We start from the raw sequence: 112554 nt of genomic DNA, 5'->3' as shown, positions 1-112554 counted from the left end.
TCCGGTACCGTGGACTGGATCGAAAGCCCGGCGCCGGATACCGTGGACCGCCTGAAAAAATCCGGCATGGTGATCTCCACCAATACCATTCCCCATGTCTGGCCTTATACGGTCAGCGTGCTGCCCGGTTCCCCGTTCGCCGATATCCGGGTACGTAAAGCCGTTAACCTCGGCATCGATCGCGACGGCATGGTGCAGTTGCTGCATGGTCTCGCCACCCCCGCCACCGCCCAAATGGCCGAAGGCAATCCCTGGTACGGCAATCCCAGCTTCAAGATCAAGTATGACCCGGAAGAAGCCAAGCGCCTGTTGAAAGAAGCCGGTTACGGCCCGGACCATCCGCTGAAGCTGAAAATCGCCATTTCCACCTCCGGTTCCGGCCAAATGTATCCGCTGATGATGAATGAATTCATCCAGGAAGACATGCGCAAAATCGGCGTCGATCTGCAGTTTGATGTCTTTGAGTGGGAGGCCCTGCGCGGCCGCAGAAGAGGCGGGGCCGCGGCGCCTGAAAACAAAGGCATCGACGGCATCAATAACAGCTGGTCCACCACCGACCCTTATTATGCCCTGATTCGCTACCTGGATCCGAAAGAAGTCCCGCCGGAAGGCACCAACTGGGGCGGCATCAACGATCCGGTGATTACGCCGCTCATCCGGCAGGTGCAGGGTGAATTCGATCCGGCGAAACAGGACAAGCTGCTGGCGCAAATCCATACCCGCTTCGTGGATCAGGCCTACTTCATCTGGGTGGTACATGATGTGGGTTCCCGCGCCATGTCGCCCAATGTACAGGGTTATGTCCATGCGCAGAGCTGGTATTCCGATTATTCACCGGTATCAATGAAGCAGTAACGAGGCGCAGCCATGTTGTCGTATGTTATTCGTCGTCTCCTGTACGCCATCCCCATTTCGCTGGCGGTCACGATAGTGGTGTTTTCCCTGGTGCACCTGGCGCCGGGGGATGCCATAAACGCCCTGGTGCCGGATGAGGCGTCGCAGGAACTGGTGGATCAGATCCGCCATGAGTACGGGCTGGATAAACCGTTGCCGGTGCAATACTTCTATTGGCTGGGCAACGCCCTTCGGGGCAACCTGGGCATGTCGCTGGGCTCCGGCCGGCCGGTGGCGACGGAGACCATGACCGCGGTGAAAAACACCCTGGTGCTGGCGGTAAGCGCCGGTTTGCTGAGCTGCGTTCTGGGGTTTACCTTAGGGATCGCCGCCGGCGTGTGGCGGGATCGCCTGCCCGATCATGCCATCAGCTTTTTTACCCTGGCGGGGGTCAGCGTGCCCCACTACTGGCTGGCCATCGTGCTGGTGATCATTTTCTCGGTAAACCATATGTGGCTGCCGCCGTTGGGCATGGGGCCGAATGAGTGGCGGCTGGACTGGGTACATGTTCAGCATATGATCCTGCCCACGGTGACCATGGCCGCCATTCCCATTTCGGTGATTGCCCGCACGGTACGGGCCAACGTCGCCGAAGTGATGGATCAGGAATTCATCACCACCCTATGGTCGAAAGGACTCACCCGCTCCCGTATCTTCTGGCATGTGATCCGTAACGTATTGCCCGGTTCCATGGCGGTAATGGGCTTGCAAATCGGCCATATGCTGGGGGGATCGGTCCTGGTGGAAACGGTTTTCGCCTGGCCCGGCACCGGCTTTTTGATGGCCACCGCCATTTTCCAGCGCGACCTGCCTCTGCTGCAGGGCACCATGCTGGTACTGTCCATTTCCTTTGTACTGCTGAATTTGCTGGTCGACCTGCTGCAAAGCTGGGCCGATCCGCGCCTGAGGAGGATCGGATGATAAAGCAGGTTTCAGTGACCCTGACCGCGCCGGCCGTTCGGCGGCCCAAGGCGGGAAGCTACAGCGCCCGGGTCTTGCGCCGCTTCCTTCATCAGCCGGTTTCCCTGGCGGCATCCCTGGTGCTGCTGATTATCCTGGTCTCCTGTATCGGCGCCAACTGGATAGCCCCCGAGGATCCCTATGCCACCAGTATCCTGATGAGGATGGCGGACATGGGCACTTCTCACCGGCTGCTGGGGGGCGACGAATTGGGCCGCGACCTGCTGTCGCGCCTGATTTACGGCGGACGGGTATCGCTGCTGATGGCTTTTATGCCGGTGATGATCGGCCTGCTGGCCGGCGGCTTTCTCGGTATCCTGGCCGGTTACGCCGGCGGCCGGGTCAATACCGCCATCATGCGCAGCATGGATATCTTCTATGCTTTCCCCTCCGTCCTGCTGGCGGTGGCCATTTCCGGCGCACTGGGGCCGGGGCTGCTGAACGCGATTTTATCCCTGTCGCTGATTTTCATTCCCCCCATCACCCGTATTTCCGAAAGCGTCACCACCCAGGTGCGGGGCTATGAATTCGTCATGGCGGCCATGCTGTCCGGCGCCTCCACCTGGCGCATCATCCGGCAGCATGTGCTGAGCAATGTCGCCGGGCCGATTATCGTGTTCGCCTCCAGCCAGATCAGTATCTCGATCATCACCGCCTCGGGATTGAGCTTCCTCGGCCTCGGGGTCAGCCCGCCCACCGCCGACTGGGGCCTGATGCTCTCGTCGCTGCGGCAGTCGATTTATGTCAATCCGGCCGTGGCGGCCATGCCCGGCGTCATGATCTTTCTCTGCTCGATTTGTTTCAACGTCATCAGCGATGGCGTGCGCAAAGCCATGGAGATCCGTCGATGAACAAGGTGATTTATAACGACTCGCCGCTGCCGCCCATTACTGATAAAGGCGGACCGGCGCAGCCGCTGCTGAGGGTGTCCGGGCTGCGCAAGCATTTCCGTTTCAAGGACGGCTGGCTGGGCAGCCGCCAGCAGGTGCGCGCGGTGGACGGCCTGTCGTTCGAGGTGCTCAAGGGTGAAACCTTAGGGATTGTCGGGGAGTCGGGCTGCGGTAAATCCACCACGGCCCGGCTTATCACCGGCATGATGCAGGCGGACGCCGGGGAGATAAGCCTGGACGGCGAAACCTTCTGGCAACCGGGCAAGAAAATCAGCGCCGAAGCCAGACGCGCGGTACAGATGGTGTTCCAGGACAGCCACTCCTCCCTGAACCCGCGCATGTCGGTAGTGGATACCCTGGCCTTCGGGCTGCTGGCCCATGGCATTGATCGGGCCGTCGCCGTGGATTACGCCGGCCGTCTGATGGATGCGGTGGGCATGCCGGCGGCCGAGTTTGCCGATCGCTATCCCATCGAGCTGTCGGGCGGCCAGCGCCAGCGGATTAATATCGCCCGGGCCATCGCCCTGCGTCCCCGTCTGCTGCTGCTGGACGAACCGGTGTCCGCACTGGACAAGTCCGTCGAGGCGCAGGTGCTGAACCTGCTGGTGGAGCTGCGGGAAAGCCTCGGCCTGACCTATATCTTCATTTCCCACGATCTCAATGTGGTGCGCTATATCTCGGATCGGGTGGTAGTAATGTACCTGGGGCAAATCGTGGAGTCCGCCCCGTCGGATACGCTGTTCTCCTCCGCCGCCCATCCTTATACCCGTGCCCTGCTGGCCTCCAAGCCCTCGCCGGACCCGCGGGAAAAAATCGCCGCGCCGCCCCTCACCGGCGATCCCCCCGACCCCATCAATCCTCCCAGGCACTGCCGGTTCCATACCCGCTGCGCTTTTGCCGAAGGGGTCTGTTCGGCCAAAACTCCCCATCTGCAGGCCAACCCGGGATCCCATCCGGACCATCGGGTGGCATGCTGGATCCACGTGCCGGATTCCGGCCACAGCCTGGCCGCCGGCGGCAAGGAGACCACATCATGACCGATATCACCGCCAAAACGGGCGCGGGCGCTGCCACTGATAACGCGACCAAACCTATGGGCACGGCGGCAAACAGCCCGACCGGCAACGGGGCGGACCTGCTGGCGCTGGAGCAGCTCAATATCGCTTTCCATACCGGCGGCCAGTGGCGGTCCATCGTGCGCAATATCAATCTGCGCATCGGCCACGGCCGGGTCCTGACCCTGCTGGGGGAATCCGGATCGGGCAAAAGCGTCACTCTGCGATCCATTCTGGGGCTGTTGCCGCAGAAAACCACCCGGGTCAGCGGCCGTATCATGCTCAACGGCCGGGATGTGGTGGCCATGAACCCCGCGCAGCAGGCGCAAATACGCGGCCGCGACGTCGGGTTTATCTTCCAGGAGCCGATGACCGCTCTCGATCCGGTGTTTCGGGTCGGCGATCAAATCGCCGAAATGCTGATGAAACACAAAGGCATCAACCGTAAGGATGCCCTCGCCAAGGTAAAGGATTTATTCGATCTGGTGCAGATCCCTTCCGCCGAACGACGGCTGCGGTCTTATCCCTCGGAGCTGTCCGGCGGCCTGCGCCAGCGGGTCATGATAGCCATGGCGGTTTCCTGTGAGCCGAAGCTGCTGCTGGCGGACGAGCCCACCACGGCCCTTGACGCCACGGTGCAGGTGCAGGTTCTGCTGCTGTTGCGGCAAATCCAGCAACAGTTCGGCATGTCAATCCTGTTCGTCACCCACGACCTGGGAGTGGCGGCGGAAATCGCCGACGACGTGGCGGTAATGTACCACGGCGAGATTATCGAAAACGGCAGCGCGGAAAAAGTGCTGCTCCGTCCCGAACATGAGTACACCAAACTGCTCACCGGCTGCTCGGTATACGGGCATTACCGGCAAAATACCCTGGGCCGGCAGCAGCCGGTTTAACATAAAGAGACAGACCCATGGCTGATAAAATCAATTTTGAACGGTTAACGGCAGTCACGGCCAGGCAGGCGATAGATGCCGGCACGCTCACCGCCGGCCGGCTGCTGGAAGCCTGCCTGGAGCGCATCGACGCGCGGGAAGACGATGTCCGGGCGTGGACCTTTCTCGATCGGGCTGGAGCGCGCAAACAGGCGGCGCAGCTGGATGCCGGCCCGTCCCGCGGCCTGCTGCACGGCATTCCGCTGGGGGTCAAAGATATCATCGACACCCATGATATGCCGTCCCGCTACGGCTCCCCCATCTACCAGCACCACCACCCGCAGTGGGACGGGGCTTCGGTAGCCCTTTCCCGGGCCGCCGGCGGCGTTGTGCTGGGCAAAACCGTGACCACCGAGTTTGCCAACCGCCACGCCGGACCCACCCGCAATCCCCTTGATCTCGAACATACGCCGGGAGGGTCCTCTTCCGGCTCCGCCGCCGCGGTGGCGGATTTTCACGTTCCGCTGGCCCTGGGCACCCAAACCGGCGGCTCGGTGATTCGCCCGGCGTCCTACTGCGGCGTCTATGGCTATAAACCGAGTTTTCAACTCATCGGCAACGCCGGGGTGCGCACCAATACCGAAGCGCTGGATACCGTCGGCCTGATGGCCCGATCCGTGGACGATCTGGCGCTGTTCAAGGCGGCTCTCACCGAAACGCCCTATATCGCCATTGATACCCCGCCCCTGTCGGCGCTCTCCATTGCCCTGTGCCGCACCCCGTACTGGGACCGGGCCGCCGACGAGTCCCGCCGCGCCCTGGAACAGACCGCCGAACTGCTGGCGTCCGCCGGGGCAACGGTTACCGAACTGGTGCTGCCCGGGGAGTTCGCCGGGCTGGAGGAAGCCCACCGGCAGATCTGCGCCTTTGAAATCCTGCGTAACTATGCCGATGAGCTGCGCCGGTTCCGGGAACTGGTGAGCGATGATTTCATCACGCAAAGGGTGGTTCTCGGCGAACAGACCACCCTTGAGATGTTCCGTGAGGCCATTATGCTGGGGGAGCGCTGCCGGAGCTGGCTGGACCGGTGGTTCGCCGAGCGGCGCGTTGACGCCCTCCTCACCCCCAGCGCCCAGGGGGAAGCCCCCCGCGGCATCGCTTTTACCGGCAACGTGGTGTTCAATTTCCTTTGGACGTTCCTATACACCCCCGCCATCACGCTGCCTCATTTCACCGGACCGCTGGGCTTGCCCGTAGGCGTCCAGCTGGTGGGCCGAAAATACACCGACCAGCATCTGTTAAACGTCGCCTCTTCCGTCGCCGGCTTATGGTCGTAATTCAAGGGACATTATGAAAAACAACCCCGCTTCATCCATTCCTCCGGCGCAGTCAGCCGCCGGCATGTCCGTAACGGAAGCCCTTGCCGCCATGTCTCGGGGCAGCCTGACCAGCGAAACCCTGGTGGCCGCCTGCCTTGAGCGGGTAGAACAGCGGGACAGCGATGTCCGCGCCTGGGCCTATCTGGATCGTGAACAGGCGCTGGCACAGGCCCGCCAGGCGGACAGATCCGCATCCAAAGGGCTATTGCACGGCATCCCGGTGGGCGTAAAAGACATTATCGACGTGCGGGGCATGCGGACCGCGTTCAACTCGCCGGTTTATCCCCACTACTTCCCTTCCATGGATGCCGGCAGCGTCGCGATGATCCGCAACGCCGGCGGCATACTCCTGGGCAAAACCGTCACCACCGAATTCGCCAACCGTGAACCGGGGCCAACCATGAATCCCCATGACCGCCGACGCACGCCGGGAGGCTCATCCTCCGGCTCCGCCGCGGCGGTAGCGGATTATCAGGTCCCGCTGGCCCTGGGCACGCAAACCAGCGGATCGGTCATTCGTCCCGCCGGCTACTGCGGCATTGTCGGCTACAAACCCACCTTCGGCGAATTCACCCGGGTGGGGGTAAAACAGCAGTCCGGATCGCTGGATACCCTGGGACTGTGCGCCAGAAACGTACGTGACGCCGAACTGCTGCGCACCGTGCTTATCGGCACGGACTACCGGCCTGCCCCCCTACCGGAACGTCCCCTGCGCATCGCCTTTTGCCGTCCGCCGGAATGGGAGCAGGCCGACCCCGCCGTCCGCCGGCGGGCAGAGGAGTGCGCTGCCCTGCTGGCGAAGCAAGGCCATCACCTCAGTGAACCGGCGCTGCCCGCCGATTTTAACGGCTGGCTCAGGATCCACAGCACCATCGCCAATTTCGAATCGGCGCGCAACCTGGCGTTTGAAAAAACCGTGCATCGCCACCAGCTCAGCGCCAAGCTATACCAGGGCCGCATCAGGGATGGTGAAAACATCACCCTTGAGCAATATATCGCCGCCCAGCGCGAGGCCGAGACATTACGCACATTTATCCACCAATATATGGAAAATATTGATGTTATATTAACGTTATCAACCGCCAATGAAGCCCCCATAGGGCTGGATGATACCGGTACAGCCGTTTTCAACTCCCTCTGGACGCTGTTATATACGCCCTGCATCACCCTGCCTGCCGGATTCGGCCCGTCAGGCATGCCGTTCGCTATTCAGCTGGTGGGACGGCGTTTCGAAGACGAAGCGCTGTTTGCCGCGGCGCTTTTGGTGGAAGAACACATTGCCGATAGATAATAAGGGGCATTGTTCAATGCTGATGTCTTCCATGGACCTGTCGTCCAACGGACCGTTGCAGTATTTTTTCCTGGGTGGGGTAGCGTTCTTTTCCGCGATTCTGGGCGGCATCAGCAGTTTTGGCGCCAGCCTTATCATGACGCCCGCCATGACGCCGGTGATCGGCATCAAAGCGGTGGTGCCGGTGATGGCCGTGGCCATGACGTTCGGCAATCTCTCCAGGATGTGGGTCTACCGAAAGGATATCCAGACCCATACCCTCCTGCAGATCATGATTCCCGCCCTGCCGAGCCTGCTGCTGGGAACCTATCTTTACAAGATACTCTCCCAGCACATGCTCGAACTGATTATCGGCCTGTTCCTGCTGGTAATCCTGCCGCTACGGCGCTATATGGCCCATAAACAAATCGTCCCCACCCCCGCCATGATCATCATGATGTCGGTTTTATTCGGCTTTATTTCCGGCGCGCTGCCCGGCGGCGGCGTGGTATTACTGCCCATCCTGCTGGGTATCGGCCTGGTAGGGGGCGGCGTCATCGGCACCGATGCCTGCATCGGCATGGCCACCAATATTTTCAAAGTGGTATTTTTCCTGCTTTTTTCATTGCTCAGCACGCGCTATTTATTATATGGCCTGTTAATCGGTTTCTGCATGATACCCGGAACCTACCTGGCCCGGTGGCTGCTGGGCCATCTGCACGTCAAAATCCATACCTATATTATTGAGGCATTGATTTTTTTCAGCGGATTATCTTTTTTATACAGTTTTATTATCGAACAGGCCTGATGCCAGGCCTATTGAGCCGGCAAGATATTTTAGTGAAATGGTTTCGGCCACACATGCTGTATTTATATTATTAGAGAGAATTCCCTATAAATGGTTAATATGACGATACCCCAGACATCCCATCGTTTTGCTTATTTAAGCATGATGCTGCTGTTATCCGCATTAATAGGCGCCGCGCTGGAAGCCGTTGATTTCAAATTGGGCTGGATGTTCGGCGGGGTGTGCGGCGCGGCGTTGACATCCTATTTTTTAATGCCGGCAATGACCTTAAGCGGGAAATTGTATATAGGCAATATGCGCCAGGCGGGACAGGCCATTCTTGGCGGAGGAATCGGCTGCTTGCTGCATTTCAGCGATATCGGCCGACTGGGCTGGTTTTTTTTCGATATCTTTTTCATGATGGTCATCTCCCTCATTTCCTCTTTTGTCCTGGCGGTACTCTATTCTCTCATTTCCACCCGGCAAACCGTCAAAACGACATTCTTTTCCACCCTGCCGGGAGGGATCGGCATCATGGCCAACCTGGCCAAAGAGTATGGCGCCAATGCCGAACTGGTGGCGATACTACAGTCGGTACGGATATTATCCGTGGTGGTGTTTATTCCTTTTCTGCTGCGCAATCTTCTGCATATCGATATTGACGCCATTCCGGCAATTCATGGCGAAAGCCATAGCGGACATGATATTTTCAGCACCGTATTGATATTATTGTTTGCCATGGCCGGCTATTATATGGGAAAAAAATTACATATCGCGTCGCCGTCGTTAATTGGCCCGATGCTGTTGGCCATCATCGTCAATAATCTTATGCCCGGCCAGTTAAGTATCACGATGCCGTCCTTACTGTCCCATATTGCTCAAATATTACTGGGTGTCACCATCGGCCACGGCATCATTTCACGCTTATTCTTCATCAAGCTGCGGGATCTGATTATCGGCCTGTTTTCCATAGTCCTGTTGCTGCTGTTTGCGGTGGCTATCGCCGCCTTGTTCCGCCTGGTGGCGGATGTGGATTGGCAAACCGCCATCCTCAGCACCGCTCCCGGCGGCGCGGCGGAAATGATTGTCCTGGCCAAAACCCTCAACACCCATCTGGAAATCGTGGTCACCGCGCAGGTTGTCCGGCAGATTATGGTTAACGCCCTAGTGCCGCTGTGGGTCGTGCTGTCCGATCGCATGGAGAACGTACTGCGCAAAGGGGCGATGGATAAAGAGATCTGATCGGAGTGAGGGCAGGCCCGCCAGGCCCGCTATCACCGAGGCATGAACTGTCTTAACGCGTGGTATTGGTGTAATACACCCCCTGCCGGGCATGAATCAAACGATACTCAATAACAAAGCCGCCGAGGTCATAAGCCGAGCGAATCACCTCCAGCACCGGCTCCCCCTCAGCGGATCCGAGATGCTCACGATCCTCTTGATCCCCCAGGGCGGCGTAAACCTTCTCATCCACCCTCACTATCAAAAGATTATACTGGCGGTCAAAAAAACTGGCGATGCTGGAAGGACGCAGCCGGGCAAAACGCTCGGCGGCATTAGGACAAAAATCTCCCCGCACCACGATATGCTCGATAATCGCCGGACGCCCGCCCGCCGAACGCAGACGGGTCACCCGGCTTACCGGAGATCCCACCGCAATATCCAACTGCTGCGCGTCAAACTCCGTCGCCGTCCCTTCCGCAAAATCCAGATAGGTCGCCCGCTCCGTACGTTCGCCCTGCTCGGAATAGAAATTCAGAAACTTATAGGGCTTGGCCGCCTTGCCCCCTCGGTAGGTGGCGATAGTGGTGCCCCGGCCGCGCTGGCGCACCACCACGTTATCCTGCACCAGCTTTTCCACCGCTTTGCGCGCGGTGCCGACGCTGACGGAATACTCTTCGGCCAGGGCGATTTCACTGGGCACCAGATCCCCCGGCCGCCACTCGCCGCTCAGCACCCGGCGGATTAAATCCTCCTTTACCGTCAGATAAATCGGCTTGCGGGGTTTGGGTTGCTTCGGATCCGATGCCTTGGTTTGTTCAATCATAATGTGCCCAGTGTCGCCCCTAAAGTGCGGTTGCACGTCAAAAACGGAAAATCAGTACCGATCGGCGTCAATGGGCGGAATGGGTTCGGCCAAATCCATCTCTTTGCCCATGTGCGCTTCAATGGCCGCCAGCGCATCAAACCAAATGATCAGCCGGCGGTGAATATTGTCGATTTCATCCTCGTGCACCGGAATGCCCTGCAGAGCCAGCGCCGAACGAACGTAGTCAAGAGTCAGATGCATTATTGGTTCTCCTGTGCCATGAATCCCGCCACTGTCTTGGCAAGATCGGGTTTGACGGCGTGCCATCCCGCCGCGCGCTCATAGCTGTCGGCCACCTGCAGCACGGTTTTTTCATCAAAAGGCCGGCCGGCGAACTGCAATGCCAGCGGCAGGCCCTGACGGGAGAATCCCATCGGCAGAGAAATTGCGGGAACATTGGCCAGGCTGAACGGATAGAGCCCGATTCGCCGTTCCATCAGCCGCCTTACGGCATCATCCCCCGTATCCAGGCGTTCCTGCATCTGATCGATGGGCTTGGGCGCCGTGGGCACGGTGGGACAAACCAGAATATCAACCTGGTTAAAGGCGTCAAGCAGTTGCCGCCGCGCCAGGAACCGGCCGCGCATCGCCCGGTTATACACCGTGGCCGGAATCAGCGATGCGGCGGCCAGCCGGGTACGGGTGCCGGTATCGAACCGGTCATAGCGATCGCGCAGATACTTGCTGACAAACCAGGCGGCCACATCGGCGTCCAGGCTAAGCAGAATCAGCGGAACGGCGAACAGCGTCAGGGGCAGCGAAATAACCGTCACGTCTGCGCCCAACTGCCGGAGCAGCTCGATAGAGGCCTCAAAGGCAGCGCTGACTTCATCGCTGGTACTGTCGTTATAGGCAATTTCCCGCACGATGCCCAGCTTGAGTCCTTTCAGGGACTTACCGGGTTCCGGCATGAAATCCAGATCCGAATGGCGGCTCGATAGATTATCCCGCGCGTCGTAGCCGGAAATCGCGGTCATGATTTGCGCGGCATCCGCCACCCGCCGGCAGATAGGCCCCAGCACGTCGGTGGTATAGCCTTCCATCACCGCACCGAAACGGCTCACGCGGCCAAAGGTCGGCCGCAGGCCCACCACGCCGTTGAATGCGGCGGGACCGCGAATGGACCCGCCGGTATCCTCGCCGATGGAAAACGAACACATGCCCGCCGCCGCGGCTATGCCTGAACCGGTGGAGGAACTGGACGCCGAGTAATCGGGATTCCAAGGGTTGCGCGGCTCACCATAAGCAAAGTTGATGGTTCCCCCTTTTCCGAACTCATGCAGGTTCTGCTTGCCGATCAAAATCGCTCCGGCCTCGGTGAGTTTTTCAATCACCGCCGCGTTACAGGGGGCCACCGTCTCATCTTCATTAAGCACTCTGGTGCCGAGGGTCGTGGGGAACCCCAGCGCGTGCATCTGATCTTTAACGCCAAAAGGCAAACCGTGCAGCGGTCCGCGATACAGCCCGCCGGCAATCTCTTTCTCCGCCTGGCGCGCCTTCGCCAGCGCCCGCTCGCGATCGGTGGTTATCCAGGCATGCAGCACCGGATCCCAGCGTTCAATACAGCGAAAACTGGATTCAACCAAGTCAACCGGCGAGATCTTCCTTTGCCGGATTAACTCGGCCTGTTCCGCACTTCCGAGCTGCAGTAATTCTTCCGCCATGCTTTTTTGCTCCGCCAAAATAAACCTTGTTTTAACACTATCATTAAAACTATAGAGTTTTAAGGAGAAGTCAACTTCCTTATTCTTATGACAAAGCAAAAAAATGCAGCGCCTCATTGGGACGGCGTGTAAGGATAATGCGGCTTGCGAGGGCTTCTTCGGTCGGCTGAAAAATGAAATGTATTACGGCCGTGACTGGACAGGCATTACGCTGGAAGGATTTATGCAGAACGTTGGGACTTATATCGGTTGGTATAACGAGCGCAGGATCAAAATGTCATTAGGTGGAATGAGTCCTGTAACATACCGACAACAAATGGGATTTTAATATATACCAGTCCAAGAAAACATCCGCACCCCCGATGGATCACTTTTGCACCGATGGCGACAGTAGGACGCAACTGCCCCAAACAATAAGCAATCCGCCTGACCTGCCCCCATCGTGGGTGGTCGGACCCGAAAGTCCGACCGGCACTTCGTTGCCCCCTCTCTGCCCCAGGCTCCCAGCAAAGGAATAAGAGTGAGGTTGTAGAGTGGCATGGCCGGTCTAAATGGTTCCTTAACGTTCCTAAGGTTGTCAAATCAGCATTAACGAAGACGCGGAATGTATTATCCGGTTATTATTAAACGGCAAGGTGAGTTCACCAGCCGCTTACTCTATAATCAAGGACGAAGATAAAATAACCTCCGTTCTGCCCATGCATATTAACCGTTTCATTGAAGTGCAGACGCCGACAGAGGCTGAATTGCTCACCCTTTCCCCCACCTTACAGCGCAAATACCTCCATCTTCACAGGAAGTCGACGGCATCCTTCAGCGTCTGGCAATGCCTGAAAGCTGCGCCTCAATGACCGGGGCATAGACCCAGGACTACAACGCGTGGTGGCTATAGCACTAGACTTGGACAATCGTGCCGACGTCAGTTATACCCTCACCCCGCGCGGAATTTTATTGTTCGAGGCCGCCAGAGAGGCAATGCAGCAGAGCACACATTAGTGGAGTCATTTGCCTGCATGTCCTAAACCTATGCAAGTTTTTCAGAGGTTGCCCAAGCTTTGACAGATGCCGGGACAAAAGCTTTTCTTTCGTGAATACGTCGATTATTAAATTCTGCTAGGCAATCGGAACAACTATCATTGCTAGAAAGACAACAGGGAGCAGTTTGGATATCGAAAATTATCGTACGTTAAGGCTAAATTTTAACCACGCATCTTCATTGAAAACCACCTCATCAAAACCCACCTTGTTTCTCATATGAAAGATTACGTTCAGCAAAAAAAACTCCCGGAAGACCCCCCGATTTTGCAGAACGTTAATGCATTAGTATGTATATAGAACTTCATTTACCACCGGCCAAGTCTATAAAACTGCCCGTCACGTAAGAAGCCTCATCTGACAATAGCCATACTATGGCCTGAGCCACTTCCTCCGGCTGGCCACCGCGCTTCATTGGCAAACTGTCTTTGACTCGGTCGACACGGGACGCCTCACCACCATCGGCATGCATGTCAGTATAGATAAAACCCGGACGAACGGCATTGACTCGAATACCCTGCCCGGCAACCTCCAGAGAAAGGCCAATAGTCAGCGTATCAATAGCGCCTTTTGAAGCGGCATAATCCACATACTCATGTGGTGAACCGAGGCGCGATGCGGCAGAAGAAACATTAACGATGGCACCACCCTGCCCACCATGGCGAAACGCCATACGTTTTACCGCTTCGCGCGCACAGAGAAAACTTCCGCTGACGTTAGTCGCAAAAAGTGTGGCTAAACGATGCTCATTTACCTCTTCTATTGAAGCCTGAAGCATCAACATTCCGGCATTATTGACTAAGCCTGAAATAGGACCCAGATCTTTATCTATTTGCTGAAACAATGCCTCAACCTGCTCTTCCTGAGAAATATCAGCTCGTACGGCTATGGCTGTACCGCCTGCATGAAGAATATTTTCCACAACTTCGTGAGCACAATCTTCACGTGTCCGATATCCGATACAAACTTTGTGTCCTCTATTTGCAAGACAGAGTGCAGTCGCCCGACCAATGCCACGATCCCCGCCAGTGATCAAAGTAATGTTGTTTTTCATAAATTATTCTTCCAGTCGAAGCCTTATTCTTTTCTTATTTATCACTATCAGTGCAGCAATGTACAGGCAAAGAAGCGCCATGAAAAAAACACGCATTTCCCCCACCATAGTGGACTCGTTGTATCGTTGAACCAAAACAAGAGCTGGGAAGTTGCGAAAATCAGCGCCCCAATTATAATGCGTTGCTCTGGTGACATATTTGCCAACAACGGTCAGATACAACTGGGCTACCAGTACGGTAATCGCATTGATGACCAACATAACTGTCACTAACTCGACTGCACGCACAGCGTCCAGAGCCAACAAATATTGCGGTACAACTGAGTCTTTCTGCGCGTAAACCAGATAACAGATAATGCCTATTAGCGGTCCACTGTCCGCAGCAATATTGACCATCAAGTAGCGAATTTGCAGCGCTAATTCTCGCCGCTTCTGATCCTGCAATAAATCACTCATCAGAGCTCGACTGGGGGCATCTATCCAAGGAAACGATATTCCCGTCAATAAAAGGCCACTAGCGAATAAAAACACACTCTCTGATAGAGCAATACTTGCATAACCAATTATTGCCAACAGACATCCTAATATCAGCAGTTTTTTTCTTCCTAAGCGGTCTGACAAAGAACCGCCCTAAATCCCCAGAACAACAGAAATTAACGCACAGCCGGACATCACGCTTCCAATCACAAGCGGTGACAATTGAAAATTACGCGTCAGAATAATGGATAGAAAAGGCCACGCCATAAAGTAGCTAAGCCGTGTGAGCAACGTAAAAAATAGCATGATGGAGACATTTTCGGGAAAGGTGGCCAGGGTCTGTCTCATTGTCAGGACATCACTGTATGGTGTAGTGCGATTTTTCATATATTTCTCATCAATAGCCTACAATTAGATACAGGTAGAACAATTCCTTTTTAGATTTTATGTAATGCTTGAGCGATGTTAACTCTAAGCATGATATGCATTTTTTATTAAACATTCATGATATTACATTCAAATATTAAAAAGTAATTATTAATCAATAATTAATTGTGACGTTCGTCAAATCATTGGTACATAAGAATAAAAATAATGTTAAAAATAATTATTGACGAATAAGGATGACACCGATTAACTTAAAAAAAGGTAAACTGTATATTAACATCAATAATGGATGAATGACTATGTCTGACGGAGATGTTCGTTGGCTCCGATCAGAATTTTTGATGAAAAGCCATAATGCGCTCAGTGCCAAAATCGCCGAACAGGCAGGGTTCTCTGGGTTATGGGCTTCAGGACTCACTATACCTGCAGCTTTGTGGCTATCCAATCGCAACGAAGGCTCTTGGACACAGGTGCTTGATGTTGTTGTATTTATGACCGACCATGTAAAAATTCCCTATTAGAGCGAGAAGGGGACGTTTCAACGTGTTCATAACCTAATATCGAACAAGTAACGGACAAATTCAGCGCCATTACTTGATAAAAACTCCGCCGCACAGCTTTGATATCCTCGAAAGAACTTTGCGGCGAAGCCATTGCCCCCTCAGACTGCCACGAAGCCACCATCAACAAATAACTCTTCTCCACCAATGAAGCTACTTTCATCTGATGCCAGAAACAGTACTGCCCTGGCGACTTCCCCGGTCTGGGCAAGCCTGCCAAAAGGGATGGCTTGATGCATCCATTCCTCCGATCCGGCATTGTTCTGCAAATACGTCTGCATAGCCGGAGTCAGTACCATGCCGGGAGAAACCACATTCACGCGAATACCCTGGCTTTTCAGGTCGGTCGTCCAGGTTCGTGCAAATGAGCGGATCGCAGCCTTTGTTGCGCTGTAAATAGACAGATTAGCAAAGCCTTTGCTACCCGCGCCTGAGCCGGTCAGCACAATTGCGCTGCCGGCAGACATCAGTGGCAGCGCCTTTTGCACAGTAAATACCAACCCTTTGACGTTAATGCCAAATACCCGATCAAAGTGATCTTCCTCAATACCGCCGATTGGGGCGGACTCGGACACTCCCGCATTAGCAAATACCACGTCTACGCGGCCGTGGTCGCTGCGTATTTTTGAATAAAGCTTATCAAGGTCGGAAATACGGCTGACATCACCTTGTACACCAACCACCCGGTTGCCGATTTCTTTTAGCGCCTCATCAAGGCGCTCCTGACGGCGGCCTGTGATATACACGTAGGCGCCTTCTGCCGCGAACATCTGGGCCGTCGTCAAACCGATACCGTCTGTACCGCCCGTAATCACCACGACCTTATTCTCAAATCTCATCGTCATATCTATACTCACTTAACTATGAAGTGGAGGGTTGCTCCACATATTATGTGGAGGTATCCTCCATTTAACAAGTTTAGCGAGGAAATAATTTTGGCTAATGAAACCCCATTGCGAGCCGATGCGCAGCGAAACAGGGAACGGATTCTTGCCGCCGCTGAGGAAGTTTTTCTTGAGCGGGGAGCTGGCGTTTCATTGGAAGACGTCGCAAAGCGCGCCGGTGTCGGAATTGGAACGCTCTACCGACGTTTCCCCACACGCGAAGTATTATTAGCAGCCACATACAGTGATCGATTTCTTGAGTTTGCAGAGGCCAGCCGCGCAAGAGCTTCTGCGCTTGATCCGCTGAGCGCTTTGCGTCTTTATCTCGAAGAACTCGTCCAATATACAAATTTATATCGTGGCATTGCGGTGTCGCTCGGAACGGTGTTACAGATAGGAACTCCAGGATGTCTTGCTACCAGCGAGGAGGGCTGCCGGCTTTTACTGCGCGGGCAAAAGGCGGGATCAATTCGGTCTGATATCAGTTTTGACGATTTGGTATGCATAGCCATTGCAATTTCACTCGCTACTGAGCAACACAGTTCACCTCAATCACATATTGCGCATTTGGTTGGAGTATTCATGAATGGGATCAAAAGGGGCAATGAGTGAGCCAAATGACCGCTCGCGGCACAAAACTTCCTTAGTGACAGCTTTTCCAGCCCCCAGTCATTCAGCAACCGGGGCAACCGCCACTCACCCATTTGATAGATAATTGAATATTCCCTTGTCCGGGCAGCCATGGGAAAGAACCCGCCATTAGGCAGGCGGGTTCTTTGCGTTCAAGGCATTCAGTTTTCCTTAACCATATCTAATTCCTCTATAAATTTTACCCCATCAGCGGTACGTATCCAGCGCGGCGCCCGCAGTTCGTCAGCGAAATAACTCACCAAATCGAACAGCAATCCGGTCAGTATGGGCTCCATCTCCGCCGATAACGTCCGTTCCGTCAACAGTCGCGCCAGCGCATGGGTATACCCGCAGAGCAAATCGGCATCCGGCTCAAAGCGAGGCGGGTTCGTCGGGCGCTCATCCACGGTCAGGCTTTCAATCAAATGCGGCGGGATCGCGTCATCCAACGTAGGACGCAACTGCCCCAAACAATAAGCAAGCCGCCTGCAGAGCGCCTGACGTGACGCCGGTTCGTCTCTATGCAACAAAGCGTCGGCCAGGTTTTCACAATGGCCTGCCAGAACGGTGAAATCGGTGGTTGAATCGACAGGAATGGAAAGTAACGCGTGAGTTTGTGTAGGGATCGTAGCCATAGACATAAGGCAGCCTCAGTGAGTAATAAATTCTTACCACCACCGGAGAGGCTAATCTCGCGGGTGGTGGAACCGAACGGGGTTAGCCTTACCGGCCTCACTGACACCGGCGCATCTTTCGACGCCCCCGTCCGGCCCACCATTGAAAGGTAGCCGAACGCACGACACAAAAAAAGCGCAGACGCGCCTTATGTCGTCAGTGAAGTTATGCAGGAGGCTAATCCCGACGCCTGATTTTGCAGGCGCGGCTAAAAGATACCGTTAACGGCAACGAACCGCAAGAAATTTCGGCAGAAAAACGTTCATTAAGAACCTAAGTTTAATATTATTTATCAGTTAGTTAGTGAATAAAGATCCTAACTGTTCTAGCCCCTGAAAAGCAAAGACCAGCAAATACCCCCCTGCGTGGATGAATAAAATTTATGGTTTCTTTAGCGCTGGATGATAGGTCAGCATCTTGATGATTTGACAGCCAGACTTATTCTGGGAAATAACGCTCGCTTCTAACCGCTGTTAAACATGGTTCAAATGCTATTTCTTATTTTATTCAAAAGAGGCTAAGTGTCCGGTGATATATGGAGACAGTCTATGCCTAATCTGACAGACCGCTTAGAGCGATTTTCGGACATTGCTAACGGCATTCAGCGTGAATTAACGAGGAGTTGGTCACAACTATTACGCGCAGCAATTTAGTGGTCTGTGTGATAATCAAATACTAAGAAATACTTTCACCAAACCACTAATCGAGGTGAAAATGCCATTGATTGATTTTTATGAAAGTTAAGAAAAAACCCGTGAGCAGGAGAAACAATGCAAGATTCGGGATACCGAAAACAGGGAACAGACTAGCGCAGCATTCTATAAACATTTGGCTGTCGATTTAAAACGAGCAATAAATAAACAAACACTAAGGGGTTTTGATGAGTCCTCGCATAGATTTTAGCCAACAGATGAAGGAGGTATTGGTATCTGCATTCAAGCAGACGCTACCGGATGTTGATTATAATTGTGGGAAATTTGAACTTGCATCTTCAGAGGTAGATCGTGCAACAGTAGTTGCGGCAATGCTAGCGACTAAAAAGTGGCTAGTCGAGAATGTAGAGCTAATAGATAGCGAGGTGACTCGCTTATCTCTTTTATCGCAGAAAGATTGGAATCTGGAGCAGGTTGAAAGAGCAAGATACAACTTAACATCGGCGTTGATGCTAATACCAACTGTAGAAGAGTTAAACGAGATATACGATAAGGCGGCAGGCAAAGTTCAGGGAGTGTAGATCATCCGGAATTCTGTTTCTGACTGGAGCAGGATTTCGGGTCAGGGTCACTTCTGGCACTCAACTGCCATAGGCGGGCCCAAGGGCAGCTTCGAACGCAGGCTGTATGAAAACTCTGATTGCTGACAGAAGGTCACGCGTTTAGACGACTTCTTAGAAAATTTGCATAGAAAGATGATGAAGATTTTACTTAAAAGCGCAGGCGTCAGCCTCTTTTGCGTTCACCTCTGAAGCTTAAACCGTTTTCACACTGTCTGAGCGAATTACAGACGCAACACTAAGTTTATTGCGCCCTTGAGCACAATCTTGACCAATGTGTAGAACTCATTGGGAAAAAAGTGCGGAAAATAGAGAATTAACTCAAGTTTTGTTTATATAGTTCTAAATGAATTTATCATGCCAAAAATAAGTTGCGCCAGTTACATTTTGTGCATGAACTTGCCCATATTCAAATGTAGGTTCTTTCTTCATATGTTGCGTATTCAACTCTGGTTTATTCCAATAAATCAAGTTCGCTTCAAATTCACTCAATAGTTTCTCAGCGAAATCAAAAGGTTTAATCCATTCTATTGGGATGGTTTTGCTGTTTTTTAAAAAAACAACACAGCACAAATATATACGCTTTGACAAATTGTCATATTTAGGATGGTGTAACTTAGTAATTGCGCTGTGGCCTGAAGAAAATCGTGAGCTCTTCGATGATGTCTTGCCGATGTAAACAAGCTTTTCATTTTCATCATCTCCAACTGTAATCAAATAAATAGGATAACAAGCTAGAGGGGCCTCACCATCACAATTTGACGATAAGTAATTTTGGTTAGACTGCCATGAAATATCTAGGTTTTGGGCTGAAAGGCCAATAGTTTCATGTAGTGCATATGAGGATTGGAGAACTAGAAAACATCCTATCTCTTTTTCAGGAATTAGTAATGAAGGGTCTTCCAAACTTCTGCGAAGATAACTTTCATTCGATCCGTATTCGAGGGGTCTGTAAGTTAATTCATAAGCCATAACATCGATCCTTTAAATTTCATAACGATATGTTAAAGGATGGATGACCTGCTGGTCAATGTGCCTAGGGACTAGCTATGTCAGCTTCTGGCACAAACTTGACGCTCACCCCCATTACATCCGGAACAGCAATAGGCACCCGCCTAGATACGATAAAGCCGAGAAGCCAAAAGACCTCATCCAGTGGGGGCTGGCTGCATGTTTCGTCCCTATGAAAAAATAAGGCGACAACTACCCTGACATAGGGGTAAATCGGTGATCGCAATCAGCGAAACACGCAGCTGGCAGCAAAAGCGTTGAAAACTATCCAAAAAACCCTGCGTTTTCCCTAAACCGGCAGAACAATAAATCTTAATGAAAAGCCCCGGAGGACTTTCCACTCATAAGCATCTGTAAAACGTTTATTACCACATCAAATCATCGGGCACTTTGAAATCGGCATACGGATCGTCTTCATCTTGCTCTTCCTGACTCAGCGCGCTGTTTAATACAATACTGCTCGCATCGCGCTGCGCAATTTTATCGGCTACGCTCGCGGGGATAATTGCATATTCGCTTTTGCCGTTGTTATCAACCACCAAACGAGCAATGGCGAGACGACCACTGATCAGCTGAGCCTGAGTAAGCTTATCCACGTCTATTTTTTTAATTACATTATTATCAGTGAAGTTAAAACCAATATCGCCTTTTGAAACGTCGATTCTGTTCATTTCAATGAGCTGCTTCACCTGGGCTTTATACTCTTTGGATAAAGCCGCTTGTTTTTGTTGTTCGCTTAGCTGTTTATCACGCTCAAGCTGTGCTTTTTTATTCTCTTCCACCGCCGCTCGTGCCTCACGCGCCTGAACTCGTGATTTTTTGGCCGTTTTTTGGACTTTGGCTATTTTTTTGCTGGTCACTAGGCCAGCTTTCAGCATCTGCTCTTGTAAGGTGAGTTTTGTCATCTTCGTTTCTAAACCAGTTGAATAATATGTGGGATTATACCCGTAATTTTTGAGACTGTACCAGATTGCAGGACCTGATCTCAGTGTAGCTTGAGTATTCACCTAGGATAACGCAGGGGGTGGAGCGTTATACGACATAAGTACCCCAGCAGGCTAGGTCGGCCCGCCATCGCCAAAGGTGAAAGCGAGCGTGTTAAAGGGAGAGCATGCCGAAGGGGTCGAAGCGGGCATGGTTTTCCCGCTCGGCGGGAGGGGCTATCTACCGCTGCTCAGATACCGATACACCACCGCCAGATCCTGCTCGCCCAAGCCGGCGTCCACGGCGTTCTGCCAGAACTCCTTGATAACGCTCAGCCCCGGCAGATCCTCGGAACCCGCCGCGTCTAATGCCAGGTTCGCATCCTTCAGCGCCAGCGACAGTTGCATCTGCGGCGTATAATCGCCGGACTTGATCATCTCCAGCTTATTCTTCACATAAGGCGCGGCCAGGGGACCGCCCTCCAGGGCCGCCCAAAAATCGTCCGGCGTAAAGCCCAGGGTTTTGGCTAAAAACAGACTTTCCGTCATTCCCTGCACCATAGAGATAAGCCAGGCATTCACCACCAGCTTCATACGGGAACCGGCACCGGCGGCGCCCAGCCATTTTGTGCCCTTGGCGATGGCGCCGAATACCGGCTCTACGGCGGCGGCCCGTGCGCGATCGCCGCTGGCCAGCACGGTAATCTGGGCATTTTCCGCCGGGGCCTTGGTGCCGGACACCGGCGCATCCACAAAGACTACGTCTGCGCGCGCCTTGGCGATGGTTTTATCCAGCTTCTCAGTGGAGGTAATGCCGATCGTGCCCATCTGCACCACAACCGCCTCCGGCTTAAGATGCTCAACAATGCCTTTATCGCCGATAATCACCTCTTCCGTGGCGGCGGCATTGGTCAGCATCGAGATAACCACATCGGCGTCCCGTACCGCTTCCCGGGGCGTATTGCACAACGTCAACCCCGCCGCCGCGAGATCGTCTCCCTTGTGGGGAGAACGGTTCCAGCCCCGCACGGTGAACCCTTTTTTCAACAGATTGGCCGCAAAGGCATGGCCCATTGCGCCTAATCCAAGCACGGCAACTACTGGAAGATTGTTCATTAATGTCACCCTTATTTACTGTACTGTTTGCTTATGGGATTAGCAGAGTGTGATGAAATTCTCTTTCCACGGAAAGGTAATTTGATAATTCTAACGTTGGCGGCAGGCTCTGTCGCTCTCTTCCTATGGGTTTTGTTTGGCAATCCGGCCGTTATCGATGGATGCGTGGCTGTAAGCGGGTAGCAATAAATGGGCATTTTTGTATCAAAGAAGTTAATCAATTTTATCGTGCTGGCTCAAACCAATAATATCGCTAAAGCCGCCGAAAAATTGCATATGACCGCCTCGCCGTTTGGCAAAAGCATCGCCGCGCTGGAAGAAATGGTGGGATATGAACTTTTTTCACGTACTGATAACAGCATCAGCCTGAATAAAGCCGGGCAGGAACTGTATCAGATGCTCTATCCCATTTATCAGCGGCTGGCCAGCATTGATACGGATATTATGCTGGCGGTAAACCACCACCAGAAAAACTGCGTTATCGGCATAGATACCGCTTATCCCACCATGATTTTTGATCAGCTCATCAGCCTGGGGGATAAATTTGACGGTTTCACCACCAAACCCTTTGATTTTAACGAAAGCGATCTGGTGTCCGGCTTGCTGGACCACGACGTGGATATGATCATTTCACCCCAGCAGGCATCAACCCGCATTGCGGAGATCGCCAGTATGCTTATCACCCCGCTGGAGCCCATCCGGCTGGGCTTTCTGGCGTCGCGTATCCATGACAATGTCCAGGCCAGCGTGCTGCTGCATACCCTGCCCTGGCTGCAAATGCGTTTTCAGCATCGGGCGAATTTCGAATCGCTTATCGACTCCCACTTCCGCCACGCCGGCATTACGCCCACCATTATCTACCGGCCCTACAGTTTCCTGGCGAAAATCAGCGCCGTCAGCCGGGGACAATTTATTACGGTGGTGCCGCACTTCGCTTATCGGTTCGTCAATCCCGCCAGCCTGAAATATTTCGACGCTCCCAACCAACCCATGTATATGCCGGAGTACCTCTATTCGCTGAAAAGCTGCAAAATGATTGAAAAGCTGGTGGAGGCGGTGCAGGACGATCGTAACGGCACCAACCTCGCCGCGTCGGCCCCGGCTCTATAACAGCCCGGTGCGTATTCAAACCGGCGCGGCGGCCATGATGGCAGCAGGTTCCACACAATGTTAACCTACTAGCAAGCCAGGAGGCCGGGCGCCGCGTGGCGCCCCAGGCCCCCGATCACGAATGGTGAATGCGGGAACGTCTTTACGACAGCATGGTCCCGTGTTCAATCAAGCTCATATGCATATCAAAAGCATGGGCCAAATCATGATGAATATGCCCGGTCTTGCCCAGGCTGAGATAATGATTAAGGCAATCGCGGTACATGGGATGCGCGCAATTGGCGATAATGGTTTGCGCCCGCTGGATTGGGGACAGCCCGCGTAAATCGGCGACGCCGTTTTCCGTGATGATGACCTTAACGCTGTGCTCGCTGTGATCCACATGGGAACACATCGGCACAATAGTGGAAATTTTACCGCCCTTGGCAATGGACGGAGCGATAAAGATGGACAAATAGGCATTGCGCTCAAAATCGCCGCTGCCGCCGATACCGTTCATAAGATTCACCCCGGCCACATGGGTGGAGTTGGCATGGCCGTAAATATCGAACTCCAGGCCCACGTTCAGCGCAATGACACCCAGGCGGCGGATGATTTCCGGGTTGTTGGAAATTTCCTGCGGCCGCAGGACAATCCGTTCGTTGAAGAAATCCATGTTCTTATAGATATGCTGCAGAACATCCGGCGGCACGGTCAGGCTGGAGGCGCTGGCGCCGATGATCCGGCCCTGCTCCATCAGGTCTATTACCGACGATTGCAGCACTTCGGAATACATCATAAAAGGTGGAATATCCGGATTTTCTCCCAGGGCCTTCAGCACCGCGTTATTGATATTGCCTACCCCGCTTTGCAGCGGTAAAAAACCCTCGGGAATACGCTGCGCATGGAGTTCCTTGAGCAAAAAACCCTCGACGTTACGGGCAATCTGCCGGCAGAGGGGGTTCTCGTCGCCGAACTCCTTAATCTGATCCGCCAGATGGGTATGCACCACCGCGACGATCTTTTTCGGGTCGATTTGCACATAGTTTTCCCCGGCCCGGTCGAGGGTATGGAAAATCGGCACCATACTGCGCAGCGGCGGCGCCCCCAGGGAAACGATATCAATCATTTCCTTGATGCGCGGCGAATGATAGCTGTTCAATTCGATGATCACCTGCCGCGCCTTTTGCAGAAAGACCGGCGCATTGCCGATGCCGCTGGTAAGATAGACGCGGCCCTCTTTAGTCACCTCCGAGGCTTCGATAACCGCCACATCTATCGGGCCGAAAAAGCCGTAATTCACCATTTGCGCCACTTCGCTGAGATGCAGGTCAACGAAGTTGATTTCTCCTTGATTGATCTTATCCCGCAGCGCCGACGCGGTCTGATACGGCGCGCGCCATTCAACGGCCTCGGCCTCCGCCAGCTGATTATCCGCCAGCGCGCCGATGGACGCGCCGGTCAGCAGTTTTATCTTGAAGGGTATCGCCTGTTCATGGAGCGCCATCGCCCGCCGGGCCAAGGCTTCCGGCAGCGCTTTTGGCGCGCCGGCCGGGGTAAACCCGCTGAAGGCCACCATATTCCCATGCAAAATCAACTGCGCCGCTTCATCGGCGGTCATCACTGCGAAGTCCTGATCCATCGTCAATACTCCATGATCCAGTTAACAAAAAATGATTAATGGCCGAGGAAGTTCGCCTTGCGTTTTTCGATAAACGCCGCCATGCCTTCCTGGTAATCCTGGCTGTCATATACCACGCGCCGCAGTCCCTGAATGCGTTCGAACTCATCGGAATTCAGGGTGTGCGCCTCGCCGAGCACCCGCAGCTCTTCTTTAATCACCGCTACCGCCAGCGGCGCCTTTTCGGCAATGGTATTCGCCATCTTCATGGTGAACTCTTCCAAATCCTGCGGGTCGACGATGTGATTGAGAATGCCCACCGCCAGGCCGCGCTGGGCGGAGATGGGCGAGGCGGTGAATATCATCTCTTTGACGATATGGAATCCGGCGTCGCGGATCAGGTTGTGGATACCCACCAGGTTATAAGGCACGCCGAGATTCACCGGCGTCATGGAGAAGGTGGACTGATTGCTGGCGATAATGATATCGGAGCTCATGATAAGCTCGAACGCACCGCCCCAGACGCTGCCTTCCACCATGGAAATGATCGGCTTGGGAAATTTCTGGATGGCGCGGGTAATCTGGCGCAGCGGGTCGTCATACGCCAGCGGATCGCGGCGGGTTTTCGGCAGCTCATGGATATCATGGCCGGCGGAAAAGACCTTGGTGCCTTTTTGGGCGCGCAAAATCACGCAGCGGATATCAATATTATTCAGATCTTCCAATGCCTGAAGAATATCCTTGATAAAAACCGCGCTCAGGGCATTTAATTTTTTTCCATAATTGAATTCAATTATACCGACGCGGTTTTCTATCAATACTTTTACATAGTCGTAAGCCATCGTTGTCACCCTCAATCAGAAATTTTTTCGCAAATATAATTAACGACGCTATTCACCGCGGCTCGCGGCGATAAGCAGTGATTTTCCACCTGTTGCAAAGCCTGCTGATAACGGTCCTGAATATCGCCGCGGGCAAACAGGGCTTGCAACGTATTTTCTTCAATCTGCTTATGCATCGATTCCAGATATTGCCGTTTACGCAGCGCATCGAGCTGATTATCCAGCGCCATTTGCCGGTAAAAATCCTCTATACAGCGCCAGATATCGTCAATACCCTGCTGTTGCAGCGCGCTGCAGGTTAATACCGGTGGTGACCATGCCGGATATTTCCGTCGCATAATATGCAGCGCCGCCTGATACATTTGTCGGGTCATCATGACCTGGGGATGATTATCGCCGTCGTCTTTATTGATAACGATAATATCGGCCATTTCCATAATGCCTTTTTTAATGCCCTGCAGTTCGTCGCCGGCCCCGGCCAGCTGCAGCGACAGGAAACAGTCCACCAGATGGGCGATATCCACTTCCGATTGGCCCACCCCTACCGTTTCCACAATGACCACGTCATAGCCCGCCGCCTCGCATAGCAGCATCAGCTCCCGGGTACGGCGGCTGGTGCCCCCCAAGTAGCCGCCGGTGGGCACCGGGCGGATAAAGGCGTTTTGCGCCCGGGACAGCATCAGCATGCGGGTTTTATCCCCCAGGATGCTGCCGCCGCTCAAGGGGCTGCTGGGATCGATGGCAATCACCGCCACCTTCATATCACAGGTCAGCAGATAGCCGCCCAGGGCTTCCAGAAACGTACTCTTGCCCGCCCCCGGCACACCGGTGATCCCCACCCGTTTTGCCCGGCCGGTATGGGGCATGATCCGGTCCAACAGGTCGGAGGCCAATCCCTGATGCGCGGGGAAGGTGCTTTCCACCAGGGTCATCGCCTGGGCCAGCGCTACCCGATCCCCCGCCAGCAACCGTTCAACGGCGCCATCGAGTCGGTCAGCGTTAATCATGGTAATCACTTATTTTGCTTAATACGTCGCGCACGCTGGTAAGCATGGGCGTACCCGGTCCATAAATCGCCACCACGCCGCGTTCGTACAGATAGTCATAATCCTGCGGCGGTATCACGCCCCCCGCCACGACCTTGATATCCTCGCGTCCATAGCGGCCCAAGGCTTCAACCAGCGCCGGGATCAGGGTCTTGTGACCGGCGGCCAGGGAGGAGGCGCCGATGACGTGCACGTCGTTTTCCACCGCCAGCTTGGCGATTTCCTCAGGCGTGGAGAACATCGGGCTCAGGTCCACATCAAAGCCCAGATCCGAATAGGCGCTGGCAATGACCTTGGCGCCGCGATCGTGGCCGTCCTGCCCCATCTTGGCCACCAGGATGCGTGGACGCCGGCCGTGTTCGGCCAGGAAGCGATCGGTAGCGGTCTTGATCTCTTCAAATTCCGCGGTGCCTTCGGCGCTCTGATGATAGCTGTTGGAGATAACGCCGGTGACGCAATTGGTCTGTACCAGGTAGCGACCAAACGCCTCTTCAATGGCATCAGAGATTTCCCCAAGCGTAGCCCGCAGGCGAGCGGCATGGATTGCGGCTTCCAGTAAATTGGTGCCTTTCATGGCGGCATGGGTGAGTTGGCCCAAGGCATCGGCCACCGCGGCGTTGTCGCGGGCGGCGCGGATTTGCCGCAGGCGTTCCACCTGTTCCTGGCGCACTTTGACGTTATCGATTTCCAGTACAGCGGTGGCGTCTTCCTTCGCCAGCTTGTATTTATTCACGCCGACAATGACGCGTTTGCCCTGGTCAATCAGCGACTGCTGGCGCGCCGAGGCCTCTTCGATCATACGTTTGGGCAGACCCGCCTCAATGGCCTTGGCCATGCCGCCTACTTCCTTGATCTGCTGGATAATGTCCCGCGCCGCTTTCACCACCTGATCCGTCAGGTTTTCCACATAATAGGAGCCGGCCAGAGGATCGACGGTACGGCAAATCGCCGATTCCTCCTGCAGGACAATCTGGGTATTACGGGCAATACGGGCGGAGAAATCGGTGGGCAGGCCCAGGGCTTCGTCAAAGGCGTTGGTATGCAGCGACTGGGTGCCGCCGAGGACGGCCGCCATTGCCTCGACGGTGGTGCGGATCACGTTGTTATAGGGATCCTGCTCCGTCAGGCTCCAGCCGGAGGTCTGGCAATGGGTGCGCAGCGCTTGGGATTTCGGGTTGGTGGAACCGAAACTTTTCACCGCCTCGCTCCATAAATAACGGGCGGCCCGCAGCATGGCGACGTTCATGAACAAATCCATGCCGATACCGAAGAAAAATGACAGACGCGGGGCAAAATCATCAATATCCAGACCGGCGGCCAGCGCCGCCTGGATATATTCAATACCGTCGGCGATGGTGAAAGCCACCTGCTGAACGCAGTTGGCCCCCGCTTCACCCATATGATAACCGCTGATACTGATGGTATTGAACTTCGGCATATTCGCCGAACAATAGGCGATGATATCGGAAATAATCCGCATCGACGGTTTCGGCGGATAGATATAGGTATTACGGCACAGATACTCTTTCAGAATATCATTCTGGATAGTGCCGGTTAACAGTTCGGGCTTAACCCCCTGCTCTTCCGCGGCGACAATATAAAACGCCATAATGGGAATAACCGCGCCGTTCATGGTCATGGAAACAGACATTTTCTCCAGCGGGATCTGATCGAACAGTATCTTCATGTCCTCCACGCTGTCGATGGCCACGCCGGCTTTACCCACGTCCCCCGATACCCGTTCATTATCGGAGTCATAACCCCGGTGCGTGGGCAAATCAAACGCCACCGACAGCCCCTTCTGCCCGGCCGCCAGGTTGCGGCGATAGAAGGCGTTGGACTCGGTGGCGGTGGAGAAGCCGGCGTATTGGCGTATGGTCCAGGGCTGTGCGGCATACATGGTGGCCCGCGGACCGCGGACGAAGGGCGCGATGCCCGGCAATGAACCGGTCACTTCCAAATCGGCAAGGTCAGCCTCCGTGTAGAGGGGCTTGATGCTGATCTCTTCCGCGGTAAGGGTATGCAGGTCATCAACGCTTTTCCCTAACCGGGATAATTCCTTATTGGCAAGTTTTTCCCATGCCTCTAGCTGAGCCATTATTGAACTCCTGATGGAATATGATAAATTTTATTTCATTCCTGTCCGCGTTCCGCGCGCGCAGTATCCCTTACCGATATAAACCGAAATCGGTACCGGCCGGTAAAAGATATTTTGGCGACTAATCACCTTTATTCATGAAAATGAAAACTTATTTCATTAATTATGATCCGCGTAATATTGAATGAAATACCTGGTATTATAAATATCACTTTCCCGGTGGGTTTTCCGCCTCAAAAAATGAACGCTGAGCAATCATTATTTGCCGCATGGCGCAGGTCACTGGAGGAACCCCGACGCAGAGGGCTTAGCCTTTTTTAAAATGTGATCGGGATCTAATTAAATGGCGATTAAAAAGCAAAAACCATTCAGCAAAATAACGTATTTTCAGTTTCGTGATGGAATTCACGCTTATTTTTTTATTTTTTGTGTGTGGGAATCCCGTACCGGTTTCTTGTTGTTCCCTTGTACCTTTCCCGCCGATTGCGTAAGGCGGCGCCTTGGGATGCCAAGGTTATTTAGCGCTTTGGATCACAATCACGGTAAACCTGCTAGGGTCATAGTAGGCAGATGACATCCGCAGGAGGAGAGCTTATGACCGCATTTCCCGCTAAAAAAGACCTTCCGGTGAACCTGGCGCGCCGCTATCTGGAACCCGGCCCCATTGTGCTGGTATCCTCATTCTGGCAGGGCAAGACCAATATCATGACCTTGGGCTGGCATACGGTACTTGAATTCACCCCTTCCCTCATCGGCTGCTTGATCTCCAGCGGTAATCACAGTTTCGCCATGATACGCGACAGCGGAGAATGCGTGATCAATCTTCCCACCACCGCCATAACCGATACCGTGGTGGGCATCGGTAATACCAGCGGCGCCGATATCGATAAATTCAGCCATTTCGGCCTGACCGCCGCACCTGCACAGCAGGTAAAGGCGCCGCTTATCCGCGAATGCCATGCCAATTTTGAGTGCCGCCTCTACGACGACGTGCTGATTGAGCGCTATAATTTTTTTATCTTCGAGATTGTCAAAGCCCATGCGGCCCCATCGCCCAAACACCCCGAAACGCTGCATTATACCGGCGACGGGGTGTTTATGGTGTCGGGCAAGATCATCAGCCGGCGGCAACAGTTTCGGCCTGAAATGCTGTAAAGGTGCGCCTGTCCGGTGGGATAATGACCGGACAGCAAGGAATTTGCCCTATCTGTCGTTATCATCCGCCCCGGACATAGGGTGCGGCCAATCAGTTAAACTGCCGGAAAAAAACGATGGAAAATCTGTCAACGTCCGATCCTGTTCGGTCATTACCCGCTGCAGAGGCGGTAAAAGCGGCGCCTTTGCAGCTTAAAAAAACCATGACGGTGGGACACGTATTCCAGCTGATTGCCGCCAATTGCCTGGCGCAAATACTGGCCAACGCCGCCGGCGTGCGGCGGCAGGATGGGGAAAGCGTTCATCAGATGCGGGTGGGATTACGCCGGCTGCGCTCGGCCATCGGCCTGTTCAAAGCGGTGCTGCTACCCAACGAGCCGTTAAAAGAGGAACTGGATTGGCTGACCCGGCAACTGGGCATGGCCCGTGACTGGGATATCCTCGCCGGTCCCGTGTTAAGCGCCCTGACCGACGAGTTGGATGAACCGCTGCCCATAGAATATGTGCGACAGGCGGCCTCCCGCCAGGCGAAAAAAAATGACAAAAGCGCCGCCGCCGCCGTCAGTTCGCCACGCTACGAACGGCTGGTGTTATCGCTGACCCAGTGGATCAACCAGCGCGGCTGGCGCGACAAAACCTCCGCCTCGCAACAAAAGCGGCTGAAAAGCCGCATATCGCCGTTTGCCAACGAGATGCTCAAGCACTATCGCCGCCGGCTGAAAAAGCACGGCAAAAAACTCGCCGGGGCAGCGCCGACCGAGCGTCATAAAGTGCGCATCGCCGCCAAAAAAACCCGCTACAGCGCGGAGTTTTTTCAATCCCTGTATGGAGATAAAACCATGGCGCCGTTTGTCACGGCGCTGACGGGGTTGCAGGATACGCTGGGACGGCTTAACGATGCCGCCACCGCGGGGGGATTATTGCGGCAATTGCAGGAAAGCCATCCGCCGCTGGCGGAGACCATCAGCTATCTGCGCGGCTATCTGGCGGCCGGAGCCAAGGGCGAGGACCACAATATCCAGCGCTGCTGGCAGGCGTTTAAACCGCTGAAAACCCCGGTGCAAGCCTGAGGCGGCGAGCCTTCGGCAGGGAAACGGGTTTTATTATAGAAAGGGGTAATGTTTTTGACTCACCTGCCGAACGACATCAATACCGAACAACGGGCAGCCATCACCACCACCGAGGGCGCGGTTAGGGTTATCGCCGGCGCGGGCACCGGAAAAACCCGCACTCTTATCGAACGCTATTGCTATTTGGTGTCCACCCTGGGCATCGCGCCGAAGAATATCCTGTGCGTCACTTTCACCAATCGGGCCGCCAACGAGATGAAGCGCCGGGTGCGCGCCGTCCTGGGGGATCGCGATCTCGGCTATATCTGCACTTTCCACGCTTTTTGCGTGCAGTTGTTGAAAGAAGACATCCATGTTCTGAATTATCCCCGCAATTTCACGATCCTGGATATGGAGGACCTCAAGCAAATACTGCAGAAAATCTTTACCGATATGGGGCTGACGCTGCGGGATACCACAATCAAGCGAACCCTGGACGAGGTGCTGGAAGCCAAAAAGCTCCATGCCACTACTTATATCGACGATATTTACCAGTTGGACAACGAACAGCTGAAGGCACGCTATTCCGACGCCCGCGACCGTGATGAAGAGATTTTCCTGCGTTATCTGTATGAACAGAAAAAATGCTTCGGCGTGGACTTTAACGACCTGATTAACTTCGCCACCTGGATTTTGGAGCACTTCCCCGACGTGCGCCAAAAATGGCAGGATCGCATGCAATACGTTATGGTGGATGAGTTTCAGGACGTCAGTAAACGGCAGTATAAACTGGCGCAGCTGCTGTCAGGCAAACACGGCAACCTGTTTATCGTCGGCGATCCCGATCAGACCATCTACTCCTGGCGCGGTTCGCACCTGCGGCTGTTTCTGGATTTCAATCAGGTCTATCCGGCCGCGGTTACCGTGGCGCTGACCACAAATTACCGTTCCACACCGGAAATCCTCACCGCCGCCAATACGCTGATTGAAAAGAATCAGGTCCGCTTCCCTAAATCCCTGCATGCGGTGAAGGCCAGCGGTCCCAGGGCGCGTTATTTCCATGCCAAAAGCGATAAAGATGAAGCGGACTGGGTGGTGGCGCAAATACAGGCATTGCGCGCCGCCGGGGTTGCCGCCGGCAGCATCGGCGTGCTCTACCGCGCCCATTATCTTACCCGTATGCTGGAAGAGCGGTTTGTGGAAAACAAGCTGCCTTATAAAATCTTCAGCGGCATCGCCTTTTATGAGCGCCGGGAAATCAAGGATATCATCTGCTATCTGCGCATGGTCACCGCCGGTGACGACGACCTGGCGTTTCTGCGTACCGTCAACGTGCCGCCGCGTAAAATCGGCAAAAAAAAGCTTGAGGCGCTGACACTGTATGGGGAACAACATCGCCTGACCCTCTACCAGTCCCTGCGGGAAAACCTCGATACCGACATGCTCAAAGGCACCCGGGCCAAGAGCTACGTTGCGGCCATCGACGCTCTTCGGCAACACCGCCAGACACTGGCCATGGATACCGCCCTGCAAACCCTGCTGGATCAAAGCGGTTATGAAGCCTATCTGCGGCTGCAGGGGGATCAGGATAGGCTTGATAACGTGGCGGAGCTCAAACGCGCGGTGCAGCGCGCCGCCTTGGATGAAGACGCCACCTTGGAAGATTTCCTGGCGCAAATCGCGCTGTTCAGCAATCTCGACAGCGAAGAGAAACCCGATACGGTAAAGCTGATGACCATCCACAGCGCCAAAGGCATGGAATACCCTTATGTATTTATCTGTGGCCTGAACGAGGGGGTTTTCCCCAGCCGGCGCATAAGCTCGCTGGAGGAAATGGAGGAGGAGCGCCGCCTGGCCTATGTGGCGATGACCCGGGCCATGGACCGGCTGTACCTGAGCGATGCGGAAGGGGTCGCCAATGATAATCTGGTGAAGTATCCCTCAAGGTTTATCTTTGACGCCGGCGAGGAGAATATCGAGTATGTCGTTCCCCTCGAAGAGGGTTTAAAAACCGGGCTGCTGCGGGCTATTACCGCCGGGGATGAACAGCTCGGGAACATGGCGGCGCGCTATGATGTCAGCGATCGGGTGGATCATCCGGTGTTCGGCGGCGGGGTCATTATCAGCGTACATGAACGGGATGCCTATTATGCGGTCAAGTTCGATGCGCTGCCTACCGAGCGCAATATCCAGTTCAGCGCATTGCATAAAGGTGAGTGAACTGATCCCCGGCTGCTGTCAACCGTACTCGGAGTTAAAAAGGCGGGACTGGCTGCCAGAAGAGTAAACCGTCCGGGCACTTTGCCAACAAGCCCAGCAAGCCCAGCAAGCTTAGATAAGTAAACTCATCCGGCGGTTTCACGCCCGGCGGCATTATTCATAATCGGCTTCGCGCGACTTCAGGCCTTCCCTGTCCCGTAAGGGAGAAATGCCAAAATAGCGCCGGTATTCGCGGCTGAACTGCGAGGGGCTTTGATATCCCACCGAGAATGCCGCGCTGGCGGCATCCAGGCTGCCGTTAAGCAGCAGCTTGCGGGCCTCCAGCAATCGCAGGTGCTTTTGGTATTGCAACGGACTCATCACCGTCATCTCCTTGAAGCGGCGATGCAGCACCGAGGCGCTCATATTGGCCAGTTTCGCCAGCGTATCTACCCGCATGGGCTCCTTGAAATGATCCTTGATCCAAAGGATGGCCTGATGAACGCCGCGGTCGTTGGCGTGGGACACTACCGCCTGATACAGCACCGAGCCGCTTTTTGCCTTCAGCAGCCGGTAAAAAATCTCCCGCTTCACCAGGGGTAACAAGACTGCGCTGTCCTCGGGTTTTTTGAGCAGCCGCACCAGCCGCAAAAAGGCATCCCGCAGTTCGGCGTCGGATTTATCCACGAAGACCCCGGTGGTTTCCGCCCCCCGGGGCACAACCTCGATGCCCATATCAATAATCAACGCAGCGATTTCCCTGACATCCAGCTCGATTCTCAACCCCAGATAGGGTGTGGCCGGCGTGGCCTCGGCCACCTGGCCGGAGATGGGCATATCGAGGGTGGAAAGCAGATAGCTGCCGCCGCCGTAGGCGGTAAAGGCTTTACCCAGCAGGATTTTTTTGCTCCCCTGCAACACCAGGCAAAGGGAAGGCGAAAGCAATCCCCGCCCCATCTCAGTTGGATGACAAAACCGGATAAAGGTCAGGCCCGTCAATTCGGTGTGCACAAAACGCTGCTCAACGGGCACGCCGTCGAACCAGCCCCGCACCTCTTCACATAGCAAGGCCAACGTTACGCCGTCCTGCCCGCCCGCGTCTGATTCACCGATTATTTTCGTCAAGATGATTCATGGCCCGCAATGGTTTTGGGTTCCAGATATTCCTCAAGCCCGTAAGCGCCGAACTCGCGGCCGATGCCCGACTGCTTGAAGCCGCCGAACGGCGCCTGTGGCAAATCGTACAGTCCGTTGATAAAAACGCGCCCCGCCACCAGCTGTTCGGCGACCCGCCGCGCCCTTTGCAGATCGGTGCCGCTGACATAGGCTTGTAAACCATAGACGGTGTCGTTAGCCATTTCAATAGCCTGGGTCTCTGATTTATAGGTCAGTACGGACAGCACCGGCCCGAAGATCTCCTCCCGGGCGATGGTCATTTCGGGCGTCACCCGGACAAACACGGTGGGTCTGACGAAATAGCCCTGCTCCAGGCCTTCGGGATGGCCTTCGCCCCCTACTATCAATTCAGCGCCCTGCGCTATGCCGCTGCGGATATAGCCCTGTACCCGATCATATTGAATCTGGCTCACCAGCGGTCCGATGCGGGTGCTCTTTTGACGGGGATCCCCCACCGTTAAATCGGCGCTGTGGCGTTTAATCAATCTGATGACCTCATCCAGCAGCCGCTCGGGGACCAGCAACCGGCTGCCGGCGATACAGGCTTGTCCGCTGTTGATGGACACCGCGCTGAGCGCCAGGGGAATAGCCTTTTCCAGATCGGCATCTTCCAAAATCACGTTGGGTGATTTTCCCCCCAACTCCAGCGTAACGCGCTTCATGGTCTCCACCGCCTCTCGGGCAATTCGCTTGCCCACCCGGGTAGAGCCGGTAAATGAAATTTTGGCGATATCCTGATGACGGACGATTTCCGTACCCACCGTATCGCCGCGCCCGGTCACAATGTTGAATACTCCCGAAGGAAGCCCGGCCTCATGCAGGCATTCGGTGAGTAATTGCGTCTGCAGCGCGCTCATCTCGCTGGGCTTGATGACCGCCGTACTGCCGGAGGCGATAACCATCGCCAGCTTACTGCAGATAAAACTATAGTTGGCGTTCCAGGGGGTAATCAGGCCCACCACCCCCAGCGGCTCCAGCACTACCCTGGCGGCGCCCGCCTGTTTCTCGAATTCGAAGGTCTCCAACAGGACTTTAGCGAGCCGGAAAGCCTCGGCGGCACGGGCCACCGTTCCGCTGCTCATGGACAGCGGCGCGCCATACTCTTCCACCATCCTGTCCACCAGTTCGGCAGTTTTTTCCGCCACAGCGTCATGCAGCCGCTGCAGATAGTCCATTCGCTCGGCTTTGGTGGTCTGTCTGAACTCCGGGTAAGCGGCCTTGGCCGCCGCAATCGCCGTTTGCGCGTCCACCTCGTCCGCCAACCGCACCCGCCCGATAACCGTCTTGGTGGCGGGATTGTATAAATCGAACAGTTCCTCGCCGTGAGGCGTGACGAACCGACCGTTGATATAGACCTGATTGACCGTTTTCATATGGGCTCCGCCGCTATACCCGTCATACTTCAAGTTGCAGGTAGGTTGGCTGTCCTGCGACTCGGATTACTTGGGATATAAGTTGATGTGGCTTTAATGTTAAGCAGCGATCGGCGGAGGGGGATAGACCAATCCCATGACAAGATTGCCTAAAGCTGTCAGATTGTGGCCGGCGCAAGCCTGACGCTGTGGCCACGATATTGTAGTATTCCTGCGGCGGTGGGGATTGTTCGATTAGTGGCTATCATTATTTTATTTTCAAATCGATAAATACCCTCTCCATTAATTAAGTTTAATAACTTTTAAAACACTTCTTTTATATTTTATTGAACGAATATTTTTAATCATTCTTTATATTTTTTTTGATTAGACTTTAATTCTCTCACTGTTAATATTCACAGTATCGAGGAAAACATTTAATAATGAAATAGATATCTTATATGGTAATTAATTATTCACATCATGATGCAATATTCAAGACGTTTTTAACCGATGCCGCCACTGCCCGTGATTTTTTTGAAATACATTTACCTTCTTCTTTACGACAGCGCTGCAATTTTAATACACTATCCCTGTGTTCCGGTTCTTTTGTGGAAGAGAATTTACGTCATCACTGCTCGGATATGCTTTATTCGGTGCAAACCCGCAAAGGTTCCGGCTATATTTATTGTCTAGTAGAGCACCAAAGCACGCCACAAAGGTTAATGGCGTTTCGTTTAATGCGTTACTGCCTTGCGGCCATGCAGCAGCATCTTGATCAAGGGCATAAAGATCTGCCGGTGGTGGTGCCGTTGCTTTTTTATCAAGGCGGTCGTAAGGGCGGCTACCCTTATGACAATGATTGGTTTAACTGCTTTAACGATATTGAGTTGGCCAGGGATATCTATACACGTCCCTTCCCGCTGATCGATCTCTCGGTCATACCGGATAAGGAGATCTTGACTCATAAGCGGGTAGCTTTACTCGAACTGATACAAAAGCATATCCGGCTGCGGGATATGGCGTTGCTGGTGAAGGATATCGGCACCTTGGTAAACCGGTGGCAACCCTCAAGGAAGCTGCGTAGAAGCCTGATAACCTATATCGCGCGAGCGGGGAAAACCGATGATATCGAGCGTTTTGTGCAGGTGCTGTATCAACATGCGCCGCTTAATGTGGAGGGAAAAGAAATGCTGACCATAGCACAACATTTTGAACGGGAAGGACTGCGAAAAGGCAAGCGAAAAGGCTGGCAGCAAGGCCGACAGGAAGGCCGGCAGGAAGGAAGGCAGGAAGGCAGGCAGCAAGGCCGGCAAGAAGGTATTTTGAAAGGCAAGCTGGAGGTAGCCCGGCAGTCTCTTGCAGATGGTACGGATCGTGCGCTGGTTAAAAAATGGACAGGGCTTTCCGATATGGACTTGGACTGTTTGCTGACTAAATAAGAAATAATCCCCCGCCGCCGGGCAGACTCCCTGTACCGGCCGCGGCCGTCTAATGCTACTGCTTCGTTAATGATTCAATCAAATCAGCGACGGCGCGTCTTATTGGCGCCAAATCAAAATCCGACGCCAAGGCGTCACCGTCGAAGCTTGTCGCCAATTCATCAATACCGAAAAGAGCCCGCACGTATCGCGGATAGATAACCTGGCCGATAAGCCGGTGCGCCGCCTCGGCGCCGGCCTGGGCCGACACACCGAACGTCGTCTGCAGATAAGCGCCCAGACGTCTTTCAACCTCGGTAAACATCACGTCGTAATGCTGCGCCGCCCCCTGCGGGAAGCGGTTGGTTTCCGACATACTGACGCGGCACATTTGTATCGAGGGCTGGTAAAGCAACGTTTCCAGATAGCGGCCACAAAACATCGCCAGCGCTTGCGCCGGTTCATTTGAATAGTCGCCAGGCATTCTCAGCCTGCCGAGAAAAAGCCCACGCACCAGGTCTATGACCGCGAGGAACAGTTTTTCCTTGCTCTCAAAATGAGCATACAGGGAACGTTTCGATGTTTCTCCGCGCCGGGCAACCACATCCATCGACGCCCGCTCGAACCCCATCTCCAGAAACACATCCTTGGCTATCCACAGAATGTGTTCACGTAATTCATCGCCTCTTCTTGCCATGCCTGATTGTAACGTACCTCGCCCTGCCTTGACAAACAAAAAAGTAAACGGTACGGTATAGTTTACTTGGCTACCCAGCAGAGGAATTCAATTATGATTGTCGTAACAACCCCCACCGGCAACATCGGCACACAGGTTCTTGAAAAGATCCTGAACAACGGCGAACCTATTCGTGTTATCGCCCGCGATCCCTCGCGCCTGCCCGCCTCTTTCCGCGAACGCGTGGAGGTTTTTCAAGGTTCCCATGGGGACAGCGCCATCGTCAATCAGGCGTTCGCCGGCGCCGACTCGGTGTTCTGGCTGGTGCCGCCGAACATGCAGGCCGCGAGCCTGGAGGCCGCCTACGTGGACTTCACCCGGCCGGCGTGCGACGCCCTCAAGCGCCATGGCGTCAAACGGGTGGTGGCGGTATCGGCCCTGGGTCGCGGTTGGCCCCGCCACGCCGGATTCGTCTCGGCATCGCTGGCAATGGACGACCTGATCTCCGGCACCGGCGTGAGCTTCCGTGCGCTGACCATGCCCTCGTTTATGGATAACATGCTAATGCAAATAGAGTCCATCAAAAATCAGGGCATGTTCTTTTCCCCCATCGACGGGGACCGTAAATCACCTACCTGCGCTACCCGCGACATCGCCGCCGTTGCCGCCGATTTGCTGCTGGACGCCTCCTGGAGCGGACAGGACAGCGTCCCGATACTTGGTCCCGAAGATCTCTCCTTCAACGATATGGCGGGCATCATGACCGAGGTATTGGGGAAACTTGTGCGTTTCCAGCAAATCCCCTTCGATGCCTTTAAGGCCAAGCTCCTGGGATTCGGCATGTCTGAGGCCATGGCCCAAGGCATGGTCGACATGATGGCGGCCAAGAACGAGGGCATGGACAACACCGTGCAGCGCACGCCGCAATCCGGTAGTCCCACCCGCTTCCGCCAATGGTGCGAGGACACATTGAAACCCGCCGTCACTCACTAGGGCAGAGGCCAGGCCGGCATCTCGCCGGTAGAATATTGACGGGCGAGATACCACGATGCCATTGCCATGCCGGAAAATAACATTCCCTGAATTGATATTTTTCGGCATCACCGGGCTGGTGCTGGCGGTTAAATTGGGACGCCGTTTGTCCCCTCGCTATGGAGCATGGGGAGCCTCGCTGCTGGCGGGATACCAAACGCCCCCGAATGGTTCCCGCCGACAATGCGGTGACGTACAAGATATTAGCCCCAACGGGCTAATAAAACGCAACATATAGTGTTATACGCAAAAAAACAACATGTGTTCCGTATTTATTATTCCGCTTGGGCGTACAGGGTCATGAATTTATATCAATCCGCCAAAGAGTAGGCGTGATATTTTATTTCATGCTGTCGGCGATGGCCTCTACATTATGTTTAAATGCCGCGATATAAGTGGCGGCGGGGCCGTCCGCTTTAGATAACGCTTCGGGATATAACTCACCACCCGGTTTCGCACCGCTGGCGGAGGCAATTTGTTTCACCAGGCGCGGGTCGGTCTGATTTTCAAAAAAATACGTTTTAATATGCTGCTGTTTGATTTGATTAATCAATCCGGCCACATCGCTGGCGCTGGCTTCCGATTCGGTGGAAAAACCCACCGGCGCCAAAAATGAAACGCCATATTCAGCGCCAAAATAGCCGAAGGCGTCATGACTGGTGATCACTTTGCGCCTGGACTGCGGAATAGCTGCAAATTCCGCCTTGGCCCAGCTGTCGAGCTTTTCCAATTGCTGGATATAGGCGCCCCCCTGTCGGCGGAAATAGTCCGCATCTTCCGGATCGGCCGCAATCAGCGCATTCATTACGTTTCTCGCATAGATAGCACCGTTTTTGGCGCTGTTCCAGGCGTGGGGGTCGGTTATGGTTTTACCGTCCTCATCCATATGGCGCGTAGTCCCGCCGTCAGAGGCCGTGATAATGGTGCCTTTATAACCGGAGGCCGTCACCAGGCGCCCCATCCATCCTTCCAAACCCAGGCCGCTGACAAACACCACGTCGGCCCGGCTCAACGCCTGGCTGTCCTTTGGCGACGGCTCGAAGCTATGAGGATCTCCATCCGGCCCCACCAGACTGGTCACTTTCACATGATCGCCCCCAACTTCCTTCACGATATCAGCCAACACGGAGAAGCTGGCCACCGTATCCACGGTTTTGGCCAGCGCCGCAGGGCTTGCCATTATCATCACCACTGCCAGGGATACCGGTAAACGTTTCATTCTTTTTCCTCATTGATAAGTACTCTTCGCCGCCGCAGCATCAGCGCACAGCCGCCGCGCGGGCCCAATAACACCGATAGAAAAAAAATCACGCTGGCGGACAGGACAATGGCCGGCCCGGCCGGCAGCGAGGCGTAAAACGACCACATCAACCCCACCCAGGAGCTCAGCAATCCGATGGCCGCGGCAATCAGCAGAATCACCGGCAAATGTCCTGACCAGCAGCGGGCGGCCACGGCGGGCAGCATCATCAGGCCTACGGACATCAGGGTGCCGAGGATCTGGAATCCGGCCACCAGGTTCAACACCACCAGCGCCAGGAATATGCCGTGAATCACGCGGGGATAGCCCTGGCGGTTCACCCGCAGAAAAGCCACGTCAAAGGCTTCAATTACCAACGCGCGATACAGCAGCGCCAGGCACAGGAAAGTAAAACCGGCAATCAGCCCGACAAATTTGATGGCATTGATATCCACGGCCAGGATCGATCCGAACAGCAGATGCAGCAGATCGACGCTGGAACCGCGAAGCGATACCAGGGTGACGCCCAATGCCAGTGACCCGAGGTAAAAGCCGGCAAAGGTGGCATCCTCTTTTAATTGGGTCATTGAACTTACCCAGCCGGAGAGCAAGGCCACCAGCAATCCGGCGGCGAAACCGCCGATGCCCATGGCCATCAGCGACATGCCTGAGATGAGGTAGCCGATGGCCACGCCGGGGAGAATGGCGTGGGATAGGGCGTCCCCCACCAGGCTCATGCGCCGCAGCAGTAAAAACACGCCCAGAGGGGCGGTGCTTAACGATAAGGCGAAACAGGCCGCCAGCGCCCGGCGCATAAACCCGTAGGCGTTAAACGGATCAATAAAAAAATGCAGCATTATCAACCGACCCGATCAAAGGATTGAAAGCAAAAACAGGATTCCGATTGCGGTGTCCGATGGGACAGGATGTCGGCGGAAGGTCCCCACCGGTTTTGTTCGGGGGTTAACAGCAATGTTTGCGGAAAATGACGGGCCACTTGGCCGTGATCGTGCAGCACCACAATAATGGTTTGCCCCGCCCGGTGGAGCTGACCGATAACCTCCAGCAGGAGATCACAGGTCTGCCGGTCTATGCCGGTGAATGGCTCATCCAACAGCACCAGCGGCGCCTGCTGCACCAGCAGGCGGGCAAACAGCATGCGCTGGAACTGTCCGCCCGAGAGCGCATCTATGGGACGGGTAGGCATGTCCTCCAGCCCCACCCGCTGCAGCGCATGATGAATAAGGGCCTTGTCCGTCCCGCCGATGCGGCGTAGCAATCCGGTAGCCGGCCAGCACCCCATGGACACCACGTCAAAAACATTGACCGGAAACTGTCGATCCAGTTCCGACTGCTGCGGCAAATAGGCGATGCGCGGCGGCCGCGCGGCAGCGAAGGCCAGATTGCCCGCCACCGGCGGCAACAGGCCGGCAAGCGTTTTAAGCAGCGTGGATTTACCGGTGCCGTTGGCGCCGATGATAGCGGTCAAACTGCCGGTTTCAAAGGTGCCGTTAAGAGGACGGCTGATACGCTGTCCTTGATAGCCCAGAACGAGATTATTCAGCGTAATCATGGCAGTAACGACGCCCAATAAATGACGGCCCACAGAACGGCCAGCACCGCACAGGCGGCCAGCATGCGCGTTATGCCGGAAGCGGTAAGCAGGTTGAGGCTTGCCTGGCGGCGTAAAAGAAAAGTAATGGGATTCATAAATAAGCCGAATTATTATTGATACAGTATAACATAACACTCAAAGGGTTCTTTGCCAAGACACATCGGCCGATCGCGCTTTTTTGCGGTAGCGCGCTGCTCCGCTACCAACTGTGGCGGGGAATGCGCCCCGCCGCTAGAATAATAAGGCGGCAGGGGGACGCCGGGATTAAACGGCGAATAAACGATTGCTAATACTACGTTACATATTAAATTGTTTTGTATGTTATAACGTTACTATACAAGTGACTGCGGGATCTGTACCCTTGCATTCCGCCGGACTCCGCGACGGCCAGCAGATGTCTATTACGTTGTTTATCCAACGCGTTAGATACGACATTCCTCTCTACAAAGTCAGGTTAAGAATTACGATGTTAAGGATCAACTCAGTTTATCGGGGATATATCCGGCTGTCCCTGTTGTTGTTGGGTTTCGTGATAAGTTCTCTGTCCCAGGCCCAAATGATAAGCCGACCATCGGTGCAATCCCGTTCCGCTTTGGTCATTGATCAGAATACCGGCAAGATACTCTTTGAAAAAAACGCTCGCCAGGCTTATCCCATCGCCTCGCTGAGCAAGCTGATGACCGCTGTCGTGGTAATGGAAAGCAAGCCGAAGCTCGAACAAAAAATAGAGGTCAGGCCGGACGATCGCGATGTGCTGAAAAGGACCCATTCCAGACTCACCATCGGTTCGGTGCTGACGCGGCGGGATATGCTGCATATCGCCCTGATGTCATCGGAAAACCGGGCGGCGTCCGCGCTGAGCCGGGCCTATCCCGGCGGCCGCGCCGCGTTTGTCAAACACATGAACCAAAAAGCCAGGCAGTTGGGCATGCGACAAACGCATTTCAACGATCCCACTGGCCTGACGCCCCGCAATACCGCCAGCGCCTTTGACCTGTCGCGGATGTTTAACTACGCCTACCGGTTTCCGCTTATCAGGCAATTTTCCGTGGACAAGACCTATACCGTCTATCCGGGGGACAGGCCTCTGGTTTACCGCAATTCCAATGGGTTAATCAACAATCCCTCATGGCATATCGAACTGCAGAAAACCGGTTTTACCGATGAGGCCGGCCACTGCCTGCTGATCCGGACCACCAGCGGCCGGCATACCTACCTGATCGTCATCATGGGGGGGACCGGCTCCTATACCCACTACACCGATGCCATTCATATCAAGAACTGGCTGTCGCATATTGCCTAAGGCCGGCAAACCGGGATGCAAGCTGCGCAAGGCCACATCCCGGCCAACGTTAGTCCGCCCGACGGTACAAGGGTTCACGCATTTCCTGCGTGACCTTGGCATCAATGCTTCTTTCCGCGATGGGGCGCAGCAGCAGCCGAGGCAGCCCTATGGGTTCGTCCGTTTCGATGCAATAGCCGTAGGTGCCGTTTTCAATACGGCGCAGGGCGGCATCATATTTAGGCAGTAAACGGCTTTCCCGGTCGATTTGCCGGAAGAGAAAGCGTAACTCCTCTTCGCGCATGGCCTTGTCCGCCTCATCGCCGCTGGCGTCGTTACTCTTTTTGATTTCCGTCTTCAGCCCATCGATATGATCCAACAGCCCGCGCCGTTCAGTTGCCAGCCGCCGTTTGAAAAAATCGAGCTGGGCTGCGTTCATATATTCCCGTTCATCCATGGACAAGAGTGTCTGTTCGTCTATTTCAGGTATCTGGATTGAATCGGTCATTGTTCCCTCCCAACAGCGTTTGAAAACTCCGGTAGCGACGTGCCAATTGCCCGTGGGGAAACGGCAGCAAGCGGCTCAAAGCGTTAATGCCCGGCCTAAATTAAGGCGATATAGTATAACATAACAGCCCATTTTATCTACCGGCATATGACCTGATTGTGCTGCCCTGACGCCCAGGCCAATGAAATAGCCGGTAGCCGACGTTAGGAAATGGTGAAGAAATAAACTGTGACAGCGCTCTGATTTTTTTGAGGATTAATCCTAGAAATCAATAAATTTATTCTGCTGACTTGAAATCTTGTATATGCTGGCGAACGTTCCCGTCGCGAGAGACCTCAGTGAAGCCGAAAATCATACTTCTTATGGCCGCGCTCATATTAGCGGGTTGTGCCAAGCAACCCCCCCCGCGGACGATAAGCCTGGTGACCAGCACACCGATGACAATGCTGCCCGCTCCGGCGCCCAAAAGCGGCACCTATGGCGACTATATTCATGATTCCGCCAGCGTTTATGGCGTGGATGAAAACCTGGTGAAAGCCATTATCCAGGTTGAATCCGGTTTTAACCCTTCCGCCGTCAGCCGGTCCAACGCCATAGGCCTGATGCAGCTTAAAGCGGAAACCGCCGGGCGAGATGCCTACCGGTTCAAGGGCCGCTACGGCCAGCCCAGCGCGTATGAATTAAAAGATCCGGCGATTAATATCGATTTGGGCACCGCTTACCTTGGCATATTGCAGCGACAGCTCTCCGGCATATCCAACCCGCAGACGCTGCGCTACGCCCTGACAGTGGCTTATGTCAACGGCGCAGGGGCTTTGCTGCGTTCCTTCTCCAGCGATCGCGGGCGGGCCATCGCCATGATCAACGACATGACGCCTGATCAATTCTACCGTCATGTGCAGACGCGGCATCCGGCGCCCCAGGCGACACGCTATCTCTGGAAAGTGAACAACGCCTATCTGGCAATGCGTTAAGACGCCGCCACCCTTTTCATCCCCATCGGCCATGGTTTTAACCATGGCCGAATCCGTTTCGGGCCGGCCTGGGGCGCCAGGGGAATGGCTTATATCTCAAGTGGTCGCCAAGGCAAACATCGTGGTGTTGATTAAAGGTTTTATTTGCGTGGAGTGCCGGTCTGGGAGGTGCCGGTCTGGGAGTGTTGACCGAACAGCGGAATATCTTCCCCGGCGATGTACTTTTTGCGCAGAATGGCCGAAATTTTATCCATGACCATGACAATCGCCACCAGGATCAGGGTGATAAACATCACTACGTCCCAATTCCACAACCGCATATTTTCCGCATATACCAGGCCGACCCCGCCCGCGCCGACAAATCCCAGCACCGCCGCGGAGCGGGTGTTGGATTCAATCTGATACAGGCTCAGCGCCAGAAAAACCGGAAATGACTGGGTGAAGATGCCATAACGGTGTTTTTGCAGACTATTGGCCCCCAAAGCGGTCAACCCGCGGCCGGGAGACTTATCCACCGCTTCGTGGCCTTCGGCAAACAGTTTGCCCAGCAGCCCGACGTCTTGCATAAATATCGCCAGTACGCCGGCCAGCGGCCCCATCCCCAGCGCGCGCACAAATACCATGCCCCAGATGGCCATATCCACCCCGCGAAAAATATCCAGCAGACGCCGTACCACGATGGCCACCAGCCGCAGCGGCGGCGACACCATGACATTGCGCGCCGCCAGGAACGATATCGCCAGGCCGACAACGGTCGCGGTCAGTGTGCCCACCCAGACAATGGCCAGGGTAATGAAAATCTGCTGCAGATAGTAGCCGAACGGCCATTGGGCGAAATCGTGCCAGACAAACATGCGTAAAAAATAGTGGCCAATCTGCTGGCAGCCGTTCATCAGGCGCGGCCAAGGGATGCCGTACTGATAAAAGAAAAAGACGTAATAAATAATTATCGCCGCGCCGACCAAAGCCAGCTTGAGCACGTCCTTTTTTTGCCGGGCGAAAATGTGCCGGTTTTGCTGCTTGATTTCCCGTATCGCCTGCAGCGACAGCGTATCGGTAAACATCAGTTGTTCCCCTCGACGACCCATTTGCGCAATTTGCCGGAAAGGTAATCCAGCGCCGAAACCACCAGCACAATCAACAGCAGAGTCATACTGACCTGATCATAATGATCGAGCTTGATATTAATCATCAGTTCCTGGCCGATGCCACCCGCGCCCACCAGTCCCAGGATGGTGGACAGCCGGAAATTCACTTCTAGCCGCATAAAGCTATAGGATAAAAAGACCGGTTTCACCTGCGGCCAAAGCCCGAAACGCATGCAGGATATCCGCCCGGCGCCGCAGGCGGCCAGGCCGCGAACAGGTTTATCCGAAGCGGTTTCCACCGCTTCGTAAAACAGCTTGGTCAAGCTGCCGACGGTATGCAGCGCCAGCGTGAGAAAGCCGGGGAACGTGCCGATACCGAACGCCATGACAAACATTACCGCCCAGGCCAGTTCGGGCATGGTGCGCAGGAACGCCACCAGCGTACGTATGGACCAGCGCAGATAAAACGGGCTTCGGGTATTATTCGCCGCCAGAAACGCCAGCACGGTGGCCGCCAGCACGGATAAAATGGTGGAGGCCAGCGCCATATGCAGCGTGTCCCAGATCAAGGGCAGCTGGATGGGCAGCCGATAGCCCCAATACGCCAGCGAGCCGGCGGTATGCACATTGCCGAACAGCTGTTGCCAGTGCAGTATCGGTACGGTCTGTACCAGATAATCGAAAAAGTGCGGCATGGCGGTCCATACCGTATGCAAATTGAATTCGGCGATGTTGCCGGCGGCCAGATACAGCGCCACCAGGGTCAATGACCATAGCAGGGTGTCGCGTTTTTGCTTGCGCCGCACCTGATGGTAATAGTGGTTGAAATCGGTATTCAATATGCGTCACCGGTAAAATGCCGGTCCCAGACAAAGGGACCGGCTGGGCTGTTGACAAAGAGCCGGACCCGAACATGGATTAGCGATTCTGCGTCAGCGCTTTTTTCAGGTCGATAATGTTCTGGAATTCGGCGATAGAGGTGGGCTCGATATGCTGAGTACCGCCCACGGCCTTGACGAAACAGGCGTGATCTTCTTTGTCCAGCTGTTTGATGGTGTCAACCACCTTGGCTTTGAAATCCGCCGGTAAAGAATGACGCACCAGGATCGGACCGTTGGGGATCATCGGCGATTGCCAGATAATGCGAATCTGTTTCATCAAATCCGGATGGTCCATTCTGATCAAACGGCCGAAAGCGCCGGTGTTATAGCCTTTATTATAATCCCCGGTCATGGAAGTCCAGGTCACGGCCCCTTCGAACTGGCCGTTCAGCACGCCGAGAATATCCTGTTCATGGCCGCCGGAAAAGGTCACGCTGGAGAAGGTATTGTTATATTTATTATCCGTATTGCCACCGAACTGTTTCTTGAACACGAAATCCGGGATCAGGTAGCCCGAGGTGGAATCCGTGTCGGCGAAACCGAAGGATTTGCCTTTCAGGTCATCCAGTTTTTTATAGGGACTGTCGGCTTTCACGACCACCACGGAATAATAGCCGCGGGATTGGTCGGTATCATCCACCACTATCCCCACCAGGTCGACGGCATCAGGTTTATTTAGATAAACCGACGCATAGGACGACGGGGACATACTCAATACCATATCGACTTTGTCTCCCAATAAACCCTGGATTACGCCGGCATAGTCGGAAGAATTACGCAATTTGGTATCGACGTGTAATTTTTTATCAAAAAATTCTTTTACGCAGAGGTTATCGCCAATTTGCTGTGTGGCGTTTTGCCCGCCTAAAATGCCCAGGTTAAGCTCTTTCGGCGCATCGGCCGCCGCCACGTTGAACATGATGGTGGAGCCGACCACAAGGGCAGCCAGAGAAGATATTTTTTTCATTAAATAGCCTTTATGTTTAAAGAGAGAGAATAGTTCGCTGATACAATAAATTAACCCTGATTACCACCCGAAATGCATTCTTCCAACGCCATGATTGTATTTTAAAATCCATCAATGTAACTGTTCTTTTTCGTCGCCATATAAACGATGCAATATTCCGTCAGTTAATAATGAGGGATGATTATCGAAAATAATCTGTCCCTGGGCGATGCCGATAACCCGGCTGCAATACTCTTTTACCAATTCCACGGAATGCAAATTCACCACGACTGCAATATTTCTTTCGGCAACGCTTTGCAGGGCGTCCATAATCCGACGGGTATTTTTCGGATCGAGGGAAGCTACCGGTTCATCCGCCAGCAGAATTTTCGGGTTTTGCATTAACACCCGGCAAATGGCTACCCGCTGCATCTGTCCGCCGGAAAGATTTTCCGCCCGCTGCAAGGCATGGGGTAAAATATTTAGCCACTGCAGTAATTCAATGGCCCTGGCGCGATCGCTGTCGGTGAAAATCTTGAAAAAGGATTTGAACGTCGACGTGTGGCTCAGGCGTCCCAATAATACATTCGTTAAAACATCGAGACGCGGAACCAGGCAAAAGTCTTGGAAAATCATACCGCATTGCGCCCGCCAGCGCCGCATTTGCCGTGGAGTCAGGCGTGCGATATCCAGAATATCCCCCTCCTGGCGATAATGCAGCAATTCACCGCTGGAAGAAGGGATAGTGCCGTTCAATACATGCAACAGCGTCGATTTGCCGGCGCCGGATCGGCCGATAACCGCCACAAATTCACCGGCATAGAGATTGAAATTGATATCAGACAGGACCGGCTGCTGGGATTTGTAATGTTTATATAATCCTTTTACCGCCAGTACTTGCTGTTGCCGCGTCGGCTGTTGGCCGGGAATGGGTGTCTGCGCAAGCTTGAGGAGTGGCTGGGCCATATTATTTCTCCGGAGGTCAGCGATATGGTTGGTATTAACGGATTAAATTATGACAACTTAATGATGATAAGATGACCTGCCGGTGACATAATAATGACTTGATCCAGCCGGCGATAAAAAAATTATTGTATTAATTTACGTTTTTCCGGGATGAAAATTTAACAAATATCACGGTAAGTATGCAACAGGAAAGTCTTTTATTCTTGCCTGCTAATACCCCCCCTTCCCTAGACCCCGATGAGACATCATTCAAACGCAATTAATCATTAATAAAACCCGAGAGACTTTGATTGTTTCTCCGAATTTTCTTTTATCTTTAATACTCTTACCAGAAAATAAATTCGCCCGCTTAAAGAGTTCATGATTCCGTCATATTCCATTAACCCGGCTGTCATTTAGCGTCTGCATGATAAATCCCATTCCACGGCAAGGTGTGCATTATGTCGGCATTGAACCCGAGAACATCTGGCTTGCCTCTTTTAATAAACCTGAATGATCCGGTCAGCGGAGATTTTAATTATGCTGCACTTGTCTAGACATCCGACCAGTTATCCTACCCGCTACGAGCAAATCGCCGCGCTGCTTGAGCAGGAGTTGCGTTCCCATTACCGCTGCGGCGACTATCTGCCGTCCGAGCAGCAGTTGGCGCAACGGTATGAGGTCAATCGCCATACCCTGCGCCGGGCGGTGGATCAGTTGGTGGATCGAGGCTGGCTGCAGCGCCGGCAGGGCATCGGCACCCTGGTGCTGATGCGGCCTTATGATTATCCCCTGCATGCCCGCGCCCACTTCAGCCAGAACCTGCTGGATCAAGGCAGCCACCCCACCAGCGAACTGCTGCTGGCGGTGCTGCGTCCCGCCAGCGGTTCCATCGCCGCCGCGCTGAGCTGCGAAGAGGGGCAAAACGTTATACACCTGCGCACCCTGCGCAGGGTGAATAACGTGCCGCTAAGCGTCATCGATCACTATCTGCCGGATCTGCTCTGGTGGCCGGCGCTGCAACGGTTTCGCAGCGGTTCGCTGCACGATTTTATCCGGCAGGAATTACACCAGCCATTGGTGCGCCGCCAGACGCGCATCAGCGCCCGCCGCGCACAGGCCAAAGAGAGCCAGTTGCTGGAAGCGGCCAACCAAACTCCGTTGTTGTGCGTTCGCACCCTCAACACCTGCGCCGGCGGCGACAAGGTGGCGGAATACTCCGTCACCCTGACGCGCGCCGATATGATTGAACTGACCATGGAGCACTGAATGCATACCTTAGAGGCCAGGCAACGCTGGATGTCGGTTTTGGCGTCCAGTCCCGCCGCCCTGCTGCGGGACCATTGGCAGGGACTGGATCTGCATCCCGCCTATCGCGCCGTCCGGGCGCCGGAAATCGGGCTCACCCAGCTACAGGCCCGTATGGGCGCCACCGGCCGCCGCTTTGTGCTGGGGGATATGACCGTCACCCGGGCGGTTGTTCAGCTGGATAACGGTACCTATGGCTACGGCTATATCGCCGGACGCGACAAGGCCCACGCCGACCTGTGCGCGCTGATTGACGCCCTGATGCAGCAAACAGAGTATCGGGAGCGTTTGCAGTCACAGCTGATCGAGCCGCTGGCCGCACGGCGACGGGAACAGCAACAGCTGCGCGCCCGCGCCGTCGCCGCCAGTCGGGTGGATTTCTTTACTCTGGTAAGGGGGGACAGCTAATGACGCTTCTTGCCGGCTTTACCCATCCCGTTTTCCAGGCGCAGCGATCGTTCAGGCTGCTGCTCAAAGCGCTGAGCGAACCGGGCCACCGTATTACCCTCGACGATTGTCCCCGCTGGGACGCCGTCGTTCCCGCCGCCGCCGGCGTGCTGCTGACCCTGGCTGACGGTGAAACGCCTTTATATATCACGCCGTCATTGTGCAGCGACAGCGTGCAGGCCACGCTGCGTTTTCATACCGGCGCTCCGCTGGTGCAGGCGCTGACGGGCACCGGCTTTGCGCTGTTCGATGACCGGATTACCGGGCCGGATTTGCTGGCCTTGCCCTGTGGCGATGAAACCTCGCCCGAGTCGGGAGCCACGGTGCTGGTGCAGGTGGCCTCCCTGGATGAGGGAACGCCGCTGCGCCTTAGGGGGCCGGGTATCAAGGAACGGCGCGATATCGCCCCGGCGCTGCCCGCGGCGGTAAAGGACTATTTATTGACCCCGTCCCGGCGTTTTCCCTTGGGCCTTGATTTTATCCTGCTGTGCGACGACCAGTTGCTGGCAATCCCGCGAACCACCCACGTGGAGGTGTACTGATGTATGTCGCAGTGAAAGGGGGCGAGAAGGCCATTGATGCCGCCCATCAATTACAGGAGCATCTGCGCCGCGGGGATAGCGCTTTGCCGGACATCGATTGCGAACAGATCGATCAACAGCTGGGCCTGGCGGTGGATCGGGTCATGACCGAAGGGGGCATTTACGACCGGCAGTTGGCGTCCCTGGCGATAAAGCAGGCCGGCGGCGATCTGGTGGAGGCGATTTTTCTGCTGCGCGCCTACCGTACCACCCTGCCGCGCCTGGGGGTCAGCGAACCGCTGTGCACCGAAACCATGCGCCTTGAGCGCCGGATCTCGGCGGTTTACAAAGATTTGCCCGGCGGTCAGGTACTGGGCCCCACCTATGATTATACCCACCGCCTGCTGGATTTTGCCCTGCTGGCGGAGGGGGAAGCGCCCACGGCGCCCCAGGCGGACGATCCGCTGCCGGAAAGCTGCGCCCACGTATTCGATTTGCTGAACCGGGAAGGACTGGCGCGGGCCGAGCAGGACGACGGCAGCGAACCGGATGACATCACCCGCCATCCGCCGGTGTATCCCGGCTCCCGTTCGGCGCGGCTGCAGCGGCTGGTGCGCGGCGATGAGGGATTCCTGTTGGCCCTGGGCTATTCGTCCCAGCGCGGTTACGGCCGCAGCCATCCGTTTGCCGGCGAGATCCGCTGCGGCTATCTCAGCGTGCAATGGGTGCCGGAAGAGCTGGGTTTCGCCGTTGAGGTGGGTGAAATCCTGCTGACCGAATGCGAAATGGTCAACGGTTTTGTCGACCCGGGCAATGAACCGCCTCACTTCACCCGGGGCTACGGTCTGGTGTTCGGCCGCGCCGAACGCAAGGCCATGTCCATGGCGCTGGTGGATCGCGCCCTGCAGGCCGGGGATTACGACGAACCCGTCGCCAGCCCGGCCCAGGATGAAGAGTTTGTACTGGCCCATGCCGACAATGTCGAAGCATCGGGTTTCGTCTCCCACCTGAAATTGCCCCATTACGTGGATTTTCAGGCGGAGCTGGAGCTGCTTAAACGCCTGCGCCGGGAATACGCCGCCGGAGGGGAAAACCATGAGTGATATTTTGACCGGCTACAATCCGGGTTATCTGGATGAACAGACCAAACGCATGATTCGCCGCGCTATTTTAAAGGGCGTGGCGATCCCCGGTTATCAGGTGCCGTTCGGCGGCCGCGAAATGCCGATGCCTTATGGCTGGGGCACCGGCGGTATCCAGGTGACCGCCAGCATCATCGGCACGACCGATGTGCTTAAGGTCATCGACCAAGGGGCGGACGACACCACCAACGCGGTCTCCATCCGTCGCTTCTTTCAGCGGGTAGCCGGCGCGGCCACCACCGAACGCACCGTGGAGGCCACCATTATCCAGACCCGCCACCGCATCCCGGAAACGCCGCTGGCGGAAGATCAAATCCTGGTTTACCAGGTGCCCAATCCCGAGCCCCTGCGTTTTATCGAGCCCAGGGAGACCGAGACCCGCAAAATGCACGCCCTGGAAGAGTATGGCGTGATGCAGGTGAAGCTGTACGAGGATATCGCCCGCTACGGCCACATCGCCACTACCTACGCCTATCCGGTAAAGGTCAACGGCCGTTATGTCATGGACCCGTCGCCGATCCCGAAATTCGACAATCCGAAGATGCATATGATGCCGGCGCTGCAGCTGTTCGGCGCCGGACGGGAAAAACGCATCTATGCCCTGCCGCCGTTTACCCAGGTGGAAAGCCTGGATTTTGACGACCATCCCTTTACCGTCCAGCAGTGGGACGAGCCCTGCGCCATTTGCGGCTCCCGCCACAGCTACCTGGACGAAGTGGTACTGGACGACCTGGGCAACCGGATGTTCATTTGCTCGGATACAGACTATTGCCGGCAGCAACTGGCGTTATCCCAACCCCCACATGAGGCGTCCCGCTGATGAATGTTGCAACCCTTTCTTCAACGCCGCTGCTGTCGGTGGAAAACCTGACCTATTTTTATACCCCCGGCAAGGGCTTCGGCAATGTCTCCTTCGAGATTTACCCCGGCGAAGTGCTCGGCATCGTCGGCGAATCCGGCTCCGGCAAAACCACCCTGCTGAAAGCCATTTCCGCCCGACTGGCGCCCCAGGAAGGGCGGATTATCTACCGCCCCGGCGCCGGCGAGGAGCACGATCTTTACCGGATGGCCGAGAGCGATCGCCGCCGCCTGCTGCGTACCGACTGGGGCGTGGTGCACCAAAATCCCCTCGACGGGCTGCGGGCGCGGGTATCCGCCGGCGGCAATATCGGCGAACGGCTCATGGCGGTGGGGGAGCGTCATTACGGCGACATCCGCCGCCAGGCCGGACAATGGCTCACCGACGTGGAAATTCCCCTGGCGCGCCTGGACGATGTTCCCACCACCTTTTCCGGCGGAATGCAGCAGCGGCTGCAAATCGCCCGCAATCTGGTGACCCACCCGAAGCTGGTGTTCATGGACGAACCCACCGGCGGGCTTGACGTATCGGTGCAGGCAAGGCTGCTGGATCTGCTGCGCGGCCTGGTGGTGGAGATGCAGTTGGCGGCGGTGATCGTGACCCACGATCTCGGCGTGGCGCGCTTATTGGCCCACCGGCTGCTGGTAATGAAGCACGGGGAAGTGGTGGAAAGCGGTCTGACCGATCGGGTGCTAGACGATCCCCATCATCCTTATACCCAACTGCTGGTGTCGTCCATTTTGTCCTGAACGAGAGAATTTATGCAAAATTTACCAGACAACGCGCTATTACAAGTGGAACACCTGAGCAAGACCTTTGTGCTGCATAACCAGGACAGCGTACGCCTGCCGGTGCTGGCGGATGCCAATCTGACGGTCAGCGCCGGGGAGTGCCTGGTGCTGAACGGCCATTCCGGCAGCGGTAAATCCACCCTGCTGCGATCGCTGTATGCGAACTATCTGCCCGACAGCGGCCATATCTGGCTGCGTCATCAGGACCAGTGGCTGGATATGGTACCCGCCGACGCCCGGCAGATCATGGCGGTACGCCGCCATACCCTCGGCTGGGTAAGCCAGTTTTTACGGGTCATTCCGCGTATCAGCGCCCTGCAGGTAGTTATGCAGCCCCTGCTGGAGCTGGGTATCGATGAGGGCATCTGCCGCGAGCGGGCCGAGGGGCTGCTGGCCCTTCTCAACGTGCCGCGGCGGCTCTGGCCTCTGGCGCCGTCGACCTTTTCCGGTGGGGAACAGCAACGGGTCAATATCGCCCGCGGTTTTATCGTCGACTACCCGGTGCTGTTGCTGGACGAACCCACCGCCTCTCTGGACAACCGCAACAGCGCGGCGGTGGTGGGGCTGATTGAACGTGCCAAACAGCGCGGCGCCGCCATCGTCGGCATCTTTCACGACGACGGGGTGCGGGCGCGGGTAGCCGACCGTTTATATGCCATGCAGCCTCCCCATGGGTTGGAGATGTCAAAATGATCATCAATAACGTTAAGCTGGTTTTGGAAAACGAGGTGGTGGAGGGCGCCATCGAGACGGAAGACGGTATTATCCGCCGCATCGGCGAGAGCCCCAGCCGGCTGCCGCAGGCCCTGGACGGCGAAGGAGGCTGGCTGCTGCCCGGTCTCATCGAGCTGCATACCGACAACCTGGATAAATATTTCAATCCGCGGCCGAAGGTGGACTGGCCGTCCCATTCCGCCATGAGCAGCCATGATGCGCTGATGATAGCCAACGGCATCACCACGGTGCTGGATGCGGTGGCGGTGGGCGATGTCCGCGAAGGCGGCCACCGGCTGGGCAACCTGCAAAAAATGATCGATGCGGTTATCAACAGCCAGCAGGCGGGGCGCAACCGCGCCGAACACCGGTTGCATCTGCGCTGCGAGCTGCCCCATCACAGCACCCTGCCGCTGTTCGAGCAATTGGTGGATAAACCCGGCGTGTCCATGGTCTCGCTGATGGACCATTCGCCGGGTCAGCGCCAGTTCGCCTCTCTGGAGAAGTACCGCGAATATTACCAGGGCAAATATCACTTCACTCCGGGTCAGATGGCTGCGTTCGAAGAGGAGCAAACCGGCCTGGCGCAGCGCTGGTCGGCGCCCAACCGCACGGCCATTGCCGCACACTGCCGCCGGCGCGACATTGCCCTGGCCAGCCATGATGACGCCACCGAGGAACACGTTGCGGAATCCGCCGTCCTGGGCGCGGCCATTGCCGAATTTCCCACCACGGAAGCCGCCGCCGCGGCTTCTCGCCGCCATGGCCTACAGGTCTTGATGGGCGCGCCGAATATCGTGCGGGGAGGATCCCATTCCGGTAATGTGGCGGCCCAACACCTGGCGACTCTCGGCATGCTGGATATCCTCTCCTCGGATTATTACCCCGCCAGCCTGATGGACGCCGTGTTTCGCATTGCCCATGACGAGAGCAACGCCTACACCCTGCCGCAGGCGGCTAAAATGGTCACGCTGAATCCGGCGCGCGCCCTGGGACTTAGCGATCGCGGGCTGATCGCCGAAGGCAAGCGCGGGGATCTGGTTTTGGTCAATCGCCACGACGGCCATATCTATGTGAAAAATGTCTGGCGCCAGGGCCGACAGGTTTACTGATGAGCCGCCTCATTTATCTTATGGGCCCGTCGGGATCCGGCAAGGACAGCCTGCTGGCGGCGATGCGCAGCCGGCCGGTGCCTTCTGTGCTGGTCTCGCATCGCTACATTACCCGCCCGCCCGGCGACGGCAGCGAGAACCACATTGCCCTGAGCGAAAGCGAGTTCATGCAGCGCCGCGCCGCGGGGCTGTTCGCGCTGCACTGGCAGGCGCACCGCTACTATTACGGCCTGGGCATTGAAATCGATTTATGGCTGCTGCGGGACAGCCATGTAGTGGTGAATGGTTCCCGCGCCCATCTTGCCCAGGCGCAGCAACGCTACGGAGAGCGCCTGCTGCCGGTCTGCCTGCGGGTCTCGCCGGCCAACCTGCGGCAGCGGCTGCGCCAGCGGGGACGGGAAACCGCCAAGGAGATTACCGAGCGGCTGGCCCGGGCGGCTGAGTACCAGCAGTCTGTGCCGGACCGCTGCGCCTGGCTTGATAACAACGGCCCCATCGCCGACACCGTAACGGCCTTTCTGGCCCTGATTAATCCGCCACAGGAATCAATATGAATATCGAAGCGCAACCCAAGATAGGCAATAACGTGACGCTGAACCAATCCCGGTTGGGTCAGTACGTCCATTTAGGGGACGACGCTATACTGGAGGAGGTGGAGATGGGGGATTACTCCTATACCGCCGGCCACAACCAGATCTCTTATGCCACCGTAGGCAAATTCGTCTCCATCGCCACCTATGTCCGGATCAATCCCGGCAATCATCCCACCTACCAGCGTATCGCCCAGCACCACTTCACCTACCGCAGTTCGGACTATGATCTCGGTGAGGACGACGAAGCCATTTTTGACTGGCGCCGCGCCCAGCACGTCACCATCGGCCATGATGTCTGGATAGGCCATAACGCGGTGATCATGCCGGGCGTCACCATCGGCAACGGCGCGGTGGTGGGCAGCGCGGCGGTGGTGACCAAGGATGTCGCCCCTTACGCTATTGTCGCCGGCGTGGCGGCGAAACAAATCGGCAGCCGTTTCTCAGATTCCCTCATCGAACGTATCGAGCGCAGCCAGTGGTGGCATTGGGATCACGAGACCCTGCGGGAACGGATGGCGGATTTTCGCGATATGGAAAAATTTATCGCTCGCTACCTCTGATATCACGCCATGGCCGCAGAAGTTAGCTGACAGCGAGGATACAATGAGCTAAGATTACGCTCAAATGAGCAAACAAGACGGCGCAACGGACAATATCAACATTATCACAAATGGCCGGCCCCCTGTGGTCGGCCTGCGTCCTTTGCGCCGGGAGATCTTTTGATGCCCCTTCTACCCCTACAGAAAATCCAGGCGATTACCGTGGCGCGCGCCTATTTTATCGACCGCAAGACCAAAAGCCAGATTGCCGATGAAATGACCATCTCGCGGTTTCGCGTGGCCCGCATCCTCGATAACGCCATTGAGCGGGGTTTAGTAAAATTTGTCATCGCCGAGCAGGAAGATATAGACATTGCCCTTTCCCAGCAACTGACAAAAAAATTCGGCCTCCATCAAGCGGTGGTGATGGTGGGGCCGGATCTGCCCGCCAGCGCCCTTACCCAGCAGTTGGGTGTTCTCGGCGCGGCGGCGTTGGAGGAATTGCTGATGCCCGGCATGAGCGTCGGCGTAGCCTCCGGACGGGTCTTGTCGGCGGTGGCCGACGCCCTGACCCATTTGCCGGTGTTGGATGTGGTACAGGCCGCCGGCGCGCAGCCCGGCATGGAATTCTCCCATAACTCCATCGAACTGATACATCGCATTGCCAATATCAGCGGCGGCAAGGCGCACCCGATTTATATTCCCATGTGGGTGGACAACGAGGAAACGGCGCGCAACCTGCTGCGGGAACCCAGCGTGGCGGCGGTGCACGAGCGTTATAATCACTTGGATGTACTGATAACCGGCATCGGCTCCTGGAATCCACCGGCATCATGCATGTTCACCACCTTTCCGGATGACTGGCGCCGGCAGGTATTGGCCGCCGGCGTCTGCGCCGATATCTGCACCACCATTGTGGACAAGCACGGCCAGGTGGTGCCCTCGCCGCTGGATAAGCTCAGCCTGTCCATGAGGGATGAGCAGGTGCGCAACGTGCCGGAAGTCGTGGCCATTGCCGGAGGCCAGGAAAAATACGGCGCCATTGCCGCGGCCTTGATCGGAAAATGGGTCACTACGCTTATCACCGATGCCGGTACGGCACGCTATCTGCTGGCCCTGGACCCGTTGCCCCTGAAATAGACCGCTTCTCTAAAAGGGAAATTCCCCTCCCCGCGGCCCTGATGCCGCTGCCCTCATTAACTTTTTGTTACATTGCAAATCTGCCCCCGCCGGCCGGCCGGGGCAAGCGGCGCTTTATATAGCGCCGCCGGTGGAAACCCGCAATTGGTGTGCTCCTTTTTAACATGCTCATTTGAGCGATGCTAAAAAAGGCAATGGTAAAAAAATTCAGACCTGATTCACTGTTTTATGTGCCTAACAACGCCTCAGTGATGAAAAATGTGATTGATATCGGATAAATAACAGGCAGCAATTGCGCGAATATTTGAATAAAGTAATTTATTGCGTACATCAATCGAGCGGAGTGAACGCACATATGAGCAATCGAGACTTTTTTGATGCCGCCGGCGTGGCGGCGCAGGTGACCGAATCGGACATCCAGGCGGTAGCAGCCATTAAAAAACTCTTTGACCAGCCGGTATTCGATCGCGTCACTGCTCTGTTGGCCGCCTGCAATGGCAAGGTTTTAGTCACCGGCAGCGGCACCAGCGGTTCCGTGGCGCGGCGGGCCGCGCATTTACTCTCCGTCAGCGGCACGCCCGCGTTCTTTCTCTCGCCCGGGGACGGTTTACACGGCGGTTTGGGCGCGTTGACGGCGGAGGATATTATCCTGGCCTTCTCAAAAGGCGGCAATTCGGAGGAATTGAACGATTTTTGCCGGCGCGGGCAGACCCTGGCCAGTCATCTGGTGGTCATCACGGCAAACCCCGACTCGCCCCTGAGCCAAATGGCGGACATGACGCTGTCGATTCCCCTGGAGGAAGACTGCGATTTGGGGGGCGTTATCGCCACCGGCTGTACGCTGGCGTTTTCAGCGCTGACGGATGTTCTGGTGGAGATTTCCCGGCGTCTGCGCGGCTATGAGTGGGAGTCTTTTTTTTTCACCCACCCCGCCGGCGCGGTAGGCAAAGATGCGGCGGACAGTCTCAAGCGTTTGCAAAAAAGCGAACAGAGGTAGCAGCATGATACGCGATATCGCCGCCGGTATTGATTCGTCCACCCAATCCTGCACCGTTTTACTTCGCAGCCTTGGCGACGGGGGGGTGATAGCCCAAGCGCGGGCGCCCCATCCCCCCACCACGCCGCCCTGCAGCGAGCAGGATCCGGAAGCCTGGTGGCAGGCCTTATGCCTCGCGCTGGGGGAACTGAGGGAATACTGGCCGCGAATCGCCGCCCTGTCCGTCGGCGGACAGGGGCACGGGCTGGTGATCCTTGATGAAAACGACCGCCCGCTGCGACCGGCCAAGCTATGGAACGATACCGAGTCCGCACCGCAGGCCCGGTGGTTATTACAGCAACTGACCCCTTTGGAATGGGCCTGTGCCACCGGTTCGGTACCCGGCCCGGCAATGACTATCGCCAAACTGGCCTGGACCGAGCAGCATCACCCCGGTCTGCTGGCCCGCAGCCGGCGCATCATGCTGCCCTTCGATTACCTGGTATACCGGTTATGCGGCCGCAGCGTTACGGAACGCGGCGGCGCGTCGGGCACCGGCTATTTCAACCCGTTCGACAACAGCTGGCAGCCGCAGCTGGCCGCACTGGTTAATCCTGATATCGACTGGCCGGCGCGCTGGCCGGAGATTATTCCTTCCCACGGCCTGGCGGGGGAAGTTACGGCAGCGGCGGGGTTGCCCGAACTCACCGGCGCCCTGGTGGGGGTCGGCACCGGGGACAATATGTCGGCGGCCCTGGGCATGAACGTGCAGCCCGGCGATGTGGCTATTTCCATCGGCACCAGCGGCACCCTGTACGGTATCACTCCGCAGGGGATCATCGATCCCACCGGCACCCTGAACGTCTATGCCGATGCAGCCGGGCGCTATATGCCGATGATTACCACCCTTAACGCCGCCAAGGTGACGGATACCTTCCGCCGGCTGCTGAATGTCTCCACCGAAGACTTTGATTCCCTGGCGCTGTCCTGTGAACCGGGCGCCGGCGGACTGGTATTGCTGCCCTATCTGGACGGCGAACGGACGCCGAATCTGCCCGACGCCCACGGCCGGCTGGATGGCCTGCGCACCACCACCACCCCTCAACACCTGGCTCGCGCCGCCGTGGAAGGCGTGTTATGCGGTTTATTAATGGGCCGCGAAACGCTGCTTGGCTACGGTTTTAACATGTCCGGCCGGTTATTGCTTACCGGCGGCGCCGCGCGCTCCAGGGCATACCGGCAAATATTGGCGGATCTTAGCGGGCAGGACGTCTGGGTCAGTCCGGTGGCGGAAACCGCCGCCGCCGGGGCGGCGATCCAGGCGGCGGCGATAGCCGCGGGCTGCAGCAACGACGACATGGCCGGCCGCTGGAGCGTGCCTCTGCAGGCGGCGGCGCAGCCGCGGGCGGATGCCGGCCCGGTGCTGAAAAATTATGTCCGCAGCGCTCACTCATTCCTGGAGAGTCACCATGCGTCAACCTGATAAAGCGACGGTGCAAAAGCAGCCGATCCGTATTCCTCCGGAAGCGGGCATTGCCGCGGTGTTCCTATTGGTTATGCTGGGGGGATTTATCGCCTCCCCCAACTTTCTTACCGTATCGAACCTGATGGTATTGTTGCTTAACGGCGCGGTAATCGGTTTTCTTTGCCTGGGCCAATCCTTTGTGCTGCTCACCGGCGGCATCGATCTCTCCTGCGGCTCTATCGTCGCCATGACCTGCGTGCTGGCGGCGCTGCTGATGGAGAATTTCGGCCTGCCCTGGCAACTGGCGGTGCCCATTGTCCTCGCGGCCGGCGCCCTGACCGGGCTGGTGAACGGTTTAATCATCGAGCGCACCGGCGTACCGCCCTTTATTGTCACGTTCGCCATGATGGGGGTGGCGGCATCAATACCGCAGATCATCACCGGCGCGGAGTCCATCCGGGTAACCCAAATCGGCTACAGCCTTATCGGCCAGTCCAAGCCCCTGGGCATTCCCTTCCCGGTGCTGGCTCTATTGATTGCGGTGATTATGGCGGTCATTTTTCTTAAGCGCAGCGTCACCGGCACCCATATCTACGCGGTGGGGGGAAATGCCGACGCGGCGCGCCTGGCGGGAATCAGTATCCCGCGCATCACCCTCTTGGTCTACGCCATTTCCGGGCTATGCGCCGCCTGCGGCGGACTGATTTACGGTTCCCGGCTGATGACCGGCTACCCCACCGCCGGACGTGGCGACGAACTCTTCTTTTCCATCGCCGGCGCCGTGGTGGGCGGCGTCAGCCTGTTCGGCGGCACCGGCAGTATTATCGGCGCCATGATAGGCGCGATGCTTATCGCCGCTATCTCCAACCTGATGAATGTCATGAATGTCAGCGCCTACTGGCAACCGCTGGTTATCGGCCTGATCATTCTGTTCGGCGTGACCTTCGACACCCTGAGAACCGCCAGGAAAATCACCCTTCCCTGGCTTAAACGCCGTAAACCCCTCTGCAAATCCATAACAAAAAATCAAAATCAACGTACCCAACAGCCAGGAGAAGGCCATGCAAATCCGTAATAAGTTCATTGTCGCCACCACAATGCTGGTGCTTAGCGCCGCATTGGCGGGATGCAATCGCGAAGACAGCAGTCAAACCGCCGGCGCGCCGGCGAAAAAAACCCTCGGCGTAACGCTGCCCAACTTAACCAACCCTTACTATGTGGCGATGAAAAAAAGCTTCGAAGATAACGGCGCGGCGCAGGGGTTTAATGTAAAAGTGTCCATCGCCGACAATGATGACGCCAAACAGCTCTCCCAGGTGCAGAGTTTCGTGCAGCAGAAAGTTGACGCCGTGGCGGTGAACTGTGTCTCCTCAGGCCCCTGCGTTGCGGTCATCGGTGAATTGAACCGCGCCAAGATTCCGGCCTTTACCATTAATCTGCTGCCCGATACCGACGGTATGAAGCAGCAAGGCGTCAGCGTTGTGCAAGGCGTGCAAACCGATCAGGCGCAAGGCGGCCATTATATCGGCGAACAGCTGGTGAAAGACCTCGGCCCCGATGGCAAAGCGGTTATCGGTATCGTCGGCGAACCGACCTCCATCTCCGCCAACGCCCGCGACGACGGATTCAAACAGGCCATCGCGTCCAATCCCAACCTGAAAGTGGTGGCCCTGGTGAACGGCAAGGTGGAAGAGACCACCTCCCTTAAGGTCACCACGGAAATGCTGCAGGGCAACCCGGAAATGACGGTGGTATTTTCCGATACCGAACCTTCGGCGCTGGGCGCCGCGGCGGCCATCGAACAATTGGGCAAGAAAGGCAACGTGCAGCTTTACAGCTTTGTGGATAAAGAAGGCGTCAAACGCATCGAGGACAACAGCATTCTTAAAGCCGGCGCCATACAGGAACCGGTTAAGCTGGCCTCCCTGCTGGTGGATAGCGTGAAAAAACATTTCGCCGGGGAAACCCTGCCGCCGCTGCTGAACAGTCCGCCGCTGCTGGTGAATAAAGACAATGCCCCCAAAGTCATCGATGCGGCATATTAAGGCATAACGGCGGAGGCGAAATAAGATGAATTATGCTGCCCGCGGTATCAAGATCGCGTTTTCAGGGGTGCAGGTACTGCACGGAGTGGATTTTTGCGTCGAGCCCGGAAAAATCCACGGCCTGTTCGGTCATAACGGCGCCGGTAAAACCACCCTGCTGAAAATTCTGGCCGGGGTGAACAGCCACGACGAGGGCCGGCTCCTGCTGGGGGATCGCGTCATCCGTCTCGCTTCGCCAAGGGATGCTCTCAAGGAGGGCATCGCCTGCGTTTATCAGGAACTGCGGCTGATACCCGATATGTATGCCTGGCAGAATCTGTTCCTCGGCCGGGAAATACGGCGGCGCGGTTTTCTCGACAAGACGGCGATGCTGCGCCATACCCAGCGGGTTATCACTGAATACGGGCTGCATTTCAGCGCCGGCGACCTGGTGAAAAATCTGTCACACCCCGATAAACAGATGCTGGAGGTGATTGCCAATCTCGATCGCGACGCGCGTTTTTTATTTCTGGATGAGCCCACCACCGCGTTGGAGGGCGGCCAGGCCGAAGAATTGCTGAAGGCCGTCCGGCATATCGCCCTGGAAAAAAACATCGGCGTAGTGCTGGTGTCCCACAAGCTGGACGAAGTCCTGGGGGTGTGCGACGAAGCCACCGTTATGTGCGCCGGACGGGTGATTTACCACGCCGGCAAACAGAGTCTCGGCAAACAGGCCATTGTGGATGCCATTGTGGGGGACGCCGCCGCCTACCAGCGTACCCAACAGCGCCACCGCGGGATCGACGGAGACAAGACGCCGTTCCTGAGCGTCAATCAGCTCTCCACGACACGCTTGAAAAATATCCGCCTGAGCGCCCGGCGCGGCGAAATATTGGGCGTCTACGGTCTGGCCGGCGCCGGCCGGACACGCTTTTGCCGTACTCTCTACGGATTGGAGAGCATGACCGGCGGCCAGATCGTACTGAACGGCTGTCCCTATCATCCCGCCAACCCGGCGTTGGCCATCAAACGAGGCATCGCCTATCTTACCGAAGAGCGTAAAAAAGACGGCTTCATCCCGAAAATGTCGAGCCTGACCAATGCCGTGCTGCCGATATTGCGCCGTTTCCGGCAGGGCGGCATGATCAACCACCGCAGTGCGGACCGGAACGCGCGGACTATCTTGCACAGCATGAATACCCTCGGTTCGCTGGACGGGCCGATCCAATCCTTATCCGGCGGCAACCAGCAGAAAGTATTGTTCGCCCGGGTAATAGGCCAGCAGGCCACGCTTATTTTGCTGGATGAGCCCACCAAGGGAGTGGATATCGGCGCCAAGGCGGATATTTATCGGATCATCCGGCAGTTGGCGGATGCCGGCTGCTGCGTGATCATGGTCTCCAGCGAAGAAGAAGAGCTGCTGGAAGTGGCGGATGTGATTACCGTTTTCCGGCACGGGCAGTGCGACGGGGTTATCCTTCCCGCCGGTGAAATCACGGCGGCAATGTTGCGCAAAGCGGCCTGGGACAGCGAAACGGCGGCGGCGTGAATATTTCCGCCAGCGTCTATGCCGCCGATCAGCGCTGTATTATGGCGCAGCTGCTGCCGCTATTGCCGCATCTCGAATCCCTGCATTTTGATGTGATGGACGGGCTTTTCGTGCCGTTCCACGGCCTTAACCAGACCCTGTTCCGCCAATTACGGGATAGCGTTGATTTGCCCATCGACGTCCATTTGATGATCCGGCATCCGCAATCCTGGGCGCTGCGCTTTGCCGAGATGGGAGCACGCTGGATAGCCTTTCATCCTGAAACCTGCGAAAATCCGCTGGCGCTGCTGCGGGCCATCAGGGACTATAAATCCCGCGCCTATCTGGCCCTCAGTCCGCATATCAGCGTTTCGTCGGTGCGGCATTTACTGGAGGAAGCGGACGGCGCGCTGATATTAAGCGCCCCGCCGGGGGGCGGCGACTTTATGCCGGAAATGCTGGCGAAAGCCCGCGCTCTGCCGGCGGGTTTGCCGGTAGTGCACGACGGTAAAATGCAAAGACACCACGCCGGGTTGCTCAGGAATCTGCCGGGGGATCTCGTGGTGATGGGGACCGCCCTTTTCGGCACGCAATAGTTGTGCATATAACCGCAAAAAGTCTGGCATCCGCCCAACCTATTGTGATTATTGTCATATTTTGAATATTCTCCCACGCCAAGTTGTCGTAATGTGACCTTAAGCACATTCAACCTGATATCACAAAAAAGACCTCTTGAACCGCCATAAGATTGGTCATTTGCATAATGACTTAGCCGCCCACGCTTTTTATACTGCCATTCTCGGCAAAAGAGCGGAGCGGTTAATGAGACGTTATTTTCTCTTCAGGGAATTTCATTGTGAAAAAGCCCGCCTTTAATTAACGCTTTCCTTTTCACAATTATATTTATGTCTAACGGGCTTATTCACAGCTCCGCAGCACATGCCGCACGCAAAAGCAAAATTCACGTGGAGAAATATCATGGCGGTTGAAACGAGTTTATTAACTAAAAAGCGAACCCACGTTCGTTTTTATGTTTTGCTCATTATTTTCATTATCACAGCAGTAAATTATGCCGATCGGGTAACCCTGTCTATTGCCGGTACACAGGTTTCGAAAGAGCTGGGGTTAGACGTTGTGGATTTGGGCCAGATATTTTCCGCCTTCGGTATTGCCTACCTGGTAATGCAAATACCGGGCGGCTGGCTGCTGGACAAGTTCGGTTCCATAAAAGTGTACAGCTTTAGTCTGTTTTTCTGGTCGCTGTTTACCCTATTGCAGGGATTTGTCGGCGGATTATCCATTTCCGCCGCCGTGTTATCGCTGTTTATGCTGCAGTTTATGCTGGGTTTTGCCGAAGCGCCGGCATTTCCAGCCAATGCGCGCATAGTCGCCGCCTGGTTCCCCGCCAAAGAGCGCGCCACCGCCTCATCCATATTCAATGCGGCGCAATATTTCTCACTGGCCATTTTCTCGCCGTTTCTTGGCTGGCTGGTTTATGCCTGGAGCTGGAAACACGTCTTTGTCATTATGGGCGTCATCGGATTTGTATTAACCATTATATGGACCAAATTCGTTCATAACCCGTTTGAATCCCCCTACGCTTCCCGTGAAGAACTCGATTATATTGAACAGGGCGGCGGCGTAGTGAATATGGATCAGAAAAAAAGCGCCCGCCAAGGCCCCAAATGGAATTATGTCAAACAGCTATTAAGCAGTCGAATGATGCTGGGTATATTTTTCGGGCAATATTTTTTAAATACCATTACCTGGTTTTTCCTGACCTGGTTCCCGATTTATCTGGTGCAGGAAAAAGGCATGACCATTATGAAAGTGGGTATCATTGCCTCTATTCCGGCGATATGCGGCTTTTTGGGCGGCATTTCCGGCGGCATGGTTTCCGATCTGCTGCTCAAACGCGGCTGTTCCCTGACCTTTGCCCGCAAGGCACCGATTGTTTTCGGCATGCTGCTGGCGTCAAGCATGATTTTGTGCAACTACACCAATAACACCGTTTTGGTGGTGGCGCTGATGGCCTTGGCCTTCTTCGGCAAAGGTTTCGGCGCGCTGGGTTGGCCGGTTATCGCTGATACCGCGCCCAAAGAGGTCATCGGACTGTGCGGCGCGATTTTTAATATGTTCGGCAATGTGGCATCCATCGTGACCCCGCTGCTCATCGGCTATCTGGTCAAGGGCCTGCACTCGTTTAACGCCGCGCTGATCTTCGTCGGCTGTTCGGCGCTGATGTCCATGCTCTGTTATCTGCTGGTGGTGGGTAAAATCCAACGGCTTGAACTGAAGAAAGTCCCCGAATAAGCTGCAGTTGCCGCCCGGCAACACACCAGGCCAGCCTAGGCTGGCCTTTGTTTTAAGGGGCCCTAGACCAGGCCTGTCGCGGGGCGCTTAACTCTTCTTTTCCAGAAATTTCACGCTGTATAGGGTTAGCAACGCGGACGCAAAGGCATCGTCTACAGTGTAAAAGTAGCATTCCGGTACTTCCAGTACCCGGGCGAAAGCGCAACATGTCTCAAAATTGGGCCGGTAGATACCATTTTCATACTGGCTGATGCGGGATCGGGCCGTGGACTCGTCTATTCCCGCCATAACGGCCAATTTTTCTTGCGTCAGTCTCGCCCTTTTACGGGCTTCTTTCAGACGTTTTGGGATCATTTCGATATATTTAGCAATGTTCACTTGTTTATCTGTTTAGCATCCTTTAACATCACTGTTGTTTAGTTTAGCTGAACATATAAAAGCTAAAGTTAAAGCGCCAGGGTTAGGGCCGGTAATTGCCGGCTCGTTTGGTGATTAAAAAAAAAGCGTACTACAGAGCTTTGTTTTATAACAGCTATTCTAAATAATAATAAAAAACGCAGAGACAATCGCTCTTACTATTTTATGCTGCATACCGCTCAAGACTGTTCGGTTTTTTTCAAGGCCGGCCCCCCCGATTTTTTTTCCTGTTTTTCTGATTTAAATCACAAACCGTCCACTCGCGCCCTCCCCACGCAGGATGCCAATCGGGTGGATAAAGCGCTGAAAATCATCCGCAGCCTGGCGCAGGCGTTCGGGCTGAGCATGATAATCGTCAGCCATCAAATCCGTATTACCCGACTGGTGGCGGGCGGCGGGCAGTAAGCGCATGCAAAAATCCACCGTCATATAGTTGCAGCAAAAAGTGTGTAAAATTTTGCGTCCCTTGATATTGCCGACCGTCGGTGGAGATGCGTTTCAGTACGATATCCACCCTGGTTAACCCATTGAATTAGAATCAATACCATCATAAATACCCCACGCCGACGCACTATAACGGTGCCGGCGGAAACAAGCCTGCCCCGCCTTTGCGGCGGCTGTCGGCTAAAAATCTCTGGCTCCGCCAAACATTGATTGGTATATATAGCTATTATTAGAAGAAACGGGACGGATGACCGCATTGAATCGTTACTGTTTGTCGGGACAAGGTTTTACCGTAACCAGTTGCGGAGGCATCTAGATGTCTGCAGAAATACTTTCAGCTGTGTTATTTGTGACATCCATCATAATATACTCGCTGCGGGCCGATCGAAATAAGCTATGGTTTATATTAGTATTATTTATACTAGGGCTTTATATTGTTCTTAATTTAATTCGAGTAGCCAGTAATTATTTTACCGGCGACGGTATCAACGATTCAGTCTTGTATACCATTACCAGCAATCTCACCGGCGCCGGCGTGGGGAAATACATCTTACCCTTTGCGGGTTTTTTACTGGTTTCCCTGGCGGTGTTCGGCTTGATGTCATGGGTTTTGCTCAGGACCAGCGGCAAAAATACTAATGTCTTATACAGTATTCTGGCTTTGATTTTCGCCGGCGCCTCGGTGGTGGTCACTCCGGCGTTCGGGGAAATTGCCGGCTTGATGAAGTCTGAATTCGGTCAGGATAAATCCGATTTTTATAGCTATTATAAAACACCCAAAAAAACCATGTCGGGCAAAAAGCCCAATTTAATTTATATCTATGCCGAAAGCCTGGAAAAGACCTATTTTGATCAAGATGTATTTCCCGGTTTAACCTCCGAGCTCAATTCGGATAAAGTCGATTCCACTTCTTTTGAAAATACTATCCAGTTACCCGGCACGGGCTATACCATTGCCGGCATTGTGGCGTCCCAGTGCGGTATCCCTTTATTCGCCCCCTTTGACGGCAATGCATCCAGTTCCCTGTCTACCTTCTATCCCCATGCGGTTTGCCTGGGCGACGTTCTTCACTCTTCAGGCTATGATACCTATTTTTACCAGGGCGCCGATTTGGCCTTCGGTGGTAAAGGCCTGTTTTTGAAATCTCACGGTATCGATCATTTATACGGGCTCCAGGAGTTGCAGGATCAGGTGGAGGACCCGAATTACAAAAATGAATGGGGCTGGTATGACGATACCCTATTGGATATCGTTTACAATAAATATGTTGAGCTGTCCAAAGAGAATAAACGTTTCGCTTTGTTTGCCTTAACGGTGGATACCCATCATCCGGATGGTTATATTTCCAGAACCTGTACTAAAAAAACCTACGAATTTAATCATGTGGAAAACAGCTCCCTGAGCGCCGTTGCCTGCAGCCAGCAACATATCGCGGACCTGATTGATAAAATAAAACAATCACCCTATTTCAGTAATACAGTGATTGTGGTTTCTTCCGATCATCTGGCCATGAACAATACTGCCTATGACATATTAACCAAGAATGATCGGAAGGATTTGTTTTTTATCATTCGCGGCGATACGGATAAAAAGCAGGAAATAAATGTAAAGAGAAGCACGCTGGATAACGGCGCCACGGTGCTGGATGTGCTGGGGGGAGATAATTTCATCGGTTTAGGCCGCAGCAGCCTTTCGAACGTCTCTTTGGCAACCTATTTTATGAATATCAATCAAAAAATAACCGGCTGGATACCGGCCATTATCCGGCAGTGGGATTTCCCGCGCAAAATCACTAAGTATAAAATCGACGTTGCGTCTAAAACCATTAAATTCAATGGCGTGAGTTTCAAGACGCCGTTAATTTTGAAAGTAGAAAAGAACCGGGTGGAACCTATGTTTGATGTGTATTTGTCGGTTCCGCTGAATCAGCAATTGGCTAAGCTGGATGCCAATGAAAAATTTGTCTGGGTGGATGATTGTACCAAAATGGCCAATGTCTGGGACGATCAGTTGAATCAGGTGAATAATACCTGCGTGGCGACAGGTACGCTTAATACTCATCCCAAGATTGTGAAAATCGATAGCGATGTTTATCGCGGCAAGGTGAAATTCAATCAGCCCCGGGAGGGGGACGATCCTGATTCCATTTACCAGAATACCGTCAACAAACTTGCCGAGGATGCGGCCAACTCTATGCCGCAGTGACGGCGCGGGCGCCTTTAACACGCTCGGTTCTGGCCGCGTTGGTGGCTGGCCTAGCTAGCCATGAGGCGCTCCGGCGGGCGGGAAAACCACGCCCGCTTCGACCTCATTGGCACGGTTTCCCTTTAACACGCGCTCACTTTAACACGCTCGGTTCAGGCTTCGGCGATCGCTCCTGCCAGCCAGTCGAGCCAGCCATCCATGCCCCGTCCGGTTTTGGACGACACTTCCAGCACGTCGGTATGATTGGCCAGTAGGCTGATTTCGTCCCGTACCCGCGCCACGCTGAAATCGTCAAAATAGGGCAGCAGATCGGTTTTGGTGACCAGGACCTTATCCGCCAGCCGGAACATCACCGGGTATTTTTCCGGCTTGTCGTCCCCTTCCGGCACCGATAGCAACACCACGTCATAGTGTTGCCCCAAGGCAAAGCTGGCCGGGCACACCAAATTACCGACATTTTCGATAAACAGGATATCCATCGCCGCGCCGGCGAGCTGCTGATAGGCGGACCGGATCATGGCCGCATCCAGATGGCAGGCCATTCCGGTGGTAATCTGCACCACCGGCACGCCTTTTTTACGCAGGCGTACCGCGTCGTTTTCGGTTTCCAAATCTCCTTCGATGACGCCGATGTTCAGTCCCCGGGCCGTCAGCCGTTCAATGGTGGCCTCCAGCAGGGCGGTCTTGCCGCTGCCGGGGGATGACATCAGATTGAATACTACCGTGCCTTGGGCATTAAACAACGCGGCGTTCCGCTCCGCCTGCCGATCGTTATCCTGCAGCAGGTTCTGCAGGACTTCTATGGAGTGGGGCGCGGCCGGTTTCAGCGGACGGATGGCGCGGATGGCGCCGTTTTTCAATAACAGACGGCTACCGGTGGTGATATTGCAGCCACAGCTGTTGCACATACTTTTATCCTAGTGGCCGTCGTGTGGCCACGGTGATGATATCAATCCTTGCTCCCGCTCCTTAGTGCGCCGCCGGGCGAGTTAGCCGCCTTCGCGGCCCGGCGGGGCGGCGGCCTTTCCCATACGGCCGCAATCGGATCAATGCCGGGAGGACGGCGTATCAAGCAGCGCCAGCATGGCGGTTAACGCATCGCTTACGCGGTTCATCTGCGTGATGGTGGCGCTGCATCCCCCGGCCAGCGCTGTCTGCCCTTCTGTTTCCAAGGCGTGGAGGTATTTTTGCATTTCGGCGATATGCTCTTCGTTGTGTTCCAGCCAATGCGGCAGCATAACGGTTAGTTTTTCAGTTAATGTTTTATCGGCCATGGTGGGTTCCTCGGCGGTTATCATGCGGCGCGCCATTCCAGCAAGACGGAATTGCGCAGACAGTCAATTTCTTTAATCTGGAAGCCGTACAGCTCGCGGGGCGGCTCAAACAGGCTCGACAGGGTGATCCTGTCCGGCGACACCTCGATGTGGGCAATGTCGTCCACCCGTTCTTCCCGGTTGTCCGCCAGGATCAATCTGACTTTAAGCTGGCACATATATCACCTCTTGTTGGCGACGGCGCGGCGGTTTTTCGTCCCCCCTCGCCGGCCATATTGACATCGGCATTCTCAGCAGGCATTTTCATGCGGCTTTTCTTGCCCGGCTTACTTGTTCGGCATGCATACCGGCCGTTCTTATCCCGCATAGTCCAGCAGCCGGGTTTTGATGGTCCGCAGTTCTTCCAGAAAATCGCCGCCGATATCATAAGGCGCGGCGCCGGTGCGATCCGCATCGCGAATCGTCTCGTTCAGGGAGAGGTAACCGAGCATTTTTTCCGCCGGCAGCGCCGATGCCAAAAAGGCCTGATCTTCCTGGCTCTTGATTTTACTGCCGACATAAGCGATTTTTTTGATGCCGATGTCGGCGGCCAGTTTCTCTATCTGCCGGGTAGTCTGGATGCTGCGCTGTCCGGGCTCCACCACCACGATAAGCAGATCAACCGCCTCGGCGGTGGAGCGGCCGAGATGTTCGATGCCGGCTTCCATATCCATGATAACCAGGTCCCGGCGTTCAAGCAGCAGATGCTTCATCAGGCTGCGCAGCAGGGTATGTTCCGGACAGACGCAGCCGGTGCCGCCATGTTCGACGGTGCCCATCAGCAGTAAGCGGACCCCGGCATGCTCTACGCAAAAGGCGTCCGGCAGATCGTCAACCTTCGGGTTGAGGATAAACAGCCCGCCATAACCGCTGTCGGCGCCGGTGCGCTCTTTCGCCAGGTCCTTCATATGGGAAAACGGCTGCACGTGGGCATAGCGCCCGGCGGGGATCCCCAGCGCCGACGCCAGGTTGGCATCGGGATCCGCATCAATGGCCAATACGTGTTTTCCTTCCGCGGCGAAAGAGCGGGCCAGTAATCCCGCCAGGGTGGTTTTGCCCACGCCGCCTTTTCCCGCTATGGCTATTTTCATGCTTATATCCCCAAGGCGTGACGTTTTTCGCGAATCACCGCCACCAGTTTTTCCGCCGCCAGGGCCGGATCGGATTCCACCAGGAAGTAGCCGCCGAACAGATCTTTCGCCCCTTCGGTAATCAGATCGGTCACCACCGCTGAGCCGGTGACCTGGGGAACGATGCCCAGATGGGTCGGCAAACCGATGGCGACGCTCCAGCTGGCGATGGCGATGGCTTTTTCCGACATGGCTTCCGGCGCGGAGGCCACCAGCGGCAAATCGCTGAGGTCCACGTTCAACCTGTCAGCCAGCGCCGTGGCCAACTGCACCGCCCGGCTGTTATCCACGCAGGAGCCCATATGCAGTATCAGCGGCAACGGCCCTTCCAGGCCCGCCGACACGCCGATGGCGGTTAATACCGCCTTAAGCGAATCACCTGCCCAGGCTTCGGTGGCCTGCTGGTTCATCAGGCCGTGTTTGGCGAATGCGCCCGCGCCGCAGCCGGTGGCCAGCAGCAGGACATTGTTGCGGGCCAGAATCTTGGCGATGACCTGGAAATTCTCATCCTGTATCGCGCGGGTGCTGTTGCAGCCGGCGAACAGCGCCACCCCGAGGATATTGCCGTTGACGATATTTTCCACCAGCGGCGCCAGGGGGTCTGCGGCGTTGAGGGTCGCCAGGGCCGCCATGACCGCTTCGCTGCTGAAACCGACGATGGCGGTCTGTTTGATATCCGGGATATTGATGCGCTTGGCGTCGCGGCGGCCATAGGCGTCAATGGCGTACTGCACGATTTTGCGGGCGGTTTCTCTGGCCTTGTCTTCGTGGAAACTGACATGGCGTGCCCCCGGCATCTTGTTTTCATCCATGGTGGTGATGAATTCGGTGTGATAACACTCGCTGATTTGCGGCAGCGACGGCATGATGCACTGCACGTCCACCACCATTGCGTCCAGCGCGCCGGTGAAAATGGCCATTTCCTGCGACAGATAGTTGGTGGCCAGCGGAATGCCGTGGCGCATCATGACTTCATTGCCGGTGCAGCAGATACCGACGATATTGATGCCCTCCGACGCGCCGGCGTCCCGGGCAATGCTGTTCATTTCGCTGGCGATATCGCAAATCACTTCGCTGAGCAGCGGGTTATGGCCGTTAACGGCGATATTCACCGCCTGTTTCTTGATAACGCCAATATTGGCCTGGGTCACAACGGGTTTCGGCGTGCCGAACATCGCGTCCGACAGTTCCGTCGCCAGCGCCATGCCGTTGAAATCCGCCAGGGCGCCGCGCATTCCGCCCAGCACCAGGTTTTCCGGGTCGGCGTCGCAGCCGATATGGGTGCGCGACATGATCTGCGCCACCGTGGCGTCGATGTTATGGGGCAACACTCCCAGTTTTCCCAGCAGCGACAGGCGTTTTGCCGGCAGCGAGGCGCTTATCCAGTGGCAGGGAACCTTGCTGTCCTGATTCTGATAATCCTCCAGGGTCTTGGTGGCTACGTCGTAGGCAATGTCCGTTATGGTCCGGTCGGCGACGGCGATATCCAGCCGCCCGGCAATACTTTTCAGTTTCTCTTCGTCGCGGATATGATAATCGGGCAGTTCCCCTTTGCCGACGCGCTGCATGGCCAGGGCGATATGCCGGCCGTGTTCCGAATGCGCAGCCGCTCCGGCGGCCATCATGCGAATCAAGTTGCGAGCCACGATGGTGTCTTTGCCGGCGCCGCAAATACCGGCCTGCGGGCCGTCGCCGAACGGATCCACCCGGCAGGGCCCTTTCCAGCAAATACGGCAGCACAAGCCCAGCGTGCCGAAACCGCACTGCGGCTGCTGCATTTCATACCGATCGAAAACCGTCGCAATCCCTTCTTGTTCAGCAACAGGGCACAGTGCGATAACGGCGGGATCGCTCGATCTTATTTTGATATCCATTACAGTCCCCTTAATGCCAAGGTAATATTCTTTTGAGATTGAGCCAATTCTCCGGCCCGGGCCTTGATCAGCGCCTGACGATAAGTCTTCATATCCACCAGGCTAATGGCCTTGGTGGGACAGGACTCAACGCAGGCGGTCTCGGTTTTGCCCTGTTTTTTACGCCACTCCACGCAAAGATCGCATTTTTGCGCCACGCCTTGATTGGTGGCGCTAAAATGCTCTTTCTCCGCTGCGCGCCGAACGGTAATGGCGCCGAACGGGCAGACCATCACGCACAGTTTGCAGCCGACGCAATTGTCCTCATTGATTTGCACCTGACCGTCCGCCTGGCGGCAGGCGCCGGTGGGACACACCAGCGCGCAGGGGGCGTTTTCACACTGACGGCACTGCATCGGCATGGTGATGTCGCCGGACGCCACGACCTTCATGCGCGGATGCAAGGGGAGTTGACTCGTCACGGCGGCCACCAGACTGCCGTCGCCGTGGGCCACCGCGCAGGCCATTTCACAGCTATGGCAGCCAAGACACTTCAGCGCATTGGCGTAAATAATGACATTTTCTCGTTCTTTCATGGCGTTACCTTCTGCTTCAAGCGTCAAAACTTTCAATGTAGAGTTCGTCGCCCTGAATCAAAACGACATCCCGGCTTTGGCAACGGGGACATTGAAAATGGAATTTGATAACCTCAAAATCTCCGCCGCAGCCGCGGCATGTCGCCACCGCCGGCACCGGTTCGATAATCAGCTCGGCCCCTTCCGCCAGCGTACCTTCGGTAAAGGCTCCGAAGCAGAAAACCAGCGCCTGCGGCTCCACCGCCTTCATTCGTCCTACTTTCAGCCGCACCAGGGTAATGGACCGGACCTGGTGGCGGGCCGCCTCCTTTAACAGGATGTTTACCAGCCCCTGGGTTAACGCCGCTTCATGCATAGCCGGTTCTCCCGCGGCCGATAACGGCCCGACGCGTTCCGGGCCGTAATAATTACTCCTCGCCCGCGTGCGATGGACGACACCGGCATGTCCGGCATCCCATCGCTGTCGCCTGACGCTGGACATACCGGCCTGCGACGGGCGTGGACAAGGAAGCTTTTCATTCCGGCAGTTCCCCCAGTTCGCTGAGCATGGCCAGCATTTCCGCCGCCTGCTCCTCATCGATGCGCGCCATGGCGAACCCCACGTGCACCAGCACCCAATCACCGATACAATCAGCCGGGACATGGGATCTATCGACGATAAAGGCGATATTGATATCCCGCTTCACTCCGGCCACTTCCACGGTGGCCAGCAGATTAGCGGCATCCTTTATGGCCAGTATTTTTCCCGGGACACCCAAACACATAATGCGTTTCCCTCTGCGGAGCGGTGCGGAAAATAATCCCCCCCTACGCCGGATTATTTTTTATATGGGAACAATTCTCGTTCGTCTATTTTATTGATTGAGATCAATTTTAATTCGTTTTCATTTCCCGATTATCAAAATAAAAATAATTTTATTTTTTTCTCTTAATCGGGCCGTATTAATTACGATTCTCAATTATAAAGTGAGCGCGATCATATTTTATGGCTTTCACGGTAGCGCGTTAATCGTTGAGCTTGTTCCCTGCCGTCATATTGTCAGTTTCGCCCCGTAATATCTGTCAGCTAGCCGACAGACATTACCGCCGATTTTTAATAAATTCATCGCATACCCAATATATTCCGAGCCGCAGCCAACCCAGCTGAAAATCGAAATGGCAAGGGTAGAGATTTTTTTATCCGCTCTCAGATTTATAGCGAGGAATACATGGGAGTATCACTCTTCAGCATTCCATTACTGGCATGGGGAGGAACATTTCTTCTGCTTGCCGGTGAAATAATGGCATTGTTGCATATCCGGAATCTGGTAAAACTCCTTTTGTTTTCCACCATAGCGGAAATCGGTTTTGTCTTGCTGGGTTTTGGCCTCGATAATCAATCGGGGATCACCGGCGCGCTGATGCACCTGGGATTTCAAGTTACCATGCGCTTGCTGGTCTTCGTCAGCGCCGGCTACCTTATCAAACGCACCGGTTCCAGCTCCCTGGACGATTTGGCGGGCAGCGGCAGCCGAATGCCGCTGGCATCGCTGCTGTTCGGCTTCGGCCTGTTTTCCGTGATGGGCCTCTCCCCGTTTAAAGGCTCCTTCAGTAAATTCCTGATTTTGTACGGCGCAATGGAGCAGGGGGAATGGTGGCTTGCCGCCATTGCCACCCTGGCCACGGTGGTAGCGGCGGTTTATTACATTATCGTTATTCAGCGCATCTGCCTGGAACCGGCTAAATCCGTGCCCGCGGCCGGCACTCATCAACAAAACGGTTTATCGTCGATTCCGTTCACGCCCATTTGGCTGTTAATGTATTTATTGACCGCCATCACTATTTATATGAGTTTGGTCCCTGGCCCGTTTTTGCATTTGGCCGAACGCTTCGCCTCGCCGTCGGTAAAAGGCGAAGTACCGGTATTTGAAGCGCCCTGGCGTTTTTTGGTGTTATTCCCCTATATTGGCGGTTTTGTCCTTTTCGCCCTGGGACGGATTAATGCCCTGCTCCGGGACCGCGCCGCCCTGATTATTTCCGCCGCCACTCTGTATTTTGCCTGGCAGGCGGGGGGGATAGACAGCATATCCCGTTTATTTACCCTTATTTTCGCCGCGCTGATCTTTGTTGCCGTGATCTATTCCCAAGGGTATATGCGAAATAACGGGCACGCCAACCGTTACTATTTTTTCCTGTTCCTGATGGCCGGTTCCCTGCTGGGCGTGGTTACCGCCGACGATTTCGGCAATTTCTATATGTTCTGGGAATTGATGACCTGGAGTTCCTATTTCCTGGTGACCCATGAACAGACCCCAGAGGCCTTCAAAGCCGGCCGAAAATATTTCCTGATGTGTACCACCGGCGCCTACGTCATGCATTTCGGCATCCTCTTGTGCCACCAGCGCTTCGGTAGTTTCGATATGTCGGTGGTCGCCGCCCATGCCTCGCAGCTGACGCCGGGGTTCGCGGCGGTGATCGGCCTGTGTTTCCTGGCGGGGCTGGGGGTGAAAGCCGGTCTTTATCCCATGCACAGCTGGCTGCCGGACGCGCACCCGGTGGCGCCGTCGTCCGTTTCCGCCCTGATGTCGGGCATTCTCACCAAAGCCGGCGTGTACGGCATTATCAAGGTTCTGTTTGTTATCCTGGGCACCGATATCGTCGCACGGGTGTTGCCGTGGATATCGTTCTCCTCTCTCGGCCTGGCGGTAAGCGTGCTGGGGGCGCTGACGGTGATCTATGGCGAGGTCATGGCCTTCAGGGAGCAAAACCTGAAACGGATCCTGGCCTTTTCCACCCTGGCCCAGGTGGGTGAGATCCTGACCATGGTGGGATTGGCCACCTATTTGAGTTTTGCCGGCGCGCTGCTGCACGTGCTTAACCACGCCATCTTCAAAAACCTGCTGTTCCTGGCGGCCGGCGGCATCATCGCCAAAGCCGGCGGCAAGCGGCTGTCCGATGTGGCCGGCCTTGGCCGCGTGATGCCCTTTACCGCCCTGTGCTTCGCCGTCGGCGCCCTGGCGGTGATGGGCTTGCCGCCCTTCAGCGGCTTTTTCAGCAAATTCCTGATGATTTACGCGGCTGCGCAATCGGGCCATCTTACTATCGCGGTGCTGTTCCTGGTGGGCAGCATTTTGGCCGCCATGTACTATTTGCGCATTTTGCGGGTGCTGTTTTTTTCGCCCTATAACGGCACGGTGACCACCGATGCGCCGCTGTCCATGCGCATCGCCATGGGCTTATTGGCGGTACTGGTGATTCTCGGCGGCCTGTTTCCCGATTTCGGTCTGGAGCACCTGGTGCGCCCGGCGGTGGATCAAATCGCCCTCAGGCAAGGCCTGGCAGTCATCCCCCTGCCCCACCTCAATCTGGCCTGGACGCCGGCGGCGCTGATTGCCGTTTGCGGCGCGCTGCTGACCTTTATCGCCGGTAAAAGCGGCAAGGTGAATGCCGGCGCTGTGGCGGTGGCCGTGATGGCGGTCGCCCTTGGGGCGGTGCTGATGAACGCCAGACGCTATGACCTGCTGTCTTACTGGTTCGCGGCATTGATTGCCGGCGTCGGTCTGCTGAATATGCTCTATGCCGTCGGCTATATGGCCCATGGCCATCACCGGCACCGGTTCTTCTTTTTCTTTGTGTTTATGATCGGCGGCCTGCTGGGCCTGACCGCCAGCAAGGACCTGTTCAACTTCTTCGCCTTCTGGGAAATCATGAGCAGCTGGACGCTCTATTTCGTCATTATCCATGATGAAACCGACGAAGCCTTAACCGAGGGCTTCAAGTACTTTATCTTTAACTTCGTCGGCGCCACCTGCATGTTCCTGGGCGTCGCCATGCTTACTGCCCGTGCCGGCGCCTTTGATTTTACCGCCCTGGCCCTGGCGGCGCGCACTATGTCCCTGCCCTGGTTCGGCGGCGCCCTGCTGCTTATGCTGCTGGGTCTGCTGATGAAGGCGGCGCAGCTGCCGTGGCGCATCGACTACCAGATGCACCCCCCCACCGCCCCGACGCCGGTGAGCGGTTATATCTCGGCGGTTCTGCTGAAAAGCGGCGTGTACGGGGTGATAAAGCTCTTCACCCTCGGCGGGGCCGGACTGCTGTTCGCCCGGCTGGGCACCGCCGGGGGCATGAGCGATGTGATGTACGGTATCGCCATCATCGCCGCCGTGACGCTGCTGTATGCCGGCGCCATGGCGGTCATTCAAAACGGCATCAAACGCCTGCTTATCTATAGCACCGTCAGCCAGCTGGGTTACATCCTGCTGGGCTTCGCCCTGGGTTCGCCTCTTGGCGTGGCCGGCGGCCTGATGCATCTGGTGAATCATATGATGCTGAAGGATACCCTGTTCCTAGGGGCCGGCTGCATCATGGCGCAGATTCATGTGGATAGCCTGGATCAGTTGGGAGGGCTGGGGCGCAAGATGCCGATAACCTTCGGCCTGTTCCTGTTCGCCGGCCTTTCCCTGTCCGGGATTCCGCCGCTGAACGGCTTCTCGTCGAAATGGCTTATCTACCAGGCGGCGTTCCAGTCGGGCCATTATGTGCTGGGACTGGCGGCCATGATGTCCAGTCTGTTTACCCTGGCGGCGGTGCTTAAATTCGCCCATGCCGCCTTTATGGGCCAGCCCCGCGAGGCGTTGGGCAACGTGCGGGAAGCGCCCCTCTCGATGCTGCTGCCCATGTCGCTGCTCACCGCCGGCTGTGTCGCCGTCGGCCTGTTCCCGGGCCTGCTGCTGGTGCCGGTGAGCCGGGTCATGAGCGAGCTGTCACTGGGGCAACTGGCGGTCACCTGGACCGGCGGACTGCCCGGCATCGACGGCTGGCAGCCGCTGACGCTGTCCATACTGATGGCGGGCATCGCCCTGGCGGGCTGGCTGTTCTATCGCCTGAGCAATCGGCAATCGGTGTCTATCCATTTGCACCAGGGCGGCGTCACCGACCTCCTCCCGTCCCAGGCCCATGTCCCGGCATCCGGTTTATACCAGGCGCCGGAACGGTTCATCCGCCTGGCGCTTCGGCCGAAAGATAAGGAATAGGGTTTAATCATGTTGGATTTCACCGCGCTGTTTGCCCCGTTGGCCATCTTCCCCCTGGGACTGGGGGCGCTGCTGTTCGGCCTGTTGCTAAAAGGCGTGGATCGCATCGTTGCCGCCCGTCTGCAGCGCCGGGTCGGTCCGCCTTTGCTCCAGCCTTTTTTCGACATCATCAAATTGATGCGCAAACAGACCATGGTGCCCGAAGGGGCGCCCCGCGGTTTGTTCCTGGCCTTGCCGGCGGCGGGCGCCGGCAGCATGCTGCTGGCCGCTGCGCTTATCCCCATTGCCGGGGTCTATCATCCCGCCGCCATGCTGGGGGACCTACTGGTGCTGCTCTACCTGCTGACCATCCCCGCCGTGGTACTGATGCTGGCGGGGTCGGCGTCGGGATCGGTTTACGGCGCCATCGGCTTCTCACGGGAAATGGCGCTGGTGCTGGCCTATGAAGGCCCGCTGCTGCTGGTGCTGGCCAGCGTCGCCATGAAAACCGGCATGGCCCAGGGCGGCTGGGTGACGTTTTCCCTGCCGGAGATTGTGCGCTATCAGCAGCAGCACGGCGCCTTTCTGCTGGATCCCTGGATGTGGCCGGCGGTGGCGACCTATCTGCTGTTTTTCCCCGCCAATCTCGGCATTCCGCCGTTCGATATTCCTGAAGCGGAAGCGGAGGTGCTGGAGGGCCCCCTACTGGAGTACTCAGGACCCGCCCTGGCGCTGTTCAGCATGATGTCGGCCCTGAAGGCCGTGGTGGTGATAGGTCTCGGCATCACGCTGTTTTTCCCCATCGGGCCGGCGGGTTTTGCCGGCGTGGCGGTGTTTATGCTCAAGTGCCTGGTGCTGTTTATCCTGGGGAAAACCTTGCTGCGCACCGCCGTGGGAAGGATGCGTATCGATCAGGCGTTTCTTTTTTATCTCAAATGGCCCGAACTGCTGGGTGTCATAAGCCTTGTCACCGTCATTGTGCGGGCATAGGGGAAAAGCTATGGGTTTTTTAACCGGTATCGCCAAACGTTCGCCCTGGCTGTATCGCCTCAACGCCGGTTCGTGCAACGGCTGCGATGTGGAGTTGGCCACCACTGCCTGCATTCCTCGCTATGACGTGGAGCGGCTGGGGTGCCAGTACTGCGGCAGCCCGAAGCATGCGGATATCGTACTCATTACCGGTCCCTTGACCCTGCGGGTAAAAGACCGGGTGCTGCGGGTGTTCCAGGAGATCCCCGAACCCAAGGTCACGGTGGCCATCGGCATTTGCCCCATTTCGGGCGGCGTATTCCGGGAGAGCTATGCCATCGCCGGGCCGGTGGATAATTACCTGCCGGTGGATGTGAACGTTCCCGGCTGTCCGCCGCGGCCCCAGGCCATCATTGAAGGCATTGCCATGGCCATCGACATTTGGCAGCACCGCCTGTAGGAAAGCACGATGAACTTTATCAGGATCCTGTTTCGCAATCTGCTCAAGGGCCCGTCCACGGACCCGTTCCCCTTCGGCGAAACCTTCACCCCCAAAGGGCTGCGCGGCCGAATTGCCTTTGATGAATCGAAGTGTTCCGGCTGCCGGATGTGTGAGCATGTGTGTGCCGGCGGCGCCATTCGTTTTGATGAAAGTCCTGAAGGCCTGCAATTCACCCTCTGGCACAACAGCTGCACGTTTTGCGGCCTGTGTGAACATTACTGCATCCCCCGCGCCATCCATCTGACGGAGGATTGGCACTTGGCGCACAAGCAGGAGGACAAGTACCGCATGATCGAGCAAGGCACCGTGGCCTACCTGGCCTGCGCCTCCTGCGGCGAACGCTTTATTCCCCCCAGCGATGCGCTGCTGGAGAAGGTCTATGGCGGCAACTCCGCCGCCCTGACGGAACTGAGCCGGCTGTGCCCCGACTGCCGCCGCGGCCTTTCCGCCTCACGTTTGAATACTCCCGGAGCAGGACTATGATTGAGAAAATCAAACGCATCCAGTCGCTGTTTACCGAGACGCTGGACGCTCCCTTTACCTATGATATCCATATCAACGCCAAGGGCGTTGTCACCGCCTGGTGCACCCTGTCATCCCCGGCGCTGCTGCTGCCCGCCGTCGCCCTGATTAAACAGGCCGGCAGCCGGCTGAGCACCATAACCGCTTATCAGCACGCCAGCCCGCAGCCGTCGGATGTCCATGAGATCGCCTACCACTTTGATATCGACGGCGACACCCTGACCCTGACGGTGCACCTGCCGGCCGGCGAGCGGGACATCCCCTCCATCACCCCGCTCTTTCGCAATGCCAATTGGAACGAAAGGGAATTTATGGAACTCTACGATCTGAACGTGGTGGGACATCCCAATCCAACCCGGCTATTTCTGGATGACGATATCGATCCGGCCGTGCTGCAGAAATTCATTCCGTTTTCCGAAATGGTCAATGCCGCCAGCACCAAGTCCCTGTGGGAAAAAATCATGAGCCAACGTGGAGAAAAAAAATGACCCGATATCAGGTACCGGTGGGCCCGCTGCACGTGGCGCTGGAAGAGCCGATGTACTTCAAGCTCGACCTGGAGGGGGAAACCATCAAAGGTCTGCATATCTCCGCTGGACATGTGCACCGCGGGGTGGAGTATTTGGTGATGAAACGCAATTTCTATCAGAACATCACCCTTACCGAACGCATATGCTCGTTATGCTCCAACAGCCATCCCACCACGTTTTGCATGGCGCTGGAGGATATCGCCGGGGTGGAGGTGCCGGAGCGGGGCCAGTATCTGCGGATGATTGCCGACGAGATCAAACGGGTGGCATCGAACCTGTTCAACGTCGGCATCATGGCCCATATCATCGGTTTTACATCGCTGTTTATGCATGTGCTGGAAACCCGCGAGATAGTGCAGGACATCAAGGAAACCCTCTACGGCAACCGGATGGATCTCGGCGCCAACTGCATCGGCGGGGTAAAGTACAATCTGGATGCCGAACGCATCGCCTACCTGCTGACCCGCCTGGATGAAGTGCAGCCGGCGGTGGAAGAGATCCGCGGCATTTACGCCACCAATCATTCAATCCTGACCCGCACCCGGGGCGTGGGCGTGCTGCCCAGGGAGGATGCGCTGGAATTCGGCCTGATAGGACCGGTGGCGCGCGGATCCGGAGTGGCTTACGACGTGCGCAGGAACTCGCCCTACGCCATGTACGATCGGCTGGATTTCGCCATCCAGACCCAGCCGGACGGCGATGTCTGGTCCCGCGCCATGGTCCGTCTGGACGAAGTGCGTATGGCGCTGTCCCTTATCCGGCAGTGCCTGGCCAAGTTGCCGGACGGCCCCATCGCCATCAGCGGTTTGCCGGATATCCCGGCCGGCGAAGCCATTGCCAAAACCGAAGCCCCGCGCGGCGAATTGATCTATTACCTGCGCACCAACGGTACCGATATGCCCGAACGGATGAAATGGCGGGTGCCCAGCTATCCCAACTGGGATGCGCTGCATGTGATGATGCAGGGCAATACCATTGCCGATGTGGCGCTGATCGTTAACAGCATCGATCCCTGCGTTTCCTGCACCGAGCGCTGATCCCCTCCGGCCGGGCGGGAACGCTGCGGTCCCTTGCCGCGGTCTCCCTTTAACGCGCGCCCGCATTGGCATTATGCCGGTTTACACCGCTCAAGGGTGCGGCGTACCATGCTTATTTCTTGTAGACGGACAGTCTTGAGGCCAGGGCCTCAATATCATTGATGATAAATTTATTTTTTACAGTCCGACATAGATCCCCATCTTTAATTAACATATTGAATAAAGATGAAGTGGTTTGGCGGGTCGCGCCAATGATCAGTGAAATATCTTCCATGGTTAAATCACATTCAAATTCAATGCCGTCAGCTGTGCCCACTCCACGCTCGCGACCGAGTGAAACGATAAATGCCGTCAAACGTGATTTAGCGTCATGAAAAATCAACCCTTCAATAACATCCCAGGAACTGCCCAATACCTCGCCTAATATACCGGTCATTAATAACGTTATTTCAGGGTGTTCAACAAGCTGTTGGCGAAAAGCCTGGGCAGTGGATAATAATATAACGGAGTCTTTTGCCGCTTCGATAAAAGCCCTGGTGTGGGTGCTGAAAATGTCTCCTTCCTCAAGGAAACAGAGGGTGAACTCGCGGCCTTCGTAGGACAGGAAAACCCGCAGCCGGCCGGACGAGACGATCAGCACGTCATTGCCGCCGCCGCCGGGCATGCTGATCATGTTCCCTTTCTGAAAGCTCTTGCGGCGAAAGTTATCTAAAAAACCGTCAAATTGCGGTCCCTTTAGCAATTCAGTCAGATTTTGACTCGAGAGCCTCATTTTAGACCGCATGTTTTGCTCCTTTATTCTGGCCAGGGCCCGGATTAACGATAATGATTTTGATCAATATCAACTTTTATCACCGGCGTAATTAAGTTACCCTCTAATATGACGCCAAATAGACGATACAGGATATTGGAATATAAATCAGTACATTCTAAAATAGCGTTACCTTATTATACCGACTGCATAGAAATTGTTTGCGCGACCAGTCATGGAATTGAACGGGAGATTACAAAAAAACGATTCTTTTTTACGCGGCCCTTAATGAAAGAGCGCATTTCAGTATAGTCGTTTATTTTCGCCGACACGGCTATTCTAGCTCTTGCGGCGGGAGTGGCTGAATATAATACCTATTTTCCGCGCTACAAAAATATCAGTCCGCCGGACAGACATCCGGCAGGTTTTTGCTTTAACATGGGCTCGCTTTAACGCGCTCGGTCCAGATCCGGTGATGGCGGGCCTAGCGTGCCATGAGGCGCTCCGGCGGGCGGGAAAACCACGCCCGCTTCGACCTCATTGGCGCGCTCTCCCTTTAACACGCGATCGCTTCAACACGCCCGGTTCAGATCCGGTGATGGCGGGCCTAGCGTGCCATGAGGCGCTCCGGCCCGTCTCAATGGGTGGCGATGCGCGCCGCCAGCCGCACCAGGCTGAGATCGCTGCCGCGGGGTCCCAGCAGTGAAATACCAAGCGGTGCGCCGTCCTTGTGCGCCAGCGGCAGCGTCACCTGCGGGGTGCCGCAAATCACCGAAATGGCCAGCAACTGCTGGGACAGGCGGCGGGTCAGCTCGATTTCTTCCTCGCCGGCGGTCACCAGGGGCGCGATATCCGGCAGGGTCGGCAGCACCAGTACCCGATCGCCAAGCAGCTTTTGCCAGGCGCCGCGCAGCAGGTCACGCGCATTGCAGGCGTGGCGGTACTGATCCTCGGTCACCGTGGCGGCCCAGGCAAAGCGCGACGCCACGTCGGGACCCAAGGCAAAGCCGTGCCGGCTGATATTGTCGCCCTGGGCCCGCCAGGCTTCATATCCCTGGATATGGCGGAAAGCCCAGTAGGCTTCGGCCAGGTCCGGCAGCGCGCCGCCCAGCAGGACCGGCGTCCCGACGCCGGCGGCAATCTTCTCCAAAGCCGGCTGCAGCGCCTGCCTGACCGGTACCGAAAGCAGGGAGAACAGCTCCTCGCTCACCGTAAGAGAGGGTTCCGCCGGCAGCGGCGCCGGATCGTCACCCAGCAGGCAATGCCCTACCCGTTCGAACAGCAGGGCGTCGCGGGTGAAATAGCCGGCGGTGTCCATGCTGCGGCTTAGCTCCTGGCAATTTTCCAGGGAGACGCGGCCGTGGCTCGGACGCAGGCCGAACAAACCGCAATAGCTGGCTGGAGTCCGTACCGATCCGCCGGTATCGGTACCCAGGGCGAAGTCGCACAGGCCGTTGGATACCGCCGACGCCGAGCCGGAAGAGGAGCCGCCGGGGATCCGGTTTGGCGCGGCGCCGTTGCGCGGGGTGCCGTAATGAATGTTTTTACCGGTCATGGAGTAGGCCAGTTCATTGGTATGGGTTTTGCCCGTCAATTCGGCGCCGGCATCCAAAAGACGCTGCACCGCGGGGGCGGTGCGGGTTTTGATGCCGGACATGGCCAGGATATGCGGGCTGCCGCCGCCGGTGGGGTAGCCGGCCACATCGAACAGATCCTTGACGGCAAAGGTATATCCGGCCAGCGGTCCGGCGGGGGCATGGGGGACGTCCGCCGGGGGGTAAGGCATAAAGGCAAAGGCGTTATCTTGCATTGTGGCTCCTGTTGTTACGCTGGCCGGCGCGACGCCCATAAGGCCGTCCGGTAATGACACTGCAATGAAGCGCTGGATGTATAGCACGGCGGGCATAAGCCGTTAATCAGCAACATCATAAGCTATTATTAATTTATCACATCATAAAGTAACCTGATTTTTGCAAAAACGTCATTTAATATCGTAACATTTAACAACGGTCATATTAAATTATTATATATCCCATCATTTTAACATTTGGTGAAAAATTACCGCGCGATTTTTATTCATTATTTAAATTATGACCATTAATAAATAGAGAGCAGGATTCGTATTCAGGTTTGTTATGTTATGGAATAGTTATAGCAGATATCTTTTGAAAATCATTATCGAGTTAAAACAGTCGATTATATAAAAACAATTTTTTTTAGCTTTCTACTAATAACGTTAATAGCAATGCTTAGCGAAAATAATCTGTTAGCCGAACCTCCTGTTTGATCTTTAATGGATGCGCTAATACCGGCATCAACAATCGTTATTATCAGAGGGTGACATGGCCAAGATTCATTTTATCGGCGCGGGACAAATGGCCGAGGCTATTATTCGTGCGGCGATTGGCAGCGGCGCATTTACCGGCGATGAGATAGCCATAACGGATATTGATCCGCAGCGCGTCACGCGGCTTATCGGACAATACCATGTGCAGGAAACCGCGGCGCCGACGGACGCCGAGCTTATCGTCATTGCCGTCCGGCCGCAGGACGATATCAATGCCGTCACGGAAAATATCCGCCGGCAGGCCTCGCCGCAGGCCATTGTCATATCCATCGTGGCGGGCGTCACCCTGCAGCGTCTCGCCGCGTTGCTGGGGCCGGAACGCCCCATCGTGCGCGTGATCCCCAATACCCTTACCGATACCGGCTACGGTTATAGCGGCGTTACCCTCAACGGACATGTGGCCGCCTCCCAAGTAGAGCCGTTTTTACAGAGTTTCGGCAAGATTCTTTATCTGCCGGAATCCCTCATTGATGTCTTTACCGGTTTTGGCGTGGCCGGTCCCAATTACATTTATTACTTTGTGGAATCCCTCACCGATGCGGGCGTTTTGGCGGGCTTGCCGCGGGCGCAGGCGACGGAAGTGGTGCTGGAAAACCTGGTGGGCGCCGCCGCAATGTTGAAACAAAGCGGCCTGCATCCGCGCCAGTTGCTGGATATCAACAACTCGCCGGCGGGCGTGGGTATGCACGGTCTGTATGAGCTTAATAACAGCGATTTCGCCGCCGGTTTGCAACGCAGCGTACTGGCGTCGGTGAAACGTACCATTCAATTAGGAACTGCAAAATGAATAAAGTTTGGTTGCACGGCGGCCGGGCCGCACTGCTGTCGCTGGCGCTGGTTTCCGGCTGGGCCGCCGCCGCCGACAAGGTCGTCTCCATCGGCTATCAGGCGCCGCTGACCGGCGAATATGCCCAGTACGGTACGTTATTCCGTAACTCCGCCAACCAGGCGGTGGAGGAATTCAACCAGTCGCACCGCCTGCCCGGCGTGCGGGTGGAGGTGAAGTTCGAGGACAGCAAAGGCGATGCCAAAGAAGGGGTGAACATCGCCCGTAAATTCTCCGACGATCAGACCATTGTCGGGGTGATCGGCGATTTCAGCTCCACGGTATCCATTGCCGCCGGCAAGGTCTATGCCGAAACCCACGTGCCGCAGCTGTCGCAAACCGCATCCCATCCCGATTTCGTGAAAATCAGCCCCTGGCAGTTCCGTAATATCACCACCATGGCCTATGAAGGGCCCTATACCGCCAACTGGGTGCATGATACCGGAGCCAAACGCGCCGCCATCGTCGCCATCCAGAACGACTGGGGCCAGTCCGCCGCGCAGGAATTTGCCCATGGCTTTATCGCCGACGGGGGCCAAGTGGTCACCACGGAGTTTTTCAACCCCGGCACCCGGGATTTTCGCGCCATCATCACCAAGATTGCCCGCCAAAAACCCGATGTGATTTACCTTGCCCAATTCTATGAGGACGGCGCGGCGTTTTTGCAGCAGATCCGTCAGTTAGGCGTGAAAGCGCCGCTGTTCGGGGCCAGTTCACTGGACGAACAGAAGCTGATTCAACTGGCCGGCCCGGCCGCCGAGGGGCTGCGCCTGCCGACCTCCTTCGATCTCAACAGCCAGGTGCCGAACGTCAAGCACTATGTGGAACAGTACCGCGCCCTGTACCACACCGAACCGAACCAATTCGCGGCGCAGGCCTATGACGCCACCAATATCCTGCTGGACGCCATTGTGAAGGGCGGCGGCGCCGGCGCCACCCGCCAAAGCGTGCGCGATGCGCTGGCGGCCACCAAGGATTTTCCCGGCGTGACAGGTATCACCACCTTTGATCCGGTGACGCGCGAACCTACCAAGAGCCAGACCCGGCTGGTGGTGCAGAACGGTCAATTCGTCCCGGTAGCCTCCACCAAAGCATAACCGGCCGACCCGGCGCAACGGTGCGGCGCCGGGCCAGAGCTTCGAGGGTTTGCGGTATGTTTGATGCTTTTTTCTTCCAGCAGGTGATTAACGGCTTATCCCAGGGGCTGGTCTATGCCCTGATGGCCATCGGGTTTACGCTGATTTTCGGCGTGCTGAACGTGGTGAACTTCGCCCACGGCGAACTGTACATGCTGGGGGCTTTCGCCGGTTTACTGGTTATCCAGGCTTTTGCCCCGCCGCTTTTCGCGGTATTGCTGCTGGTGGTGGCGGTGGGACTGATGAGCGGCGTGCTGTTGGAGCGCATCGCCTTTCGGCCGCTGCGGCGGTTCGCCGACGAAGCTTCGCTGAAATCAAAGGCCATCCGCGAGGCTACCCTGCTCTCTTCCCTGGCGATTTCCATCGTGGTACGGGAACTGGTCTCCAACCTGTTCGGTTCCAATATGCAAACCATCCCGCAGCAATATTTGCTGATGGCCCCGATTACGCTGGGTCCGCTGACCTTCGCCAGCGGGCAGTTCGTGATCTTCGGCTTCGCCCTGGCCATGCTGCTGGCGCTGCAATGGTTTTTGTTTTATACCCGCAGCGGCCTATCGGTACGGGCCGTGGCCAGCAATCTCACCGGGGCGCTGCATGTGGGCATCGATATCCAGCGCACCATTGTCCTGACCTTTATGCTCGGCGCGGCTCTTGGCGCGGTATCCGGCTTCCTGGTGGGACTCTATACCGGCAATATTTTTCCGGCCATGGGTTTCGGCGCCGGCATCAAGGCGTTTGTCGCCATGGTGATGGGGGGACTGAACTCCATTCCCGGCGCGATCGTTTGTGCCCTGATCCTCGGGCTGAGCGAATCCATCGCCACCGAATATATCCCTCAGGGCTGGGCGGATCTCATCAGCTATGGCCTGCTGCTGTTAACGCTGCTGTTCTTCCCCAACGGCATCTTCGGAGGCCGGCGTGAACGGGTCTGAGACGATACGGAGGCGGACATGAACGCTTTTAATAAATACAGCTACCTGATGCTGTTGCTGCCTTTGCCCGCGTTGGCCTATGCCGATTCCGGCTACGCCTGGCGGGTCGCCACCACCGCGCTGATTTTTATCCTGCTGGCCGCCAGCGCCAATCTTTTGACCGGCGTCAGCGGGCTGATGTCCCTGGGGCACGGCGCGATCTACGGCCTGGGAGCCTATGCCAGCGCCCTGCTGAGCACGCAGTGCGGTCTCGGGGCATGGCTTGCGCTGCCGCTGGCCGGCGCCGCGGCTTCGCTGATCGGCTTTCTGGTGACCCTGCCCACCCTGCGGCTGGTGAGTATCTACTTTGCCGTCGCCACGCTCGGCATCGGCGAAATCATTTATGTCACGCTGCTGAACTGGGTGGATTTGACCCGCGGCCCCATGGGTATTACCGATATTCCTACCCTCGGCGGCGGCGGCCAGGGCGCCATCTTCTGGGAAACCCTGGCCATCACCCTGGCGTGTCTCTATCTCATTCACCGGGTCATGCACTCTTATTACGGCAACGCCCTGCGCGCCCTGCGGGAGGACGATCAGTGCATCCAGGCGCTGGGTTTGTCGCCGTTTCGCCTGAAAAGCCAGGTGCTGCTGGTGAGCTATTTTTTTGCCGGCATCGCCGGCGCGCTCTGGGCCCACACCACCGGATATATCGCGCCGGATTCGTTTAAATTCGATCAGTCGGTACTGATTCTGGCCATGGTAGTGGTTGGCGGGCTGGGCAGTCTGCCGGGGGCCATCATCGGCGCCATACTGTTAATCGCCCTGCCGGAGGTGCTGCGCCCCATCGGCGATTACCGTATGTTCACCGTCGGGCTTATCCTGTTTCTCACCATCCTGTTCCGGCCGAAAGGATTATGGCCCGAAGCGGCGGCGCTGAAGCTGGTGCGCGGCTGGTGGGGATTGCGGGAGGGATGGAAATGAACGGACCCCGTTTAAATGTTATTGCGTCCCCCGGCCAGGAGGCTTTGGCGGAAGAGTCCCTGCTGAGCCTGGCCGGCGTAACCCGCCGTTTCGGCGGACTGACGGCGGTGGAAGACGTCAGTTTCACCCTTGCCGAAGGCGAGCTGGTGGGGCTTATCGGCCCCAACGGGGCGGGAAAAACCACCCTGTTTAATCTGATTACCGGCTTTACGGCGCCCAGCAGCGGCGAGATCCGCTGGCGCCGGAAGGTAATCACCAATGCGCCGGTGCACCGCATCGCCCGGCTGGGCATCACCCGTACCTTTCAGAATCTGCGGGTATTCCCTAATCTGACGGTGTTTGACAACGTCAGCGTCGGCGCCATCGGCCGCTACCGTTATGGCCTGCTGGATACCCTGCTACACCGCGCCCCCAGGGCCAAAGAGGTGGGAAAGGCCACCTGGCGGGCGCTGGAGCAAACCGGTCTGCTGCCCTATGCCAACGAGCTGGCCGCTAATCTCTCCTATGGAAAACGCAAATATCTGGAAATTGCCCGTGGACTGGCCTTTGATCCGCAGTTGTTGATCCTGGACGAACCGGCGGCGGGACTTAACGATACAGAAACCGGTGAATTGTCGGCGTTCCTGGCGCGGTTAAACCGCCAGGGCCTGACGTTGCTGCTGGTGGAGCACGATCTCGACCTGGTGATGAATCTGTGTCAGCGGGTGCTGGTGCTGGCCGCGGGCCGGCTGCTGGCGCAGGGCACGCCGGCGGAAATTCTGGACAACCGGGCGGTGCAGGATGTCTATCTGGGGGGTGAAGAGGCGGCATGAGTTTATTAACGCTGGACCACATCGAAGTGAAGCTGGGGGGATTGTCCATCCTGCGGGATATCTCGCTGCGGGTGGATAAAGGGGAGATTGTCTGCGTATTAGGGGCCAACGGGGTGGGAAAAACCACGCTGATGCGCACCCTGTCGGGGATCTATCATCCGGCAAAAGGCTCGATTATCCTGGACGGACAGCCGATTCACCGCCTGCCGGCTCACGCCATTGTCCGGCTCGGCCTAGCCCAGGCGCCGGAAGGACGGCAGATTTTCCCCACCATGACGGTGGAGGAGAACCTGATCCTCGGCGGTATACAGCAGGGAAAACATTCCCGCGAACGGGAGCGGGTACTGTCCCTGTTTCCGTTGCTGAAAGAGCGATTGAAACAGAAGGCCGGCTCACTTTCCGGCGGCGAACAGCAGATGCTGTGTATCGGCCGGGCGCTGATGGGGCGCCCGCGCATTCTGCTGCTGGATGAGCCCTCCCTGGGCCTGGCCCCTCGTCTGGTGCAGCAGATTTTTGAGTTATTGCAGCACATACGCCGCCAGGGCATCGCCATCCTGCTGGTGGAGCAAAACGCCCGCGCCGCGCTGAAGATTTCAGATCGGGCCTATGTGGTGGAGGGGGGACGCATCTCACTGAGCGGCGCCGCCGCCGACCTGGCCGGCGACGAACGCGTCCGCCGAGCCTATCTGGGGGAACGCCGGGCAGAGACTTCCCGCGGCGATATGCTGTCGCCCACCGCCGCCAGTTCGTACCGTCGCTCATCGGTCTCCAGCAGGTAAAGCCGGCCGTCCAGGCTTACCTCAAGAAAATAGGTATGCTCTACTCCATCTGAGAGCGGGATAAATCCGCCGCAGCCGTCAAACGGCACCAGCGATGCCTCGCGGGAGAGACGATAGCGCCGCACCACCCGTCCGGCGGTCCCGGAGGGTGGCGCCGTGCGTTTTGCCAGCATCCGCAGGCCGGCCTGCACAAGACCGGCCCAAAAATTACTCCTCCCGGAACGCAAGGGCAACATTAAACGCCTCCCCGGCGGGAATGAACAACCGCCGCTGTTGTCCTTCGGTCCGGTAGGCCAGACTTGCCCGCCGGAAATACTTTTCGGTATGCGCCAGCGACGACACGGCCAGCTCCAGCGCCACCATGCGTTCGGCGCCGTTATCCCCGCGGGCCGCCGGGCCGTATATATCCCGCGCCCTGAGGGGAGTGACGAACGACAGCGTGGTTTTCCCGGCGCAAAGCCAGTATCCTCCCGCCCCATCGGAGTGAAGCGGGGCGTTCCCGTCGAATAACCGGCTATACACATCGGCGATGAGAAATGGATCCTGGGCGGCGATGGCTACGCCGATGATGTCCGTCACGCCGTTGGGATGCGCTCGCCAGGGCGCCTGCCACACCAGTTCAGGGGTCAAATGCTGGCAAAAGAAGCTGCGGCCGTTATTGATGCGTTCCGGGGCCAGACGCACGGTGCGAAACCGTGCTTCCCCTTGGCTATCGTCCGGCAACGTCACCGGACGATAGAAGTATTCCGGCTCGGCGCCGGCCAATCCCACCCGCTGCAGATGCCGGTATATCTCATCGGCGTCCGCGCCGCCGGTTTTCCAGACCAGTCCGCTTAGGCCGGGCTGCGCCGGCCAGCCGTTGCCTTGCCTGCCGGTATATCCTCCCTTGTGACCGAGCAATTCCAGGTAATTCTCGCCAAAAATCGCCAGATGGTTGCTGGTGCCCAGGGAATGATATCCACGCGGCGTCAGTTGAAATCCAAGGACTTGGTAAACCTGCGCCGCGTTATCCAAATCATCCGCGACATTGATCACTACATGGTCCACTACCGGCGTTAATACGCTCATTTTCCGCCCCGCTAAAACAAAATCGTGATGTAATTTTACGGTGCGGGTCGCCAAACCAAAGGAACGATTTCAGCATTGATACGCACAAAAGACGCTTAATCAGCCGTTAACGTTTAATTGTCATGAGGGTCATATTAATTAAACATAAAGTAAACAACCAAAATAATTATCAATCGCGATTGAATAATTAAAATTTAAATTGATTGAATACATTATTTATATTTCCTCCTGACCCCGTTGGCCGGCAGTGCATTATTTTCAGGTGTACCGGAGGAATTCCCACGTCTGTCTAAATTGCCCGTCCCTTGTTTTTACAGCAAAAAGTTGTGACCGCGCCAAAATAAACCGGTCATAAGTTTTACTTATGCTTGGCGGTGATAAAGATATGCTTTTTTATACGTGGTGTATTAGAGGGCGCTGTGTAATATTCCATTCCTAAAAGCCGTCCTCAGCCAATAACCCACTGAAGCAGCTCAATTATTCAGCAAATATCTCAAGGAAAAACTTATGGCGCATTCTTCCGTTAATCGTCCTTCCGCCTTGGCGGTACTTACCCTGTTGGCATTGGGAGGCGTTGCGTCTTTTGCCGCCCACGCCGATCAGCTGTCGGATATCAAGAAGGCCGGCGTTATCAGGGTGGCAACCTTTGATTCCAACCCGCCGTTCGGCTCCGTTGACGCCAAGACCCATGATATCGTCGGTTATGACGTGGATTTCGCCAATGCCCTGGCCAAATCCCTCGGCGTGAAACTGCAATTGGTGCCCACTAATCCCGCCAACCGTATTCCGTTATTGCAGTCCGGCAAGGCCGATATTATCGTGGCGGACATCACCATTACGCCTGAACGGGCCAAGGTCATTGATTTTTCCATTCCTTATTTTGTCACCGGCCAGCAATTCCTGGTGCCGGCCGCCTCCTCTGACAAGCTGGACGATTATGCCAACGCCCGTATCGGCGCGGTGAAAGGCACCACCGGCGAACAGGAGCTGCATAACCGTTTCCCGAACGCCCGCGTACTCTCCTATGACGATATTCCCCTGGCGCTGTCGGCATTGCGCAACGGCAACGTCCAGGCCATTACCCAGGACAGCACTATCCTGACCGGTTTGCTGGACGGCGCGCCGGACAAGGCTAAATACAAAGTGCTGCCGGAACTGCTCAGTAAAGAGGAAATCGGCGTCGGCGTGAAAAAAGGCGAAACCACCCTGCTGACCTTCGTCAATAACGAATTGCTCAAGCTGGAAGCCAACGGACAGGCGGTATCGATTTACAATACCTGGTTCGGTCCGCAGACCAAATCACCGCAGCCGCGTTTGTTCAAAATCACCGCGAAATAAACAGGCTGGATCCATGCTATTGCCGCACCATAAACCTTTATCCGCCGCGGATGCGGCGGATATCTCAGCACCGTCCTCCGCCGCGGTGGAATTTCGCCGGGTGGATAAATATTTCGGTCCCCATCAGGTTATCCATAAGGTGGATTTCAGCGTGGCCAGCGGCGAGGTGGTGGCTATTTGCGGACCTTCGGGTTCGGGAAAATCCACCCTGATACGGCTGATTAACCAGTTGGAAGTCCTCAGCGGCGGGGAAATTCTCGTTGACGGACAACCCACCTCCCGCCTGAAAGGAAAAGCGTTACGCCGGCTGCGTACCCACATCGGTTTTGTATTTCAGCAATTCAATCTTTATGCCCACCTCAGCGCGCTGGAAAACGTCAGTCTGGCATTAACCCGGGTCCACGGCTGGCCGAATGAGAAAGCCCGCCAAAAGGCCGCGCTGCTGCTCCAACGGGTGGGCCTGGCCGATAAAGCCGGGCATTATCCCGCCCAACTGTCCGGCGGCCAGCAGCAGCGGGTGGCCATCGCCCGCGCGCTGGTTACCGACCCCAGCCTTATCCTGTTTGACGAACCCACCTCGGCGCTGGACCCGGAAATGATCGGCGAAGTGCTGCAGGTGATGCAGGAACTGGCCCACAGCGGCATCACCATGATTGTGGTGACCCATGAGATGAGCTTTGCCCGGGAAATCGCCGATCGGGTGGTGTTTATGGACGGCGGCGCCATCCTGGAGCAGGCTGACCCGGAACGCTTTTTTACCGCGCCGCAGCATCCGCGGGCGCAGCGCTTTTTGCAAAAGGTTCTGAATCCGCTGCATGCCCGCGTGGAGGATGTCTGATGAGCTGGCATGCGGATTGGGCCGGCGTCCTGAGCGGCCAGCCGCTGGCCTGGATCGTTTCCGGCTTTATGACCACCCTTTATGTCACCCTGGCGGGCTGCATCCTGTCGACGTTCCTTACCCTGCTGATGCTGGCGCTGCGGCTGACACCCGGCCGGCTCGGCCGCGGCCTGGTGGCGGTGTATGTCTCGATATTCCGTAATACCCCGCTGCTGGTGCAGCTGCTGTTCTGGTATTTTGCCGCCTGGGGAGCACTGCCGCAGGAGTGGCGGTTCTATATCGGCGATACCCATCCCTGGGCGGTACTGCCCATGAACATTCCCTGGCTCACGCCGGAATTCCTCTGCGCCACCTGGGGATTGGGCCTGTTCACCGCGGCGTTTCTGATTGAAGAGGTGCAGGCCGGGCTGAATTCGGTGCCGGCGGGACAGACGGAGGCGGCGATATCCCAGGGTTTCAGCCAATGGCAGCTATTGACTTACGTGCTGCTGCCTCAAGGTCTGGTTAACGCCTGGCAGCCGCTTATCGGGCAATATCTGAATCTGATGAAACTCTCCTCCCTGGCCAGCGGCATAGGTTTTGCCGAACTCACCTACCAAATCAGCCAAGTCGAAAGTTATAACGCCCATGCGCTGGAAGGCTTCGCCGTGGGCACCGGGCTTTACCTGCTGCTGGGCATCGTCATGGGCTCCCTGCTGCTATGGCTCGGCCCGAAACGCCGGGACGGACGGCGGCCGCTGCCCTTAATCGCGGCGACCATGGATAACCCGACAAAGGATTGACGGCATGACGTTTAATGTGGACGTAATCGGCAACAACCTGACCTATCTGCTATGGGGGCGGCTCGCCGACGGCCAGCCGGGGGGCGTACTGCTGACGCTTCTCATGGCGCTGGGCGCCGGGGTGCTGGCCTGGGGGGTGGGCGTCGCCCTGGCATGCGTGGCCTGGCGTTACAAGGGCTGGACCCGGCGGATATTATTTATCTGGGCCGAGTTTATCCGCGGCATCCCGCTGATTTTTGTCATCTTCTGGATGTTTTTCCTGCTGCCTATCCTGTTCGGCGGCTCGATACCCGGCCCGCTGACGGTGATCCTGGCCCTGGGCTGGTTCACCTCGGCGGCGGTGATGCATACCACCCTGGCCGGACTTAACGCCCTGGCGGCGGGGCAAACGGAAGCGGGCATTTCGTCGGGCTTCAGCGAATGGCAAATCCTGCGCTTTATCCTGCTGCCCCAGGCCATGCCCAACCTGATGCCGTCCTATATAGGCCTGATGGTGGCCCTGATCAAGGACACCTCGCTGGCATTTATCGTCAATGTGCCGGAACTCACCACCGTCGCCGGACAGGTGAATAACCGGGAGCAGATTTATCCCACCGAAATCTTCGTTTTTGTCGGCGTGATTTATTATCTGCTTTGCTACGGCCTGTCCGCCCTGGCGACCAGGCTGGGGGCGCCCAAGCCCCTTTAGCGGCCGAAATCATCAGAAAGCAGCCGAAAGCTGGCATCCTGTCTCAGCCGGGCGTTTTGTCAATAAACCCCGGTCTATCTTTTATGATAAACATCAGCCGTTGGCTAACTGCTGGCGCCGCGCTTCTGTGCGCACCCGGTGCAGAACCTGTCGCTTGATTTCGCTGTAGCCCGGCGCCTGGGCCAGGGCCTCGATATCCCGTTCAGGTCCGAACGGCGGCCTGACCTCCTCAACGATTTTACCCGGCCGCGCCGACATAATCAGGATCCGATCCGCCAGGAACAGCGCCTCTTCCACGTCGTGGGTAACAAATAAAATCGTGGTGCCGGTCTGCCGCCAGGCGCTGCGCAGCAGCTCCTGCATCATCATGCGGGTTTGCGCATCCAGCGCGCCGAACGGCTCATCCAACAGCAATACCGCCGGATCCGGCAGCCAGGCACGGGCCATGGCGACCCGCTGTTTCATGCCCCCCGAAAGCTGCCAGGGGGCATGCCGCTCAAAGCCTTCCAGCCCCACCCGCTTGAGCCAGGTCAAAGCGCGCTTATCGGCCTCGGTTTTGCTTTGCCCCTGCATCCGCAGGCCGAAGGTGACATTATCCAGCACCGACAGCCAGGGAAAGAGATTGGGCTGTTGAAAAATCATGCCGCGGCTGGGGTGCGGCCCGCTGAAAGCGCGCCCATCGCACAAAATCCGGCCCTGCTGCGGGCGGGTGAAGCCGGCAATCATATTCAGGATGGTGGACTTGCCGCAGCCCGACGGTCCCAGCAGTACCACAAACTCCCCGCGCGCCAGAGATAGCGAAACATCTTCCAGCACGGTCAATTGCCGCTGCTTTTCCGTAAAACGCAGAGTGACGCGCTCGACGTCGATATAGTCGGTCATGGGTGCTTCCCCGTCCGTAACAGCGGATACTGATTAGCCGTCATACGTCCCTCCCCGCCCAGGGCACCAGCCATTTCTGCAGCCCCACCAGCAATAAATCCAATAAATAGCCGATTATCCCCAGCAGCAGAATACCCAGCATAACTATGTCGGTACGCAGGTAGGCGCTGGCGTTAATCACCATCCAGCCGAGACCGGAGGTGGCCGCCACCATTTCGGCGGCTATCAGCGATGTCCAGCCGACGCCGATGGACAGGCGCACGGCGGTAAACAGCTCCGGTAACGTGTCGGGCAGCACCACCCGCCAGAAGATCTGGCGGCGCGACGCCCCAAGAGTTTGCGCAACCCGAATGCGCGTCCGGCCGACCCGGGCCACGGCGGCGGTGGCCCCCACCACCACGCTGAGAAAGGTGGCGATGAAAATCAGGAAGAATTTGGACGACTCGCCGATCCCAAGCCAAACCACCGCCAGCGGGATCAGGGCGATTTTCGGCAGCGGACGTAAAAATTGCACAAACGGATTCAGTATGGCGGCCACCGGTTCCGAAAGCCCCATCAGCAAACCCAGCGGCACGCCCACCGCGACGGCGGTGATAAACGCGCTGAGCGCCCTGGCCAGGCTCACCGCCACATGCTGCCAGAGCGGCACCTGGCGATAGCCGTCATGAAGCAGCTCAACCGTCGTTTCCGCGATATCGGACAAGGGCGGCAGTAATAAAGGATCGATCCAGTGGCGCTGCCCGGCCACTTGCCAGAGCAGGAAAAACGCCGCCACCGAGGTCACGCTGATGGCGACATGATGTACAGATTTCATAAACCCATCACTTTCCCGCCGCCTGCCGGACAAAACGGGAATCGATGGCATCTTTCCACGTGGCCGGGATATCCCGTTGCCTTACATCACCGGTACCTTCCAGAAAGTGCGCGGTTTTGCTCACTGCCTGGCCGATGCCGCTATTATCGGTATCCTGGCCGTTGCCCAGCCAGGCGGCGGTGCCCTGCTCCGCCAGGGAAGGGTATTCCAGACCGGCCAGGGTATTGGTGGCGGTGGAGACCGGCGCGCCGACCTCTTTCGCTACGATGGCGGCCGCCCGCTCCGGATCGCGGCGGAACTCATCCACTTTTTGCTGATGAACCTTGAGGAAATCGGCCACGACTTGCGGATATTGCTGGGCGAACGCTTTACGGACCACATAGTTGTTGTAAATCAGATAGCCGTCTTTTTGCAGATCCCGGGTGGCGAAAACCTGATGGCCGCCGTCGGCTTCCAGCTGTTGGGCAAACGGCGCCCAGACATAACCGGCGTCGATATCGCCGCGTTGCCAGGCCGCCACCATGTCCGCCGGCCGCAGCGGGATCAGTGTAATCTTGGACCGATCCAGTTTATGGACGGCAATGGCCGCCTCCAGCGCATACTGGGAGGTGGAGTTAGGGGGATAAGCCACCCGCTTGCCTTCGATATCGTTCAATTGGTTGATGCCATTCTTGCCGATCAAACGTTCATAGGTGGAAATCACCCCCGACACGCCGACGATCTCGATGGGCAGCTTGCGAACGATACCGGCCACCGCCGGGCTGGAACCAAAATTGGCGATATCAATGGCATCGCTGGCGAAATAATTCAGCGCATCGGCGCCGGTGGCGAATTGAACCCATTTCACCTTGGTGCCCAGCGTTTTTTCCAGCGAACCATCCACCTTGGCTAATAGCAGCACCTGGGAGCCGCCGCTATAGGCAATTCTCACCTCATCCGGCACCGCCGCCCCATAGGCAGCGGATAAAGACATCAGCACGCTTCCCGCGCCCAGCAACAGGCTGACTATTTTACGCATAATGACCCTTTTATTCTGGCGAAATTTATACCCTAAATAATTCGAGTTGTAGGAAGCCAACACATTTGCAACTTGAAGTATGACGGGTATAGCCTTATTAATATAAGTTAGAGCGACCAGTATAGGGGATGGAAATAATTCGCCCTTAGCCAAAATATGGATATATTAAGTTGAATTTTACCCTTACGTTATTTTGATTATAAAACAGCCATAAATTGCCTAAATTAATGACAGACCTGTGCTTGCAAAGGCTATTCCTTGTTCTTAAAATGGGCTATTAAATAACCAAATATGTCATAACATTCTGATATTGATTATTTTTATATTTTCATCTTAATTATAACAAAATAATCATTATAAACGTCAAAGCCACAACACCGCATATTATCCAGCTGACTGAAAACCGAAAAATCAGGATTTTCCTGGCGAACGCGATAGGTTGATAAACAGCTTATATTATGCGTTTTTTGCATTTTAAACCGGTAACCCTTTTAGTGTATGGTTCTGACCATGTTCCCGGACAGTAAAAGATCCTGCGTATTCTGCCGGAAAAATTCAGCGTTCATTCGACGATGGGATTGGTTTTTTATCTGTTTGCGAGCCGTTTGGCTTATTCATTTCCATAGACTTTTGCGGTAGCGAGGGTAAAGATGAGCACGGACAACAACCTTCAATTAATAGACGACGCCATTGAACGCCATCGGCAGCACTATATCGCCGTCAGCAAGGATATTCACGGACATCCGGAAACCGGCAATAATGAATATTATGCCAATAAAGTGCTGACCGAGCTGCTGGAACAGGCGGACTTTGAGGTAACATCCAATGTAGCCGGCCATGAAACCGCTTTTTACGCGGTAAAAGACAGCGGGCGACCCGGGCCCACCATCGCCTATCTGGCGGAATATGATGCCCTGATCGATATCGGCCATGCCTGCGGACACAACATCATCGGCGTCAGCAGCGTGGCCGCCGCCATCGCCGTGGCACAAACCCTGCCACACACCGGCGGCAAAATCGTCGTGCTGGGCACGCCGGCGGAAGAAGGCGGTTTGAAAGGCCCGGGCGGGCTGAATGGCAACGTCAAGGCCCGCTTTGTGGAGCACGGTTTTTTACGCAATGTCGACGCGGCGCTGATGATCCATCCCGCCGGTCGCACCCGGCTGTCCGGCCCGTCCCTTGCCAATAATCATCTGTATTTCCATTTCTACGGCAAACCGTCTCATGCCGGCAGCGCTCCCCATCTGGGCATCAATGCCCTGGATGCCGTGGTATTGCTGTATAACGGCATCAGCGCGCTGCGCCAACAGCTGCCCGACGGGGTGCGGGTCCACGGCATTATTACCAACGGCGGCCAGGCGCCGAATGTGATTCCGGAATACGCGTCGGCACATTATTACATCCGCGCCAATACCCGCGACGAAGTCATCGCCCTGGAACCCCGGATCCGGGCTATCGCGGAAGGCGCCGCGCTGGCCACCGGCGCCCGGCTGGAAATCGAACACCAGGTGGGTCCGCGGGATTTTAATATCAACCACGCCTTGAACGGCCTGCTGCTGGATCTGTTGACCGCCCATGGGGAACAGGTGGATTTGTCCCCCAAAGAGGGCAAAGGATCCACCGATGCCGGCGATATCAGCCACGCGGTCCCCACCGCACATCCCTATATCAAAATCGGCCCGGACTCCCTCATAGGCCACACGGTTGAATTTCGCGAGGCCGCCGATTCCGAGCAGGGTTACCGGGCGCTGGTCACCGGCGCCCGGGTACTGGCGAAAGCCGGCTATAGATTATTAACCGACGCAGCGCTGCTGCAGCAGGTCCGGCGGGAATTCGCCGGCGGGCGGCCGGACACGGAATCGGTCCGTTCCTCTACTCCCCAGGAGTCGTTTAATGAATAAAGCGCCGTTCGCCGCCGCCCTGCTGCTCGGCCTGCTGCTACCCCTGGCCGGCGGCGCGGCCGGGGCGGCGGCGCAGACCGACCATGACGCCGTTCTGAACATCGCCTACGGCAACCGGCCGGGAACCCTTGATCCCTATCTCACCACCAATAATGCCACTTCGGATGTGGATCGGAATATTTTCGAAGAGCTGTTCGTCATCAACGACAAGTTCCAGCCGGTGCCGGAGTTGGTGGAGAGCTACCGCGTCAGCCCGGATAACCTTACCTACACGTTCAACCTGCGCAAAGGCCTGGTTTTCCATAACGGCCAGTCCCTTACCGCCGATGATGTGGTGGCGTCGATGAATCGCTGGCTGGCGGTATCCACCCAAGGCAAGGCCAACTTACCGGGGGCGCGGTTCGATAAGCTTGATGCCTATACCGTTAGCCTGACCTTGAAAACGCCGTCGCTGATTACGCTGAATATCCTGGCGGACGTAAAAAATATTGCGGCCATCATGCCGAAAAGCATTATCGATCGGGCCCAGGGCGACAAACAGCCCGTCACTGAGCTTATCGGTACCGGCCCTTACCGCCTGGCGGAGTTTAAGCAGGGGGAATATCTCCATCTTACCCGGTTCGACGGCTATATCCCGCGGCAAGAGCCGGCCAGCGGATTGTCCGGTAAGAAAAACGCCTATGTAAAAGATATTTATTTCCGTTACATCACCGATGAATCCACCCGGCTGGCCGGCGCGCTGACCGGCGAATACGATCTGGTATTCAATCTGCCGAAAGACAATATCGATCAGTTGAAACACGCGCCGGGTATTCATCTGTATGCCCCGGCGTCCGGCGGCTCGTTAATCACCTACCTGTTCAACAAGCAAACCGGTCCGTTCGCCGATATCAAACTGCGCCGGGCCTTTAATCTGGCATTGGATGTCAACAGCGTACTGGTGGCCGGCTACAGCGACCCGCAGTTCTTCAGCGCCGACTCCTCCTTGGGGTTCCCGCAGCAGGTGGATTGGTACAGCGAGGCGGGGAAACCCTTTTACAATCAGCATAAGCTGGACGAAGCCAGGGCACTGGTCAAGGAGTCCGGCTACCACGGCCAGGAGGTGGTCATTATCGCCACCAAGGAGTATGCGGAGCTTTATAATCTGGCGATAGTCGCCCAGCAGGTGCTCAAGCAGATCGGCATCAACTCCCGGCTGGACGTTTACGATTGGCCCACCGTGTTGCAGCGGCGCCAGGATCCGAAGAATTTCGATCTGTGCGCCCTGGAGTTCTCCATGCGCCAGGTATTGCATCAATACCCGTTTCTTGATTCCCGTGCGCATTTTCCGGGCTGGTCCAACAGTCCGGATATCGACGGGGTGTTGGATCAGATCAAACAGGCCCCGTCGCTGAAAGCCGCCAGGCCGCTGGTTGACAAGCTGCATGCGCTGACCTGGCAATATTTGCCGGTGATTGTGCTGGGACATACCCAGCCCGACATTATCGCCGTCAAAAACACCGTGCAGGGGTATGACGACCTGATTGGTCCCATCTTGTGGAACGTCAGGGTCAACAAGCAATAACCCCGGTCCGGTCCTCAGGGCGGCGGGTTTTAGAGGATGTTCAATGATTTGGTACACGCTGCACCGCATTCTGGCGCTGATCCCGGTATTACTGGTGGTGGCGGTGGTGGTGTTCTGCCTGGTGCATTTGACGCCGGGAGATCCGGCGCTGGTGATTCTGGGCGATAACGCCTCCCCAGGGGACGTGCTGGCCCTGCATCAACAATTGGGACTGGATAAACCGTTACCGGAACAGTTCTGGCGCTGGTTTGCCCAGGTGCTGCGGGGCAACCTGGGGCATTCTTTGTTTTTGGGAGACAGCGTCGCGTCTTTGTTCGCGCAGCATCTCAAACCTACCCTCGCTCTGGCCGTGCTGGCGCAAAGCATTGCCATGGCGCTGGGCATCGGCGGCGGCATCCTCGCCGCCTACCGCCGCGGCCGCTGGGCCGACCGAATCATCATGGCCCTGGCGACCTTCGGCCTGTCGATCCCGGGTTTTCTGCTGGGGCTGTTTCTGATTTTCTTTTTCGCCGTGCATCTGCGCTGGTTCCCGGTGGTGGGCTACAAATCCGACGGCATCGGCCTGTGGCAGAATCTTTATTATCTTTTTTTACCGGCCCTGGCCTTGGCCATCAGGATCGCAGCCCTGCTGGCGCGCATGACGCGCACGGTAATGCTGGAGGTCCTCAGCGAGCACTACATCAAAACCGCCCGGGCCAAAGGGCTGTCCGAGTGGACGGTATTATGGCGCCACGGCTTCAAAAACGCGCTGATCCCGGTGCTGAATATCTGCGGCGAGTCCTTTGGCTCGCTGGTGACCGGAGCAATCGTCATTGAAAGCGTCTTCGGCATCCCGGGAATAGGATTATTGATCGTGGATTCCATTGAGCGCCGGGACTTAACCGTGATTCAGGGATCGGTATTACTGATTACCGTCAGCTATGTTCTGATTAACCTGATTGTCGATTTGGCCTTTGGTTTTATCGACCCGCGCATCAACGTCAGCCGGTCATAAGGAACAAACCGATGGCGAGATTACGCGGCAATACCCTGCTTTTCACCGGCGGCCTGGTAGTGGTGGCAATGCTGACGGTATCCCTGGCGACCCTGGCGGTGAGCCCGTACGATCTTTACGCTCTCGACCCGTTAAGCCGCCTGAAAGCGCCTGACAGCCACCACTGGTTCGGTACGGATAACTTCGGCCGGGATCTGTTTATCCGGGTGGCTTTCGCCATCCGGATTTCCCTGGCGGTGGGGCTTTCGGTGACGGTCTCAGCCGGTGTGCTGGGCATGGTCATCGGCCTGTTATCCGCCGGCTACCGCGTTGTTGACCTCATCGCCATGCGGATTTGCGACGGCCTGTTCGCTTTCCCGTCGCTATTGCTGGCCATTGCCATCGTGGGCATTCTTGGGCCGGATACCGCCAACGTCGTGCTGGCGCTATCGCTGGTGTACATCCCCTCCGTCGCCAGGGTGGTGCGCTCGGCGGCCCTGTCGGTAAAAGAGAAAAACTACATTGAAGGACTGCGGGCGCAGGGAGCAAGCGACCGGCGAATCATCTGGCTCCATATCATGCCTAATGTCCTGCCGCCTTTTATCGTACAGATGACCTTCATTTTTTCCGTGGCGATACTCACCGAAGCGGCATTGAGCTTTCTGGGTTCCGGCGTTCCCGCGCCGATGCCCAGCCTGGGCAACCTATTGCTGGAAGGCAAAAAAGTGATCTTCACCGCCTGGTGGATGACATTTTTTCCGGGTATCTCCATTATTTTACTCATCCTGGCGCTGAATCTGGCGGGGGACGGCTTGCGGGATCTGCTGGATCCGAATATCAAACCCCTGTCCCGGAGTATGCTCCGGCGGCTCAGGGCAAAACGCTAACCAAAGGTGTGTTATGACCCAACGGCCCCTGCTGGCGGTGAACAATCTGACGGTGAATTTCGCCACCGGCGAGGGAATCGTCGCGCCGGTGCGCGGCGTGACGTTTCGGGTGGATGAACACGAAACCCTGGGCATCATCGGCGAATCGGGCTGCGGCAAAAGTGTGACCGCTGAGTCGATCATGGGGCTATTGACGCCGGCGTTATCCAACGTTCAGGGCGAGGTTCTGTTCCGGGGACAGGATTTGCTGTCGTTAACGCCCAGGGGACGACAGGCCGTACGGGGCGCCGATCTGGCCATGATTTTTCAGGATCCGCTATCGAGTCTCAACCCGTTGATGACCGTGAGCGGCCAAATCCGGGAAAGCCTGCAAGTACACAGGCCGCTGCGGGGTAAAGCGCTGCGGGAACGGGTTATCACCCTATTGCGCCAGGTGGGCATTGTCGATCCGGCGGCGTGCGCCGCGGCCTATCCCCATGAAATTTCCGGCGGCATGCGCCAGCGGGTGATGATTGCCATGGCCATTGCCTGCCATCCCGCCCTGCTTATCGCCGACGAACCGACCACCGCGCTGGACGTGACGATCCAGGCGCAAATCCTGGCATTGCTGGATAAGCTTAAAGCGGACCATGGCATGGGTATCATCCTGATTACCCACGATCTCTCGGTGGTGGCGCTCATGTGCCAAAGGGTGCTGGTGATGTATCTTGGTGAAATTGTCGAGGAGGCGGACGTCATGACGCTGTTTGACAGCCCTCTGCATCCCTATACCCGCGGCTTGATGGCCTCGATGCCGTCACTGGACGGACCGCGTAAAATCCCGCTGACGGAAATCAAAGGCAGCGTTCCGCCTCTCGCCGAGACGGTCGCCGGCTGCGGTTTTGCCCCGCGCTGCCCCTATGTCGACACGCTTTGCCGGCAGCGGCGGCCGCCGCTGTTATCGGTTAATGATGACGCCGGCGGCGCATCCGCCATCAGCGCGCACAGGGTCCGCTGCTGGCGAACCGCCGACATACCAAGCGGAGCGCCGGTATGAGCCAAAACCCGCCGGGTAATAACCCCGGCCTTTTGCCGGAAAGCACGGGCGCTTTGGACAACGGCGCCCGCTCTTTGCCGGAAAGCCCCGGCGCTTCGGATAACGGCGCCCATCCGCTGTTGGTTGTGGATCATCTGACCAAACAATTCCCCGTCCGGCAGGGTTTCCGCTCCCGTTGGCTCACCGCGGTGGATGACGTAAGTTTTCATATCAACGCGCGGGAAACCTATGCTCTGGTGGGGGAATCCGGCAGCGGTAAAAGCACTACCGGCAGGGCGGTATTAAGGCTGGTGGACGCCGACGCCGGGCACGTCCGTTTCGACGGGAAAGAGATTTTCAGCCTACGGAACAGGGCGCTGCGTGAATGGCGCAAAGAGATCCAGATGATTTTCCAGGATCCGCTGTCCTCCCTCGATCCCAAACGCAGCATCGGCTACAGCATCGAAGAGCCGCTGATTATCCACGGTATGGGCAGCAGGCCCCAGCGGCGGGAGCGGGTACGGCAATCATTGGTCCGGGTCGGGTTGACCGCGGCGGACGAGAGGCGCTACCCGCACGAATTTTCCGGCGGCCAGCGCCAGCGCATCGGGATTGCCAAAGCCCTGATCCTCAATCCCCGGCTGATCGTGTGCGACGAGCCGGTATCGGCGCTGGATGTGTCGATCCGGTCGCAAATCCTCAACCTGCTGCTGGCGTTGCAGCGGGAGCAGGCGCTCTCCTATCTGTTTATCGCCCACGATCTGAGCGTGGTGCATCATATCGCCGACCGTATCGGCGTTATGTACCGGGGACGCATTGTCGAGGAGGCGCCAACACAAACGCTGTTTTCCGATCCCCGGCATCCCTATACCCGCTTCCTGATGGCGTCGATTCCCCCCGCTCATCCCCGGCTGAAAAAAACCGGGCCCCTGCCGGTTGCCGGCGATACCGGCGGCGAACCGCGACAGGGAGGCTGCGTTTTCAGCGGCCGCTGTGCTTATGCCACGCCCCGATGCCATGAGCAAACCCCGCCGGAACGCTACATCAGCCGGCAACACCGGGTCGCCTGTCATTTATATCCATGATTACCGAAGATGACTCTTTTCATAACCGACACCCCCTGATTATTGCTAGTATTATCCTCATTCGCAGGATAAATCATAAAAAAACGAGGGTGTTATGGGGTTGGCGTTGGCGGTGGCAATATTTATCCTGACCATTGTACTGGTCATCTGGCAGCCCCGCGGCCTGGGCATCGGCTGGAGCGCCTGCCTGGGGGCGCTGCTGGCCCTGCTGGCCGGCGTGGTGCATATTGCCGATATTCCGGTGGTCTGGCAGATTGTCTGGAACGCGACGATAACCTTTATCGCGCTGATCATCATCAGCCTGTTCCTGGATGAATCCGGCTTTTTTACCTGGTCGGCGCTGCATGTGGCCCGCTGGGGCCGGGGCCGCGGCCGGCGACTGTTCAGTTATATCATTTTGCTGGGGGCCGTTGTCGCCGCGCTGTTCGCCAATGACGGCGCGGCGCTGATACTGACGCCGATTGTCATGGCCATTTTGCTGGAGCTGGGTTTTAGCCGCGGGGCCACGCTGGCCTTTGTCATGGCGGCGGGCTTTATCGCCGATACCGCCAGCCTGCCGCTGGTGGTATCCAATCTGGTGAACATCGTCTCGGCGGATTTTTTCAAACTGGGCTTTAATCGCTACGCATCGGTGATGGTGCCGGTGGATATTATCTCGGTGATAGCCACCCTCATCACCCTGCACCTGTTCTTCCGCCGGGATATCCCGGCGTCCTATGAGAGATCGCGCCTGCCGGCGCCGAGAAAAGCCATTCGCGATCTGCGTACCTTTAAAACCGGCTGGTGGGTATTGGCACTGCTGTTATGCGGTTTTTTTGGCCTGGAACCGCTGGGTGTGCCGGTCAGCCTGATCTCCTCCCTCGGCGCCTTGCTGCTCTACCTGGCGGCGCGCAAGGGGTCGGCCATCAATACCGGCAAGGTATTGCGCGGGGCTCCCTGGCAGATCGTCTTTTTCTCACTGGGCATGTATCTGGTGGTTTACGGCCTGCGCAACGAGGGGCTAACGCATTTATTATCCGGCTGGTTGAACGATCTCGCCGGACAGGGATTATGGGTCGCCACTCTCGGCACCGGTTTGCTGACGGCGTTTTTATCGTCGGTGATGAATAATCTGCCCTCGGTGCTGGTGGGGGCATTATCCATTGACGGCAGCAGCGCCGCCGGCGTTATAAAGCAGGGGATGATTTACGCCAATGTGGTGGGCTGCGATCTTGGGCCGAAAATCACCCCCATCGGCAGCCTGGCCACCCTGCTATGGCTGCATGTCCTGGCGCAGAAAAATCTGTCCGTCACCTGGGGCTATTATTTCCGGGTCGGCGTCATCATGACGGTACCGGTGCTGTTGGTCACCCTGGCTTCGCTGGCGCTGGTGCTCTCACTCTGACCCGTAAAAAGCCGGCTTCAGCCAATGCCAGCCTGGTGTAGGTCATGCAGATTTATCGCCCCCACCAGGCGCCCCTCCTCGTCCACCACCGGCGCGGCGGAAATATGCCGCTGATGCAGCGCTTCCAGCGCGGCGCCGGCGCGCCATTGCGCCGGTAATACATACCCCGGCCGGCTCATGGCATCGATGATGGGATCGTCCAGCGTGCGGCCTTTCAACAGCCAGCGCCGCAAATCGCCGTCGGTAAATACGCCGGCCACGCGCTGCCGTTCATCGCAAACCGCCACCAGCCCCAGGCCGGTGCGGCTAAGCTCCAGCATGGCGTCCATCACCGAGCCCCGGCAGGCAATCAGCGGCAGGCGCTCGCCGCTGCGCATAAGATGGTACACCCGGTTGAGCAAACGCGCCCCGAGGCTGCCGCCGGGATGTGAGCGGGCAAACTGTTCAGCATTGAATCCGCGAAAGCGCATCAGCGACATGGCCAGAGCATCCCCCATCATCAGCGTATTTACCGCGCTTGACGTCGGCGCCAGACCCATGGGACAGGCTTCCCGTTCCACGCCCACATCCAGCACGCAGGCGGCGGCCCGGGCCAGGGGTGAATCGCCGGAGCCGGTGATGGCAATAAGGGGAATCGCGCTTTCCGCCAGCAGCGGCAAAATCAGATCCAGTTCCCGTGCCCGGCCGGAGTAGGAAATAAAGATCACCGCATCCTGCGCGCCGATCATACCCAAGTCGCCGTGCAGCGCTTCGGCCGGATGGACAAAAAATGCCGGCGTCCCGGTACTGGCGAGGGATGCGGCAATCTTCTTGCCGATATGCCCCGATTTACCCATGCCGGAAACCACCACCTTGCCCCGGCAATCCAGCAGCAGCCGGCAGGCGCGCACGATACTGCCGTCCAGGCGATCCCGCATGCGCCGCGCTTCCGCCAGCTCGATATCCAGGGTCTCCAGCGCATAGGACAGCAACTCTTCATCGCTGACCGTCCCTTGCGCCCCGATCTGCCGGTCATCGCCATCGGCTCCTGCCGCCCGCCCCCCCTGCAGCAGACCGCCTATTCCTGTTTCTTCACTCATCACTCTCTCCCACCAGCAGAACGTTAATGCCCTTCTCACGCAGTGCCGATAAATATTCCTCATTGATACCGCGATCGGTTATCAGCAGATTCACCGCGCTCAACTCGCACACCACATTGGGGCTTTTACGACCGAATTTTGACGAATCAACCAGCAAGATCAGCTGCTTGGCCGCCCGGCACATCGCCTGGCTCACCGTATGCACTTCGTTGAAGGTGGTGACGCCGGCGTTCAGGTCGACCCCGTCGGCACCGATAAACAGCTTGTCAAAACTGAAATGGGAAAACGCCGCTTCCGCCAGGCTGCCGTGGAAAGACGCAGAATTTTTGCGGTAGGTTCCCCCCGGCATCAGGATGGTTTGATCGTTATCAAGCTCCACCAGCTCGTTCACAATGGTCAGGCTATTGGTCATCACGGTGATATTATTGAATTGCGCCAGATAGGGCACCATTTGCAGTACGGTACTGCCGGCATCAAAAATCAGTGAATCGCCGTCGTTAATCAGGCCGGCGGCCCGGCGGGCGATTTGCTGCTTTTTAGCGGTATTGATATGGGTTTTGCGATCGATGGGCTGATCGCCCTCTTCCCTGCTTAATACCACCCCGCCATAGGTTCGTATAACCGAGCCTTCGTCTTCCAGCAAGGTTAAATCCTTGCGAATGGTAGTGCCGGTGGTGGCGAAGCGGCTGGCAAGTTCATCAACGGAGGTTTTACCGTGGCTTTGCAAATGTTCCAGAATCGCCGCATGGCGCTGCTTTGGTTTCATAACGATTTTCCCGCGTACATGAGTGAATACTCCCCCCCACAGCCCGTGAAAACGGTTTTTGAACATTTCAAATGAAAGGAAGTATCTTTTAAAATGAAAATATCATGTTTGTGGTTTAATCGCTAATAAAAGTGCAGTTTGACATGCCCGATCTTTCGGGAAGATCACATCCGGGTTTAATTGGGATTTGCGCAGGCCGATTAACGCCGGCAGCGGCCGGGGGCGGGCAAAGACCGTCAGACCCCGCAGCACAAAGGCAGCGCAAACCCGTTCCTGCCCATCGAACGCCAGCGCCAGCACCACCCGCGCCTTGAAACGCCCGGCGCAGCGGCCCACCCCCACCGCCTCCCCCTGGCGGCACAAGACATCATAAGCCCGGTTGAAGCGGTGAATCTGCCAGCCCCCCAGGACAATCTGGCAGAGCCAGGCCAGCGCGGCCAGGGTAATCAGCACGGTGGTCATATTCATCGCCGGCCCTCCCTTTGTCTTGGCAAAAGGTTCCCGTCCGGGGTAATCAGCATGCTGGTCATGATCCCTTCTCCATTTGTCTTTGCAGAAAATTCCCGGTCGCAGAGCGCCGGGAAGCCATGACTCAGAACATCACCTGCCCGCCGGTGATATTAATGGATTGACCGGTGCAGTAAGATGCCTTGTCGCTGGCGTAAAACAGCAGCATATTCAGCACATCCTGATATTCGCAGCCCCTCTTCAGCGGCACCTTATCAATATAATACTTCTCCACCTGGTCAGGGCGGATGCCGAGTTTTTCGGCATACTGCGGCAATAATGACTGGAACATCGGCGACTTCAGCAAATTACCCAGCATCAGCGAATGCACGGTAATGCCGTATTCCGCCAAATCCAGCGCCAGGGACTGGGTCAATCCCACACCGCCGAACTTGGCGGCGCTGTAGCCCGCATTATGCTTGCTGCCCACCTTGCCGGATTTGGAGTTTATCTGGATGATGCGGCCGGCGATGCCGTCACGGATCATTAATTTGGTAAATTCCCGTGCGCAGAGAAAGTATCCCACCAGATTCACCTGCAGGGACAAATCAAAATCATCCAGATTAAACGCCGTGATGGGCGCCGCTTTGGCCACTCCGGCGCTATAGACCAGCAGGTTCACCTGCCCGAACGCGTCATCCACTTCCCGCGCCAGCTGGCGCACGCTGTTTTCGCTAGTGGCGTCGGTTTCAAAACCCTCCGCCGTCCCTGACCCGAAATGGGTATTGATATCCGCCGCCACCTGCCGGGCATGCTGCGCATTTAAATCGGCCACCGCCACCCGATAACCGGCCTCCGCCAAACCCGCGGATAAAAACGCCCCCAGGGTCTGACCACCACCAATGACTACCGCAACCTGCTTCATAGACTTCTCCTGCACAATTAATTTAAGCCAGAATCATCAACGTACTGCCGACGGGAATATCCGCCGGCGCAGCGCCGGATACATGCACTGTTCCCGGGTATTCCGCCTGCCCCGCGCCGTCAAAACGAATTGTGATATGCCCCAGCTCCCGCAGATTTTGGGCCGCCACCGACCCTACCGCGGTAATGGGAAATCGGGTTCCGGCAAGCTGCAGCGTTGCGCCGGACTGTAAATCGCCGTTGCTCTCGCCGGGACGGTGGATAAAACAAAAAGACTCTATGTCCTCCGGCGCTCCCTCGCGGAAGGTAATCACCATATTCTCCGCCAGAGAGTCACGTGCGTAATCGCCGATGCGTGTGAAGGTGGTTTGGTAAATGATATTCATGACGGCTCCTAAACGACTCAATCACTGATAGATAAAACCCGATACCGCCCAGGCCAGCAATACCGTGGGCGCACCGGTGAGAAACCGGCCGACGAGCACCGACGGCACGCCGACCCGCACCGTATCCTGCTTGGCCTCGGCCAGTGACAGCCCTACCGGGATAAAGTCGCAGGCCGCCTGGGCATTAATGGCAAACAAAGCCGGCAGCGCCAGGTGAGGGGGGATATGTCCCTGGGCGATTTGCACCCCCACCAGCACACCGATAACCTGGGCGATAACCGCCCCCGGGCCAAGGAACGGCGACAGCAGCGGGAAGGAACAAATCAATGCCAGCGTTACCAGCCCGATGGGACTGTTGGCCAGCGGCGTCAGCCCGTGGGCAATGAAATCCCCCAGTCCCGAGGCGATAATGATGCCGATCAGCGCAGACACAAAGGCCATAAACGGCAGGATGGTTTTCAATACCGTGTCGATGGTCTCCCGGCCGGCCTGGAAAAATACCGCCACCACCGATCCCATGCCCATACCGATTTTCGCCAGCAGGCCGTCGCTCTGTTCGGTGATTTTTTTACGGGTGTCGTACTCCTTGCCGTCGCCGAAGTGACGGCCGTCGGCCGGCGCCGCACGCAGCTCCGCCGCGGCGGGAATAACGTCCGCTTTAGCCGGCAATGGCACAGCGGCATCCGTCATCGGGTCGTCGGGCAAGAGTTGGATATTGTTCTCCCGCACCCCCGAAACGTAGATTTCTTCATGGATAAATTGCGCCAGCGGACCTGAGCGTCCGGTGGAATGGATATTCACCGTCGGGATGAGGCGCTTAGGGTAAATACCGCAGCGCAAGGTGCCGCCGCAGTCGATGACCGCCACGCCAATCTCGTCCGCCGGCGGCTCGCCCTCCTTGAAACCGTCTACGGCCGGCCAGCCGGTGAGCTCGCTCAGCCTGTCCACGATCGCCGGCCGGGTGCCGGCGGTGATATAAACCACTTTTTTGCCCGGGACCGCTTCGATAATCAAAGGACCGCCCCAGCCGCTTTCGCCTTTTTCGATACGAATAAACCTGTTCATCTCATTCTCCTTGCTTCAAAGCCGGACGTGCTGATCGAGTTGGATATGCATTTTGCGTTCAAAGATTGACGTGGTCAGATCGGTAATCCAGCCGCGGAAAAAGTTGGTGAACATGCCCACCAGCAGATAGCTCACCGCCAGCGGACCCAGGGGGAGATTAAGGGTCGTCAGGCCGTTGGCGATACCCAGGTAGACAAAGAGCTCGCCGGGATTGATATGGGGAAAGAGACCGTTCATGGAGTGGCAGCTATAAGAGGCGGCGGCATAATAACTGGGTTTGTATTTCTCGGGCATAAAGCGGCCCAGGCTGAGGGTCATGGGATTACAGAACACAAAGGTGCCGATAACGGGCAAAAAAAGGTAGCGGGATACGGGATTGCCGGCGCAACGCTGGGCCAGGCGCTCTATTCTGCTCTGGCCGACGAATACGATCAGGGCATTCATGATGACCAGCAGGCTTATCAGCAGCGGGAGTATGCCGGTGACCATTCCGACAAACACCGACCCTCCTTTTTGAAACAGGCCGATAAACCACTCGGCTCCGTGGGCTATGACATCAAACATTTTTTCTCCTTGGTTCGCTTAAGCGGAAAACAACAGGGTCGCCAGCGGCGGTGTTGTTAATGCGATGCTTAAGGTAGCCAAGTTACCTTTTTATTTATCAGATATACATCACAATTTGAAAGAGTAAACTTTTATTATGAAAGATATATAAGGAAATTTATTTTCAAATGAAATTTTTTAGTTTCGCTTGAGGTATTGACATTCGTTTGTGGCTCTTCCCTCCCCGCGGGCTGGACAACCCCGGCCAAACGTCATAGCGTACTGATTCGTCCGGCCATCAATGGCCAAGGCGGTTGCCGCCGCTTCAATATTGGAAAGGATCGGGTGTTGACCCTGCCGCCTGCGCCAGGGGTCACAAGCCGTACGGATAATGTATGATATCTGACCATCACGTCGCCCCCCGCCGGCCGCATCCCCCGCTGGTAGGGGTAACAC

Annotated in this window: 113 protein-coding genes and 2 pseudogenes (2 of these 115 running past the window's edge); 64 read left to right on the top strand and 51 right to left on the bottom strand. The window is 56.4% G+C overall.

The features are described 5' to 3' along the window. From ACL2XJ_RS17510 to ACL2XJ_RS17470, 9 genes are all read left to right on the top strand, one after another. A protein-coding gene (locus ACL2XJ_RS17510; RefSeq protein WP_413723932.1) for an ABC transporter substrate-binding protein crosses the window boundary here: on the top strand, positions 1-855 show its 3' portion. It extends 747 nt beyond the left edge of the window; the window shows 855 of its 1602 coding nt (coding positions 748-1602); its start codon lies beyond the left edge, outside the window; it ends in the stop codon at positions 853-855. Positions 856-867: 12 nt separating this feature from the next. Beyond that, on the top strand, positions 868-1815 hold the full coding sequence (locus ACL2XJ_RS17505) for an ABC transporter permease (protein ID WP_132922354.1): 948 nt from the start codon (positions 868-870) through the stop codon (positions 1813-1815). Further along, a complete protein-coding gene (locus tag ACL2XJ_RS17500) occupies positions 1812-2705 on the top strand; it encodes an ABC transporter permease (protein WP_203522038.1) in 894 nt (297 codons plus the stop codon). Before ACL2XJ_RS17505 ends, ACL2XJ_RS17500 begins: the two co-directional genes overlap by 4 nt. After that, positions 2702-3781 (top strand): ABC transporter ATP-binding protein, encoded by a 1080-nt coding sequence (locus ACL2XJ_RS17495; protein ID WP_413723931.1) that lies wholly within the window; start codon positions 2702-2704, stop codon positions 3779-3781. Before ACL2XJ_RS17500 ends, ACL2XJ_RS17495 begins: the two co-directional genes overlap by 4 nt. After that, on the top strand, positions 3778-4695 hold the full coding sequence (locus ACL2XJ_RS17490; RefSeq protein WP_413723930.1) for an ATP-binding cassette domain-containing protein: 918 nt from the start codon (positions 3778-3780) through the stop codon (positions 4693-4695). Before ACL2XJ_RS17495 ends, ACL2XJ_RS17490 begins: the two co-directional genes overlap by 4 nt. A 17-nt stretch (positions 4696-4712) precedes the next feature. Beyond that, on the top strand, positions 4713-6011 hold the full coding sequence (locus ACL2XJ_RS17485) for an amidase (RefSeq protein WP_413723929.1): 1299 nt from the start codon (positions 4713-4715) through the stop codon (positions 6009-6011). A gap of 13 nt (positions 6012-6024) precedes the next feature. Then, positions 6025-7344 (top strand): amidase, encoded by a 1320-nt coding sequence (locus ACL2XJ_RS17480; RefSeq protein WP_413723928.1) that lies wholly within the window; start codon positions 6025-6027, stop codon positions 7342-7344. A 16-nt stretch (positions 7345-7360) separates the two neighbouring features. Next, positions 7361-8131 (top strand): sulfite exporter TauE/SafE family protein, encoded by a 771-nt coding sequence (locus tag ACL2XJ_RS17475; protein WP_203522043.1) that lies wholly within the window; start codon positions 7361-7363, stop codon positions 8129-8131. A 90-nt stretch (positions 8132-8221) separates the two neighbouring features. Beyond that, positions 8222-9352 (top strand): AbrB family transcriptional regulator, encoded by a 1131-nt coding sequence (locus ACL2XJ_RS17470; RefSeq protein WP_132922359.1) that lies wholly within the window; start codon positions 8222-8224, stop codon positions 9350-9352. A 52-nt stretch (positions 9353-9404) separates the two neighbouring features. Here ACL2XJ_RS17470 and ACL2XJ_RS17465 read toward each other — a convergent pair whose 3' ends face one another. Genes ACL2XJ_RS17465 through ACL2XJ_RS17455 form a run of 3 tightly spaced genes read right to left on the bottom strand, consistent with a single transcriptional unit; the run spans position 9405 to position 11863 of the window. Continuing rightward, positions 9405-10157 carry a GntR family transcriptional regulator gene (locus tag ACL2XJ_RS17465; RefSeq protein ID WP_413723927.1) on the bottom strand — a complete coding sequence of 251 codons (753 nt, stop codon included), beginning with the start codon at positions 10155-10157 and terminating at the stop codon, positions 9405-9407. A gap of 51 nt (positions 10158-10208) precedes the next feature. Then, positions 10209-10400 (bottom strand): hypothetical protein, encoded by a 192-nt coding sequence (locus ACL2XJ_RS17460; protein WP_132922361.1) that lies wholly within the window; start codon positions 10398-10400, stop codon positions 10209-10211. Next, the gene (locus tag ACL2XJ_RS17455; RefSeq protein ID WP_413723926.1) at positions 10400-11863 is read right to left on the bottom strand and encodes an amidase; all 1464 of its coding nucleotides are present in this window, start codon (positions 11861-11863) and stop codon (positions 10400-10402) included. Before ACL2XJ_RS17455 ends, ACL2XJ_RS17460 begins: the two co-directional genes overlap by 1 nt. A 133-nt stretch (positions 11864-11996) precedes the next feature. On the opposite strand from ACL2XJ_RS17455, the pseudogene ACL2XJ_RS17450 reads away from it, so the two are divergent. Continuing rightward, positions 11997-12191 (top strand): annotated as a pseudogene (locus tag ACL2XJ_RS17450) (IS3 family transposase); the annotation flags it as partial. A gap of 1011 nt (positions 12192-13202) precedes the next feature. Here the strand turns inward: ACL2XJ_RS17450 and ACL2XJ_RS17445 are convergent. The 3 genes from ACL2XJ_RS17445 to ACL2XJ_RS17435 are packed head-to-tail and all read right to left on the bottom strand — an operon-like array spanning position 13203 to position 14816. Beyond that, positions 13203-13952 carry an SDR family oxidoreductase gene (locus ACL2XJ_RS17445; RefSeq protein WP_413723925.1) on the bottom strand — a complete coding sequence of 250 codons (750 nt, stop codon included), beginning with the start codon at positions 13950-13952 and terminating at the stop codon, positions 13203-13205. Positions 13953-13955: 3 nt separating this feature from the next. Next, positions 13956-14573: an MFS transporter gene (locus ACL2XJ_RS17440; protein ID WP_413723924.1), complete on the bottom strand. Its 618-nt coding sequence runs from the start codon at positions 14571-14573 to the stop codon at positions 13956-13958. 9 nt (positions 14574-14582) lie between these two features. Next, complete coding sequence (locus tag ACL2XJ_RS17435; RefSeq protein ID WP_413723923.1) at positions 14583-14816, bottom strand: hypothetical protein; 234 nt, start codon at positions 14814-14816, stop codon at positions 14583-14585. Between the two features lie 299 nt (positions 14817-15115). Between ACL2XJ_RS17435 and ACL2XJ_RS17430 the strand changes: the two genes are divergently transcribed. Next, entirely contained in the window at positions 15116-15337 is a 222-nt protein-coding gene (locus ACL2XJ_RS17430; protein ID WP_413723922.1) for an isocitrate lyase/phosphoenolpyruvate mutase family protein, read from the top strand. Positions 15338-15477: 140 nt separating this feature from the next. Here ACL2XJ_RS17430 and ACL2XJ_RS17425 read toward each other — a convergent pair whose 3' ends face one another. Continuing rightward, entirely contained in the window at positions 15478-16221 is a 744-nt protein-coding gene (locus ACL2XJ_RS17425; protein WP_413723921.1) for an SDR family NAD(P)-dependent oxidoreductase, read from the bottom strand. Between the two features lie 90 nt (positions 16222-16311). Between ACL2XJ_RS17425 and ACL2XJ_RS17420 the strand changes: the two genes are divergently transcribed. Then, positions 16312-16872, top strand: coding sequence for a TetR/AcrR family transcriptional regulator (locus tag ACL2XJ_RS17420; protein ID WP_413723920.1), 561 nt, complete (start codon positions 16312-16314; stop codon positions 16870-16872). Between the two features lie 179 nt (positions 16873-17051). Here ACL2XJ_RS17420 and ACL2XJ_RS17415 read toward each other — a convergent pair whose 3' ends face one another. Together ACL2XJ_RS17415 and ACL2XJ_RS17410 are read right to left on the bottom strand one after the other, a co-directional pair. Then, positions 17052-17525, bottom strand: a complete 474-nt coding sequence (locus tag ACL2XJ_RS17415; RefSeq protein ID WP_413723919.1) for a hypothetical protein — start codon at positions 17523-17525, stop codon at positions 17052-17054. Positions 17526-17578: 53 nt separating this feature from the next. Continuing rightward, positions 17579-17668: pseudogene (locus tag ACL2XJ_RS17410) on the bottom strand (hypothetical protein); the annotation flags it as partial. Between the two features lie 777 nt (positions 17669-18445). On the opposite strand from ACL2XJ_RS17410, the gene ACL2XJ_RS17405 reads away from it, so the two are divergent. Continuing rightward, positions 18446-18799, top strand: coding sequence for a hypothetical protein (locus ACL2XJ_RS17405; protein ID WP_413721218.1), 354 nt, complete (start codon positions 18446-18448; stop codon positions 18797-18799). Positions 18800-19180: 381 nt separating this feature from the next. On the opposite strand, the gene ACL2XJ_RS17400 is transcribed toward ACL2XJ_RS17405, so the two are convergent. From ACL2XJ_RS17400 to ACL2XJ_RS17390, 3 genes are all read right to left on the bottom strand, one after another. Beyond that, the gene (locus ACL2XJ_RS17400; protein WP_413723918.1) at positions 19181-19810 is read right to left on the bottom strand and encodes a hypothetical protein; all 630 of its coding nucleotides are present in this window, start codon (positions 19808-19810) and stop codon (positions 19181-19183) included. Between the two features lie 404 nt (positions 19811-20214). Next, positions 20215-20754 carry a DUF2058 domain-containing protein gene (locus tag ACL2XJ_RS17395; protein WP_413723917.1) on the bottom strand — a complete coding sequence of 180 codons (540 nt, stop codon included), beginning with the start codon at positions 20752-20754 and terminating at the stop codon, positions 20215-20217. A 255-nt stretch (positions 20755-21009) separates the two neighbouring features. After that, positions 21010-21888, bottom strand: a complete 879-nt coding sequence (locus ACL2XJ_RS17390) for an NAD(P)-dependent oxidoreductase (RefSeq protein WP_413723916.1) — start codon at positions 21886-21888, stop codon at positions 21010-21012. Positions 21889-22077: 189 nt separating this feature from the next. On the opposite strand from ACL2XJ_RS17390, the gene srsR reads away from it, so the two are divergent. Beyond that, complete coding sequence (gene srsR / locus ACL2XJ_RS17385; protein ID WP_413723915.1) at positions 22078-22998, top strand: LysR family transcriptional regulator SrsR; 921 nt, start codon at positions 22078-22080, stop codon at positions 22996-22998. Between the two features lie 142 nt (positions 22999-23140). Here srsR and ACL2XJ_RS17380 read toward each other — a convergent pair whose 3' ends face one another. From ACL2XJ_RS17380 to scpA, 4 genes are read right to left on the bottom strand one after another with little or no spacing between them, the layout of a single operon-like run. After that, positions 23141-24598, bottom strand: coding sequence for a succinate CoA transferase (locus ACL2XJ_RS17380; RefSeq protein ID WP_413726912.1), 1458 nt, complete (start codon positions 24596-24598; stop codon positions 23141-23143). 56 nt (positions 24599-24654) lie between these two features. Next, complete coding sequence (gene scpB / locus ACL2XJ_RS17375) at positions 24655-25440, bottom strand: methylmalonyl-CoA decarboxylase (protein ID WP_132922371.1); 786 nt, start codon at positions 25438-25440, stop codon at positions 24655-24657. 11 nt (positions 25441-25451) lie between these two features. Continuing rightward, on the bottom strand, positions 25452-26447 hold the full coding sequence (gene meaB, locus ACL2XJ_RS17370) for a methylmalonyl Co-A mutase-associated GTPase MeaB (protein WP_132922372.1): 996 nt from the start codon (positions 26445-26447) through the stop codon (positions 25452-25454). Then, entirely contained in the window at positions 26440-28584 is a 2145-nt protein-coding gene (gene scpA, locus ACL2XJ_RS17365; protein WP_132922373.1) for a methylmalonyl-CoA mutase, read from the bottom strand. The genes meaB and scpA overlap by 8 nt, the downstream gene beginning before the upstream one ends. A 594-nt stretch (positions 28585-29178) precedes the next feature. On the opposite strand from scpA, the gene ACL2XJ_RS17360 reads away from it, so the two are divergent. The 3 genes from ACL2XJ_RS17360 (at position 29179) to ACL2XJ_RS17350 (ending at position 33008) form a co-directional block, all read left to right on the top strand. Next, positions 29179-29739 carry a flavin reductase family protein gene (locus ACL2XJ_RS17360; RefSeq protein WP_203522056.1) on the top strand — a complete coding sequence of 187 codons (561 nt, stop codon included), beginning with the start codon at positions 29179-29181 and terminating at the stop codon, positions 29737-29739. A 116-nt stretch (positions 29740-29855) separates the two neighbouring features. Beyond that, positions 29856-30809 carry a CHAD domain-containing protein gene (locus ACL2XJ_RS17355; RefSeq protein WP_413723914.1) on the top strand — a complete coding sequence of 318 codons (954 nt, stop codon included), beginning with the start codon at positions 29856-29858 and terminating at the stop codon, positions 30807-30809. 48 nt (positions 30810-30857) lie between these two features. Further along, a complete protein-coding gene (locus ACL2XJ_RS17350) occupies positions 30858-33008 on the top strand; it encodes an ATP-dependent helicase (protein ID WP_413723913.1) in 2151 nt (716 codons plus the stop codon). Between the two features lie 153 nt (positions 33009-33161). On the opposite strand, the gene ACL2XJ_RS17345 is transcribed toward ACL2XJ_RS17350, so the two are convergent. Both ACL2XJ_RS17345 and ACL2XJ_RS17340 read right to left on the bottom strand, forming a co-directional pair. Then, complete coding sequence (locus tag ACL2XJ_RS17345; protein ID WP_413723912.1) at positions 33162-34112, bottom strand: AraC family transcriptional regulator N-terminal domain-containing protein; 951 nt, start codon at positions 34110-34112, stop codon at positions 33162-33164. Next, positions 34109-35536, bottom strand: coding sequence for an aldehyde dehydrogenase family protein (locus tag ACL2XJ_RS17340; protein WP_413723911.1), 1428 nt, complete (start codon positions 35534-35536; stop codon positions 34109-34111). The genes ACL2XJ_RS17345 and ACL2XJ_RS17340 overlap by 4 nt, the downstream gene beginning before the upstream one ends. Before the next feature lie 440 nt (positions 35537-35976). Here ACL2XJ_RS17340 and ACL2XJ_RS17335 point away from each other — a divergent pair, with 440 nt between their 5' ends. Beyond that, a complete protein-coding gene (locus tag ACL2XJ_RS17335; RefSeq protein ID WP_413723910.1) occupies positions 35977-36957 on the top strand; it encodes an Rpn family recombination-promoting nuclease/putative transposase in 981 nt (326 codons plus the stop codon). Between the two features lie 55 nt (positions 36958-37012). Here the strand turns inward: ACL2XJ_RS17335 and ACL2XJ_RS17330 are convergent, their stop codons facing one another. After that, on the bottom strand, positions 37013-37633 hold the full coding sequence (locus ACL2XJ_RS17330; protein ID WP_413723909.1) for a TetR/AcrR family transcriptional regulator: 621 nt from the start codon (positions 37631-37633) through the stop codon (positions 37013-37015). Between the two features lie 93 nt (positions 37634-37726). On the opposite strand from ACL2XJ_RS17330, the gene ACL2XJ_RS17325 reads away from it, so the two are divergent. Next, positions 37727-38605: an NAD(P)H-binding protein gene (locus ACL2XJ_RS17325; RefSeq protein ID WP_413723908.1), complete on the top strand. Its 879-nt coding sequence runs from the start codon at positions 37727-37729 to the stop codon at positions 38603-38605. A gap of 379 nt (positions 38606-38984) precedes the next feature. Here the strand turns inward: ACL2XJ_RS17325 and ACL2XJ_RS17320 are convergent, their stop codons facing one another. The 4 genes from ACL2XJ_RS17320 to ACL2XJ_RS17305 are packed head-to-tail and all read right to left on the bottom strand — an operon-like array spanning position 38985 to position 41594. Beyond that, positions 38985-39863, bottom strand: coding sequence for a metal ABC transporter substrate-binding protein (locus tag ACL2XJ_RS17320; RefSeq protein ID WP_413723907.1), 879 nt, complete (start codon positions 39861-39863; stop codon positions 38985-38987). Continuing rightward, positions 39860-40747 carry a metal ABC transporter permease gene (locus ACL2XJ_RS17315; RefSeq protein WP_132922383.1) on the bottom strand — a complete coding sequence of 296 codons (888 nt, stop codon included), beginning with the start codon at positions 40745-40747 and terminating at the stop codon, positions 39860-39862. The genes ACL2XJ_RS17320 and ACL2XJ_RS17315 overlap by 4 nt, the downstream gene beginning before the upstream one ends. Further along, positions 40744-41457, bottom strand: coding sequence for a metal ABC transporter ATP-binding protein (locus ACL2XJ_RS17310; RefSeq protein WP_207917823.1), 714 nt, complete (start codon positions 41455-41457; stop codon positions 40744-40746). Before ACL2XJ_RS17310 ends, ACL2XJ_RS17315 begins: the two co-directional genes overlap by 4 nt. Further along, a complete protein-coding gene (locus ACL2XJ_RS17305; protein WP_413723906.1) occupies positions 41454-41594 on the bottom strand; it encodes a hypothetical protein in 141 nt (46 codons plus the stop codon). Before ACL2XJ_RS17305 ends, ACL2XJ_RS17310 begins: the two co-directional genes overlap by 4 nt. 371 nt (positions 41595-41965) lie before the next feature. On the opposite strand from ACL2XJ_RS17305, the gene ACL2XJ_RS17300 reads away from it, so the two are divergent. Then, positions 41966-42802 carry a serine hydrolase gene (locus tag ACL2XJ_RS17300; protein ID WP_413723905.1) on the top strand — a complete coding sequence of 279 codons (837 nt, stop codon included), beginning with the start codon at positions 41966-41968 and terminating at the stop codon, positions 42800-42802. A 49-nt stretch (positions 42803-42851) separates the two neighbouring features. Here the strand turns inward: ACL2XJ_RS17300 and dksA are convergent, their stop codons facing one another. Beyond that, complete coding sequence (dksA, locus tag ACL2XJ_RS17295) at positions 42852-43289, bottom strand: RNA polymerase-binding protein DksA (RefSeq protein WP_132922385.1); 438 nt, start codon at positions 43287-43289, stop codon at positions 42852-42854. Positions 43290-43627: 338 nt separating this feature from the next. On the opposite strand from dksA, the gene ACL2XJ_RS17290 reads away from it, so the two are divergent. After that, complete coding sequence (locus ACL2XJ_RS17290; RefSeq protein ID WP_132922386.1) at positions 43628-44263, top strand: transglycosylase SLT domain-containing protein; 636 nt, start codon at positions 43628-43630, stop codon at positions 44261-44263. 140 nt (positions 44264-44403) lie between these two features. Here the strand turns inward: ACL2XJ_RS17290 and phnE (ACL2XJ_RS17285) are convergent, their stop codons facing one another. From phnE (ACL2XJ_RS17285) to phnC, 4 genes are all read right to left on the bottom strand, one after another. Further along, positions 44404-45327, bottom strand: coding sequence for a phosphonate ABC transporter, permease protein PhnE (gene phnE / locus ACL2XJ_RS17285; RefSeq protein ID WP_413723904.1), 924 nt, complete (start codon positions 45325-45327; stop codon positions 44404-44406). Then, positions 45327-46190, bottom strand: a complete 864-nt coding sequence (gene phnE, locus ACL2XJ_RS17280) for a phosphonate ABC transporter, permease protein PhnE (RefSeq protein ID WP_132922388.1) — start codon at positions 46188-46190, stop codon at positions 45327-45329. Before phnE (ACL2XJ_RS17280) ends, phnE (ACL2XJ_RS17285) begins: the two co-directional genes overlap by 1 nt. A 79-nt stretch (positions 46191-46269) precedes the next feature. Further along, positions 46270-47199 carry a phosphonate ABC transporter substrate-binding protein gene (phnD, locus tag ACL2XJ_RS17275; RefSeq protein ID WP_413723903.1) on the bottom strand — a complete coding sequence of 310 codons (930 nt, stop codon included), beginning with the start codon at positions 47197-47199 and terminating at the stop codon, positions 46270-46272. A 111-nt stretch (positions 47200-47310) separates the two neighbouring features. Next, complete coding sequence (gene phnC, locus ACL2XJ_RS17270) at positions 47311-48144, bottom strand: phosphonate ABC transporter ATP-binding protein (RefSeq protein WP_132922390.1); 834 nt, start codon at positions 48142-48144, stop codon at positions 47311-47313. A gap of 519 nt (positions 48145-48663) precedes the next feature. On the opposite strand from phnC, the gene phnF reads away from it, so the two are divergent. From phnF to ACL2XJ_RS17180, 18 genes are all read left to right on the top strand, one after another. After that, positions 48664-49392 carry a phosphonate metabolism transcriptional regulator PhnF gene (gene phnF, locus ACL2XJ_RS17265; protein WP_203522067.1) on the top strand — a complete coding sequence of 243 codons (729 nt, stop codon included), beginning with the start codon at positions 48664-48666 and terminating at the stop codon, positions 49390-49392. Continuing rightward, complete coding sequence (gene phnG / locus ACL2XJ_RS17260; RefSeq protein WP_413723902.1) at positions 49393-49839, top strand: phosphonate C-P lyase system protein PhnG; 447 nt, start codon at positions 49393-49395, stop codon at positions 49837-49839. Next, positions 49839-50420 (top strand): phosphonate C-P lyase system protein PhnH, encoded by a 582-nt coding sequence (gene phnH / locus ACL2XJ_RS17255; RefSeq protein ID WP_413723901.1) that lies wholly within the window; start codon positions 49839-49841, stop codon positions 50418-50420. The genes phnG and phnH overlap by 1 nt, the downstream gene beginning before the upstream one ends. Continuing rightward, positions 50420-51502 carry a carbon-phosphorus lyase complex subunit PhnI gene (locus ACL2XJ_RS17250; RefSeq protein WP_413723900.1) on the top strand — a complete coding sequence of 361 codons (1083 nt, stop codon included), beginning with the start codon at positions 50420-50422 and terminating at the stop codon, positions 51500-51502. The genes phnH and ACL2XJ_RS17250 overlap by 1 nt, the downstream gene beginning before the upstream one ends. Next, positions 51495-52361 (top strand): alpha-D-ribose 1-methylphosphonate 5-phosphate C-P-lyase PhnJ, encoded by an 867-nt coding sequence (locus ACL2XJ_RS17245; protein WP_132922394.1) that lies wholly within the window; start codon positions 51495-51497, stop codon positions 52359-52361. Before ACL2XJ_RS17250 ends, ACL2XJ_RS17245 begins: the two co-directional genes overlap by 8 nt. After that, the gene (gene phnK / locus ACL2XJ_RS17240; RefSeq protein ID WP_132922395.1) at positions 52361-53149 is read left to right on the top strand and encodes a phosphonate C-P lyase system protein PhnK; all 789 of its coding nucleotides are present in this window, start codon (positions 52361-52363) and stop codon (positions 53147-53149) included. Before ACL2XJ_RS17245 ends, phnK begins: the two co-directional genes overlap by 1 nt. A gap of 12 nt (positions 53150-53161) precedes the next feature. After that, entirely contained in the window at positions 53162-53884 is a 723-nt protein-coding gene (phnL, locus tag ACL2XJ_RS17235) for a phosphonate C-P lyase system protein PhnL (RefSeq protein WP_413723899.1), read from the top strand. Continuing rightward, the gene (gene phnM / locus ACL2XJ_RS17230; protein ID WP_413723898.1) at positions 53881-55017 is read left to right on the top strand and encodes an alpha-D-ribose 1-methylphosphonate 5-triphosphate diphosphatase; all 1137 of its coding nucleotides are present in this window, start codon (positions 53881-53883) and stop codon (positions 55015-55017) included. Before phnL ends, phnM begins: the two co-directional genes overlap by 4 nt. Next, a complete protein-coding gene (phnN, locus tag ACL2XJ_RS17225) occupies positions 55017-55571 on the top strand; it encodes a ribose 1,5-bisphosphokinase (protein WP_413723897.1) in 555 nt (184 codons plus the stop codon). The genes phnM and phnN overlap by 1 nt, the downstream gene beginning before the upstream one ends. Next, on the top strand, positions 55568-56170 hold the full coding sequence (locus ACL2XJ_RS17220) for a DapH/DapD/GlmU-related protein (RefSeq protein WP_413723896.1): 603 nt from the start codon (positions 55568-55570) through the stop codon (positions 56168-56170). The genes phnN and ACL2XJ_RS17220 overlap by 4 nt, the downstream gene beginning before the upstream one ends. Positions 56171-56332: 162 nt before the next feature. Further along, positions 56333-57289 carry a sugar-binding transcriptional regulator gene (locus ACL2XJ_RS17215; RefSeq protein ID WP_132922400.1) on the top strand — a complete coding sequence of 319 codons (957 nt, stop codon included), beginning with the start codon at positions 56333-56335 and terminating at the stop codon, positions 57287-57289. A gap of 355 nt (positions 57290-57644) precedes the next feature. Further along, entirely contained in the window at positions 57645-58286 is a 642-nt protein-coding gene (locus tag ACL2XJ_RS17210; RefSeq protein ID WP_413723895.1) for an SIS domain-containing protein, read from the top strand. Between the two features lie 4 nt (positions 58287-58290). After that, complete coding sequence (gene xylB / locus ACL2XJ_RS17205) at positions 58291-59748, top strand: xylulokinase (protein ID WP_413723894.1); 1458 nt, start codon at positions 58291-58293, stop codon at positions 59746-59748. Beyond that, the gene (locus ACL2XJ_RS17200; RefSeq protein ID WP_243701439.1) at positions 59735-60805 is read left to right on the top strand and encodes an ABC transporter permease; all 1071 of its coding nucleotides are present in this window, start codon (positions 59735-59737) and stop codon (positions 60803-60805) included. The genes xylB and ACL2XJ_RS17200 overlap by 14 nt, the downstream gene beginning before the upstream one ends. Then, a complete protein-coding gene (locus tag ACL2XJ_RS17195; protein WP_413723893.1) occupies positions 60792-61775 on the top strand; it encodes a substrate-binding domain-containing protein in 984 nt (327 codons plus the stop codon). The genes ACL2XJ_RS17200 and ACL2XJ_RS17195 overlap by 14 nt, the downstream gene beginning before the upstream one ends. A gap of 25 nt (positions 61776-61800) precedes the next feature. Next, entirely contained in the window at positions 61801-63303 is a 1503-nt protein-coding gene (locus ACL2XJ_RS17190; protein WP_413723892.1) for a sugar ABC transporter ATP-binding protein, read from the top strand. After that, positions 63300-63878, top strand: a complete 579-nt coding sequence (locus ACL2XJ_RS17185; RefSeq protein WP_413723891.1) for a hypothetical protein — start codon at positions 63300-63302, stop codon at positions 63876-63878. The genes ACL2XJ_RS17190 and ACL2XJ_RS17185 overlap by 4 nt, the downstream gene beginning before the upstream one ends. A 382-nt stretch (positions 63879-64260) precedes the next feature. Next, the gene (locus ACL2XJ_RS17180) at positions 64261-65595 is read left to right on the top strand and encodes an MFS transporter (RefSeq protein ID WP_413723890.1); all 1335 of its coding nucleotides are present in this window, start codon (positions 64261-64263) and stop codon (positions 65593-65595) included. 87 nt (positions 65596-65682) lie between these two features. Here ACL2XJ_RS17180 and ACL2XJ_RS17175 read toward each other — a convergent pair whose 3' ends face one another. Continuing rightward, complete coding sequence (locus ACL2XJ_RS17175; RefSeq protein WP_413726911.1) at positions 65683-65949, bottom strand: helix-turn-helix transcriptional regulator; 267 nt, start codon at positions 65947-65949, stop codon at positions 65683-65685. An 823-nt stretch (positions 65950-66772) separates the two neighbouring features. Here ACL2XJ_RS17175 and opgB point away from each other — a divergent pair. After that, a complete protein-coding gene (gene opgB, locus ACL2XJ_RS17170) occupies positions 66773-68662 on the top strand; it encodes a phosphatidylglycerol--membrane-oligosaccharide glycerophosphotransferase (RefSeq protein ID WP_132922407.1) in 1890 nt (629 codons plus the stop codon). 152 nt (positions 68663-68814) lie between these two features. On the opposite strand, the gene hypB is transcribed toward opgB, so the two are convergent. The 8 genes from hypB to hypC form a co-directional block, all read right to left on the bottom strand. Then, on the bottom strand, positions 68815-69570 hold the full coding sequence (gene hypB / locus ACL2XJ_RS17165) for a hydrogenase nickel incorporation protein HypB (protein WP_413723889.1): 756 nt from the start codon (positions 69568-69570) through the stop codon (positions 68815-68817). A gap of 138 nt (positions 69571-69708) precedes the next feature. After that, positions 69709-69936: a hypothetical protein gene (locus tag ACL2XJ_RS17160; RefSeq protein WP_132922409.1), complete on the bottom strand. Its 228-nt coding sequence runs from the start codon at positions 69934-69936 to the stop codon at positions 69709-69711. A 20-nt stretch (positions 69937-69956) separates the two neighbouring features. Next, positions 69957-70154, bottom strand: a complete 198-nt coding sequence (locus ACL2XJ_RS17155) for a CooT family nickel-binding protein (RefSeq protein WP_413723888.1) — start codon at positions 70152-70154, stop codon at positions 69957-69959. 138 nt (positions 70155-70292) lie between these two features. Further along, the gene (locus tag ACL2XJ_RS17150; protein ID WP_413723887.1) at positions 70293-71066 is read right to left on the bottom strand and encodes an AAA family ATPase; all 774 of its coding nucleotides are present in this window, start codon (positions 71064-71066) and stop codon (positions 70293-70295) included. Positions 71067-71068: 2 nt separating this feature from the next. Beyond that, a complete protein-coding gene (cooS, locus tag ACL2XJ_RS17145; RefSeq protein ID WP_132922412.1) occupies positions 71069-72979 on the bottom strand; it encodes an anaerobic carbon-monoxide dehydrogenase catalytic subunit in 1911 nt (636 codons plus the stop codon). Further along, complete coding sequence (locus ACL2XJ_RS17140) at positions 72979-73554, bottom strand: 4Fe-4S dicluster domain-containing protein (protein ID WP_413723886.1); 576 nt, start codon at positions 73552-73554, stop codon at positions 72979-72981. Before ACL2XJ_RS17140 ends, cooS begins: the two co-directional genes overlap by 1 nt. Positions 73555-73570: 16 nt before the next feature. Beyond that, positions 73571-74035 (bottom strand): hydrogenase maturation nickel metallochaperone HypA, encoded by a 465-nt coding sequence (gene hypA, locus ACL2XJ_RS17135; RefSeq protein ID WP_413723885.1) that lies wholly within the window; start codon positions 74033-74035, stop codon positions 73571-73573. A 34-nt stretch (positions 74036-74069) separates the two neighbouring features. Further along, positions 74070-74318 carry a HypC/HybG/HupF family hydrogenase formation chaperone gene (gene hypC / locus ACL2XJ_RS17130; protein WP_132922415.1) on the bottom strand — a complete coding sequence of 83 codons (249 nt, stop codon included), beginning with the start codon at positions 74316-74318 and terminating at the stop codon, positions 74070-74072. Positions 74319-74762: 444 nt separating this feature from the next. Between hypC and ACL2XJ_RS17125 the strand changes: the two genes are divergently transcribed. The 6 genes from ACL2XJ_RS17125 to ACL2XJ_RS17100 are packed head-to-tail and all read left to right on the top strand — an operon-like array spanning position 74763 to position 82105. Next, complete coding sequence (locus ACL2XJ_RS17125) at positions 74763-78566, top strand: proton-conducting transporter membrane subunit (protein ID WP_413723884.1); 3804 nt, start codon at positions 74763-74765, stop codon at positions 78564-78566. Positions 78567-78575: 9 nt separating this feature from the next. Next, positions 78576-79535, top strand: coding sequence for a respiratory chain complex I subunit 1 family protein (locus ACL2XJ_RS17120; RefSeq protein ID WP_132922417.1), 960 nt, complete (start codon positions 78576-78578; stop codon positions 79533-79535). A gap of 10 nt (positions 79536-79545) precedes the next feature. After that, a complete protein-coding gene (locus tag ACL2XJ_RS17115) occupies positions 79546-79974 on the top strand; it encodes an NADH-quinone oxidoreductase subunit B family protein (protein WP_132922418.1) in 429 nt (142 codons plus the stop codon). 9 nt (positions 79975-79983) lie between these two features. Further along, positions 79984-80499 (top strand): 4Fe-4S dicluster domain-containing protein, encoded by a 516-nt coding sequence (locus tag ACL2XJ_RS17110; RefSeq protein ID WP_203522087.1) that lies wholly within the window; start codon positions 79984-79986, stop codon positions 80497-80499. Next, on the top strand, positions 80496-81026 hold the full coding sequence (locus ACL2XJ_RS17105) for an NADH-quinone oxidoreductase subunit C (protein ID WP_132922420.1): 531 nt from the start codon (positions 80496-80498) through the stop codon (positions 81024-81026). The genes ACL2XJ_RS17110 and ACL2XJ_RS17105 overlap by 4 nt, the downstream gene beginning before the upstream one ends. Beyond that, positions 81023-82105, top strand: a complete 1083-nt coding sequence (locus ACL2XJ_RS17100) for a nickel-dependent hydrogenase large subunit (protein ID WP_203522088.1) — start codon at positions 81023-81025, stop codon at positions 82103-82105. Before ACL2XJ_RS17105 ends, ACL2XJ_RS17100 begins: the two co-directional genes overlap by 4 nt. A 112-nt stretch (positions 82106-82217) precedes the next feature. On the opposite strand, the gene ACL2XJ_RS17095 is transcribed toward ACL2XJ_RS17100, so the two are convergent. Beyond that, positions 82218-82889, bottom strand: coding sequence for a Crp/Fnr family transcriptional regulator (locus ACL2XJ_RS17095; protein ID WP_132922422.1), 672 nt, complete (start codon positions 82887-82889; stop codon positions 82218-82220). Between the two features lie 604 nt (positions 82890-83493). Then, on the bottom strand, positions 83494-84666 hold the full coding sequence (locus ACL2XJ_RS17090) for an amidase (protein ID WP_413723883.1): 1173 nt from the start codon (positions 84664-84666) through the stop codon (positions 83494-83496). A gap of 532 nt (positions 84667-85198) precedes the next feature. On the opposite strand from ACL2XJ_RS17090, the gene ACL2XJ_RS17085 reads away from it, so the two are divergent. Genes ACL2XJ_RS17085 through ACL2XJ_RS17060 form a run of 6 tightly spaced genes read left to right on the top strand, consistent with a single transcriptional unit; the run spans position 85199 to position 90651 of the window. After that, on the top strand, positions 85199-85990 hold the full coding sequence (locus ACL2XJ_RS17085) for a pyrroline-5-carboxylate reductase family protein (protein ID WP_132922424.1): 792 nt from the start codon (positions 85199-85201) through the stop codon (positions 85988-85990). Next, entirely contained in the window at positions 85987-87126 is a 1140-nt protein-coding gene (locus tag ACL2XJ_RS17080; RefSeq protein ID WP_413723882.1) for an ABC transporter substrate-binding protein, read from the top strand. The genes ACL2XJ_RS17085 and ACL2XJ_RS17080 overlap by 4 nt, the downstream gene beginning before the upstream one ends. A gap of 56 nt (positions 87127-87182) precedes the next feature. After that, on the top strand, positions 87183-88097 hold the full coding sequence (locus ACL2XJ_RS17075) for a branched-chain amino acid ABC transporter permease (RefSeq protein WP_413723881.1): 915 nt from the start codon (positions 87183-87185) through the stop codon (positions 88095-88097). 18 nt (positions 88098-88115) lie between these two features. Continuing rightward, positions 88116-89060 carry a branched-chain amino acid ABC transporter permease gene (locus ACL2XJ_RS17070; RefSeq protein ID WP_203522094.1) on the top strand — a complete coding sequence of 315 codons (945 nt, stop codon included), beginning with the start codon at positions 88116-88118 and terminating at the stop codon, positions 89058-89060. After that, positions 89057-89872, top strand: a complete 816-nt coding sequence (locus tag ACL2XJ_RS17065) for an ABC transporter ATP-binding protein (RefSeq protein WP_413723880.1) — start codon at positions 89057-89059, stop codon at positions 89870-89872. The genes ACL2XJ_RS17070 and ACL2XJ_RS17065 overlap by 4 nt, the downstream gene beginning before the upstream one ends. Beyond that, on the top strand, positions 89869-90651 hold the full coding sequence (locus tag ACL2XJ_RS17060; protein ID WP_413723879.1) for an ABC transporter ATP-binding protein: 783 nt from the start codon (positions 89869-89871) through the stop codon (positions 90649-90651). The genes ACL2XJ_RS17065 and ACL2XJ_RS17060 overlap by 4 nt, the downstream gene beginning before the upstream one ends. Here the strand turns inward: ACL2XJ_RS17060 and ACL2XJ_RS17055 are convergent. Continuing rightward, positions 90555-90887: a hypothetical protein gene (locus ACL2XJ_RS17055; protein ID WP_413723878.1), complete on the bottom strand. Its 333-nt coding sequence runs from the start codon at positions 90885-90887 to the stop codon at positions 90555-90557. The genes ACL2XJ_RS17060 and ACL2XJ_RS17055 overlap by 97 nt on opposite strands. Further along, positions 90859-91719 carry a VOC family protein gene (locus ACL2XJ_RS17050; protein ID WP_413723877.1) on the bottom strand — a complete coding sequence of 287 codons (861 nt, stop codon included), beginning with the start codon at positions 91717-91719 and terminating at the stop codon, positions 90859-90861. The genes ACL2XJ_RS17055 and ACL2XJ_RS17050 overlap by 29 nt, the downstream gene beginning before the upstream one ends. 507 nt (positions 91720-92226) lie before the next feature. On the opposite strand from ACL2XJ_RS17050, the gene ACL2XJ_RS17045 reads away from it, so the two are divergent. Genes ACL2XJ_RS17045 through ACL2XJ_RS17030 form a run of 4 tightly spaced genes read left to right on the top strand, consistent with a single transcriptional unit; the run spans position 92227 to position 95365 of the window. Next, positions 92227-93057, top strand: a complete 831-nt coding sequence (locus ACL2XJ_RS17045; RefSeq protein WP_132922431.1) for an ABC transporter substrate-binding protein — start codon at positions 92227-92229, stop codon at positions 93055-93057. A gap of 13 nt (positions 93058-93070) precedes the next feature. Next, complete coding sequence (locus ACL2XJ_RS17040; protein WP_413723876.1) at positions 93071-93895, top strand: amino acid ABC transporter ATP-binding protein; 825 nt, start codon at positions 93071-93073, stop codon at positions 93893-93895. Further along, on the top strand, positions 93895-94677 hold the full coding sequence (locus ACL2XJ_RS17035; protein ID WP_413723875.1) for an amino acid ABC transporter permease: 783 nt from the start codon (positions 93895-93897) through the stop codon (positions 94675-94677). Before ACL2XJ_RS17040 ends, ACL2XJ_RS17035 begins: the two co-directional genes overlap by 1 nt. A 4-nt stretch (positions 94678-94681) precedes the next feature. Beyond that, complete coding sequence (locus ACL2XJ_RS17030; RefSeq protein WP_132922434.1) at positions 94682-95365, top strand: amino acid ABC transporter permease; 684 nt, start codon at positions 94682-94684, stop codon at positions 95363-95365. Positions 95366-95458: 93 nt separating this feature from the next. On the opposite strand, the gene ACL2XJ_RS17025 is transcribed toward ACL2XJ_RS17030, so the two are convergent. The 3 genes from ACL2XJ_RS17025 to ACL2XJ_RS17015 are packed head-to-tail and all read right to left on the bottom strand — an operon-like array spanning position 95459 to position 98079. Next, positions 95459-96247 carry an ABC transporter ATP-binding protein gene (locus tag ACL2XJ_RS17025; RefSeq protein ID WP_203522101.1) on the bottom strand — a complete coding sequence of 263 codons (789 nt, stop codon included), beginning with the start codon at positions 96245-96247 and terminating at the stop codon, positions 95459-95461. A 40-nt stretch (positions 96248-96287) separates the two neighbouring features. Continuing rightward, positions 96288-97061: an ABC transporter permease gene (locus ACL2XJ_RS17020; protein ID WP_203522102.1), complete on the bottom strand. Its 774-nt coding sequence runs from the start codon at positions 97059-97061 to the stop codon at positions 96288-96290. 7 nt (positions 97062-97068) lie between these two features. Next, positions 97069-98079 (bottom strand): glycine betaine ABC transporter substrate-binding protein, encoded by a 1011-nt coding sequence (locus ACL2XJ_RS17015; protein ID WP_413723874.1) that lies wholly within the window; start codon positions 98077-98079, stop codon positions 97069-97071. A 650-nt stretch (positions 98080-98729) separates the two neighbouring features. On the opposite strand from ACL2XJ_RS17015, the gene ACL2XJ_RS17010 reads away from it, so the two are divergent. The 7 genes from ACL2XJ_RS17010 to ACL2XJ_RS16980 all read left to right on the top strand — a co-directional run bounded on the left by ACL2XJ_RS17010 (position 98730) and on the right by ACL2XJ_RS16980 (position 106888). Beyond that, on the top strand, positions 98730-99980 hold the full coding sequence (locus tag ACL2XJ_RS17010) for a M20 family metallopeptidase (protein WP_413723873.1): 1251 nt from the start codon (positions 98730-98732) through the stop codon (positions 99978-99980). Beyond that, positions 99973-101544: an ABC transporter substrate-binding protein gene (locus tag ACL2XJ_RS17005; RefSeq protein WP_413723872.1), complete on the top strand. Its 1572-nt coding sequence runs from the start codon at positions 99973-99975 to the stop codon at positions 101542-101544. The genes ACL2XJ_RS17010 and ACL2XJ_RS17005 overlap by 8 nt, the downstream gene beginning before the upstream one ends. Before the next feature lie 43 nt (positions 101545-101587). Further along, positions 101588-102538 (top strand): ABC transporter permease, encoded by a 951-nt coding sequence (locus tag ACL2XJ_RS17000; protein WP_413723871.1) that lies wholly within the window; start codon positions 101588-101590, stop codon positions 102536-102538. A gap of 11 nt (positions 102539-102549) precedes the next feature. After that, positions 102550-103404: an ABC transporter permease gene (locus tag ACL2XJ_RS16995; protein ID WP_413723870.1), complete on the top strand. Its 855-nt coding sequence runs from the start codon at positions 102550-102552 to the stop codon at positions 103402-103404. Between the two features lie 13 nt (positions 103405-103417). Next, entirely contained in the window at positions 103418-104440 is a 1023-nt protein-coding gene (locus ACL2XJ_RS16990) for an ABC transporter ATP-binding protein (RefSeq protein ID WP_413723869.1), read from the top strand. Further along, positions 104437-105504, top strand: coding sequence for an ABC transporter ATP-binding protein (locus ACL2XJ_RS16985; protein WP_413723868.1), 1068 nt, complete (start codon positions 104437-104439; stop codon positions 105502-105504). The genes ACL2XJ_RS16990 and ACL2XJ_RS16985 overlap by 4 nt, the downstream gene beginning before the upstream one ends. A gap of 100 nt (positions 105505-105604) precedes the next feature. Next, positions 105605-106888 (top strand): arsenic transporter, encoded by a 1284-nt coding sequence (locus ACL2XJ_RS16980; RefSeq protein ID WP_413726910.1) that lies wholly within the window; start codon positions 105605-105607, stop codon positions 106886-106888. Positions 106889-106905: 17 nt separating this feature from the next. On the opposite strand, the gene gutQ is transcribed toward ACL2XJ_RS16980, so the two are convergent. The 7 genes from gutQ to ACL2XJ_RS16945 form a co-directional block, all read right to left on the bottom strand. Then, complete coding sequence (gutQ, locus tag ACL2XJ_RS16975; protein ID WP_413726909.1) at positions 106906-107859, bottom strand: arabinose-5-phosphate isomerase GutQ; 954 nt, start codon at positions 107857-107859, stop codon at positions 106906-106908. A gap of 100 nt (positions 107860-107959) precedes the next feature. Continuing rightward, positions 107960-108733, bottom strand: a complete 774-nt coding sequence (srlR, locus tag ACL2XJ_RS16970; RefSeq protein ID WP_132922444.1) for a glucitol operon DNA-binding transcriptional repressor SrlR — start codon at positions 108731-108733, stop codon at positions 107960-107962. 102 nt (positions 108734-108835) lie between these two features. Continuing rightward, entirely contained in the window at positions 108836-109201 is a 366-nt protein-coding gene (gene gutM, locus ACL2XJ_RS16965) for a transcriptional regulator GutM (RefSeq protein WP_413723867.1), read from the bottom strand. A 124-nt stretch (positions 109202-109325) separates the two neighbouring features. After that, positions 109326-110105: a sorbitol-6-phosphate dehydrogenase gene (gene srlD, locus ACL2XJ_RS16960; RefSeq protein WP_132922445.1), complete on the bottom strand. Its 780-nt coding sequence runs from the start codon at positions 110103-110105 to the stop codon at positions 109326-109328. A gap of 22 nt (positions 110106-110127) precedes the next feature. Continuing rightward, the gene (gene srlB, locus ACL2XJ_RS16955; protein ID WP_413723866.1) at positions 110128-110490 is read right to left on the bottom strand and encodes a PTS glucitol/sorbitol transporter subunit IIA; all 363 of its coding nucleotides are present in this window, start codon (positions 110488-110490) and stop codon (positions 110128-110130) included. 21 nt (positions 110491-110511) lie between these two features. After that, the gene (locus tag ACL2XJ_RS16950) at positions 110512-111555 is read right to left on the bottom strand and encodes a PTS glucitol/sorbitol transporter subunit IIB (RefSeq protein ID WP_203522112.1); all 1044 of its coding nucleotides are present in this window, start codon (positions 111553-111555) and stop codon (positions 110512-110514) included. Between the two features lie 15 nt (positions 111556-111570). Further along, positions 111571-112119 carry a PTS glucitol/sorbitol transporter subunit IIC gene (locus ACL2XJ_RS16945; protein WP_132922448.1) on the bottom strand — a complete coding sequence of 183 codons (549 nt, stop codon included), beginning with the start codon at positions 112117-112119 and terminating at the stop codon, positions 111571-111573. A gap of 374 nt (positions 112120-112493) precedes the next feature. On the opposite strand from ACL2XJ_RS16945, the gene ACL2XJ_RS16940 reads away from it, so the two are divergent. Further along, positions 112494-112554, top strand: the 5' portion of a protein-coding gene (locus tag ACL2XJ_RS16940; protein ID WP_413723865.1) for an MFS transporter. 1148 nt of this gene lie beyond the right edge of the window; only the first 61 of its 1209 coding nucleotides appear in the window; the start codon lies at positions 112494-112496; the stop codon falls past the right edge of the window.

It is taken from the genome of Sodalis sp. RH16, assembly GCF_047324245.1.
In the GTDB taxonomy this organism is placed as follows: domain Bacteria; phylum Pseudomonadota; class Gammaproteobacteria; order Enterobacterales; family Enterobacteriaceae; genus Acerihabitans; species Acerihabitans ligni.
This window is presented reverse-complemented; position numbering and strand designations above follow the sequence as displayed.

Excerpts from the sequence above, each read along its gene's own strand:
- ACL2XJ_RS17505 (WP_132922354.1), top strand. The coding sequence starts at position 868 with ATGTTGTCGTATGTTATTCGTCGTCTCCTGTACGCCATCCCCATTTCG.
- ACL2XJ_RS17500 (WP_203522038.1), top strand. The coding sequence starts at position 1,812 with ATGATAAAGCAGGTTTCAGTGACCCTGACCGCGCCGGCCGTTCGGCGG.
- ACL2XJ_RS17495 (WP_413723931.1), top strand. The coding sequence starts at position 2,702 with ATGAACAAGGTGATTTATAACGACTCGCCGCTGCCGCCCATTACTGAT.
- ACL2XJ_RS17490 (WP_413723930.1), top strand. The coding sequence starts at position 3,778 with ATGACCGATATCACCGCCAAAACGGGCGCGGGCGCTGCCACTGATAAC.
- ACL2XJ_RS17485 (WP_413723929.1), top strand. The coding sequence starts at position 4,713 with ATGGCTGATAAAATCAATTTTGAACGGTTAACGGCAGTCACGGCCAGG.
- ACL2XJ_RS17480 (WP_413723928.1), top strand. The coding sequence starts at position 6,025 with ATGAAAAACAACCCCGCTTCATCCATTCCTCCGGCGCAGTCAGCCGCC.
- ACL2XJ_RS17475 (WP_203522043.1), top strand. The coding sequence starts at position 7,361 with ATGCTGATGTCTTCCATGGACCTGTCGTCCAACGGACCGTTGCAGTAT.
- ACL2XJ_RS17470 (WP_132922359.1), top strand. The coding sequence starts at position 8,222 with ATGGTTAATATGACGATACCCCAGACATCCCATCGTTTTGCTTATTTA.
- ACL2XJ_RS17465 (WP_413723927.1), bottom strand. The coding sequence starts at position 10,157 with ATGATTGAACAAACCAAGGCATCGGATCCGAAGCAACCCAAACCCCGC.
- ACL2XJ_RS17460 (WP_132922361.1), bottom strand. The coding sequence starts at position 10,400 with ATGCATCTGACTCTTGACTACGTTCGTTCGGCGCTGGCTCTGCAGGGC.
- ACL2XJ_RS17455 (WP_413723926.1), bottom strand. The coding sequence starts at position 11,863 with ATGGCGGAAGAATTACTGCAGCTCGGAAGTGCGGAACAGGCCGAGTTA.
- ACL2XJ_RS17445 (WP_413723925.1), bottom strand. The coding sequence starts at position 13,952 with ATGAAAAACAACATTACTTTGATCACTGGCGGGGATCGTGGCATTGGT.
- ACL2XJ_RS17435 (WP_413723923.1), bottom strand. The coding sequence starts at position 14,816 with ATGAAAAATCGCACTACACCATACAGTGATGTCCTGACAATGAGACAG.
- ACL2XJ_RS17430 (WP_413723922.1), top strand. The coding sequence starts at position 15,116 with ATGTCTGACGGAGATGTTCGTTGGCTCCGATCAGAATTTTTGATGAAA.
- ACL2XJ_RS17425 (WP_413723921.1), bottom strand. The coding sequence starts at position 16,221 with ATGACGATGAGATTTGAGAATAAGGTCGTGGTGATTACGGGCGGTACA.
- ACL2XJ_RS17415 (WP_413723919.1), bottom strand. The coding sequence starts at position 17,525 with ATGGCTACGATCCCTACACAAACTCACGCGTTACTTTCCATTCCTGTC.
- ACL2XJ_RS17405 (WP_413721218.1), top strand. The coding sequence starts at position 18,446 with ATGAGTCCTCGCATAGATTTTAGCCAACAGATGAAGGAGGTATTGGTA.
- ACL2XJ_RS17400 (WP_413723918.1), bottom strand. The coding sequence starts at position 19,810 with ATGGCTTATGAATTAACTTACAGACCCCTCGAATACGGATCGAATGAA.
- ACL2XJ_RS17395 (WP_413723917.1), bottom strand. The coding sequence starts at position 20,754 with ATGACAAAACTCACCTTACAAGAGCAGATGCTGAAAGCTGGCCTAGTG.
- ACL2XJ_RS17390 (WP_413723916.1), bottom strand. The coding sequence starts at position 21,888 with ATGAACAATCTTCCAGTAGTTGCCGTGCTTGGATTAGGCGCAATGGGC.
- srsR (WP_413723915.1), top strand. The coding sequence starts at position 22,078 with ATGGGCATTTTTGTATCAAAGAAGTTAATCAATTTTATCGTGCTGGCT.
- ACL2XJ_RS17380 (WP_413726912.1), bottom strand. The coding sequence starts at position 24,598 with ATGACCGCCGATGAAGCGGCGCAGTTGATTTTGCATGGGAATATGGTG.
- scpB (WP_132922371.1), bottom strand. The coding sequence starts at position 25,440 with ATGGCTTACGACTATGTAAAAGTATTGATAGAAAACCGCGTCGGTATA.
- meaB (WP_132922372.1), bottom strand. The coding sequence starts at position 26,447 with ATGATTAACGCTGACCGACTCGATGGCGCCGTTGAACGGTTGCTGGCG.
- scpA (WP_132922373.1), bottom strand. The coding sequence starts at position 28,584 with ATGGCTCAGCTAGAGGCATGGGAAAAACTTGCCAATAAGGAATTATCC.
- ACL2XJ_RS17360 (WP_203522056.1), top strand. The coding sequence starts at position 29,179 with ATGACCGCATTTCCCGCTAAAAAAGACCTTCCGGTGAACCTGGCGCGC.
- ACL2XJ_RS17355 (WP_413723914.1), top strand. The coding sequence starts at position 29,856 with ATGGAAAATCTGTCAACGTCCGATCCTGTTCGGTCATTACCCGCTGCA.
- ACL2XJ_RS17350 (WP_413723913.1), top strand. The coding sequence starts at position 30,858 with ATGTTTTTGACTCACCTGCCGAACGACATCAATACCGAACAACGGGCA.
- ACL2XJ_RS17340 (WP_413723911.1), bottom strand. The coding sequence starts at position 35,536 with ATGAAAACGGTCAATCAGGTCTATATCAACGGTCGGTTCGTCACGCCT.
- ACL2XJ_RS17335 (WP_413723910.1), top strand. The coding sequence starts at position 35,977 with ATGGTAATTAATTATTCACATCATGATGCAATATTCAAGACGTTTTTA.
- ACL2XJ_RS17330 (WP_413723909.1), bottom strand. The coding sequence starts at position 37,633 with ATGGCAAGAAGAGGCGATGAATTACGTGAACACATTCTGTGGATAGCC.
- ACL2XJ_RS17325 (WP_413723908.1), top strand. The coding sequence starts at position 37,727 with ATGATTGTCGTAACAACCCCCACCGGCAACATCGGCACACAGGTTCTT.
- ACL2XJ_RS17320 (WP_413723907.1), bottom strand. The coding sequence starts at position 39,863 with ATGAAACGTTTACCGGTATCCCTGGCAGTGGTGATGATAATGGCAAGC.
- ACL2XJ_RS17310 (WP_207917823.1), bottom strand. The coding sequence starts at position 41,457 with ATGATTACGCTGAATAATCTCGTTCTGGGCTATCAAGGACAGCGTATC.
- ACL2XJ_RS17305 (WP_413723906.1), bottom strand. The coding sequence starts at position 41,594 with ATGAATCCCATTACTTTTCTTTTACGCCGCCAGGCAAGCCTCAACCTG.
- ACL2XJ_RS17300 (WP_413723905.1), top strand. The coding sequence starts at position 41,966 with ATGTTAAGGATCAACTCAGTTTATCGGGGATATATCCGGCTGTCCCTG.
- dksA (WP_132922385.1), bottom strand. The coding sequence starts at position 43,289 with ATGACCGATTCAATCCAGATACCTGAAATAGACGAACAGACACTCTTG.
- phnE (WP_413723904.1), bottom strand. The coding sequence starts at position 45,327 with ATGTTTACCGATACGCTGTCGCTGCAGGCGATACGGGAAATCAAGCAG.
- phnD (WP_413723903.1), bottom strand. The coding sequence starts at position 47,199 with ATGAAAAAAATATCTTCTCTGGCTGCCCTTGTGGTCGGCTCCACCATC.
- phnC (WP_132922390.1), bottom strand. The coding sequence starts at position 48,144 with ATGGCCCAGCCACTCCTCAAGCTTGCGCAGACACCCATTCCCGGCCAA.
- phnF (WP_203522067.1), top strand. The coding sequence starts at position 48,664 with ATGCTGCACTTGTCTAGACATCCGACCAGTTATCCTACCCGCTACGAG.
- phnG (WP_413723902.1), top strand. The coding sequence starts at position 49,393 with ATGCATACCTTAGAGGCCAGGCAACGCTGGATGTCGGTTTTGGCGTCC.
- phnH (WP_413723901.1), top strand. The coding sequence starts at position 49,839 with ATGACGCTTCTTGCCGGCTTTACCCATCCCGTTTTCCAGGCGCAGCGA.
- ACL2XJ_RS17250 (WP_413723900.1), top strand. The coding sequence starts at position 50,420 with ATGTATGTCGCAGTGAAAGGGGGCGAGAAGGCCATTGATGCCGCCCAT.
- ACL2XJ_RS17245 (WP_132922394.1), top strand. The coding sequence starts at position 51,495 with ATGAGTGATATTTTGACCGGCTACAATCCGGGTTATCTGGATGAACAG.
- phnK (WP_132922395.1), top strand. The coding sequence starts at position 52,361 with ATGAATGTTGCAACCCTTTCTTCAACGCCGCTGCTGTCGGTGGAAAAC.
- phnL (WP_413723899.1), top strand. The coding sequence starts at position 53,162 with ATGCAAAATTTACCAGACAACGCGCTATTACAAGTGGAACACCTGAGC.
- phnM (WP_413723898.1), top strand. The coding sequence starts at position 53,881 with ATGATCATCAATAACGTTAAGCTGGTTTTGGAAAACGAGGTGGTGGAG.
- phnN (WP_413723897.1), top strand. The coding sequence starts at position 55,017 with ATGAGCCGCCTCATTTATCTTATGGGCCCGTCGGGATCCGGCAAGGAC.
- ACL2XJ_RS17220 (WP_413723896.1), top strand. The coding sequence starts at position 55,568 with ATGAATATCGAAGCGCAACCCAAGATAGGCAATAACGTGACGCTGAAC.
- ACL2XJ_RS17215 (WP_132922400.1), top strand. The coding sequence starts at position 56,333 with ATGCCCCTTCTACCCCTACAGAAAATCCAGGCGATTACCGTGGCGCGC.
- ACL2XJ_RS17210 (WP_413723895.1), top strand. The coding sequence starts at position 57,645 with ATGAGCAATCGAGACTTTTTTGATGCCGCCGGCGTGGCGGCGCAGGTG.
- xylB (WP_413723894.1), top strand. The coding sequence starts at position 58,291 with ATGATACGCGATATCGCCGCCGGTATTGATTCGTCCACCCAATCCTGC.
- ACL2XJ_RS17200 (WP_243701439.1), top strand. The coding sequence starts at position 59,735 with ATGCGTCAACCTGATAAAGCGACGGTGCAAAAGCAGCCGATCCGTATT.
- ACL2XJ_RS17195 (WP_413723893.1), top strand. The coding sequence starts at position 60,792 with ATGCAAATCCGTAATAAGTTCATTGTCGCCACCACAATGCTGGTGCTT.
- ACL2XJ_RS17190 (WP_413723892.1), top strand. The coding sequence starts at position 61,801 with ATGAATTATGCTGCCCGCGGTATCAAGATCGCGTTTTCAGGGGTGCAG.
- ACL2XJ_RS17180 (WP_413723890.1), top strand. The coding sequence starts at position 64,261 with ATGGCGGTTGAAACGAGTTTATTAACTAAAAAGCGAACCCACGTTCGT.
- ACL2XJ_RS17175 (WP_413726911.1), bottom strand. The coding sequence starts at position 65,949 with ATGATCCCAAAACGTCTGAAAGAAGCCCGTAAAAGGGCGAGACTGACG.
- opgB (WP_132922407.1), top strand. The coding sequence starts at position 66,773 with ATGTCTGCAGAAATACTTTCAGCTGTGTTATTTGTGACATCCATCATA.
- hypB (WP_413723889.1), bottom strand. The coding sequence starts at position 69,570 with ATGTGCAACAGCTGTGGCTGCAATATCACCACCGGTAGCCGTCTGTTA.
- ACL2XJ_RS17160 (WP_132922409.1), bottom strand. The coding sequence starts at position 69,936 with ATGGCCGATAAAACATTAACTGAAAAACTAACCGTTATGCTGCCGCAT.
- ACL2XJ_RS17155 (WP_413723888.1), bottom strand. The coding sequence starts at position 70,154 with ATGTGCCAGCTTAAAGTCAGATTGATCCTGGCGGACAACCGGGAAGAA.
- ACL2XJ_RS17150 (WP_413723887.1), bottom strand. The coding sequence starts at position 71,066 with ATGAAAATAGCCATAGCGGGAAAAGGCGGCGTGGGCAAAACCACCCTG.
- cooS (WP_132922412.1), bottom strand. The coding sequence starts at position 72,979 with ATGGATATCAAAATAAGATCGAGCGATCCCGCCGTTATCGCACTGTGC.
- ACL2XJ_RS17140 (WP_413723886.1), bottom strand. The coding sequence starts at position 73,554 with ATGAAAGAACGAGAAAATGTCATTATTTACGCCAATGCGCTGAAGTGT.
- hypA (WP_413723885.1), bottom strand. The coding sequence starts at position 74,035 with ATGTCCAGCGTCAGGCGACAGCGATGGGATGCCGGACATGCCGGTGTC.
- hypC (WP_132922415.1), bottom strand. The coding sequence starts at position 74,318 with ATGTGTTTGGGTGTCCCGGGAAAAATACTGGCCATAAAGGATGCCGCT.
- ACL2XJ_RS17125 (WP_413723884.1), top strand. The coding sequence starts at position 74,763 with ATGGGAGTATCACTCTTCAGCATTCCATTACTGGCATGGGGAGGAACA.
- ACL2XJ_RS17120 (WP_132922417.1), top strand. The coding sequence starts at position 78,576 with ATGTTGGATTTCACCGCGCTGTTTGCCCCGTTGGCCATCTTCCCCCTG.
- ACL2XJ_RS17115 (WP_132922418.1), top strand. The coding sequence starts at position 79,546 with ATGGGTTTTTTAACCGGTATCGCCAAACGTTCGCCCTGGCTGTATCGC.
- ACL2XJ_RS17110 (WP_203522087.1), top strand. The coding sequence starts at position 79,984 with ATGAACTTTATCAGGATCCTGTTTCGCAATCTGCTCAAGGGCCCGTCC.
- ACL2XJ_RS17105 (WP_132922420.1), top strand. The coding sequence starts at position 80,496 with ATGATTGAGAAAATCAAACGCATCCAGTCGCTGTTTACCGAGACGCTG.
- ACL2XJ_RS17100 (WP_203522088.1), top strand. The coding sequence starts at position 81,023 with ATGACCCGATATCAGGTACCGGTGGGCCCGCTGCACGTGGCGCTGGAA.
- ACL2XJ_RS17095 (WP_132922422.1), bottom strand. The coding sequence starts at position 82,889 with ATGCGGTCTAAAATGAGGCTCTCGAGTCAAAATCTGACTGAATTGCTA.
- ACL2XJ_RS17090 (WP_413723883.1), bottom strand. The coding sequence starts at position 84,666 with ATGCAAGATAACGCCTTTGCCTTTATGCCTTACCCCCCGGCGGACGTC.
- ACL2XJ_RS17085 (WP_132922424.1), top strand. The coding sequence starts at position 85,199 with ATGGCCAAGATTCATTTTATCGGCGCGGGACAAATGGCCGAGGCTATT.
- ACL2XJ_RS17080 (WP_413723882.1), top strand. The coding sequence starts at position 85,987 with ATGAATAAAGTTTGGTTGCACGGCGGCCGGGCCGCACTGCTGTCGCTG.
- ACL2XJ_RS17075 (WP_413723881.1), top strand. The coding sequence starts at position 87,183 with ATGTTTGATGCTTTTTTCTTCCAGCAGGTGATTAACGGCTTATCCCAG.
- ACL2XJ_RS17070 (WP_203522094.1), top strand. The coding sequence starts at position 88,116 with ATGAACGCTTTTAATAAATACAGCTACCTGATGCTGTTGCTGCCTTTG.
- ACL2XJ_RS17065 (WP_413723880.1), top strand. The coding sequence starts at position 89,057 with ATGAACGGACCCCGTTTAAATGTTATTGCGTCCCCCGGCCAGGAGGCT.
- ACL2XJ_RS17060 (WP_413723879.1), top strand. The coding sequence starts at position 89,869 with ATGAGTTTATTAACGCTGGACCACATCGAAGTGAAGCTGGGGGGATTG.
- ACL2XJ_RS17055 (WP_413723878.1), bottom strand. The coding sequence starts at position 90,887 with ATGTTGCCCTTGCGTTCCGGGAGGAGTAATTTTTGGGCCGGTCTTGTG.
- ACL2XJ_RS17050 (WP_413723877.1), bottom strand. The coding sequence starts at position 91,719 with ATGAGCGTATTAACGCCGGTAGTGGACCATGTAGTGATCAATGTCGCG.
- ACL2XJ_RS17045 (WP_132922431.1), top strand. The coding sequence starts at position 92,227 with ATGGCGCATTCTTCCGTTAATCGTCCTTCCGCCTTGGCGGTACTTACC.
- ACL2XJ_RS17040 (WP_413723876.1), top strand. The coding sequence starts at position 93,071 with ATGCTATTGCCGCACCATAAACCTTTATCCGCCGCGGATGCGGCGGAT.
- ACL2XJ_RS17035 (WP_413723875.1), top strand. The coding sequence starts at position 93,895 with ATGAGCTGGCATGCGGATTGGGCCGGCGTCCTGAGCGGCCAGCCGCTG.
- ACL2XJ_RS17030 (WP_132922434.1), top strand. The coding sequence starts at position 94,682 with ATGACGTTTAATGTGGACGTAATCGGCAACAACCTGACCTATCTGCTA.
- ACL2XJ_RS17025 (WP_203522101.1), bottom strand. The coding sequence starts at position 96,247 with ATGACCGACTATATCGACGTCGAGCGCGTCACTCTGCGTTTTACGGAA.
- ACL2XJ_RS17020 (WP_203522102.1), bottom strand. The coding sequence starts at position 97,061 with ATGAAATCTGTACATCATGTCGCCATCAGCGTGACCTCGGTGGCGGCG.
- ACL2XJ_RS17015 (WP_413723874.1), bottom strand. The coding sequence starts at position 98,079 with ATGCGTAAAATAGTCAGCCTGTTGCTGGGCGCGGGAAGCGTGCTGATG.
- ACL2XJ_RS17010 (WP_413723873.1), top strand. The coding sequence starts at position 98,730 with ATGAGCACGGACAACAACCTTCAATTAATAGACGACGCCATTGAACGC.
- ACL2XJ_RS17005 (WP_413723872.1), top strand. The coding sequence starts at position 99,973 with ATGAATAAAGCGCCGTTCGCCGCCGCCCTGCTGCTCGGCCTGCTGCTA.
- ACL2XJ_RS17000 (WP_413723871.1), top strand. The coding sequence starts at position 101,588 with ATGATTTGGTACACGCTGCACCGCATTCTGGCGCTGATCCCGGTATTA.
- ACL2XJ_RS16995 (WP_413723870.1), top strand. The coding sequence starts at position 102,550 with ATGGCGAGATTACGCGGCAATACCCTGCTTTTCACCGGCGGCCTGGTA.
- ACL2XJ_RS16990 (WP_413723869.1), top strand. The coding sequence starts at position 103,418 with ATGACCCAACGGCCCCTGCTGGCGGTGAACAATCTGACGGTGAATTTC.
- ACL2XJ_RS16985 (WP_413723868.1), top strand. The coding sequence starts at position 104,437 with ATGAGCCAAAACCCGCCGGGTAATAACCCCGGCCTTTTGCCGGAAAGC.
- srlR (WP_132922444.1), bottom strand. The coding sequence starts at position 108,733 with ATGAAACCAAAGCAGCGCCATGCGGCGATTCTGGAACATTTGCAAAGC.
- gutM (WP_413723867.1), bottom strand. The coding sequence starts at position 109,201 with ATGAATATGACCACCGTGCTGATTACCCTGGCCGCGCTGGCCTGGCTC.
- srlD (WP_132922445.1), bottom strand. The coding sequence starts at position 110,105 with ATGAAGCAGGTTGCGGTAGTCATTGGTGGTGGTCAGACCCTGGGGGCG.
- srlB (WP_413723866.1), bottom strand. The coding sequence starts at position 110,490 with ATGAATATCATTTACCAAACCACCTTCACACGCATCGGCGATTACGCA.
- ACL2XJ_RS16950 (WP_203522112.1), bottom strand. The coding sequence starts at position 111,555 with ATGAACAGGTTTATTCGTATCGAAAAAGGCGAAAGCGGCTGGGGCGGT.
- ACL2XJ_RS16945 (WP_132922448.1), bottom strand. The coding sequence starts at position 112,119 with ATGTTTGATGTCATAGCCCACGGAGCCGAGTGGTTTATCGGCCTGTTT.